The 109,969-nt window shown below is 47.0% G+C and carries 111 protein-coding genes and 1 pseudogene; 50 read left to right on the top strand and 62 right to left on the bottom strand.

Translation table 11 applies throughout. The annotated features are described in order from the left end of the window. The first annotated feature begins 86 nt into the window (after positions 1 to 86). The 4 genes and pseudogenes from J0L70_RS18005 to J0L70_RS17990 all read left to right on the top strand — a co-directional run bounded on the left by J0L70_RS18005 (position 87) and on the right by J0L70_RS17990 (position 7,111). On the top strand, positions 87 to 560 hold the full coding sequence (locus tag J0L70_RS18005) for a transposase family protein (protein WP_148664745.1): 474 nt from the start codon (positions 87 to 89) through the stop codon (positions 558 to 560). Between the two features lie 5 nt (positions 561 to 565). Further along, positions 566 to 955 (top strand): annotated as a pseudogene (locus tag J0L70_RS18000) (transposase family protein); the annotation flags it as partial. A 338-nt stretch (positions 956 to 1,293) separates the two neighbouring features. Beyond that, the gene (locus J0L70_RS17995; RefSeq protein ID WP_287455426.1) at positions 1,294 to 3,234 is read left to right on the top strand and encodes a response regulator; all 1,941 of its coding nucleotides are present in this window, start codon (positions 1,294 to 1,296) and stop codon (positions 3,232 to 3,234) included. A gap of 4 nt (positions 3,235 to 3,238) precedes the next feature. Further along, positions 3,239 to 7,111 (top strand): PAS domain S-box protein, encoded by a 3,873-nt coding sequence (locus tag J0L70_RS17990; RefSeq protein ID WP_287455425.1) that lies wholly within the window; start codon positions 3,239 to 3,241, stop codon positions 7,109 to 7,111. A gap of 36 nt (positions 7,112 to 7,147) precedes the next feature. Here the strand turns inward: J0L70_RS17990 and J0L70_RS17985 are convergent, their stop codons facing one another. The 3 genes from J0L70_RS17985 to J0L70_RS17975 are packed head-to-tail and all read right to left on the bottom strand — an operon-like array spanning position 7,148 to position 9,449. Beyond that, positions 7,148 to 7,909, bottom strand: a complete 762-nt coding sequence (locus J0L70_RS17985; protein ID WP_287455424.1) for a hypothetical protein — start codon at positions 7,907 to 7,909, stop codon at positions 7,148 to 7,150. A 21-nt stretch (positions 7,910 to 7,930) separates the two neighbouring features. After that, positions 7,931 to 8,935, bottom strand: a complete 1,005-nt coding sequence (locus tag J0L70_RS17980; RefSeq protein WP_287455423.1) for a methyltransferase — start codon at positions 8,933 to 8,935, stop codon at positions 7,931 to 7,933. A gap of 37 nt (positions 8,936 to 8,972) precedes the next feature. Next, positions 8,973 to 9,449, bottom strand: a complete 477-nt coding sequence (locus tag J0L70_RS17975) for a hypothetical protein (protein ID WP_287455422.1) — start codon at positions 9,447 to 9,449, stop codon at positions 8,973 to 8,975. A gap of 414 nt (positions 9,450 to 9,863) precedes the next feature. Here J0L70_RS17975 and J0L70_RS17970 point away from each other — a divergent pair, with 414 nt between their 5' ends. The 3 genes from J0L70_RS17970 to J0L70_RS17960 all read left to right on the top strand — a co-directional run bounded on the left by J0L70_RS17970 (position 9,864) and on the right by J0L70_RS17960 (position 13,303). Beyond that, on the top strand, positions 9,864 to 11,348 hold the full coding sequence (locus J0L70_RS17970; RefSeq protein ID WP_287455421.1) for an ATP-binding response regulator: 1,485 nt from the start codon (positions 9,864 to 9,866) through the stop codon (positions 11,346 to 11,348). Positions 11,349 to 11,415: 67 nt separating this feature from the next. Then, complete coding sequence (locus J0L70_RS17965) at positions 11,416 to 11,796, top strand: response regulator (protein WP_017286885.1); 381 nt, start codon at positions 11,416 to 11,418, stop codon at positions 11,794 to 11,796. A 142-nt stretch (positions 11,797 to 11,938) separates the two neighbouring features. Further along, positions 11,939 to 13,303, top strand: coding sequence for an FAD-binding oxidoreductase (locus J0L70_RS17960; protein WP_287455420.1), 1,365 nt, complete (start codon positions 11,939 to 11,941; stop codon positions 13,301 to 13,303). An 89-nt stretch (positions 13,304 to 13,392) separates the two neighbouring features. Here J0L70_RS17960 and J0L70_RS17955 read toward each other — a convergent pair whose 3' ends face one another. The 5 genes from J0L70_RS17955 to J0L70_RS17935 form a co-directional block, all read right to left on the bottom strand. Further along, positions 13,393 to 13,668, bottom strand: coding sequence for a GlsB/YeaQ/YmgE family stress response membrane protein (locus J0L70_RS17955; RefSeq protein ID WP_017286889.1), 276 nt, complete (start codon positions 13,666 to 13,668; stop codon positions 13,393 to 13,395). A 290-nt stretch (positions 13,669 to 13,958) separates the two neighbouring features. Then, positions 13,959 to 14,606 (bottom strand): TMEM165/GDT1 family protein, encoded by a 648-nt coding sequence (locus tag J0L70_RS17950; RefSeq protein ID WP_287455419.1) that lies wholly within the window; start codon positions 14,604 to 14,606, stop codon positions 13,959 to 13,961. Positions 14,607 to 14,832: 226 nt separating this feature from the next. After that, positions 14,833 to 15,594 carry an ABC transporter permease gene (locus J0L70_RS17945; RefSeq protein WP_017286892.1) on the bottom strand — a complete coding sequence of 254 codons (762 nt, stop codon included), beginning with the start codon at positions 15,592 to 15,594 and terminating at the stop codon, positions 14,833 to 14,835. Between the two features lie 5 nt (positions 15,595 to 15,599). Then, positions 15,600 to 16,427 carry an ABC transporter ATP-binding protein gene (locus tag J0L70_RS17940; protein ID WP_017286893.1) on the bottom strand — a complete coding sequence of 276 codons (828 nt, stop codon included), beginning with the start codon at positions 16,425 to 16,427 and terminating at the stop codon, positions 15,600 to 15,602. A 59-nt stretch (positions 16,428 to 16,486) separates the two neighbouring features. After that, positions 16,487 to 17,605, bottom strand: a complete 1,119-nt coding sequence (locus tag J0L70_RS17935; protein ID WP_287455418.1) for an ABC transporter substrate-binding protein — start codon at positions 17,603 to 17,605, stop codon at positions 16,487 to 16,489. Between the two features lie 443 nt (positions 17,606 to 18,048). Here J0L70_RS17935 and J0L70_RS17930 point away from each other — a divergent pair, with 443 nt between their 5' ends. Both J0L70_RS17930 and J0L70_RS17925 read left to right on the top strand, forming a co-directional pair. Then, a complete protein-coding gene (locus J0L70_RS17930; protein WP_017286895.1) occupies positions 18,049 to 18,753 on the top strand; it encodes a GntR family transcriptional regulator in 705 nt (234 codons plus the stop codon). A gap of 131 nt (positions 18,754 to 18,884) precedes the next feature. Then, positions 18,885 to 20,663, top strand: a complete 1,779-nt coding sequence (locus tag J0L70_RS17925; RefSeq protein WP_190653865.1) for an iron uptake porin — start codon at positions 18,885 to 18,887, stop codon at positions 20,661 to 20,663. A gap of 95 nt (positions 20,664 to 20,758) precedes the next feature. On the opposite strand, the gene J0L70_RS17920 is transcribed toward J0L70_RS17925, so the two are convergent. Further along, entirely contained in the window at positions 20,759 to 21,889 is a 1,131-nt protein-coding gene (locus tag J0L70_RS17920) for a methanobactin export MATE transporter MbnM (protein WP_287455417.1), read from the bottom strand. Then, entirely contained in the window at positions 21,886 to 22,791 is a 906-nt protein-coding gene (locus J0L70_RS17915) for an MbnP family copper-binding protein (RefSeq protein WP_287455416.1), read from the bottom strand. Before J0L70_RS17915 ends, J0L70_RS17920 begins: the two co-directional genes overlap by 4 nt. A 187-nt stretch (positions 22,792 to 22,978) precedes the next feature. Here J0L70_RS17915 and J0L70_RS17910 point away from each other — a divergent pair, with 187 nt between their 5' ends. The 3 genes from J0L70_RS17910 (at position 22,979) to J0L70_RS17900 (ending at position 27,704) form a co-directional block, all read left to right on the top strand. Continuing rightward, positions 22,979 to 25,768 (top strand): WD40 domain-containing protein, encoded by a 2,790-nt coding sequence (locus tag J0L70_RS17910; RefSeq protein ID WP_287455415.1) that lies wholly within the window; start codon positions 22,979 to 22,981, stop codon positions 25,766 to 25,768. A gap of 94 nt (positions 25,769 to 25,862) precedes the next feature. Further along, the gene (locus tag J0L70_RS17905; protein ID WP_287455414.1) at positions 25,863 to 26,789 is read left to right on the top strand and encodes an NAD-dependent epimerase/dehydratase family protein; all 927 of its coding nucleotides are present in this window, start codon (positions 25,863 to 25,865) and stop codon (positions 26,787 to 26,789) included. A gap of 81 nt (positions 26,790 to 26,870) precedes the next feature. Then, a complete protein-coding gene (locus J0L70_RS17900; RefSeq protein WP_287455413.1) occupies positions 26,871 to 27,704 on the top strand; it encodes a Ycf66 family protein in 834 nt (277 codons plus the stop codon). A gap of 75 nt (positions 27,705 to 27,779) precedes the next feature. On the opposite strand, the gene J0L70_RS17895 is transcribed toward J0L70_RS17900, so the two are convergent. From J0L70_RS17895 to J0L70_RS17855, 9 genes are all read right to left on the bottom strand, one after another. Next, the gene (locus J0L70_RS17895) at positions 27,780 to 28,550 is read right to left on the bottom strand and encodes a hypothetical protein (protein ID WP_287455412.1); all 771 of its coding nucleotides are present in this window, start codon (positions 28,548 to 28,550) and stop codon (positions 27,780 to 27,782) included. 100 nt (positions 28,551 to 28,650) lie between these two features. After that, positions 28,651 to 30,336 (bottom strand): ArnT family glycosyltransferase, encoded by a 1,686-nt coding sequence (locus J0L70_RS17890; protein WP_017286904.1) that lies wholly within the window; start codon positions 30,334 to 30,336, stop codon positions 28,651 to 28,653. 65 nt (positions 30,337 to 30,401) lie between these two features. Then, positions 30,402 to 30,863 (bottom strand): MgtC/SapB family protein, encoded by a 462-nt coding sequence (locus J0L70_RS17885; protein WP_017286905.1) that lies wholly within the window; start codon positions 30,861 to 30,863, stop codon positions 30,402 to 30,404. Next, complete coding sequence (locus tag J0L70_RS17880; protein ID WP_287455411.1) at positions 30,864 to 33,416, bottom strand: U32 family peptidase; 2,553 nt, start codon at positions 33,414 to 33,416, stop codon at positions 30,864 to 30,866. Between the two features lie 79 nt (positions 33,417 to 33,495). Beyond that, the gene (locus J0L70_RS17875; protein ID WP_287455410.1) at positions 33,496 to 35,394 is read right to left on the bottom strand and encodes a YehQ family protein; all 1,899 of its coding nucleotides are present in this window, start codon (positions 35,392 to 35,394) and stop codon (positions 33,496 to 33,498) included. A 1-nt stretch (position 35,395) separates the two neighbouring features. Continuing rightward, positions 35,396 to 36,595 (bottom strand): VWA domain-containing protein, encoded by a 1,200-nt coding sequence (locus J0L70_RS17870; protein ID WP_287455409.1) that lies wholly within the window; start codon positions 36,593 to 36,595, stop codon positions 35,396 to 35,398. After that, positions 36,592 to 38,916 (bottom strand): DUF5682 family protein, encoded by a 2,325-nt coding sequence (locus J0L70_RS17865; RefSeq protein WP_287455408.1) that lies wholly within the window; start codon positions 38,914 to 38,916, stop codon positions 36,592 to 36,594. Before J0L70_RS17865 ends, J0L70_RS17870 begins: the two co-directional genes overlap by 4 nt. Then, positions 38,916 to 40,013, bottom strand: coding sequence for an ATP-binding protein (locus tag J0L70_RS17860; RefSeq protein ID WP_287455407.1), 1,098 nt, complete (start codon positions 40,011 to 40,013; stop codon positions 38,916 to 38,918). The genes J0L70_RS17865 and J0L70_RS17860 overlap by 1 nt, the downstream gene beginning before the upstream one ends. Next, positions 40,006 to 42,552, bottom strand: coding sequence for a DUF4132 domain-containing protein (locus J0L70_RS17855; protein ID WP_287455406.1), 2,547 nt, complete (start codon positions 42,550 to 42,552; stop codon positions 40,006 to 40,008). The genes J0L70_RS17860 and J0L70_RS17855 overlap by 8 nt, the downstream gene beginning before the upstream one ends. A 148-nt stretch (positions 42,553 to 42,700) precedes the next feature. Here J0L70_RS17855 and J0L70_RS17850 point away from each other — a divergent pair, with 148 nt between their 5' ends. Then, positions 42,701 to 43,204 (top strand): DUF2243 domain-containing protein, encoded by a 504-nt coding sequence (locus tag J0L70_RS17850; protein ID WP_017286912.1) that lies wholly within the window; start codon positions 42,701 to 42,703, stop codon positions 43,202 to 43,204. Positions 43,205 to 43,293: 89 nt separating this feature from the next. Then, positions 43,294 to 44,226 (top strand): manganese catalase, encoded by a 933-nt coding sequence (locus J0L70_RS17845; protein ID WP_287455405.1) that lies wholly within the window; start codon positions 43,294 to 43,296, stop codon positions 44,224 to 44,226. 135 nt (positions 44,227 to 44,361) lie between these two features. Here J0L70_RS17845 and J0L70_RS17840 read toward each other — a convergent pair whose 3' ends face one another. From J0L70_RS17840 to cpcB, 4 genes are all read right to left on the bottom strand, one after another. Next, the gene (locus J0L70_RS17840; RefSeq protein WP_017286914.1) at positions 44,362 to 45,222 is read right to left on the bottom strand and encodes a phycobilisome linker polypeptide; all 861 of its coding nucleotides are present in this window, start codon (positions 45,220 to 45,222) and stop codon (positions 44,362 to 44,364) included. Between the two features lie 172 nt (positions 45,223 to 45,394). After that, complete coding sequence (locus J0L70_RS17835; protein ID WP_017286915.1) at positions 45,395 to 46,210, bottom strand: phycobilisome linker polypeptide; 816 nt, start codon at positions 46,208 to 46,210, stop codon at positions 45,395 to 45,397. Positions 46,211 to 46,344: 134 nt separating this feature from the next. Then, positions 46,345 to 46,833, bottom strand: a complete 489-nt coding sequence (locus J0L70_RS17830; RefSeq protein WP_017286916.1) for a bilin-binding protein — start codon at positions 46,831 to 46,833, stop codon at positions 46,345 to 46,347. 80 nt (positions 46,834 to 46,913) lie between these two features. Continuing rightward, entirely contained in the window at positions 46,914 to 47,432 is a 519-nt protein-coding gene (gene cpcB, locus J0L70_RS17825) for a C-phycocyanin subunit beta (protein WP_017286917.1), read from the bottom strand. Between the two features lie 544 nt (positions 47,433 to 47,976). Between cpcB and J0L70_RS17820 the strand changes: the two genes are divergently transcribed. Continuing rightward, positions 47,977 to 48,729: a phycobilisome rod-core linker polypeptide gene (locus J0L70_RS17820; RefSeq protein ID WP_017286918.1), complete on the top strand. Its 753-nt coding sequence runs from the start codon at positions 47,977 to 47,979 to the stop codon at positions 48,727 to 48,729. 71 nt (positions 48,730 to 48,800) lie between these two features. Here the strand turns inward: J0L70_RS17820 and J0L70_RS17815 are convergent, their stop codons facing one another. Continuing rightward, positions 48,801 to 49,364, bottom strand: coding sequence for a hypothetical protein (locus J0L70_RS17815; protein WP_287455404.1), 564 nt, complete (start codon positions 49,362 to 49,364; stop codon positions 48,801 to 48,803). Between the two features lie 240 nt (positions 49,365 to 49,604). Here J0L70_RS17815 and groES point away from each other — a divergent pair, with 240 nt between their 5' ends. From groES to J0L70_RS17790, 5 genes are all read left to right on the top strand, one after another. Continuing rightward, positions 49,605 to 49,916, top strand: a complete 312-nt coding sequence (gene groES, locus J0L70_RS17810; RefSeq protein WP_017286920.1) for a co-chaperone GroES — start codon at positions 49,605 to 49,607, stop codon at positions 49,914 to 49,916. A gap of 100 nt (positions 49,917 to 50,016) precedes the next feature. Next, positions 50,017 to 51,657 (top strand): chaperonin GroEL, encoded by a 1,641-nt coding sequence (groL, locus tag J0L70_RS17805; RefSeq protein ID WP_026148478.1) that lies wholly within the window; start codon positions 50,017 to 50,019, stop codon positions 51,655 to 51,657. A gap of 109 nt (positions 51,658 to 51,766) precedes the next feature. Beyond that, positions 51,767 to 52,183 (top strand): XisH family protein, encoded by a 417-nt coding sequence (locus J0L70_RS17800; protein ID WP_190647499.1) that lies wholly within the window; start codon positions 51,767 to 51,769, stop codon positions 52,181 to 52,183. Continuing rightward, a complete protein-coding gene (locus J0L70_RS17795) occupies positions 52,171 to 52,512 on the top strand; it encodes a XisI protein (protein ID WP_190647497.1) in 342 nt (113 codons plus the stop codon). Before J0L70_RS17800 ends, J0L70_RS17795 begins: the two co-directional genes overlap by 13 nt. Positions 52,513 to 52,579: 67 nt before the next feature. Then, positions 52,580 to 53,095: a hypothetical protein gene (locus tag J0L70_RS17790; RefSeq protein ID WP_242044218.1), complete on the top strand. Its 516-nt coding sequence runs from the start codon at positions 52,580 to 52,582 to the stop codon at positions 53,093 to 53,095. A 51-nt stretch (positions 53,096 to 53,146) separates the two neighbouring features. On the opposite strand, the gene J0L70_RS17785 is transcribed toward J0L70_RS17790, so the two are convergent. Then, on the bottom strand, positions 53,147 to 54,010 hold the full coding sequence (locus J0L70_RS17785) for a DMT family transporter (RefSeq protein WP_017286925.1): 864 nt from the start codon (positions 54,008 to 54,010) through the stop codon (positions 53,147 to 53,149). A 10-nt stretch (positions 54,011 to 54,020) separates the two neighbouring features. Here J0L70_RS17785 and J0L70_RS17780 point away from each other — a divergent pair, with 10 nt between their 5' ends. From J0L70_RS17780 to J0L70_RS17770, 3 genes are all read left to right on the top strand, one after another. After that, on the top strand, positions 54,021 to 54,617 hold the full coding sequence (locus tag J0L70_RS17780; protein ID WP_353736644.1) for a MiaE family protein: 597 nt from the start codon (positions 54,021 to 54,023) through the stop codon (positions 54,615 to 54,617). After that, positions 54,617 to 55,057, top strand: coding sequence for a GNAT family N-acetyltransferase (locus tag J0L70_RS17775; RefSeq protein ID WP_287455403.1), 441 nt, complete (start codon positions 54,617 to 54,619; stop codon positions 55,055 to 55,057). The genes J0L70_RS17780 and J0L70_RS17775 overlap by 1 nt, the downstream gene beginning before the upstream one ends. 218 nt (positions 55,058 to 55,275) lie before the next feature. Beyond that, the gene (locus tag J0L70_RS17770; protein WP_268241865.1) at positions 55,276 to 56,421 is read left to right on the top strand and encodes an AI-2E family transporter; all 1,146 of its coding nucleotides are present in this window, start codon (positions 55,276 to 55,278) and stop codon (positions 56,419 to 56,421) included. A 171-nt stretch (positions 56,422 to 56,592) separates the two neighbouring features. Here the strand turns inward: J0L70_RS17770 and J0L70_RS17765 are convergent, their stop codons facing one another. Next, positions 56,593 to 56,997: a hypothetical protein gene (locus J0L70_RS17765; protein WP_287455402.1), complete on the bottom strand. Its 405-nt coding sequence runs from the start codon at positions 56,995 to 56,997 to the stop codon at positions 56,593 to 56,595. 3 nt (positions 56,998 to 57,000) lie between these two features. Next, complete coding sequence (locus tag J0L70_RS17760) at positions 57,001 to 57,216, bottom strand: hypothetical protein (protein ID WP_287455401.1); 216 nt, start codon at positions 57,214 to 57,216, stop codon at positions 57,001 to 57,003. Positions 57,217 to 57,536: 320 nt separating this feature from the next. On the opposite strand from J0L70_RS17760, the gene J0L70_RS17755 reads away from it, so the two are divergent. Continuing rightward, positions 57,537 to 57,947 (top strand): hypothetical protein, encoded by a 411-nt coding sequence (locus J0L70_RS17755; protein ID WP_225885710.1) that lies wholly within the window; start codon positions 57,537 to 57,539, stop codon positions 57,945 to 57,947. A gap of 49 nt (positions 57,948 to 57,996) precedes the next feature. Further along, a complete protein-coding gene (locus tag J0L70_RS17750) occupies positions 57,997 to 58,941 on the top strand; it encodes a bestrophin family protein (protein ID WP_017286932.1) in 945 nt (314 codons plus the stop codon). Here J0L70_RS17750 and lnt read toward each other — a convergent pair. Then, positions 58,891 to 60,360, bottom strand: a complete 1,470-nt coding sequence (gene lnt / locus J0L70_RS17745) for an apolipoprotein N-acyltransferase (protein WP_287455400.1) — start codon at positions 60,358 to 60,360, stop codon at positions 58,891 to 58,893. The genes J0L70_RS17750 and lnt overlap by 51 nt on opposite strands. A 185-nt stretch (positions 60,361 to 60,545) precedes the next feature. Between lnt and J0L70_RS17740 the strand changes: the two genes are divergently transcribed. After that, on the top strand, positions 60,546 to 61,418 hold the full coding sequence (locus J0L70_RS17740) for a pentapeptide repeat-containing protein (protein WP_017286934.1): 873 nt from the start codon (positions 60,546 to 60,548) through the stop codon (positions 61,416 to 61,418). Here J0L70_RS17740 and J0L70_RS17735 read toward each other — a convergent pair. Next, a complete protein-coding gene (locus tag J0L70_RS17735; protein ID WP_287455399.1) occupies positions 61,384 to 62,466 on the bottom strand; it encodes an acyl-CoA dehydrogenase family protein in 1,083 nt (360 codons plus the stop codon). The genes J0L70_RS17740 and J0L70_RS17735 overlap by 35 nt on opposite strands. Positions 62,467 to 62,510: 44 nt before the next feature. On the opposite strand from J0L70_RS17735, the gene J0L70_RS17730 reads away from it, so the two are divergent. Next, positions 62,511 to 63,140, top strand: coding sequence for a rhomboid family intramembrane serine protease (locus J0L70_RS17730; RefSeq protein ID WP_287455398.1), 630 nt, complete (start codon positions 62,511 to 62,513; stop codon positions 63,138 to 63,140). A 2-nt stretch (positions 63,141 to 63,142) separates the two neighbouring features. Here J0L70_RS17730 and J0L70_RS17725 read toward each other — a convergent pair whose 3' ends face one another. Together J0L70_RS17725 and J0L70_RS17720 are read right to left on the bottom strand one after the other, a co-directional pair. Next, complete coding sequence (locus J0L70_RS17725; protein WP_017286937.1) at positions 63,143 to 63,541, bottom strand: type II toxin-antitoxin system VapC family toxin; 399 nt, start codon at positions 63,539 to 63,541, stop codon at positions 63,143 to 63,145. Between the two features lie 2 nt (positions 63,542 to 63,543). Continuing rightward, the gene (locus J0L70_RS17720) at positions 63,544 to 63,840 is read right to left on the bottom strand and encodes a hypothetical protein (protein ID WP_268241871.1); all 297 of its coding nucleotides are present in this window, start codon (positions 63,838 to 63,840) and stop codon (positions 63,544 to 63,546) included. Positions 63,841 to 63,931: 91 nt separating this feature from the next. Here J0L70_RS17720 and J0L70_RS17715 point away from each other — a divergent pair, with 91 nt between their 5' ends. Further along, complete coding sequence (locus J0L70_RS17715; RefSeq protein ID WP_287455397.1) at positions 63,932 to 64,528, top strand: DUF4340 domain-containing protein; 597 nt, start codon at positions 63,932 to 63,934, stop codon at positions 64,526 to 64,528. Continuing rightward, on the top strand, positions 64,525 to 65,379 hold the full coding sequence (gene purU, locus J0L70_RS17710; RefSeq protein ID WP_017286940.1) for a formyltetrahydrofolate deformylase: 855 nt from the start codon (positions 64,525 to 64,527) through the stop codon (positions 65,377 to 65,379). The genes J0L70_RS17715 and purU overlap by 4 nt, the downstream gene beginning before the upstream one ends. Here the strand turns inward: purU and J0L70_RS17705 are convergent. After that, positions 65,329 to 66,741, bottom strand: a complete 1,413-nt coding sequence (locus J0L70_RS17705; protein WP_287455396.1) for a sensor histidine kinase — start codon at positions 66,739 to 66,741, stop codon at positions 65,329 to 65,331. The two genes, purU and J0L70_RS17705, sit on opposite strands and share 51 nt — an antisense overlap. A 112-nt stretch (positions 66,742 to 66,853) precedes the next feature. Here J0L70_RS17705 and J0L70_RS17700 point away from each other — a divergent pair, with 112 nt between their 5' ends. The 4 genes from J0L70_RS17700 (at position 66,854) to J0L70_RS17685 (ending at position 69,452) form a co-directional block, all read left to right on the top strand. Then, entirely contained in the window at positions 66,854 to 67,537 is a 684-nt protein-coding gene (locus J0L70_RS17700) for a response regulator transcription factor (protein ID WP_287455395.1), read from the top strand. 302 nt (positions 67,538 to 67,839) lie between these two features. Beyond that, positions 67,840 to 68,631: a Swt1 family HEPN domain-containing protein gene (locus J0L70_RS17695; protein WP_287455394.1), complete on the top strand. Its 792-nt coding sequence runs from the start codon at positions 67,840 to 67,842 to the stop codon at positions 68,629 to 68,631. Between the two features lie 232 nt (positions 68,632 to 68,863). Then, complete coding sequence (locus J0L70_RS17690) at positions 68,864 to 69,241, top strand: GIY-YIG nuclease family protein (RefSeq protein WP_287455393.1); 378 nt, start codon at positions 68,864 to 68,866, stop codon at positions 69,239 to 69,241. Positions 69,242 to 69,245: 4 nt separating this feature from the next. Beyond that, complete coding sequence (locus J0L70_RS17685; RefSeq protein ID WP_287455392.1) at positions 69,246 to 69,452, top strand: hypothetical protein; 207 nt, start codon at positions 69,246 to 69,248, stop codon at positions 69,450 to 69,452. Between the two features lie 108 nt (positions 69,453 to 69,560). Here J0L70_RS17685 and J0L70_RS17680 read toward each other — a convergent pair whose 3' ends face one another. After that, positions 69,561 to 70,730, bottom strand: coding sequence for an LL-diaminopimelate aminotransferase (locus tag J0L70_RS17680; protein WP_287455391.1), 1,170 nt, complete (start codon positions 70,728 to 70,730; stop codon positions 69,561 to 69,563). A 14-nt stretch (positions 70,731 to 70,744) separates the two neighbouring features. After that, positions 70,745 to 71,077, bottom strand: coding sequence for a thioredoxin (trxA, locus tag J0L70_RS17675; RefSeq protein WP_017286948.1), 333 nt, complete (start codon positions 71,075 to 71,077; stop codon positions 70,745 to 70,747). A gap of 101 nt (positions 71,078 to 71,178) precedes the next feature. On the opposite strand from trxA, the gene J0L70_RS17670 reads away from it, so the two are divergent. Next, on the top strand, positions 71,179 to 71,565 hold the full coding sequence (locus J0L70_RS17670) for a hypothetical protein (protein WP_017286949.1): 387 nt from the start codon (positions 71,179 to 71,181) through the stop codon (positions 71,563 to 71,565). Between the two features lie 70 nt (positions 71,566 to 71,635). Here J0L70_RS17670 and J0L70_RS17665 read toward each other — a convergent pair whose 3' ends face one another. The 10 genes from J0L70_RS17665 to J0L70_RS17620 form a co-directional block, all read right to left on the bottom strand. Then, the gene (locus J0L70_RS17665; protein ID WP_017286950.1) at positions 71,636 to 71,983 is read right to left on the bottom strand and encodes a thioredoxin family protein; all 348 of its coding nucleotides are present in this window, start codon (positions 71,981 to 71,983) and stop codon (positions 71,636 to 71,638) included. 51 nt (positions 71,984 to 72,034) lie between these two features. Next, positions 72,035 to 72,742 carry an NnrU family protein gene (locus J0L70_RS17660; protein WP_287455390.1) on the bottom strand — a complete coding sequence of 236 codons (708 nt, stop codon included), beginning with the start codon at positions 72,740 to 72,742 and terminating at the stop codon, positions 72,035 to 72,037. A gap of 29 nt (positions 72,743 to 72,771) precedes the next feature. Next, positions 72,772 to 74,598, bottom strand: coding sequence for a serine/threonine-protein kinase (locus tag J0L70_RS17655; RefSeq protein WP_287455389.1), 1,827 nt, complete (start codon positions 74,596 to 74,598; stop codon positions 72,772 to 72,774). A 6-nt stretch (positions 74,599 to 74,604) separates the two neighbouring features. Then, positions 74,605 to 75,261: a V4R domain-containing protein gene (locus tag J0L70_RS17650; protein ID WP_190647461.1), complete on the bottom strand. Its 657-nt coding sequence runs from the start codon at positions 75,259 to 75,261 to the stop codon at positions 74,605 to 74,607. Continuing rightward, positions 75,261 to 75,758 (bottom strand): bilin-binding protein, encoded by a 498-nt coding sequence (locus J0L70_RS17645; protein WP_287455388.1) that lies wholly within the window; start codon positions 75,756 to 75,758, stop codon positions 75,261 to 75,263. Before J0L70_RS17645 ends, J0L70_RS17650 begins: the two co-directional genes overlap by 1 nt. A 13-nt stretch (positions 75,759 to 75,771) precedes the next feature. Then, a complete protein-coding gene (locus J0L70_RS17640) occupies positions 75,772 to 76,086 on the bottom strand; it encodes a hypothetical protein (RefSeq protein WP_190647457.1) in 315 nt (104 codons plus the stop codon). Continuing rightward, entirely contained in the window at positions 76,083 to 76,763 is a 681-nt protein-coding gene (locus tag J0L70_RS17635; RefSeq protein ID WP_017286956.1) for a V4R domain-containing protein, read from the bottom strand. Before J0L70_RS17635 ends, J0L70_RS17640 begins: the two co-directional genes overlap by 4 nt. Positions 76,764 to 76,848: 85 nt before the next feature. Beyond that, on the bottom strand, positions 76,849 to 77,322 hold the full coding sequence (locus J0L70_RS17630) for a bilin-binding protein (protein ID WP_190647455.1): 474 nt from the start codon (positions 77,320 to 77,322) through the stop codon (positions 76,849 to 76,851). Positions 77,323 to 77,382: 60 nt separating this feature from the next. Beyond that, positions 77,383 to 77,868 carry a 2Fe-2S iron-sulfur cluster-binding protein gene (locus tag J0L70_RS17625; RefSeq protein WP_017286958.1) on the bottom strand — a complete coding sequence of 162 codons (486 nt, stop codon included), beginning with the start codon at positions 77,866 to 77,868 and terminating at the stop codon, positions 77,383 to 77,385. A gap of 7 nt (positions 77,869 to 77,875) precedes the next feature. Beyond that, a complete protein-coding gene (locus tag J0L70_RS17620; RefSeq protein WP_287455387.1) occupies positions 77,876 to 78,628 on the bottom strand; it encodes a hypothetical protein in 753 nt (250 codons plus the stop codon). A 210-nt stretch (positions 78,629 to 78,838) separates the two neighbouring features. Between J0L70_RS17620 and J0L70_RS17615 the strand changes: the two genes are divergently transcribed. From J0L70_RS17615 to uraH, 4 genes are all read left to right on the top strand, one after another. Beyond that, positions 78,839 to 79,861 carry a LysR family transcriptional regulator gene (locus tag J0L70_RS17615; RefSeq protein ID WP_017286960.1) on the top strand — a complete coding sequence of 341 codons (1,023 nt, stop codon included), beginning with the start codon at positions 78,839 to 78,841 and terminating at the stop codon, positions 79,859 to 79,861. A 107-nt stretch (positions 79,862 to 79,968) separates the two neighbouring features. Further along, positions 79,969 to 80,418 carry a salt stress protein, Slr1339 family gene (locus J0L70_RS17610; protein WP_287455386.1) on the top strand — a complete coding sequence of 150 codons (450 nt, stop codon included), beginning with the start codon at positions 79,969 to 79,971 and terminating at the stop codon, positions 80,416 to 80,418. A gap of 25 nt (positions 80,419 to 80,443) precedes the next feature. After that, a complete protein-coding gene (locus J0L70_RS17605) occupies positions 80,444 to 81,658 on the top strand; it encodes a lipid-A-disaccharide synthase-related protein (RefSeq protein WP_287455385.1) in 1,215 nt (404 codons plus the stop codon). Between the two features lie 101 nt (positions 81,659 to 81,759). Beyond that, on the top strand, positions 81,760 to 82,119 hold the full coding sequence (uraH, locus tag J0L70_RS17600) for a hydroxyisourate hydrolase (protein ID WP_017286963.1): 360 nt from the start codon (positions 81,760 to 81,762) through the stop codon (positions 82,117 to 82,119). On the opposite strand, the gene J0L70_RS17595 is transcribed toward uraH, so the two are convergent. After that, a complete protein-coding gene (locus J0L70_RS17595) occupies positions 82,116 to 82,823 on the bottom strand; it encodes an SGNH/GDSL hydrolase family protein (protein WP_287455384.1) in 708 nt (235 codons plus the stop codon). The two genes, uraH and J0L70_RS17595, sit on opposite strands and share 4 nt — an antisense overlap. Positions 82,824 to 83,184: 361 nt before the next feature. On the opposite strand from J0L70_RS17595, the gene J0L70_RS17590 reads away from it, so the two are divergent. From J0L70_RS17590 to J0L70_RS17580, 3 genes are all read left to right on the top strand, one after another. Continuing rightward, positions 83,185 to 84,444 carry a glycoside hydrolase family 10-like protein gene (locus tag J0L70_RS17590; protein WP_287455383.1) on the top strand — a complete coding sequence of 420 codons (1,260 nt, stop codon included), beginning with the start codon at positions 83,185 to 83,187 and terminating at the stop codon, positions 84,442 to 84,444. A 78-nt stretch (positions 84,445 to 84,522) separates the two neighbouring features. Next, the gene (locus tag J0L70_RS17585; protein WP_287455382.1) at positions 84,523 to 85,440 is read left to right on the top strand and encodes a bifunctional riboflavin kinase/FAD synthetase; all 918 of its coding nucleotides are present in this window, start codon (positions 84,523 to 84,525) and stop codon (positions 85,438 to 85,440) included. A gap of 37 nt (positions 85,441 to 85,477) precedes the next feature. Continuing rightward, the gene (locus J0L70_RS17580) at positions 85,478 to 86,512 is read left to right on the top strand and encodes a molybdopterin-dependent oxidoreductase (protein ID WP_287455381.1); all 1,035 of its coding nucleotides are present in this window, start codon (positions 85,478 to 85,480) and stop codon (positions 86,510 to 86,512) included. Here the strand turns inward: J0L70_RS17580 and J0L70_RS17575 are convergent. Beyond that, positions 86,509 to 87,288, bottom strand: a complete 780-nt coding sequence (locus J0L70_RS17575) for a hypothetical protein (protein WP_017286970.1) — start codon at positions 87,286 to 87,288, stop codon at positions 86,509 to 86,511. The two genes, J0L70_RS17580 and J0L70_RS17575, sit on opposite strands and share 4 nt — an antisense overlap. A gap of 98 nt (positions 87,289 to 87,386) precedes the next feature. Between J0L70_RS17575 and J0L70_RS17570 the strand changes: the two genes are divergently transcribed. The 3 genes from J0L70_RS17570 to J0L70_RS17560 are packed head-to-tail and all read left to right on the top strand — an operon-like array spanning position 87,387 to position 89,758. Further along, complete coding sequence (locus J0L70_RS17570) at positions 87,387 to 88,142, top strand: HAD family hydrolase (protein WP_287455380.1); 756 nt, start codon at positions 87,387 to 87,389, stop codon at positions 88,140 to 88,142. A 29-nt stretch (positions 88,143 to 88,171) separates the two neighbouring features. Then, on the top strand, positions 88,172 to 88,726 hold the full coding sequence (locus J0L70_RS17565; RefSeq protein WP_017286972.1) for a thioredoxin family protein: 555 nt from the start codon (positions 88,172 to 88,174) through the stop codon (positions 88,724 to 88,726). Positions 88,727 to 88,732: 6 nt separating this feature from the next. Further along, positions 88,733 to 89,758, top strand: coding sequence for an ABC transporter permease (locus tag J0L70_RS17560; protein ID WP_268241885.1), 1,026 nt, complete (start codon positions 88,733 to 88,735; stop codon positions 89,756 to 89,758). Here J0L70_RS17560 and J0L70_RS17555 read toward each other — a convergent pair. Both J0L70_RS17555 and J0L70_RS17550 read right to left on the bottom strand, forming a co-directional pair. After that, the gene (locus tag J0L70_RS17555) at positions 89,755 to 90,357 is read right to left on the bottom strand and encodes a hypothetical protein (RefSeq protein ID WP_017286976.1); all 603 of its coding nucleotides are present in this window, start codon (positions 90,355 to 90,357) and stop codon (positions 89,755 to 89,757) included. The two genes, J0L70_RS17560 and J0L70_RS17555, sit on opposite strands and share 4 nt — an antisense overlap. Positions 90,358 to 90,569: 212 nt before the next feature. Then, positions 90,570 to 92,543, bottom strand: coding sequence for an amylo-alpha-1,6-glucosidase (locus tag J0L70_RS17550; protein WP_287455379.1), 1,974 nt, complete (start codon positions 92,541 to 92,543; stop codon positions 90,570 to 90,572). A 156-nt stretch (positions 92,544 to 92,699) separates the two neighbouring features. On the opposite strand from J0L70_RS17550, the gene J0L70_RS17545 reads away from it, so the two are divergent. The 4 genes from J0L70_RS17545 to J0L70_RS17530 all read left to right on the top strand — a co-directional run bounded on the left by J0L70_RS17545 (position 92,700) and on the right by J0L70_RS17530 (position 95,773). After that, on the top strand, positions 92,700 to 93,443 hold the full coding sequence (locus J0L70_RS17545) for a sucrose-phosphate phosphatase (protein WP_190647430.1): 744 nt from the start codon (positions 92,700 to 92,702) through the stop codon (positions 93,441 to 93,443). Positions 93,444 to 93,450: 7 nt separating this feature from the next. Continuing rightward, positions 93,451 to 94,077: a Holliday junction branch migration protein RuvA gene (gene ruvA, locus J0L70_RS17540; protein ID WP_017286980.1), complete on the top strand. Its 627-nt coding sequence runs from the start codon at positions 93,451 to 93,453 to the stop codon at positions 94,075 to 94,077. Positions 94,078 to 94,174: 97 nt separating this feature from the next. Beyond that, positions 94,175 to 94,552, top strand: a complete 378-nt coding sequence (locus tag J0L70_RS17535; protein WP_287455378.1) for a hypothetical protein — start codon at positions 94,175 to 94,177, stop codon at positions 94,550 to 94,552. 366 nt (positions 94,553 to 94,918) lie between these two features. Further along, positions 94,919 to 95,773 carry a universal stress protein gene (locus J0L70_RS17530; RefSeq protein WP_017286982.1) on the top strand — a complete coding sequence of 285 codons (855 nt, stop codon included), beginning with the start codon at positions 94,919 to 94,921 and terminating at the stop codon, positions 95,771 to 95,773. On the opposite strand, the gene J0L70_RS17525 is transcribed toward J0L70_RS17530, so the two are convergent. The 5 genes from J0L70_RS17525 to J0L70_RS17505 all read right to left on the bottom strand — a co-directional run bounded on the left by J0L70_RS17525 (position 95,770) and on the right by J0L70_RS17505 (position 101,423). Next, positions 95,770 to 97,323 carry a serine/threonine protein kinase gene (locus J0L70_RS17525; protein WP_017286983.1) on the bottom strand — a complete coding sequence of 518 codons (1,554 nt, stop codon included), beginning with the start codon at positions 97,321 to 97,323 and terminating at the stop codon, positions 95,770 to 95,772. The genes J0L70_RS17530 and J0L70_RS17525 overlap by 4 nt on opposite strands. Positions 97,324 to 97,409: 86 nt before the next feature. Further along, entirely contained in the window at positions 97,410 to 97,868 is a 459-nt protein-coding gene (locus tag J0L70_RS17520) for a hypothetical protein (RefSeq protein WP_071596146.1), read from the bottom strand. A gap of 44 nt (positions 97,869 to 97,912) precedes the next feature. Next, a complete protein-coding gene (locus J0L70_RS17515) occupies positions 97,913 to 99,028 on the bottom strand; it encodes an anhydro-N-acetylmuramic acid kinase (RefSeq protein WP_287455377.1) in 1,116 nt (371 codons plus the stop codon). Positions 99,029 to 99,033: 5 nt separating this feature from the next. Beyond that, complete coding sequence (gene map, locus J0L70_RS17510; protein WP_017286986.1) at positions 99,034 to 99,846, bottom strand: type I methionyl aminopeptidase; 813 nt, start codon at positions 99,844 to 99,846, stop codon at positions 99,034 to 99,036. 47 nt (positions 99,847 to 99,893) lie between these two features. Next, positions 99,894 to 101,423, bottom strand: coding sequence for a hypothetical protein (locus J0L70_RS17505; RefSeq protein ID WP_287455376.1), 1,530 nt, complete (start codon positions 101,421 to 101,423; stop codon positions 99,894 to 99,896). Between the two features lie 312 nt (positions 101,424 to 101,735). Here J0L70_RS17505 and eno point away from each other — a divergent pair, with 312 nt between their 5' ends. After that, positions 101,736 to 103,031: a phosphopyruvate hydratase gene (gene eno / locus J0L70_RS17500; RefSeq protein WP_017286988.1), complete on the top strand. Its 1,296-nt coding sequence runs from the start codon at positions 101,736 to 101,738 to the stop codon at positions 103,029 to 103,031. Between the two features lie 114 nt (positions 103,032 to 103,145). Here the strand turns inward: eno and mnmE are convergent, their stop codons facing one another. From mnmE to J0L70_RS17460, 8 genes are all read right to left on the bottom strand, one after another. Beyond that, positions 103,146 to 104,504 (bottom strand): tRNA uridine-5-carboxymethylaminomethyl(34) synthesis GTPase MnmE, encoded by a 1,359-nt coding sequence (mnmE, locus tag J0L70_RS17495; RefSeq protein ID WP_287455375.1) that lies wholly within the window; start codon positions 104,502 to 104,504, stop codon positions 103,146 to 103,148. Continuing rightward, positions 104,501 to 105,067, bottom strand: a complete 567-nt coding sequence (locus J0L70_RS17490; RefSeq protein ID WP_017286990.1) for a GNAT family N-acetyltransferase — start codon at positions 105,065 to 105,067, stop codon at positions 104,501 to 104,503. Before J0L70_RS17490 ends, mnmE begins: the two co-directional genes overlap by 4 nt. Positions 105,068 to 105,073: 6 nt before the next feature. Further along, on the bottom strand, positions 105,074 to 106,492 hold the full coding sequence (locus J0L70_RS17485) for a protein adenylyltransferase SelO (protein WP_287455374.1): 1,419 nt from the start codon (positions 106,490 to 106,492) through the stop codon (positions 105,074 to 105,076). A 24-nt stretch (positions 106,493 to 106,516) separates the two neighbouring features. Further along, a complete protein-coding gene (locus J0L70_RS17480) occupies positions 106,517 to 106,762 on the bottom strand; it encodes a nucleotidyltransferase family protein (protein ID WP_268241894.1) in 246 nt (81 codons plus the stop codon). Continuing rightward, a complete protein-coding gene (vapC, locus tag J0L70_RS17475) occupies positions 106,759 to 107,160 on the bottom strand; it encodes a type II toxin-antitoxin system tRNA(fMet)-specific endonuclease VapC (protein ID WP_287455373.1) in 402 nt (133 codons plus the stop codon). Before vapC ends, J0L70_RS17480 begins: the two co-directional genes overlap by 4 nt. Beyond that, on the bottom strand, positions 107,161 to 107,388 hold the full coding sequence (locus J0L70_RS17470; RefSeq protein WP_017286994.1) for an antitoxin: 228 nt from the start codon (positions 107,386 to 107,388) through the stop codon (positions 107,161 to 107,163). A 287-nt stretch (positions 107,389 to 107,675) separates the two neighbouring features. Next, on the bottom strand, positions 107,676 to 107,987 hold the full coding sequence (locus J0L70_RS17465) for a hypothetical protein (protein WP_287455372.1): 312 nt from the start codon (positions 107,985 to 107,987) through the stop codon (positions 107,676 to 107,678). A gap of 450 nt (positions 107,988 to 108,437) precedes the next feature. Beyond that, positions 108,438 to 108,815, bottom strand: coding sequence for a nuclear transport factor 2 family protein (locus tag J0L70_RS17460; RefSeq protein ID WP_287455371.1), 378 nt, complete (start codon positions 108,813 to 108,815; stop codon positions 108,438 to 108,440). A 61-nt stretch (positions 108,816 to 108,876) separates the two neighbouring features. Between J0L70_RS17460 and J0L70_RS17455 the strand changes: the two genes are divergently transcribed. After that, the gene (locus tag J0L70_RS17455; RefSeq protein WP_287455370.1) at positions 108,877 to 109,050 is read left to right on the top strand and encodes a hypothetical protein; all 174 of its coding nucleotides are present in this window, start codon (positions 108,877 to 108,879) and stop codon (positions 109,048 to 109,050) included. A gap of 77 nt (positions 109,051 to 109,127) precedes the next feature. Here the strand turns inward: J0L70_RS17455 and J0L70_RS17450 are convergent, their stop codons facing one another. Beyond that, a complete protein-coding gene (locus J0L70_RS17450) occupies positions 109,128 to 109,898 on the bottom strand; it encodes an Rpn family recombination-promoting nuclease/putative transposase (RefSeq protein ID WP_287455369.1) in 771 nt (256 codons plus the stop codon). Between the last annotated feature and the right edge of the window lie 71 nt (positions 109,899 to 109,969).

Genomic DNA, 109,969 nt, shown 5'->3' with positions numbered 1-109,969 from the left:
TCGCAATATCTACGAACTGGCTCCCCAAATTGACCCAAAGGTGTCCAAACTTCCCTTTGAATCGGCTCCCGTCTCAACCTCGTCTCATGGAAGCATCGTTCCTTAAATTATGCGATCGCATTCTCCCTGTCTGGCACAAGAACAATCCTCTATGGCTCCGAGTGCGATCGCTAAACCAAAGCTCATGCGCAAGGGGAAACGTGGCGGACAAGGCAAGTTTGGTGTCGAAGACCAACTGCTCATTGCGATGGCATATTGGCGAGAATATCGCACCATCTTACTCAATTCCCTACGGAGGGAAATCCTCCTACAGGATTGAGCGCCAGTTCCACATCGGGCAAAGTTGGGGAATTCATGAAACGACGGTTGGACGCATTGTCCGCAAGATTGAAAACATCTTGATTCAGTCGGGTGAGTTCTGCTTGCCAGGTAAAAAAGCGCTGCACTCAGCCCAGACCGAATGGAACATCCTCGTCGTCGATGTGAGTGAGAGTCCAATTGAACGCCCCAAAAAAAACAACGACCTTACTACAGTGGCAAGCAGAAATGGCACACGCTAAAAGCTCAAGTGGTTGTGGACTATCTCAGCGGGATGATGATCTGTACTGCTTTTGACAAAGGGCGAAAACATGACTTTCGCATCTTCAAGGGTTCGCAACTTCCGACTCAACTTGAGCAACTCTGGGTCGCAGACCGAGGCTATCAAGGCATCGCCAAGTTTCATGCTTACAGGTGTACTCCAGTCAAAAAGTCGCGCAAGCGCTCCCTCTCCAAAGCGGAACGGCAATTCAATCGCCAATTAGCGCAAGTTCGCATCACGGTAGAACACACCTTTCGCAAGCTAAAGATCTTTCGCATCTTATCGGAGCGCTATCGCAATCGACGCAAGCGCTTTGGGCTACGCTTCAACCTGATTGCAGGCTTACTCAACTACGAGCTTACTCACTCAAACTGATTCGTGCAGGAGGTCTAATAGTGCGATGACTTCTGCTTGATTGGCTGTGGTTTTGAGTTGCTGTTGCAACTGTGCGTTTTGTAGCAATTCTTTGAGAGTTTGAAGCGTGGATGTTCCCCTAATTTGTGACTTGGTTCTGAATGTTATCGGTGGCAGCGTTAAGTTGTGTCTCCGTCGCATTCCTGAACTGATTTGAATTGAATCAATTTATCGGGGAGAAGCCGTGGAGAAACTTGCTCAAAAAGAGAATTTTCAGCACTCCGAAAAGACTCGCTCGCATAAAGTCAAATCGGGGAGAACTAGGGGACTTGTTGCATTCCGTAAGGCTTCCTCGCATCGTGAACCCGTACAATGCAATCAGCGTTGGATGTTGGGATTGGATGCGGATTTTAATTGTTGAAGATGATGAGGCGATCGCGAATTTAGTCGCGCAATCGCTCAAAGCACATCACTATGCAGTTGATATTGCTGATGATGGTTCGCTCGGCTGGGAATGCGCAGAAAGCACCACTTATGACTTAATTCTGCTCGATGTGGATTTGCCCAAACTCGATGGCATTTCACTTTGTCAGCAACTTCGCGATCGCCGCTGTGAAACGCCAATTTTGTTGATGACCGCAAAAAATGCAACCGAACATCGCATTCGAGGATTGGATGCAGGAGCAGATGATTACTTAGTCAAGCCGATCGACTTGGGAGAACTACAAGCACGAGTTCGAGCACTCCTGAGACGCGGTGTTGTGGGAGCGTCGCTGTTAGAAGTTGGAGATTTGCGGCTTGATCCGCAATCGTGCCAAGTTACTTATGCCAAGGAACTATTATCGCTGACCCCGAAGGAATATAGCCTTTTAGAGCTATTTCTGCGTCATCCTGCCCGTGTATTTAGCTGTGGAGACATTATTGAGCATCTATGGACGTTTGATGATCCCCCGCAAGAAGACAGCGTTAAATCCCATATCAAAGGCTTGCGGCAGAAATTAAAAGCCGTCGGTGCGATCAATTGGATTGAGAACGTCTACGGATTAGGCTATCGATTGAATCAAACCATCGGAAAAGAAGAGAAGAAAACGACGATCGATGACGCGAAAACAATCGCTTCTCCGGTTTCTGAACCCGAAGTCCCCGATTCTGAACCATACAATCAAGCGGTAGAGCAACTTTGGAATCAGTATCGTGGGTTAATGGAAGAACGCCTAACAGTGCTACAGCAAGCCGTTCAAGCGTTGAGGACTGAGACGTTAACCGAGGATATGCAGCAAGCGGCAGAACGAGCGGCGCATAAATTGGCGGGCGTGTTGGGAATGTTCGATCGTCCCGAAGGAACTCAGATTGCTCGTCAGCTTGAGGAACTTTTTTCAGGACAGCTCAATTCTCAACAGCACCCCGCACTCCAGTTGCTCGTTCAACAGTTGAGTCAAGTATTGGAGATTGAGCAGTCGAGCATCGAGCAGATTGAAGTTCAAATTGAAGTTCAACCCATTACGACACCTGCTTCGATTCGATCGTGGAACATTCTCGCAGTCGATGATGATCCGATCATTCTCGTCACGTTAAAGCAACAACTTGAACCTTGGGGAATGCGCGTCACGGCGATCGAGAATCCCTTACAATTTTGGACGATTCTACCCAGTGTTAATCCGGATCTGATGATTTTGGATGTGGAGATGCCGCAACTCAATGGAGTCGCACTCTGTCAAGCGATTCGAGCGAATCCAACTTGGCAAAGTTTGCCGATCGTCTTCCTCACTGCTCATCAAGACCCTGCAACGGTTCAGCAAATTTTTGCGGCGGGAGCTGATGACTACGTGGTTAAACCTGTGGTTGGGCACGAATTAATTTCACGGATTACCCAACGATTAGAACGAATTCGATTGCTGCAAACGTTGTCTACCAAAGATTCGATCACTGGACTTTCCAATCAATATCATTCGAGTCAAGCGATCGCGACTCTCATAACACAAACCCAATCGGGCTATTTTGCGATCGCATATCTGCCAACACTCAGGCAAATCAATATTCAACAAGGTCACGCCGCTGGAAATCAAACCTTGAAACAATTAAGTCAACATTTAGAAATGACTTTTAACAACACGGCAATCTTAGGATATTGGGGGAATGGAGAATTTGCGATCGCACTTTCTCACACTTCAAAAGAAGCCTTGCAAAAACAACTCTCAGCCATCCCAATGAGGTATGAATTTGCAATTGTGCAATATCCAACCGATGGATTTACCGTGCAAGCGCTGTATCAAGCTGCAAGTCTCTGCTTAGAAGGTTAAACCTATGAGTAACGCCTCTAATTCAGTTCCGCAACTCCAACGCGACGATTTGATTACTGTTCTAGAGTCAGCCGTTGATTTGATTGGAATTGCCGATGCGGAAGGCAGAACGCTTTATGTCAACCCCGCAACCCGCCGAGTCATGGGGTTTGGAGAGACCGAAGACATTTTACAGAAACGCATTCTCGACTATCATTCCCCCGAAGCTGCTAAGTTTTTGATGGAAGAAGCTTTTCCAATTGCTTTACAGCACGGAATTTGGATGGGCGAAACGCGCCTGCTGAGGACGGATGGACAAGAGATTCCAACGTCTCAAGTGATCATGACGCACAAAAATCCAGATGGCTCGTTGAAGTTCGTTTCCTCAATGATGCGAGACATTACCGAGCAAAAAGCGATCGAAGAACAACTTCGACGTAGTAATGCGTTGCTCAAGGCTCAGCAAGAAGCCTCGATCGATGGCATCCTAGTTGCAGACGAACACCGCAACATTGTTGATTACAATCAAAAGTTCTGTGAAATCTGGCGATTGCCACAAATTCTAACGGCTAGAAGCTCGCGTCAGATTGCAGAAATGGTTGCAGACCAGGTGGAAGACCCAGAAGCCTTTTTAGCAGACATCGAAGCGCTTTATCAGAACTTAGATGAAGTTCTGCACGATGAGCTTTTGTTGAAAGATGGACGAACGATCGAACGCCATAGTAAAGCAGTAAAGTCTCCAACAGGCGAATATTACGGGCGGATTTCGTTCTTTCGAGATATCACCGAGCGTAAGAGTGCTGAGAAAGCACTTCGTCGTAGTGAAGGTCGATATCGTGCCTTTGTCACCGCAACGGCTCAAGCGGTTTGGATGACCAATGCTCAAGGAGAAGTAGTCGAAGATATTCCGCTTTGGTGTGCGCTCACGGGACGCAGCGCCGAAAGTGCAAAAGGCTGGGGATGGCTTGAAAGCGTTCATCCCGACGATCGCGCTCCTACCGCACAGGTTTGGTTAGACGCAGTTAGCTCTGGAACAATCTATGAAGTTGAACAACGGGTGCAGATAGCATCGGGTGAGTATCGATTGTTTGCGGTGCGAGGTGTCCCAATTTTTGATGATCAAGGCAACATTCAAGAATGGATTGGAACCCAAACTGATATCACTGAACAAAAACAAGCGGAAGAATCATTGCGTCGTCAAAATGCTTTACTCCAAGCACAACAACAAGCCTTACAGCGCAGTGAACTCAAATATCGCAATCTGTTTGAAACCGCTCAAGTTGGCATCTACCGAATTCGCTTAGAAGATGGGCTAATTCTAGAAGCAAATCCGTATGCGATCGCAGCTCTTGGTTACGATCGCGCTGATGAAGTCGTTGCTAAGAAATACACGATCGATTTCTATGCCGATCTCAGCGATCGAGACATCATTCTCGATGAAATTCAAAAGCATGGCAAAGTCACGAACTATGAAATGCAGTTTCGTTATCGGGATGGATCATTGCGATGGGGAATGTTTACTTTGTCGATCAATGCTGCCGAAAATGTTTTAGAGTCTGTCTTTACCGATATTACCTCCCGCAGACAAACCGAAGAAGCGCTGCGGCGGAGTGAACTGAAATACCGTCATTTGTTCGAGAATTCTCAAGTTGGGATTGGACGCACCCGCATCGAAGATGGTTTATTTCTCGATGCGAATCAACGCTGTGCGGATATTCTGCGGCTTGAATCGGCAAACGACTTGATTGATAAACGCTACACCAGCGAGTTTCAGGTTGATCCGCAGGCACGGCAGTTGATGTTGAATGCCCTTCAGCAAAACGAAGAAGTACGCGATTTAGAAACGCAATTGCGTCGAGCAGACGATTCAACAGGTTGGGGCTTGTTTTCGCTGCGTCCGAGCTTAGAAGAAGGCTGCTTTGAGTTCGTGATTGTGGATATTAGCGATCGTAAAGCTGCCGAAGAATCACTGCAACGTCGCGCTGGACTCGATAACTTACTCAGTCAAATCTCTCGACAGTTCATTGACCAAGATGCAGAAACCGCAATTGGGGAAGCTTTGGAGCTGATTACTCGCCATATTGGTGCAGAGCGCGGCTGCATTTTCGAGTACCGGAACAATCACAGTGAATGCCAATTGTTGTACGAATGGTGTGGTGAGAATGTTGTGCCTTTGACTCCTGAAGCAAGAGGGTCGAGTGTTCCTGAATTTCCGGTGTTACATCAGCAGATTCTTTCTGGAGAAGCCTTATATACGGCCAATATCGCAATGATTCCGGACTCTCCAGAGCGACGGTTATTTATGCAACAGTCGATTCAATCGTTAATGGCAGTACCCGTGATTTACCAGGGAAATGTGACGGGCTTTATGGGCGTGGACACGACTCACTTTCAGAAAGCTTGGAGTCAAGAGGATATTAACAGCCTCAGACTGGTGGGTGAACTCATTGCGATCGGACGAGCTAGATACAAAGCCGAAGCCGATTTACGCATTGCGAAAGACGCGGCGGAAACAGCAAATCTCGCAAAGAGTACGTTTCTTGCCAACATGAGCCATGAACTGAGAACGCCGTTGAATGCAATTCTTGGATTTGCTCAATTGATGGAGCGTGAGGTTGCACTGTCCGATCGACAACGCAATTCGCTTGCCATTATCAATCGCAGTGGTGAACATTTGCTGGATCTGATTAATGACGTGTTGGAGATGTCCAAGATTGAAGCCGGACGAACGACGTTAAACCTGGTTTCCTTTGATTTGCATCATCTTTTGTACACGCTACAAGAAATGTTTCTCATGCGGGCAAAAGCAAAACATCTTGCGTTGAATTTTACGATCGCACCTAATCTTCCGCAGCACATCCAAACCGACGAAAACAAGCTCCGACAAGTCTTGATCAATTTGCTCAGTAATGCGATGAAGTTTACAGACCACGGCAGCATTACGCTCGAAGCAACAGTGCAATCAGAAACAATGCTCCAATTCAAAGTCCAAGACACGGGACAGGGCATTGCTCCCGAAGAATTCGATCAGCTATTTCGCCCCTTTATTCAAACTCATAGCGGTTCCCAATTGCGGGAAGGTACTGGGCTTGGACTGACAATTAGTCGTCGCTTTGTGCGATTGATGGGCGGTGATATTCAGGTTGAATCGACAGTCGGACAAGGATCAACGTTTTCATTTGGGATTCAAATCGCGATCGCGAATCCCAAAGATGTTATACCCATGCTGAATTCAAAACGGGTGTTGCAGCTTACACCACAACAATCGAGCTATCGAATTTTAGTCGTAGACGATCGCGCTGAAAACCGAGAGTTCGTAGAGCAATTGCTCACAATGGTGGGATTTGAAACGCGATCGGCAATCAACGGAGAAGATGCGATCGCTCAATGGCAACACTGGCAGCCACACTTAATTTTGATGGATATGCGAATGCCCGTCATGGATGGCTATGAAGCAACTCGACAAATTCGCGCGCTGGAATCGGCTCAGACTCGATCGAAGATCTTAGCGTTGACTGCCAGTGCCTTTGAAGAACAACGCGCTTCGATCTTGGCGGCTGGCTGTGATGACTTATTAGCAAAACCGTTTCGAGAAGCTCACTTATTTGAGAAATTAGCTCAGCATCTTGGCGTGAACTATGTCTACGAGGAAGAGACAACCCCCTCAACTGAACCAACGTTAGAACTCACTCGTGACATGCTAGATGCGATGCCTTCTGCTTGGATTGCCCAACTACATCAAGCATCGCTCGCGGTAGATGCTGATCAAATTTTGCAATTAATTCAGCAAATTCCAAAATCTGAGCAGCAAATCGCGATCGCATTAACCGAGCTAGTTCAACAGTTTTGCTTTGACGAAATTGCCGAGCTTTCTCAATCCGAGGATTACACAGTCTGATGCGCGATCGAGATCAGCAACGATCTCGACAACACGCTAATTGAGCCAAGTGAGCGATTGCATAATCTCAATCGCTTGATTTGGAGTAATCGTATTCTGGCACAGAGGTGATCCACCTTTGTAGTAAGCGTTCCGAGCAATATCGCCTCCACTGATGCGATAGAACGGACCCACACCTGCCCAATCCGTTAATAAATTGGGCTGTGGTGAATCAAGCTGTTCTGCTGAAGGCGTTTTGAACTCGCCATTTTCTTGACCAAATAGCAGCGAAGTCTCTCCCAACAACTCAGTCTTGACTTTTGCTGCATACTCTCTCGGCACACCACCCACTCCGCCGCCTGTCGCTTCGATAGCAAAGCAGCTATTCTGTTCGGCATTGCGATAAACAATGCCATATTGTGGCCCAAACCGACACGTGCCTTTCTCTGAACGAGACGCATTTTCAGGGCAAGGTTCGGTATCAACTTTGATGACCGTATAGCCTGCTGGAATCGCGCTTGGAACCGCGATCGCAATCCCTAAAGATTTGAGTGAAGCTTGCTGAGACGGACTCAAGCCCCCGATTTGCTCTGATTGAGAGTTGTCAGAACTAACATTACTCGCATCGTGAGAAACTTGTACCGATTGATTCGAGTTCTGTGCAACTTCAACCGAACGATTGCTCTTAGAGGGTGGAGCAGATGCTACTTCAACCGGACTGCTTTTAGAAGATGGAGCAGATGCATAAATGTTCAGACAGGCACTGGACGCTAAAGTGAGAGCAACAGTCAACGGCAGGAGAGCAAAATGGCGCTTCATAACGGTTGGGAAGGAGATACGTTAAAGTTTGACAGCTTCAATAATGCTGAGCATTGAAGGTGTGGGAATGACTCGTGTCAGTTCAAAGCCATTCGATCGCAGCAACGATCGATATTCTGCTTCAGTGCGTTCCCGTCCACCCGTCATCAATAACATAATCATGTCAATCAACTTGGCTGGAGACGGTTCATTACCGGGTGGAAGAATGCTTTCAACTAGCAGCAATTTGCCATGATCTGGCATAGCTCGATGACAATTGTTCAGAATGATCGAGGACTTTTCATCATTCCAATCATGAATAATCCATCGCATCACATAAGCATCACCCCCCGTCGGAACAGACTCAAAGAAATTTCCAGCAATCCGTTGAAGATTTCTATCGCCCTCAATATTCCCAATAACTTCGGGTAAATCGAACAGAATGCCTTTAAGATGAGGATTCGCTTGCAGAATCGTAGAAATTAAGCTTCCTTGCGCTCCACCCACATCCACGATCGTATTGAACTGAGAAAAGTCATAGCTTGCAGTCACCGCTTGCGCGATCGCAATTCCCATACTCGACATCGATTGTGAGAAGATGTGTCCATCTTCAGGATGTTGAGCGAAGTGCTGCCAAATGTTCATTCCCGCAGCCTGATCAAACGCAATCTCGCCTGTTTTCAAGCTGTGTAATCCATTGTTCCAGCCTAAAGAATGGTCGTATCCCATTTGCGCCATGACTGCATACCGCATTGAAGCTGGATGATCACTTTTGAGGGTTGCAGCCAGCGGAGTCAGCGCAAACTGTTGATCAGATACTTCAGTAAAGACACCAATACTGGCTAAAGCACGCAGAAGTCGATACAGCGATCGCGGTTCAGTATTTGTTCCAGCGGCAAGTTGAGCGATCGTTTTCGGTTGGTCGTCAAACAAATCGGCAACCCCTATTTTTGCAGCAAGATAGAGCGATCGCGCAATCCAGAATCCACTAATGAGATTGAGCATTGCTTCTTGAGGAGCAACTTCGATTCTTTCCATTGTCAACATGATGTCTTTCACTCCAAGTAATGTTCAACAGTAATGTTTAAGCTTCAACGAGTTGGGCGGCAGCTTGATTGAAAAATGCCTCAAAAACACCTGGCTGTGCGAACTGTAAATAGTCCTTCGCCAGTTCAGGCGTGAGAAATTCAAGCATTAATTTGTTTTCCACCCAAAATTCGATCACTTTGAAGGGGCCACGATCGCACAGTCTAACCAACCATCCTTCCCGGTTTGCAATTTCTCCAATCTGCTCTAAAGAAGTAGGAACGGAAATCGCTGCATGAATCGAAGTAAACGATTGAGCAATATTCCCAGAAGAGAATTCCACTTCTTCTAGTCCTGGAGTCAGTTGAGTATCCGCCGGATAAAGTTCGATGCCAGTTCCATACTCGTCTCCAACGACTACCATATAGCTTCCCGGATGGGGTGGAAACGGAAAACAACGACCTTGTAAAACTTCTGCTAGTACATTTCCAACGTGGAATGGATGGTTAACTGCAACGGAAATATGGTGCAACATAATAACCTCTGAGAAAGTTCTAAATTGGATACATCAGCTTTAACTTGCTGATGACCCTTAAAGTACGGAACGATCGAGGAAAAGTCGGGGAGATGCTGAAAAAAATCTACCTGTAAATTTCGGTTGAACGTTGATCGCGCTCTCCCGCCCGTGATTGAAAATCACGGTCTAACCGTGCGAAGTTTCTAAAGAGACTGCCAGAATACAGCGATGCAGTCCCTTCAGGGACTTCGCACAGTTAGCACGGGGTTTTAAACCCTGTGCGGGAGAGAGAGATCAACAAATCAATCCGAAATTTGCAGGTGGAAAAAATTTGGAACAACATCGAGAAAAGAAATTTTGTTTTGATGAAGGTTCTTTGGAGACTTACGGTCACGTCATAAAATCTGATGAGCGTTCCACTTAAGGTTTGTAATGACCGAGTCCGATTTGCCGAAAGCTGACATTTTAGTCATTGACGACACCCCGGAAAATCTCAATCTGCTCTCAACAATGCTGATCGATCGCGGCTACAAAGTTCGGAGCGTGACAAAGGGTTCCACGGGCATTCGAGGCGCACAGGTGATGCCGCCGGATCTCATTTTGCTCGATGTCAATATGCCGCAGATGAATGGATACGAAGTCTGTGAACAGCTTAAAGCCGACGATCGCACTCGTGACATCCCCATTATTTTTATCAGTGCTTTAGAAGCGGTCAACGACAAAGTAAAAGCATTTCAAGCGGGCGGCGTTGACTACATTACAAAACCATTTCAAATCGAAGAAGTGCTGGCTCGAATTGAAACACATCTAACACTGCGGCGATTACAAAATCAACTGCAATCGAAAAATGAACAACTCCAGCAAGAGATCCGAGATCGTCAACACGCAGAAGAAAAGTTTGCAACCATTTTTCGGCAAAGTCCAAACCCGATCGCGATCGTGACCATTCCTGAAGGTCAATTCATCGAAGTCAACTCTAGTTTCTTGAGCATTAGCGGCTACTCGCTGGATGAAGTGATTGGTTGTACGATCGCGCAATTACATCTAGGTCGTGATATTGATGCGTTCATGCGTCGGCTTCAAACCCGGACTGCTTTTCACAATCTAGAGTTTGAATTGCTCACTCGTTCTCAAACTAGAAAAAATATTTTACTTTCGGTTGATCACATTGACCTCAATGGCACATCCTATGCGCTGCTGATTGCGAATGACATTACCGAACGCAAACGCCTTGAAAACGAATTCATTTCCTTGGTCAGCCACGAACTTCGGACTCCGCTAACTTCAATGATGGGTTCGCTGGATCTACTCGGCAGCGGACAGTTAGGCAACCTCACCGAACAAGGGCAACAGGTTCTCAATATTGGCATCAAGAATGCTGAACGATTGATTCGATTAATCAATGACATTCTCGATCTCGAACGAATTCGCTCAGGCAAAATCACGATGAATCTACGATCGTGCAATTTAGCCGACTTAATGACACAAGCCACCGAAGAAATGCAATCCATGGCGAATGGCTCACACATTCAACTGATCACAGAGCCGCTATCATTGTTTCTCACAGTTGATCCCGATCGCATTGTGCAGACCTTAACCAATCTGCTCAGCAATGCGATCAAATTTTCACAACCTAACAATCAAGTTTGGATGCAGGCACGATCGACGATTTCAAGCATCTGTATTAGTGTTTGTGACCAAGGACGAGGCATCCCTGCTCATCAGATCCAGACCATCTTCGAGCGATTTCAGCAGGTCGATGCCTCGGATGCCCGACAAAAGGGAGGAACTGGACTAGGACTTGCGATCTGTCGCAACATCGTCGAGCAACATGGTGGCAGAATTTGGGTCGAAAGTATCGTCAATCAAGGCAGCACATTTCATGTTGAATTGCCGCTTAGCGATGAAACGATTTAAGAATAGCTCCCCGACTTCTCCTCGATTCATTGCTACTTTGTGAATATCAGACCTCCAAAGATTAGAAATGAACAAGCAAATTTTGATTGTGGATGATGAGGAAGATGTGAGAGCGATCGCCACACTCGGTCTGCAAATGGGAGCAGGTTGGAATGTCTTAACGGCAAGTTCGGGTGCAGAAGGAATTGCGATCGCGACTCAACATCAACCGGATGCAATTCTGCTGGATCTGATGATGCCGGATATGGATGGTTGTGCTACCTTACACCACCTCAAGCAAAATCCTGAGACCCAGCTTATCCCTGTCATTTTGATGACTGCTAAAGTGCAAGCTTCAGAGCAACATAATCTCCACGATTTAAAAATCGCCGCTGTGTTTACTAAGCCATTTCGTCCCCTCACGCTTGCCCAACAGATTGCTGATGCGTTAGCTTGGCATGATGATTGAAGCAACGCAACTTGAAATGTAGTATTTGCCCGATGTAATTAGGGAATTTTGACAGCTGAACTGTCATTATCCTCTGCGAATTTTCTGAAATGCTCCTCAGTGTGTTTGTGTCTATGAAAGGCAAGCGATTTGGAACAATGCAATGGCTGAACTTACTGGAAAAGTCATTTACGCAGGCGAAGCAGGGTATGAAGATGCGCGGCTGAACTTCAATGCGCGATTTGCTGCCTCGCCGCTGTTGATTGTCTTCTGTCAGTCTGTGCAAGATGTCGTCAACGCTGTAAATTGGGCGCAAATGAGTGGAGTTCCGGTACGAGTTCGGAGTGGACGACACAGTTATGAGGCGTTTTCGGTTGCAGATGATGCGCTGATTATTGATCTCAACGATATGGAGCAGATTCGATTTGATCGAACCACAGGACAAGCCACCATCCAAGCTGGCGCAGAACTCGTTGCGATCTATGAAACTCTTGCGGCAGAGGGGGTCACAATTCCAGGTGGATCTTGTGCGACGGTGGGCATTACCGGATTAACGCTCGGAGGCGGCTATGGATTACTCGCTCGCTGGAAAGGATTGACTTGTGATAGCTTGCAAGCCGTAGAAATGGTGACGGCTAAGGGAAAACTCATTGTTGCGGATGCGACTCAGAATGCTGATCTGTTTTGGGCGTTGCGGGGTGGTGGGGGTGGAAATTTCGGCATTGTGACTGCGCTGAAATTTCAAACTCATGCGATCGATAAAGTCACCATCTATCAACTCAAATGGGATGCGACTGAGATAGAACGGGTGATTCAACAATGGCAAGCTTTTGCACCAGACAGTGACGATCGTCATACGAGCATTTTGAAACTCACACCGGGAAACTCGGTCTATATCGTGGGTCAATTTGTGGGAACCGAAGCAGAATTACGCACTGTGCTCGCGCCTTTATTCGCGATCGCACCGAAAGAAACCGAGATCGAGACCTTGCCTTACCTTGAAGCGGTCTATGCCTTTGCTGGATTAAAGCCAGATTATCCAAAGCGCTTAGCGCATTGGCATGGTTCACAGACGAAATTTAAGAATGCTTCTGATTATGTTGTTCGCCCATTAAATGCAGAGGGCATTGCCACGGTTGTTAAATTCCTCAAGCAAGCACCCAGTCGAAATGTCGTGCTGCAATTTGATAGTTATGGCGGCGCGATCGCCAAAATTCCCCCTGATGCCACAGCGTTCTGCCATCGCCAAGTGAAGTGGAACATTCAATATCAAGCATATTGGACAAAACCGCAGGAGCAAGCTGCCCATATCAATTGGGTGCAAAATTTCCGCTCAGCCATGCAGCCGTATGTTACTGGGGGATGCTATGTGAATTACTGCGATCGCTCGATTAAAAACTGGCAAACCGCCTACTACGGAAGTAATTGGCAACGATTAAAGCAGGTGAAACAGCAATACGATCCGGGTAGTTTTTTCAGTTTTGAACAAAGTATTCCTGCGAATACCAGCGGTCGTGGATTGGCCTGAGTAATACTCGTTTTCGCAGCAGTCTTAGGACTAGGTGTAGAAAGACTGCTGCAGCGAAAACGACAAATCCTTACCTTCGCTCAATGACGTTAGTAGATTCTTCGGCGGCTGACGAAAGCATAGTAGAGCCACAAGGCAACGATAGCACCCATTACTGCAATCAATAGTCCAGGCAGGGTGAAGCCTACTGCACTGAGGGATAACGTTCCTGTAGTCAGCAAGGTGTACAAGGTGCCACCGATAAAAGCACCAACAATTCCCAAAAGCATTGTTCCTAAAATGTTGCTGTCTTGATAGCCAGGATAAATTGCTTTGGCGATCGCTCCAGCTAATAGTCCTAAAATAACCCAAGCCAGAATACCCATAGTGATAATCTCCTGTTTGAATAAAGATAGAATTCTTCAGTAATTTGTTTTAACGGTTTCGTTCTGTCGTGTAGATGCTTGCCATCTATGTGCAATATATAGGATGTCTCTAGCTCAAGCGACCTTCCTTGAGAGAGAAGGTCACTCAGCTTTGAGAAGGAAAATCATTGAGAACTTGAAAACTTGGGGTAGAGTAACGGAATTCGAGAAAATGATCATTCTAGTGCGGGCGCAATCGCGAGGAATCTGCACTGCGAAACTGAGCAGTGCAGGTTTTAGTAAAAAAGAAGTTAAGCAGGCTGTACCCAAGTTACGATCGCAAACACAAAGAACAATAAGCCCCCCACGATCGTCACTGTTCGCTCTGAAATTCGAGACGAGATCAATCGACCGCCAAATACGGCGATCGCACAACAGATCGCATGTCCCAAAATTGCACCGAGCGTCACTCCGATTAAATTCTTCGAGGCTCCTAGTGCCATCGTGGTAATTTGAGTGCGATCGCCCCACTCGGCAATAAAGGTCAGCGTAAAGGCTTCCAACATAATTGCAAGACGGGTTTTCTTCTTGAGATTTGCCTCTGCTTGGAAAACCGCTTCTATGGCTTCTTTCTCCGCCTCAGAAGCACATTCCGAGTTATCCAGCAGCGATTTATCTTGGCACTCGGGCTTCATTTTGCTGGCATCGTAGAGCATTTTGAATCCAAACACTGTGAATAACACGATCGTGCCGTAATGCACCCAACTTTGAGGCAAAACATTTGCAGCTTGTCCAAGTAGAACCGAAAGGATCGTCATCGCAGCTAATGCCAACATCGATCCCAAAAATACAAACCGCCGCGAATGTCGCATTGCTAAACACATCGAGATAAAGAACGTCTTATCGCCCAATTCCCCGATCGTGATAAACAATAATCCAGCTGTAAATGCCTCTAACATCAGGCTTCCTCTCAGTCAGTTGATAATGAACTGAGCAAGCTTGATGAAAGACAAAAGACCTCACCAAGCTCACTGCAATTCGTGAACTTAGTGAAGGTCTCGCTTCCAAGTAAAAAAGCTTCTTGTCGCTTGAACCAGGCTCATCGCCAGTATGTTGACTCAAGCGGGCTGAACAAATGTCAGCAGCTACTCCCCTTCAAACTGAATTGATTATACAGGAGATGGGCTACCGCGCCCAATAAATTACTTTTTTCTCAACTAGAACGAAAAAGCCATACAGCAAAATTCCCATCAGTGCCAGAATCAGCAACGCTGCAAAGGCTAAGGGAACATTGAAATCCGAGGTGGCCTGCACAATCAAAAATCCGAGCCCTGCATTAGAAGCCACGGATTCAGAAATGACCGTCCCAATAAATGCAAATGAAGCGGCAATTTTCAGCGATGCAAAAATGTAGGGTAGGGTGTGAGGCCAACCAATTTTCTGGAACGCTTCGACCTGATTGGCTCCCAGCGCCCGCAGCACATCTTTCATTTCTGGCTCAACAGTGTCTAATCCGAGCGCCACATTCACCGCGATCGGGAAGAAAGCTAGCAAAAATGCAGTTAACGTCGCTGGAATTGCATTCGCGCCAAACCAAATGGCGAGCAGCGGCACTAATGCAGCTTTGGGAATCGTGTTAAATGCCACAAGCAGGGGGTACAGCGTCAGATAAGCTGTCCGTGAATACCCAATAATGAATCCAAGTACCACTCCGACTGCAACGGCGATAATGAACCCTAGCATCGTTGTCCAAAGCGTGCGGATCGCATTGACAGTGAGCTGCGGTGCAAAATTGATCAAAGCATTGAGGATATTGGTGGGTGCAGGCAAGTTGAAGGGCGGGATCTTAAAAATGATCACGACCAATTCCCAGACGATGAAGAGGACAACAGTTGCAATGAATGGCAACACAAAGCCTGCTGACTTTGATTTCAGAAATTTTTCCATCGGTGCTAGTTGTGCTGAATGTGTTTGCGAATGCTGGCAAAGTAGTGATTAAACTCGTCGCTTAGCTCCATTTCCAAGGTTCTTGGACGGGGGAGATCAATCTTGACTTCATAGATAATTGAGCTAGGACGCGCGCCCATCACATAGACGGTATCGGATAAAAAGACCGCTTCTCGTAAGTCATGCGTAATCAAAATACCGACGCATTTGACCTTCATCCACAGGTTTTGCAGCATCCCCCACATTTCCTCGCGGGTAAAAGCATCTAATGCTCCGAACGGCTCGTCGAGGAGCAGAATTTCTGGGCTATGAATCAGCGATCGACACAAAGAAGCCCGTTGTCTCATTCCACCGGACAACTGCCAAGGATATTGCTTCTGAAAATCTTGTAAGCGCACCGTTGCCAGCAGATCTTGCGCCATCCGCACATATTCTTCTTTGCGCTGACGATAGTTTTTCTTGTACGAATCGACGATTTCCAGCGGCAGCATCACATTGTCGATCGTATTGCGCCACGGCAGCATGACTGGATTCTGAAAGGCAATTCCAGTATTTCGCAGGGGCTTTTTAATCGGTGTGCCGCGATAGCGAATTTCCCCGATCGGAGCCGGACTCAAGCCTGAGACCATCCGCAAAATTGAAGTCTTCCCACATCCACTGGGACCGACAAACGACACAAACTCACCCGGTTGGATCGAGAGATTCACTTCTTGAATAATCCGCCGCATTTTTCCTTCAAACGGATACTCCAATCCAACCCGATCAAACTCCAATAATGGCTCTCCAGATGACGAACCAGAATTGACCGATAGAGAATCAACCTGTGGCTGCATAATTCCTCAAGATGTAAATGAAAAAAGGGCTGAACAGATCAGCCCTGGTGTGAACGAGGTTAGGACAACGGTTTACGATCGCTGGGCAAAGTCCGCTGCTCTTTCGGGGGCAAGAACTTGTCGGTATAAATATCTGCGACAGATGGCGTCGTTTTTAAGCCAAACCCTTCGGCGGTTTGCTTCAAGGTTTTCTCTAGCCGCGCCGGATCAACACTGCCTAGCCCGATTTGCTCCACTTCAGGACTGATAAACATCCGCTCCAAGGCAACTTGTAGTCGCACCTTCTCAGCTTCGCGATCCATCAGCTTTGAATCATCTGATGCCATGACCGCATCCAGTCCTGCCGTTGGGTCTTTCAGCACATCCTGCAAGCCACGCATGTAAGCTTTGACGAATGCTCTCACGGTGTCAGGATTTTGCTCGACAAAGCTGGCTTTGGCTAAAATGGCGTTGCCATAAAAGTCCATGCCATTGTCGTTGTAGTAGAAAATATTGATGTCCTCTAGCTTCTTGCCGCCTTTGAGCAGACTGGGCAATGCAGAGGTTGAGAATCCACTGATCGCATCGACTTGACCTTGAAGTAAGAAGCTTTCCCGAAGTCGGGGTTCCATGGTCGTCCACTCTACAGATTTGGGATCAAAGCCGACTTCCTTGGCGAGCACGGGAAAGAGTTTGCGAGGCCCATCGCCGGTGGGTGCGCCTAGCTTCTTGCCAACGAGGTCTTTGGGAGAATTAATCCCTTTCTCCTTGAGGGTCAAAATTGCAAAAGGTGCTCTACTCTGCGTCACCGCCACCGCAATCACTTTATCATTCGGGTTTTTCTCATTGAATTCCAGCGCGTTGTACATGTCGCTGAAAGACAGATCAAATTTTCCAGTCCCGAGTTTGCTAATGGTGTCTGCGTTGCCGAATCCTCGTTCATAGGAGACATTCAAGCCTTCTTGAGCGAAGTAGCCTTTGTTCATGGCAACAATCAAGGGAGCATCTAAGCTCTGTTTCAAAAACGAAAGTTGCACGCGAACGGCTTTGAGTCCTTGCTGATTGGCGGCAGGGCTAGCCGAGTTAGCAGCGCTGCCTGTTGGAGCCGTAGCCGTGGGCTGAGAGGCGCATCCTCCGAAAACCACGATCGATGCTGCAATTAAGGATAGGCTTGATAAACGTCTTGATATCTTACTCACAATCATTCTCCAGCGTTAAATGTCAGCGAAACCGCAAAATCCGCAAAGATGTATAAGATGGGTTGTAGGGTTAGGAAGATAGCGCGCTGAGTGAAGGCGTTGCGGATTGAGTACAGCATCGCTGCCCTTACGAAGCCCGTAAATAACAAGGCTTGTAGTGCATACAGGATACAAAACTCCCCTTAGAGCATTATTGAGATCATCTATCCTGCTTTCTGTATCTTTCGTTACTGGGTTTAGAGTTTCTTAAGCGCTTGGATGATTTCCAAACTAATATAAAAATTTTTATATACTTCCCTTTCCTGCCAGTTTGAAAGATGAATGATGAAGAAACTCGACCATTCACGCTTTCAACGTTTACGAAGTAAATTTTTGTGGTTTAGCGTCGAAAATATTGCCCGATCGCTTATCAAGTTTTTTAGAGCGAGGACTCTATTGTGCTGATGTCTGGTCAATCTCTCCAACGTGCTCAATTGCTTCATGAACAGACCTATCAAATGTTGCGCAGTGCGATTCTGTCTGGGGAACTGGCTGCTGGCTGTCGTTTGATTGAAACCCAACTTGCCGACCAGTTGCAAGTGAGCCGAACGCCGATTCGAGAAGCCCTGCGGTTATTGCAACGCGATCATTTGGTGACGACTGATGCTCAGGGAGCGATGCGAGTCGCAGTGTTATCGATCAAGGATGCAATCCAACTCTATGATTGCCGGATTGCGCTAGAGCAATTATCGGTTTCTGCGGCGTGTGGAACTGCGAGTGATGAGCAAATTCAATGCATTGAAAGCGCCTTGCAACAAGCAGAAAAAGCAAGTTTGACTCCCGCAAATTCGCTCACTCCGTATCAGCTTTTGCATTTGGATTATCAATTTCATCGCTCAGTTGCGGAGAGTTCTAGTAATACGTGGCTGGTGCAGATTTTAGATCAGGTGTTCGATAAGATGGCGCTGCTGAGATTGAGAACGATCGAGCATAACCCGAATGTTTTAGAAATTCGCGGGGAACATCGCCGCGTCTTAGAAGCGATTCGCCAGCGGGATGCTCTCGCCGCGATGCAAGCCATTCAGTATCACTTAATCGCGAGTAAGGAGCGAGTCGTACAAGAAATTCAAGAGTTAGAAGCCTTACTTACGACAGAGGCGGAAAGTTAGGAAATGCTGTTCTCCAGCAAAAGTATGTATACAGCACTACAGAAGATTAAATTGTGCTCGCTGTATTTATTAGGTCAGTAATAAGTCTGTATACCGGATACGATCCGGGTGGTGGTGGAGTGAATAAATCTATGAATAAGCGGCTTCTGTTAGCCCCGGCTGCTGCATGGATAGCGAGCCTTGGGTTCGCTTCGAGTGTGAGTGCAGAATCAGCGATCGAGCAAAAACCAGCAGCGGATGGAATGCAGCGCTTTGCTCCTCTTTCCCAGCTTGAGACTTCTGAATCGAAGTCTGTGCCTGCAAGCGTGAGTCAGGTTACTTCTGTTTCGCAACTTTCAGACGTGAGACCGACCGATTGGGCGTTTCAAGCTCTGCAATCCTTGGTTGAGCGATATGGATGCATTGCAGGCTATCCTGACCGAACCTATCGCGGCAATCGGGCGTTGACGCGATACGAGTTTGCCGCCGGGTTAAATGCGTGTCTCGATCGAGTGAATGAACTGATTGCGGCTGCAACTGCCGATTTGGTCAAGAAAGAAGATTTAGCAACACTACAGAAACTGCAAGAAGAATTTGCTGCAGAACTTGCAACGTTACGAGGTCGAGTCGATGCTTTAGAAGCAAAAGTAACGACGCTCGAAAAACAACAATTCTCAACCACGACAAAGCTCACCGGGAATGTCTGGTTTAATCTCACGGGCGCTTTTCCCAGTGGAGATATCACCGCAGAACGAAATCCCGCAGGTGGGGGAAATAGTGCTTTTGCGCCGCCTGTGCGAGGAGCGGGTGGAGTGCCTTCGCGGGTTCAGCGCCGCAATGTAAATCCGACATTTAGTTACTATACGTTCTTAAACTTAACCACTTCGTTTACAGGGCGAGATCAGTTAGTCACTCAGCTTGTTTCTGGAAACGGCAACTCCCCAGCCAATCAGTTAGTATCTTCGGGCTTTTTTAACTCTTGGGGAACTCCTTTCTTGGATCAAACCGGATTGCCTCCGAATTCAGGACTAGCAATTCGTGAGTTGTTTTACTCGTTTCCGCTCAATGATGCAGTTCGAGTTGTTGTTGGTCCGAGAGTCAACTTCTATCGCCACTTTGATCAAAATCGGTTTACCTTTTACTTGACAGGGACAAGTAGCTTTAACTCGAATGGAAGTACGTTGTCCAATGCAGTCGATCGTGGTTCGGGAGCGGTTGTTGCTTGGAACATTAATAAACAACTACGCCTCACAGCAGCTTATTTAGCTGAGAATACAGAGTTTCTCAACTCTGCTGCGGGGTTCAATACTTCGAGCAATCCGGCTAGAGGACTATTCAAGGGCACAAATACGCTCAGTGCTGAATTAGCTTATGCTCCGAGTCCTAGCTTTAATTTCCGGTTTTTGTATACACGATCGAATCTTGACCCGACGAATGGCTTTGCAGGAGGTTCAGCAGGTGAACCGTTGCCTTACGGTTTTGCAGATGATGGATTTGGGGGGCGAGTCCGAGAGTCAACTTCGGATGCGTTTATTGCAAACTTTGATTGGTTGATTACGCCGAGATTTGGAATTTTTGGGCGGTATTCTTATGGACGTACCAACATCAATCCGGTGAATCCTGTGCGCGCGGGTGGTGATGTGAAGGTGCAATCTTTCCAAGCGGGATTGGGTTTCCCGGATTTGGGTAAGAAAGGGGCGTTGGGCGTGATTTCGTTTGTGATGCCACATGACTACATTGATGGTCGGGAATTTTTACTGTCAGGTGGAGGTGATGGGGGAACGCAGTACGATTTAGAAGTGTCTTACTACTATCCGTTGACGCGAAATATTGCGATCGTGCCTTCGTTCTATGCGATTTTTAACGCGAACAATTTCGAGAGTAATCCGACCGTGTTTGTAGGAAATGTTCGCACCCAGTTTAGTTTCTAGAAGTAACGATTGACTCGAAGCGTTAAAGATATTCTGCTGCTCTCTTAACAGGATCGTTGAGAGAGCAGCAGAATAAAGTCTTTCATTTGCAATCCTCAGGAATTTGGATCGCTAAACGCTGGATTTTGGATGAACGATTCATCAGTCAAGCTTTGCAGAAAAGCGAGGAGATCTTGCTTTTCTCGATCGCTCAATTGAAACCCTTTGACAAATGAACTTTTGAAAGGATTCTCGCTGCCGATCCCGGCAAATGCGCCTGCATGAATCGTTCGTCCGCCTGCTTCGTAATGTTCAATCACTTTTTCGAGAGATGCGATCGAGCCATCGTGCATATAAGGCGCAGTCAAAGCAATATTGCGGAGGCTCGGAGCCTTGAATCGACCCATATCAGAGGGTTTGAGTGTGATTTCCTGAATTCCAGTGTTATTGCTTGGATAAGCGCCTTTTCCATCTAGGTTGTAAAGCCCAGTATTGTGAAACGCAATCTCATGAAAAGCTAAACGCGAATGTTTTACAGAATCCGAGAAATTGATTCCCCCGTGACAGTGAAAACATTCGAGCCGTTCACTTTCAAATAAGGCTGCACCCCGTTTTGCTGCATCTGAAATGGCGCGATCGTTGCCTCCATATCGATACTGATCGTAAGGCGAATTGAATGATACTAACGTGCGCTCGAAAGCTGCGATCGCTTTTGCCAAATTTTTAATGCTGACCTCTCCATCAAAAGCAGCTTTGAACAATTTGGAATACTTCGGATCGTTCTGCAACATTGCTAGGATTTCTTGCTCTTTGCCGACCATGCCCATCTCGATCGGATGCTCTCCAAACAAGGGCACGAGCAATTGATCTTCTAAATTGATCAAGTTGGGATTTGCCCAAGTGAGTACCGAATTGTAGGCAACATTGGTTAAGCTCATCGCATTGCGAGGATGAGAATCCCCTGTTGCTCCGATCGAGACAGATTTCTTCTCGGTGAATGCTCTCGATTGTTCATGACAAGTTGCACAAGAAAACTCACCTGTAATCGACAAGCGTTTTTCATAAAACAAGTGCCGTCCTAGCTCAACCTTGGCATTGCTCATGGGATTATCTGCCGGGACAATAGGCGTGGGTGTCCAATCCGGCAGATTCCATTGATAGCGCTCGGTTGCAAGAGCCGAACTCAATCCCACAGACAAGCAGAATGAGAGAACTGCCAGAACGATTAACGTGAGAAAGCGCTTCATTGTTTCGGAGCAACACGAAAGAAGGTTTGACGGGCAGGTTGTCCGTTCCAAGGTAAACCGAAGTTTCTCATCACTCCAGCACAATCGCCGTCTTTTGGATCAGACATGCAGCCGAGTGGTGTTTCAGGCTGATTTTTTGCAAGATTTGTATTGGCAACGAGCGCCGTGATGTCGGCAGCAATTGCATCTTGTTCTGGATTGAAATTATTCAAAGTAATCGTTGAAGTATTGGGATTTTTGCAGCTTTCTGGTTTTTGTGCTCCACCCATACAGCCAGTACTTCCCAAGTGAATGATAAATCCAGCCCGATCGCGATGATGGGCAGGCGTTTTACCCGGAGCATCATGCTTAGAATGTGCTGACATCGCAGGCGTGAAGTCAATTCGAGCGAATTTGTAGCCCGCTCGCCAATTCCACCAGAGCGAAGTCAGATTTAGCGGAGAAGGTGCGATCGCAGCATCATTGTGATTGAGATTAAACGGCACCCCTAAAGTAAATTTCACGCCTTTGTAAGTTCCTTTTGGAACTGTGCCAACAATGCGATCGTTGGTGTCGATCGTGCCATTAGAACACATGCCGGATTTGTTTTCAAAATCGATCAATGCCACATTCTGATACTGCCATTTCTGATCTTGTGTGAGGGTGACAGGCACTGTGCGACCCTGAGCATCAATCAATGCGACTTCCGAGACATAGAACCGAAAATCAGTTGGGTTAACAGAAATCGCAGGCGTACCGAGCGAGTAAGCCGCATCGCATCGAAAAACTTGCTGCCCCGCCATGCCGCGAAACTGAATCGTAATCGGCTGCGTTTCCTGCGCCGCTACACGTTGAGCCATCAAACAAGACGCGATCGAAAGTCCAAACAGAGAAACACCAATCTTCATAAACTGCACGTTCACAGGTCGTTCCAACTCTAAAACAGGCGTAGCTTGGATTCAAAAGACGGCTTGTAGTACTCTGTCGTTTTCCCACTCCCTACTCCCTACTACACTCGATCGCTGACATAAAAAAGCTTCGAGCATCTCCGTAAAACGCGGGTAGAATTTAGTATCTTTTTTACCCACGCAGAGACCCGCTTTTGCTGCCATGACTGACGTTTTTATCTCCTATTCTCGGAAAGATAAGCTTTTTGTGGAGCGACTGCACAATGCGCTGAAAGACCAAGGACGCGAAACTTGGGTGGATTGGCAGGATATTCCCCTTACCGCAGATTGGTGGCAGGAGATTGAGCGTGGAATTGAAGGGACTGCGACCTTTGTGTTTATCTTGAGTCCAGATTCGATCGCGTCAGAAGTCTGCACTCGTGAAATCAATCATGCGGTCAAACATAACAAGCGACTTGTGCCGATTGTGTATCGCGAAGGCTTTGGGCACACTCATCCGGCACTCGCAAGACATAACTGGCTGTTTTTTCGAGAATCGGATGACTTCGATCGTGGGTTTCAGCAGTTAACAACTGCGATCGAGATGGATTTAGAGTACGTGAAATCGCATACTCGCTTGGAAGTTAGAGCGATCGAGTGGGAGCAATATCAGCGCAACGAGAGCTATTTGTTACGAGGAGCAGATTTAGAAGCCGCAGAAACTGCATTGCTGCGCGGGACAGGAAAGCACCCGCAACCGACCGAACGACAGGGACAGTATGTGAATGCAAGCCGTGAGGCAGAGCGCAAGCAACGGCGCAAAGAAGCGAGACGGCAACAAGCATTTTTGACTGGGGTCGGAACATTCGCGTTACTAGCATTAGGATCTGCGGGGGTTGCCTTTCAACAGCGACAAGAAGCGATCGAGCGAAAAGTCAATGCAGAGTTAAATGCTCAAAGCCTCAGCGCGTTAAATCTGTTCTCATCTCATCTGGAGATTGAGGCTTTACTCGCAGGGCTGAAGGCAGGACAACAGATCAAACAAGCAAACCTTCAGATCGACAATACAGCAATGCAGGTTGCGACAACGCTGCACCAGTTAATTTACGGGGTGAAGGAACGCACGCGACTGGAAGGACATAGCCTTGCTGTCAATAGTGTGAGTTTTAGCCCCGATGGCAACACGATCGCGACTGGCAGTGGAGACAATACAGTCAAACTCTGGAGCAAAGATGGTCAATTACTCAAGACCCTTGAAGGACATACTGGCTTTGTCCATAGTGTGAGTTTTAGTCCCGATGGTAAAACGCTCGCGACTGCAAGTTGGGATAACACAGCTAAACTCTGGAATTTGAATGGACAATTACTCAAAACGTTTGAAGGGCACGAATCTTATGTCAACAGTGTGAGTTTCAGCCCGGATGGTACGACGATCGCGACAGGAAGCCATGACAACACAGTTAAACTCTGGAATTTGGATGGACAATTACTCAAAACCCTCAAGGGGCATAGCAATCCTGTCTTCAGTGTGAGCTTTAGTCCCGATGGTAAAACGATCGCGACAGGGAGTGCAGACAGCACAGTGAAGCTCTGGAGTAAAGATGGACAACTCCTTAAAACACTCAAAGGTCATAGTGGTACTGTACATAGTATAAGTTTTAGCCCTGACGGTAAAATTCTTGCCACAGGCAGTAGTGACAATACGGTTAAGCTGTGGAGCCTTGAAGGTCGAGTCCTGAGAACGCTCAATGGGCTGGGTCGGGGAATCTCTAGTGTGAGCTTTAGCCCCGATGGCAAGATGATTGCTGGCGCGAGTGAGAATGCTGCTCAATTGTGGAGCATTGAGGGGCAAGAACTGGGTGTATTCAATGGACATAAAGAGTATGTGCTGAGTCTCAGCTTTAGTCCTGATAGCAAAACGATCGCGACAAGCAGTAATGATGGTACAGCAAGAGTATGGAGCATTGAAGGTCAAGGGCTGAAAACTCTCAAAGGGCATGATGACCGCTTACATAGTGTGAGTTTTAGTCCCGATGGTCAGACGATCGCAACGAGTAGTCAGGACAACACAGTCAAGCTATGGAATAGAAATGGGCAAGTTCTCAGAACCCTCAAAGGACATATTTCCGGTGTCGTGTTTATCAGGTTTAGTCCGGACGGTAAAACGATCGCGACAGCTAGCTATGACGATACAGTAAAGCTCTGGAATCGCGACGGGCAAGAGCTTAGAACCTTGAAGGGGCATGATTATTATGTGACCAGTGTGAGTTTCAGTCCAGATGGTCAAACGATCGCGACAGGCAGTGACGATAAGACCGTAAAGTTGTGGAATTTAGATGGGCAAGTTCTCAAAACCTTTAAGGGACACGATGAGTCTGTAAAAAGTGTGAGCTTCAGTTCCAACGGTAAAATGCTTGCCACAGGTAGCTATGACAAGACTGTAAAGTTGTGGAATTTGGATGGGCAAGTTCTCAAAACCTTCAAAGGTCATGACTGGTCTGTAGAAAGTGTGAGCTTTAGTCCTGATAGCAAACTGCTTGTGACAAGTAGTGGTGACAAGACAGCAAGATTATGGAATTTGGACGGGCAACTTCTTAGAACTTTCAAAGGGCATAGTGGTTCTGTGAACAGTGTGAGCTTTAGTCCTGATGGCAAGACGATCGCGACGGGTAGTGAAGACAAGACGATCCGATTGTGGAATCTAGACGGACAAATGCTGAGTACCTTGAAAGGGCAGAACAGCCCGATCAAGAGTATCAGTTTCAGTCCAAATCCGAGTCATCTTCTGCTTGCTTCTGCGGGTGAAGATGGAGCAGCTATTCTCTGGAATTTCGACTTAGATGACTTGCAACAGCAAGGGTGTCAGTGGCTCGATGGTTATCTTAAATACAATCCAAATGGCAAGCAATACCAAGACCTGTGCAAGGATGTTTTCCCGAAGTCTATCAGTGATGATCCGAATCCTTGGGGAGAATCCCTCGCTTTTCTGACAAAGCTATTCCAGCGATCGTAATCGAACAGCACAGCAGCGAATGCAGAAATTCCCCATTCCCCCACTCCCCCAATCGCCCTAAGATAAAACTTGTTGTAAATTAGGCGCGATCGCGATGCGAATTCTAATTATGGGTGGGACTCGGTTTATCGGAGTCTATCTCACCCAGCTTTTGGTGCAGCAAGGGCATGATGTGACTCTGTTCAATCGAGGCAATAAGCCCGCTCCAGTCGAAGGCGTAAAGCAAGTGACGGGCGATCGCACGAATGCAGACGATTTGAAACAGTTGGCAAATCTCGATTTTGATGCCGTGTTTGACAATAATGGGCGGGAACTCAGTGATACTCAGCCTTTAGCCGAACTGTTTAAAGGGCGGATTCAACATTTTGTCTATATGAGTTCGGCGGGAGTCTATCTCAAATCCGATCAAATGCCCCATGTCGAAGGCGATGCCGTCGATCCGAAGAGTCGGCATAAAGGCAAACATGACACCGAATCTTATTTGGCGGATGCTGGAATTCCGTTCACGTCGATTCGTCCGACTTACATCTATGGGCCGCAAAACTATAACGACTTAGAAGCGTGGTTTTTCGATCGCATTGTGCGCGATCGTCCCGTTCCGATTTCTGGACATGGACAACATTTCACCCAATTTGGACATGTGAAAGATTTGGCAGCGGCAATGGCGAAGGTGCTGGGGAATCAAACCGCGATCGGACAAATCTATAACGTGTCAGGCACACGAGAAGTCACTTTTGATGGATTGGCGCGAGCTTGTGCAACAGCGGTTGGCAAGGATCCAGGCAGTCTTAAAATCGTGCATTACGATCCAAAATCGTTTGACTTTGGCAAGAAAAAAGCCTTTCCGATGCGGACGCAACATTTCTTTGCAGATGTGCACAAGGCGATCACCGAACTCAATTGGACACCGGAGTTTGATCTGATTTCAGGGCTGAAAGACTCTTTCCAGAACGACTATTTGAAGACTGGACGCGATCGCAAAGAGATTGATTTCTCACTCGATGATCAAATTCTCGCTTAGTGCAGTTCTGTTAACCCTACCTGTGTACTCTGGCGCTTCAGAGTACATTTAATGTAGTTTTTCCGAGTTGAGGGCAGCAAAATGCTGACATTTCTTTTAGCGTTATTCGTTGCATTGGGTAGCTTCGGGCTTTACATGTCCGCGTTTTTTTACCCAGAAATTTATCGTAAAGGCGATCTAACTCTGGCAGGAGTGGGATTGTTTTACGCATTGGTGCTTTGGATTTGTGCCGATCGTATTACCGGGGGGGTGTTGTTAGGACAGATGGCAAGTGTGACGCTGATTGGGTGGTTTGGCTATCAATCGCTGACTTCTCGATTAGGCTACACGCCTTCGACAGCTGAATTGCAAACAAAATTTACAGAAGCACTCAACTCGGAAAAGACGGCGAAAGCAGTCGAGCAAGGAAAACAACTGTTCTCAACGGTGAAAGATCGCGCGCAATCCTTGTTGAATCGAGGAGAGCAAACGACGACTACGGCAGAACCCTATCAGCCTTTGACCCGCGAGGATTTTGGGAATCCCAATCCTGACGTGGGTAAGCCGGATGTGATGGGAACGATCGGGGCAGTAGGCGGCGCGGTCGCTGGTTTATTTAAGAAGCCTGAGAAAAATAAAGAAGTCTACGTTCGCAAAGAGTTTCGCGAAGAATCGACAACTCCTGCAACTCCGGTTGAATCAACTCCTCCTACAACTCCGGTTGAATCAGCAATTCCTGCAACTCCGACTGAAGTTGTGACGGATGAAGATGATGATTTCGGATTTGAGGAAGACACGATCGCTGAAACACCAACAGTGATTTCTCCTGTAGAAGTGGCTGGTGTTTCTGATTCGGCAGTTACAGCCGATGAGGTGATCGAAGAAGAAGTGGCGTATGAAGCCACGGAGCATGAGAAACAAGAGCCAGAGTCGTAGATCAGTTTTGAGAAGCTGAGAAAATGAGGTTCTCTCCGGTACCAGGAGAAGAACCTCATTTTTTAAGCGAAAGAATTACAGTCCAGCGAACACACTGAAGCGATCGGCGATCGCTCGAATATTGGCTGCCAACTGTTCTTTCGTAATGCTTTGAGTCGCGCGAGCAGTAATATTGCGGCTAAAGCCACCCCCAGTGAAGAAGTCTCCGATCGATTTGGTGACCGTGCCGACGAGATTGGAACCGCGCACATCGAGATTGGTCGATCGAGCATTGAACGTATCGACTCGAATTGGATTACTAGAGTTATCCAAACTCAGCGTTAGGTCTAGCTCTAAATCGAAAAACACACGATACGACGGATCAGGTAATGCAAACACATTCGCAGAAGCGTTGACATTATTCCGAGGAGCAACGAGACGTACACTAATTTGATTCGCTCCTGGACCAGCTTTCACCTCTTTGACCGCGAGATCTCGCAGATTGACTGAGACATTTTTCAGGTGAATGGTTTTGATAATTTTGCCAACGCGTTTTCCATCCAGCTCATCTTTGATTTGCTGCGCCAGCACGCCTTTGCCAAATTCGCTCCAAGCGGTATCGATCGTTTGTTGGATTTGACCGGATCGAGCTAAAACTTGTTGCACGATTGGAGAAGGCGGAACTGGGGCAGGAACGGGTCTGGGCTTGGGTTTGGGTCTCGGTTCACCAGTACATAAAGGTGCATCTGGGGTTTTATCGCAATCAATCACAGCCAGTGCAGGACTAGCAATTCCTGCGAGTGTAATCAATCCGAGGCTGGCGATCGTGCTAATTGAACGAGAGGGAACACAGAATCGAGTCATCATGAATCTCCTTGAGATCAACTTGCCAAATCAATTGCGGGTTGCGATTCATTTGGTCTTGGTTCTTCTCACGATTCAGCGGATCGAATTATGCAAAGATGCACTACCTGCGTGCGGATCGAGGGAGCATTTTTTTCGGTTTTTTCCTTGCCGTTACGGTGGTTTTGACCGCAGGATTTCGGCTCACCAGCACCCAATTCTCGGTCGTTCCCAACCACTGCATCTGTTTCTGCGGCAACTTCTTCAGGGCTTCCATGTCCAGTAACAAATGCGGATGAGCATCTTCTTTCCAGCGTTTGAGTAACCCTTCAGGAGTTTCAGGGACGATCGTTCTCTGACTATAAAAATTCAAAGACGGACGGAAATAAGAATATGACGTATAGATGGTTTGCCCCTTCGGAGTTGCTCTCTGAATCATCACGCCTACGGGTTTTGCTGGAAACGTTTCTTGTAATTCCCATACCCAATGATTTGACATCATCAGCGCGAGCAGCGTCAGATACGTTCCCCAAATCAACACCACAATAAATTGAATATCCTGCCGTGCAACTAAAATCGAGGCTACGGTCAGCGTCAACGCTAAAGTCGAGAATACAAGCTGCACATCGGGCTGCGCTCTCATGCCGTAATAAATTGTGCCTGCCCAAGCCACGATCGATAAAACCAAAAACACTGCCATCCAAATCCGGGCTTTGGGAATCGGACGCGGATCGGAAAACATTGCGGGTTGCCAGAATTCCTGAATCTGCGCGCCAATCATCAGCGCAAATGCAGGATAGAGCGGCATCGCATACCAAGGCAGCTTTGTCTGCATCACCGAAATCACAACGAAATACACGCCGCTCCAAACCAGTGCCAGTTTTGCCCAACTGAGATTGCGATTTTCCCAAGCGTGCCGCAATCCAACGGGTAGAAATAACACCCACGGAACGCCATGCTTCAGAACTTCCAAAGCGTAATAGAAGACTGTGCCGCGATTATCTTCTACGGGGTCTGACACTCGTTTCAAAGACTGGTTCCAGAAATGGATGCCTAGAAATTCATTGCCATAGCGAACGATCTGCGCACCATTCCACAGCACAACCGGGATACACCCTAATCCAAATCCACTCCACAAATATGCCGATGTCAGCAATCGAGGCGTATCCCACGCGAGAAACGCTAGCGCGATCGCCACTAATAAAATTCCTAAAATTCCTTTCGTTAAACAAATGCAGCTAAAGGCAAGCCCAATGCCCAATCCCCAACGCAAATCTCTGCGCGATCGTAAAACACACAAAATCATTGCCAAGAAAAAGCAGAGAATGGCTCCATCGAGCATTGCCAAGCGTCCCTGCCGCACGACTGGCAGTGAGGTGAGATACACCAAAGCCGCAAAAATTGCGGGACTGCGTTGGAAAAAGATTTCGCGCCCGATTCCGTAGAGTAAGGGTACAGAAGTTGCGGTTAACAAGGCTCCTGGAAGGCGAGATGTCCATTCATTCACGCCCCAAATTCGATAAAACAGCGCCACCATCCAATGCACTAGCGGTGGTTTATTCCAATAGGGTGCGCCATTGGGGTCAAGCGGAAAGAGCCAAGCCAGCGTATCAAATGGGGCTTTAGAAATTTCGCGGGCGATCTGCGCGACAATTCCTTCATCCCAATCGCGTAAGGGCAGTCCGCCTAAATTGATTGTGAATAACAAGAGCGCCGCTGCCCAAAGCCCGATCGACCAAGCCGGATCAATCCAAGCTTGGTATTTTGTCGCAATCCCTGATTTTTGACCGGAGGAGATCTCATGATCCATGTTGGAAATATTGAATTGTTAGGCTAAATGTCACTGAGTCGATGCAATGTATCATTTATTCTGCATCATTCTTCTTCATCTAGGTCATTTCGGCGGGAAACGATCGCGCGTTGTTCAACTTGTTTGACCCCAATTAAGATTAGCAGAGTCAATACCGTACCTAAGAGCGTCAATAGCCAAAGTCCTGCTCCTGAAGTGATTCCCAACGCGGCTGTGACCCAAATCGAGGCAGCAGACGTTAACCCTTTGACTTTAGGATTGCGTTGATCAGGGCGCGATTGATGCAAAATTTCCCCTGCGCCCAAAAATCCGACTCCAGTTGCAATCCCTTGAATTGCCCTGCTTAACTCCTCTCCCGAACCATTGATTTCGATCGGGACAAGCACAAACAACGCCGCTCCCAAACTGACGAGCATATGCGTTCTCAGTCCACCTGCCTTATGTCGTTGTTCTCGATCCCACCCGATCATGCCTCCTGCAAGTATGGCAAGGGCTAATCGGATCACTAAATTGTCCCAGTTGTGCATCTAAGTCAAAGTTCCGCGCGTGACACCGAGTTGATTTTGGAGTTTGAGATCGCGCCAGAGTTGAGCACCTGTGATTTCGTGATTGAGCAGTTGGCGATAGAGTGCGATCGTTTGCGTAATCTGCTGGCACGATTCGTTCAGAAATTCTACTCTAAATCGTTGTGCGCCACTGTGAACGAGGTGATGCAGAAATTCTGCTCCGGTTTGTGCGGTTCCGTTGAATACAGTATTTCGACAGCCTGCATCTGCTTGAAGAATGTGTTCAATGCCGGGATGTTTTCCTCCACTCATGCCAGAAGCAAGGCGAAGTTTCACTTCATGCTGCTCACAAGGTCGTCCGCAATTGGTGAAATCAGTTCCAGTCGAGAGAAATGCACAGAAAACGCAGTGCTCCATATGAAACATCGGCATGTGCTGGTGAATGGTAATCTCTAACCAATTTGAGGGGCAGCTTTTCAGCAGTGCGATCAGTTGTTGGACGTTGAGATCGTAGGACGCGGTGAGATGTTCTAAGCCAAATTGTTTGAAGTAATTTGCGGTGATGGCGTTGGCGATGTTGAGAGAAAAATCGCCAATTTTGCGATCGTGTTCAAAGAATTTCAAATGATCATAGTTTCGGATCAAATATCCATCGGCGTTGGATTTGCGAACTTGTTCTAAGATCCATTGTTCACTGGGTTTGGTAATGCGAGGGGGAGCGACCCAAATTTCTGCATCTGAGAGTTGTCGGGTGAGTTCAACGGCTTGGCGATACGCGCGCGGGTCTTCAAATTCGCAGTAGATGGTTTGAATTCCGAGTTTGAGAACGGTTTCGAGTTGCTGGAGATTGCGAACTAGGATGGTGAGTTCTGGCTGCGGTTGAAGGGGGTTCTGCCCCCTAAATCCCCCACTCGTGGGGGACTTTGAATCGGAAGTCTTCGGCTCGAAGTCTGCCGGAATCGAGAATTCAGGGGATTTCTCAGATTCGTTATCGATGCGAGGCAATAATTCTGAATGCGATCGCGCTTCGTCTAACTGCCATTGTTTTGGCTGCATTCTGAGATTTTCTAAGCGATCGACGATTTCCCGCCGCATTCGATTTAATTCGCTCACGGGGATCATGGCTGCATCTGTGAGATGGTTCTCGAATTTGCCTAAACAGAAAGGGGTGTTGCCTAATCTGCCGAATTGTTCTTTCAGTCGTTCTGTGGTTAATGGCTTGGAATGCGCTTCGATTAGGGGCATTTCGGATTCAATGCGCGTAATGTGCCCGCTCGTATCTCTGGCGATCGCAATTAATTCTTTGCCAATTTCGCCATGAATTTCGATGTCGATCGGGCGCTGAAATTTTGGCTGCTCTCCTGCATAGGTTTGGCGAATTTGACGATCGAGTTCTGGGTCGCTGGTTTTCCAAACGCGATCGCCAATATCAATTCGTCTCAAATTCAACTGATCTCTGCCAAAGGTCAAAACCGTTTGATTCCGATGTTGCTCGACGGCATAAATTCTGCCGCCTTCTTCTTTGGCTTCGGGATGTCCGCTGTCGAATACAACGCCATCACCGGGTTTGACGGGGGCTTTGGTCGCGATCGTAATTTGCTCGTGCTGAATCTGGGTGACTTCGCCGAGATAAACGCCTCGTTTTTTCCCAAATCTGGCATGGACTAATTCTTGATTGTTAATGCCCTCAAACCATCCGGTATGCAATCCGCGCGAAAATGCCATTTCCAAGTTGTATCGTTCAGCATTCACATCAGTGATCGCTTGATCGAGCGCATTACGATAGACTCGCGTGACATTTGCCACGTATTCAGGAGATTTCAGTCGTCCTTCGATTTTGAGGCAAGTGACTCCTGATTTTACTAAGTCTGGTAGAACAGCTAAGCCTGACAAATCTTGTGGACTGAGCAAGTATCGTCGATCGCCTAAATTCACAGCTTCGCCATCAGAGATTAATTCGTAAGGCATTCGGCAGGCTTGAGCACATTCGCCTCGGTTTGCGGATCGACCGCCCAATGCTTCACTTGTCAAACATTGCCCCGAATAGGCAACACACAAAGCTCCATGCACAAATACTTCCAGCGGCAAAGTAATGTTACTTTCCGTGAGTTGCTTTTGAATTTTATTGATTTCTTTGATCGAACATTCGCGCGCAAGTACGACTAACTGGCAGCCTAATTCTTTTGCAAACTCGACTCCTGCGGCACTGGTCACGGTCATTTGTGTCGAGCCATGAATCGGAAAATCCGGGGACAAATGGCGAATCAGGCGACAAATTCCGATGTCTTGAACAATGACAGCATCGACTCCGGCAGCAATAATTGATCGTAGATATTGTTCTGCCTCGACTAATTCATTTTGAAAGATTAACGTGTTCAAGGTGACGTATCCTTTCACGCCGCGCCAATGCAGAAACTCCATTAGCTCTGGCAAATCGGATTCTGTAAAATTTTCTGCCCGCATCCGAGCATTAAACCGCTCCAGTCCAAAGTAGATTGCATCTGCGCCATTCTCGATCGCTGCTTTGGCACAGTCCCAATTTCCCGCAGGTGAAAGAAGTTCTGGAGTGTTCATGGTTAGTCGATCGTCATTCGATAGAGAGGCTTTTCAATCCTAAGACGTTCTTACAAAGATTGGCTGAGAATTTCGCTCTTTATTCTCGATCGACAAGATGGTGCAGAACGGACAGGGTGAGAATGGATTGGCTGAGAGATTGAAGGTTCTGATGGGGTGCAGTTAATTGAGAGGTAATCGGGTCGATCGTTGCGGTCAGTGTTTGAAATCCAAGCTTGTGACTGACTTCATTGATCTCTCGCCAAGTTTGTAAGGTCTGAGAATTGGATTGTTCGATGCCAATTAGGAGAAGATCCGCGATCGCATTTAACACGCTCTCTAAATAAGTCTCAATCGGATCAAGCTCGGTCGGGGTTGAATTTGCAATCAATCCACTTTCTGAGACATGTTCAGCGATCCAGGGTTGCAAAAAGGAATCCTCGAACACAAGTCCGATGGGCGAAATTGTCAGTTGATGACCAGAACGAATGTGACCGGAGACAAAGCGGAGAGGCTGTTGGGTGAGTTGGGTCAGCAGTGCTTCTGTGCCCGCTTGAGCACGATCGTGATACGGAAAATTCAATCGAATTGTGTTTTGTTGGGCATCCCAGAGCGTTGCAGTCACCGCTTGTTCGACTGGGGAAAATTCAACAGAGGTTACTTTGTCGATCGCTAACACATACAGATTCTCAGTGAGGTGACGGGGGCGGAGATCAGCAGGAGGGAGAAGTTGTAAATGCGCGGAAAGTTCGGAAAAGTCTTCGACGAGCAGCGGGGAGCGGAGTTGGCTCCATTGGAAGGATTGAGGGTTGAGAGAGAGCGGAGAACGTCCGGGCAGAAGACGGAAATCGGGAGAGCGTTTGGCAGATTGGATGAGCAGTTGTCCTGAACCCAGTTCAGTGAACGTGTGCTGCTTGAGAACAGGTTTTTGAGCGAGATCGGAGAAGGGATCGGGAGCATCGAACTCGGTTGAAAATGCCGTCAGCATTCCAGTATTGGCATCTTGAAAGTAGCTGGTGAGTGTGGTGCTGTTCTGTTTAAGCTGGACACCGCAGCCTAAACCGATGAGGCGAGCAGTTCCAATTGCGGTTGTGCGATCGCGCTGTGTACCTGCGATGAAAAGACGAGGAACTTTGCCTGTGTTAGAACGCAGAGCATCACTACGGATACAGAGTTCAGCAATTAAAGCAATGACTTCTTGAGGAGAAAAGCGAGCATCTCGGTTTTGATAGCGATCGCATTGTTCCAAGAGTTCGACGAGAATCTCAGCAAACCAGATCAAATTAGATTGACGACAGTGTTGTTCACAGCGCTGGAGTTTACTGAGTAAGCTTGCAGTGAGATTGTTCAGTCCTCGCTGGAGTAAGGTTTCGAGAGCTGATTCGATGTCGTCGAGTAGCTGAGTTGGGGATGTCAAATTCGTTTCGGTAGAAATAATCGCACTCGTTTGATCCTGCAATTGGCGAAATGCCCAAATTGCTAAAGGGACATGCTGACAAGGAGAAGGCTCGGAACAGTCGCAGTGGGTATATCGGAGATCATGAGGAACGAGAAAGCGGAGGGTGTGACCAAGAGAGTGCAGATATGTGATCGGCTTTGTACTCGATCGCACTTCGATGACTTGATCAGTTTCAAATTGTTGTTTGAGCCGATCGAGTTGCGAAGGTGTGAAATGGTTGGCAAGTTCTGCGTCTGAGATGTCACCTGGATTCCAGGGTTCAGGAGTAAAAGAGTTGGATTGTTGGTAGGCGAGAATTGAGCGGATGAGGTGGCGGCAGATTGTGTTTGCGGAACAGTTACAGTGTCGATCGCTGACAGGTTCGCCATTCGGAAAGGTACATTCAACTGAATCTGACCATTTCAGACGCACGAAGTCATTGTCCTCAATGATCTCAACCGTGAATTGTTCGAGTTCTCGTTTAGCGCGATTGACAATTCCGCGATTCGTTAAAAGGATCAGATCATCTGTGGTTAATGCAAGTAAATCTGTCCGAGCCATGCTACTTCCTCACTGTTCGAGCAATCCATTCTGCGAGTTCTCCGGGAGTCATTGCACCAACGTGCATTCCCAGATTGACGAGCGCTTGGGCAGTTGTGCGATCGTAGTTCGGATTGGCATCAGAGTCGAGTGCAGCAAGTCCTAGCATCGTCACACCGCTTTCAATTAAACGGCGAGTGGTACTAAACAGCGTTTCGCGAGGTGCGCCTTCATAGAAATCAGTGATGAGAACAACGATCGTGTTGCGAGGATGATCAATCAGTGTTTCAGCATAGTTCAACGCTTGCCCAATGTTCGTGCCGCCTCCGAGTTGAACTTGCATTAAGGTTTCGACCGGATCACGGCATTGTTCGGTGAGATCGACGATCGAGGTATCGAAAATACAAAGATGAGTGCGGATCTGCTGCAATTGACAAAAGATAGAAGCTGTTACTGCGGCGTGAATAATGCTATCGATCATGCTGCCAGATTCATCGACCAGAATGATTAACTGCCAGCGATCGAGATTTCGACGAATTCGAGAATAGAAGTGTGGGCTTTTGATATAAAGTCTTTTGGTTTCAGGGTCATAGGTGCTGAGATTATGATGAATCGTAGCTTTCGGGTCGAAGTTTTTCGCAATTTTTAGGCAGGAGCGATGTTGTCGATCGAGCGTGCCTAAGAACGGAGATTGAACCTCACGCGCGAGTTTTTCTAGTAATTGATCAATCACTTTTTGAACAAGTTGCCGCGCCATAGCTAGTACGGCTTGATTCATTAAATGCTTTGTTCGTAGAACCGCTTTGAGTAGGGTTAGGCTTGGTTCTGCACGACTCAGGAGATCTGGATCGGTGATCATTTCTTCGAGCCGATAGCGCTCTAAGGCATCTTTTTCTAAACGCTCAATCGTCTTTTTCGGGAAGAGTTCATGAATTTCATTGATCCACTCTGGAATCGTCAATGCTGAGCTTGCAAGTCCGCCTTCGCGAGAATGCTTTGGATCAGATGGGTTTTGAGAGTTGCTCGGTCGATCTTTTTGATTGATCCGAGAATTGCTTGAGTTGTGGCGAACATTGCGGGATTGGTATTCTCGATCGTACAAAAACGATAATGCTTCGGCTCGTCGCTGCCAAGTTTCTGAGGCATCTTGTCCGATGTTGGAATCTGGATGCGCCGATAAAATGACTTTCCAACGCATGGCTTGAGTGAGTGGATCATTCATTCGCGGATACCTCGCAGTCCATATTGTGCGATCGTGCTGAGTAATCTGGCTTCTCGTGCTTTAACCTGAGCCATCTGTTCAGGCGAGATTTCCAAGATTGGCGCAGGGGATTTTGTCCAAAATTGAGTCAGAGTTTGCGAGAGCATGTGCTGTTCTCTAGGGGTGAAATAAGTAAACGCTAGTCGGAGCGAGGGCAGTGCTTCGAGAAATGCTTCGTCATCAAACTGTGCAATGATGCGATCGATTTGATTTAACAGTTCTGGAGAACGCTGAATCATCTCACGCGCAATGCTGAAAAGACCTGTTAAGAAATCGCCTAAGTGATTAGAAATCGCATATAAATCGGTTAAAACTTGCTCAGTGGGAGCTTCATCAAGTACCCATAGTGCGCCGATGGTTGCACCTCGTAGAACTGGATTTTGAGTTTGCTCCTGGCTCGTGCGGGCAAGAACAGCGATAAAGGCTTCACGATCGAGGTTCAGTGTGCGATCGCATCTTTGCACTGTTTCGAGGAGCGTTTTGACTGCATTGAGAAGCTGTTGATCTTGATCTCGAACTTGTCCAAGACTTTCTAAAAGCCAAAGGCTGCGAGTAAAAGTAACCTGTAAGAGATAGCCAATTTCTGCATGTTCTGCAATTCCCAGAAGTTCATCATAGCTATAGAGATAAAGTAAATGCGTTAAGGTGCTAGTAATAGCAAAGAAATCACTATCAGATTGAATCAGTGTGAGAAGCTGTTGATAGAGAGGAGGAATTAGTGTTTGAACTCCCATTAAGCAAGCATCGAGTAAGAGTAAAGCAGCACTTTCAGATTGTTGCTCACATTTTTTCGCAAGCTCTAGCAATCTCATCTCAGCCGCTTCAAGTAAAGTAGACCCGTAAATTGCAGCTTCGATACAACTGCCTTCATAGGCGGGACTCCACGCGATCGACCATTCCTCCCACTGAATCGAGAGATCCTGACGTGCAGCCAGATCAATTCCGCCTGTGCGATTAAAGCCCGCGATTTTTAAGATTCGGAGTTGGTGCAAAAATTGAGAGCAGGCGGGTTCTTCGAGTAAATTGAGTTGAACAATTCGCCCGATCGGTTGGGGTTCTAAATCATGCTGTTTTAATTGCTGCTTGATCTCTTGAACTAAAGGCGGAACAGAAATTCCCGCAGCAAGTTTCCCCCGTTCTGACCCGCGAAAAACTTCATGGACTGCCCGCAGTAAGGGGTGAGTAGCTGTAACTTCTTCTTTGATTAGAGAAGTCACGATCGCGTCAATGATATCCTGTCGCCAAATCTCTGCATGACTTCGCAAAGCAGCGAGAGCATGGGCAGCAGATTCAACGGCGATCAAATCTGCCGCGCTGATCAGTTGTTGATGCGATCGTAATGCTGTCACGATTTGGGCAAACACTTCGCGATAGATCGCATTGTGAGTGTAAGTGTCTTCTTGAGCGGAGCTTTGATAACGATGCTGCCAAACCTGATGATAAAAGCCTGGATTCGGCATTCCCGCATCATATCCAGTCAGGCTATCTAAGCGATCGTAAGAAAAAGGAGTCAGCGCAATGCCTTGCTGAAGGATCGCAGGTTTAAGGCACTGTTCAAGATAGGAAAAGACTAGACTTGCTTGTGGCTCAGTCGGTGGATTCAAAAGCTGGGTGTGAAGTGCATAACTATGAAAGCCACCCGTTACCACTAAGATTTGACCCCCGTATCGCGCGATCGCTTGCCGAATTTTCTCGGTCATAAAGGCTTCACGCTGTTGATCTTCGAGTGTGGCTTCGTCTAAAGCTCGACAGTGAAAACAGAACTGATGCGCCCGATCGAGATAAGTTTCCAAAGTTATTGCTGGATCAATTTCAAATAAATGATCCCAGAGATGATCCAGCCCTTCAATTCCAAGCGTTTCGCATAATTGGCTGACGTACTGACTTTGGCGAAGTTCGCGATCGCTATAGCGATGATTGGCAGTTTTTGTCGTCGCCATTTTCGACCAGGGCAGATCAATGAATTCAGCCGGAATGTCTAACTCTTTCGCAATTTGTAGCGCTTGCCATTCGGGAGAATAGACACAGTAAGGATAGAACGCAGCTAAGCGAGTATTATCCGAAAAATGAGCATAACTGTAAACCGCGATCGGTAATTGATGCGGTAAGTCAAGCTCGGAAATTTGAGCATTAAAATCCGCAGGCCCTTCAATCAAAATTGCAGCAGGGCGAATCTTCGTTGCAAGTTCTCGAACAAATCGCGCACAAGCAGGGCTATGATGGCGAACTGGAAAAAAGATCACCTTCGCATCTAAATTCAGAATTGAAGTATCAAAATCCATTACAACACCTGATGATGAGCCGTGTAATAGTCTTGCCAAAGCTGATCTTGGCGGTTTTTCACCACATGATGAAAGTAATGTCGGAGCTTTTTCAAATCATCAGTTGCATCTTTTAAAGCAGAACCGACTAAGCTGTGTAAAAGATTTTCAGGAGTGGGAGCGCGATCGCCATAATAATAAGCATGAATTACCGAAGCATATCCAACTGAAACTGCCTCAGCTGTACTCATCACAGTTGTAAGTGGCTCAAATGTTCGACCGTCTTCAGTTTGTCCAGTGCGAAGCTCGCGAAATGTGGTAACTAAAACTTCGGTTAAATCTTCATTCAAACTCGCTGGAATCGCGGCTTGTTCTAACATTCGATTTGTTTCTCGTTGTACTAGCTCGATTTCTTGCTGTAAATCTGAGATAGGTTGCAAAGTCTCGAAGTTGAAGCGCCGTTTCAGGGCTGCGCTCATTTCATTAACCCCGCGATCGCGAGTATTAGCAGTTGCAATCACATTAAATCCGACTTTTGCATATAAGCTCCGATTGCTATCGGGTAATTCTGGAATGCTCATCATACGATCGCTGAGCACAGACAGTAAAGTGTCTTGAATCTCTAAGGGACAGCGCGTAATTTCCTCAAATCGGACAATCTTACCTTCGCTCATGCCGCGATGAAGAGGCGCAGAAACGAGCGATCGAGAACTTGGGCCTTCTGCTAGTAATAAAGCATAGTTCCAAGAGTATTTGATATTGTCCTCAGTTGTCCCCGCACTGCCTTGAATCGTGAGAGTTGAATCTCCACTAATTCCCGCTGCTAAGAGTTCGCTCAGATAGCTTTTTGCAGTTCCCGGCTCACCAATCAGCATCAAACCGCGATTGGTTGCGAGTGCAACGATGCAGCGTTCCAATTGGGCACGACTGCCGACGAATTTTTGAGTAATGCCCAGTGAGCGATCGCCCAAAATAAATTTCAAAACCGATTGCGGCGTGAGCTTCCATCCCCCCGGACGAGGTGCATCTTTATCGAGTTCGGCAAGTTTCTTGAGTTCGGTTGCGTAGAGCGATTCGGCAGCGGGGCGTTGAAGTTCGATTTGGGCACGTTTAGGCATGACGTTTTTTGGAACGGTGGGTCAGGTGGTCGATTTCGCGGAGCACTTCACTAAAAACAAGCGGAGCAACTGTCGTTAGCGGAATGCGATCGCGCTCAGTGGGGACACGCCTACCATCCCAATCATTTGAAACAAAGAAAATGCGATCGATGCGTTGATACCCGTGCTCGCGGGGCATCTCCGAGACACTGAGAATAGCGGCGGTATGGTCAGCACGAAATCGCTTGCAATACCCGCGCCAATGTCCGCGCCCGATATAGGTTTCAGTCCAGCCTAGCTTCATCAGAGATTGAGTTAAATTGACAGTGAAAACGCCTCGATCGGCGAACCGGGTGACAATCGTAGCATCTTGTTCCTGGGTTGACACAGAATATATTGGGCGATTGACTTGGGCAAAGGGCGGAATCAATTCATAGTCAGACAACAACTCTGCCCAGGTCGATTGATCTGGCATCTCTAACGGATGCGGCAAGTAAATATCGGCTTCTGAAGAGAGTTCTACAGGCATATCAGAGCTATCCGCGAGAGTTCCATCCTCGGCAATACGAAAACACGTCGATTCGGCTTGCCAGATCAAACTCTGAGCCATTGGACGTACGATCGGATGAAAGACGAAGGACTGAAATTCTGCAACAGTATAAGCAACTCTGTGAATCATTTGCTGCTCAAATCGTAGCGATTGCAGGGTGAGAAATTGCTTGAGTTGGGTTTTGCTGAGTTGGGTTTGATGGGTCTTGGGTCTACGTTTGCGGGGGCTTCCCGGATTCGTAATAGTCGTGCAATGCCTCTCAAGAACTTCTCGCATTGCGAAATCTTCTAACTGTCGTCGAGATAGATTGCGTGCTTTTGCAATTTCATCGAGTGCTTGTTCAGGTCGAATCAGTCTAGAAATCGGTGGGTATGCGAATTGCATCAATTGGTAAATTGCTGTCTCTGATGCACGCAATGTTAGTGCAGCGATTCCCGATGTTGCAAGTTGGTGTTTTGATGCTTTGCACCAGGCTCGAATCAAATCAGCTAACTTGAGAAGAATCTCATCATCTCCCAATCGCCCTAATGCTAAAATTACCCAGTCTGCTCGACCTTTAGGCTTTTTCAAGCTCCATTGTTCATAGAGTTGCCACACAAATTGACTGAGTGAATCAGCATTTGTATGTTGTCTCAGAATTGATGAGCAATTGTCAGGATCAGCTTGGAGTAGATTCAAGATTGCTTGATGGTGAGTTGTTGAGAGTCGAGTGTCACCAACGACGATCGCGGGTAAATCACTCACTTTCACCCAATCTAGTGGCTCAAGCTTCGGAGCCGCATCTACGATCGCTTTGAACCACTTGGGCGTTTTTCCCAGTTCTTCTCGCTGCGGAGCATCAAAAATTTGCAGTTCGATCTGCTGATATTCATCACTCATTTTTTCTCGAATCAAATCGCCAAATCCTTGTCGCTGCATCATTCTGAGCCAAGCGATCGCGGTTTCTCTTAAAGGATGTTTTTGAATCGTGAGGGGAAGTAATCCCGCGATCGACAATTCTAGATTTTCTTCTAGCCATTGCTGTGCTCGATCGCGAATTCGCGATCGCTGAACAAGAGCAAGAATTTGGGGAGCGACAATGGGCGATCGGATCAAAGTCAGCACATCAAACATCTCAGCAGCATTTGATACTTCTTTGTTGCTATTGAGCGCAGCAATGCTCTCTGTGACAAGTTCTAGTGCAGTTAATTCCGTATGTGCCAACCATGCTCGAACCTGTTCGGCTGTCCCCAACCGTAATCTTAAACGACGAACATGATGCACAACTAAATCCGCACTTTCTAGCCCAAAAATAACTTCAAGTCTAAAATTGCGATCGAAAGCAGCATAGGATCTTTCAGGCTTCCATTTTGCAACTAAGGCTTCAAGCCAGTCATGTATACCTAATAAGGCGGAAAGATGAGGTCTAAAGTAGAACCTTTGAGGCTCCCAATTTGCCCTAATATAAGTTTTGATTGCTTCAAATTTCGTCTCATTCAAGTAAGGCAAAATATGCTGCCTGAATCCTACAAATAGTTGATATTGCCGATGCTCAGTTAATTTATCTAATAGCTGTTCAATCGATAGAAAATAGCTTAGGATAAACGTCATTTGAGCAGGCGCATAGTTACTTTCAACGAGAGTAAACCATTCCTGTATTTCAGCAATCTCCACTGGAGCGGCTAGATGCTCAGTTTCAAAACGTTCAGTTTCAAAGCGTTCTACTAAGTCTCGAACGCGATCGAAGTGATGTGCTTTCGTAATTGCCTCATACCAAAAAAATGCTTCCTCGATCGACATTGAAACCGGAATCTCACACGCCTCCCATTGCCAATGTCTACTTTTCAATCGTTTTACTTTTTTTAATTTCGCGATCGCGGCTTCTAATTCAAAAGGTTGTGGCTCTGGACGAACCAACTGGGGACGTTTGCGCCAAGTTGCCCAACACCAGTCTGCTGGATCAAGATCGATGAGAGGATGACGGTCACATTGATGTGTGCCACAGGCATCGAAAGATTCATTCAGCATCATCTGATTGATGGTTCAATTATACTATCACAGGGATTTGACTCGTCATCATAGCACGCAACTTCGCGATGCATCCTGTTCGTCAGGTTCATTTGGCTCTATAGATAGACGATGCTCAGTTTCTCCTGACTAGGATTTAGGTTTTAGCCTTATGACTCAAGTTCTAGAACCTCAACAATCGCGGCTCCTCTCTAAGCAATTCATGCTCGCTGGAATCTTGCTCGGTATGGGATTTGCGGGATTTTTCGATGGAATTGTGCTGCATCAGATTTTGCAGTGGCATCACATGTTAAGCAGTGTGCGACCGATGACGAACATGAGTGATGTCAAAGTCCATTCAGTCGCAGACGGATTGTTTCATTTAGCCGATTATGGATTGACGATCGCAGGTGTAACTTTACTTTGGCGATCGCATCTCCAAGATCAACTACCAAAATCTTCCCAACCATTCATCGGATTAATTCTATTTGGAGCAGGATTATTTAATACGATCGAAGGCTTCATTGATCACGAAATTTTAGGAATTCATCATGTCCATTCAGGCACACATTACCTGCTTTGGGACATTGGTTTTTTAATGTTTGGAATTGGGCTGATTATAGCGGGTTTGAAATTACTCGATCGCTGGAAAAACGCTCCTGAATCTATGCCCTGAGTGTTCAACTATAGGCTGATTCAACTGTTAGATTGCATCGCTAAAACGGAGAGGTTCGCATGAAATTAACTCTTTTTTAGAGGAATCTTATGTTTCTACACACGAAGCGTTTACAGTACTTTACTCCTCCCTCTAAGCCCGACCCAATCTACGCCAAAAAGCTACAAGAATTAATTGGCGGTTCGATGGGTGAAATGACCGTAATGATGCAGTACTTATTCCAAGGCTGGAACTGTCGCGGTCCTGCAAAATATCGCGACCTATTGCTAGATACGGGAACCGAAGAAATTGGTCACGTTGAAATGCTCGCAACAATGGTGGCTCATCTTCTCGATAAAGCACCTGTAGAAATGCAGGAAGAAGGCGCAAAAGATCCAGTTGTCGGTGCAGTCATGGGCGGAACCAATCCCCGCGATGTAATTGCAGCAGCGATGAATCCTCAGCACGAAATTGTGTCTGGACAAGGTGCAATGCCCGCCGATAGTGTCGGCTTCCCTTGGAACGGTCGCTTTATTGTTGCTAGCGGAAACTTGCTTGCAGACTTTCGCTCGAACCTGCACGCAGAATCGCAAGGCCTAATGCAGGCGGTTCGATTGTACGAAATGAGCGATGATCCGGGTGTGAGAGACCACTTGAGCTTTATGATTGCACGGGATACGATGCATCAGAATCAATGGTTAGCCGCGATCGAAGAATTGCAGAGCGACGGATTTGAAGAGACGGTCACTCCCAAGATTGCCCACGAATATGGCAAGAAAGAGTACGCTTATCAATTCTGGAATAACTCCGAAGGTCAAGAAAGTGCTGAAGGTCGATGGGCAAAAGGACAATCGATCGATGGTAAAGGTCAGTTTGAGTATGTAGCTAACCCCCAAGCCGTTGGTCCAATCCCAGAACCACCGCAACCCGATCCAAAACTACATGCCACTCCTGCGACTCCTGCCATGCAGAAGACCAGCGATAACGGTGCAAAAAACTTTGTCGATAGCGCAGTCGATACAGTCAAACAGATTACGAAGTAAGAGAGTGTAGGGAGTTCTTGTGTAACAGCCCTAAATTAGGTATGAAGTGGGGAGTAGGGAGTGGGGAATTGTTCCCGTAGTTGCTCCCTACTCCCCACTCTGCAAAATCAATGCAGTTGACGACTAATTCACATCCTACAGCGGAGTAATGCTCGCGATTTTACCGCCCTGACGCTGAACTCGCTGCATATGTGCCGACAGTTCCTCATAAGGAATCACCACAACCTTATTCACCCGACGAACTTTTGGATAACCGCCACCGCGAATACCAGCCACTTCCACCCGGTAGAATTGCCCCGATCCGTGCGCCTTAGAGCCACCAAATGCACTCGCTGTCGCATCTCCTTTCTGAGCAGACAAGAACGCAAAGCCCGGTGCCGAAGACGGAATAATCGTCGGAGCAGATTTCTGAGCAATATTCTTCGCTAAGCGAGGTGCACTGCCGGTCAGAGTTGCATTATCACTATTGGCATAGCCGCGATACAGTTGCAGCAAGCGAGGGAATCCAACCGTGCGTTGACCAACGCCAGTCGTCGTGAAATCCCGATAGTAAGGCACAATGTTTTCGCCAAAGCTGGATTGATACTCATCCGAATCAATGTAAGAATCAATGTCTGCTTCAAATCCCTTGGACTGATACAGATCTAGATGCTCAGTGATCTCAGACTGATCGTAAGGCGCACGACCCAACAGGTGCTTAAAGTTCAACTCGATCGTCCGGCTTTGGAAGCAGTTGTAAAAGAATTTCTCCTTGTACAAGTCTGATTTAGCAACTTGACGCACAAACTCTTGCACGGTGATCTGACGGTTGCGGAGCAAAGACTCTGAAATGGTCAGGCGCTCAGACTTTAAGAGATGAGGATTTCCCAAAACTTGCTGATAAACCGCAAGAATCACGCCTTCGATCTCGTCCTGAGTCGCATAAGGACGCAATTCGACTTTGGCATCATCCAAACTGGAGATACCCAAGCGAGCTGCTGCTGTTGTAATAGCCACCTAAAACTCTCCTTTATATCGTAGGAAATGAACTGAATAAGGGACTTGCCATTCATTAGAATCCCACTGCTACATTGCAGAAACCGCCCGAAGTTGAGCTTAGGGCGGGATAGAATCGAGATTAAAGAAATCGTTCCTGGGACTTCATCGATTAGCAATTCCCTCAATCGATTTAGACAGGAGTCACACTGACCACTCTGCTGCCCGAACGATTCAACTGTTGAAGTTTCGAGGACAGTTGATCATAAGAAACAAGCACTTCCGTGGTTGCCTGCCGCACAACGGCTGAGTTTGGAGATGCAGAGCGCAACACCCGCAGACGATAGACATCACCACGGTTGCCACCTAACGCACCTGAAAGTGCAGTTGCCGAAGGAGCAGAGATCGGGGTTGCTAGGTTCTTCGCAACTTCCCAGGTTAAACGAGGCTGTTTTTGTCCCTGAGAGCGATCGCTATTTGCATATCCGCGATAGAGGTGCAATAAACGACTAAAGCCGATCGCCCGTGATCCAGGGTGATCGACTTGGAAATCGCGATGGTAAGGAACAATGTTTTCGCCGAAGCTGCTTTGATACTCAACTGAATCCAGATAAGAGTTGATTTCAGCTTCGTAGCCTTCATTCAGGAACAAGTCCAAATGGTAGGAAATCTCAGCCTGCTCGTAAGGTGCACGTCCTAGGAAATGCTTATAGTTCAGCTCGATAAAGCGCACATGGAAGTTCGGATACAAAAACTTCTCGCGATAGAGATCAGACGTTGCGATCGCCCGCACAAAGTCCCGCACCGAAATCACACCCTGAACGAGCTGCGATTCTGCTGCAACCAACCGTTCGCTTTGCATCAGATGCTCGTTGCCAAGCACTTGCCGATACGCTGCTCGAATCACGGCCTGCACTTCATCTTGAGTCCAATTCGCACGGAGTTCAACGGGCTTTGCTTCTTCAAAAGGCGTAATCCCTAACCGTGCAGCTTCTTGTAAACCAGGCATAGTTTGGTTCTCCCAATCTTACAAAGGACTAATCAATTGTTTCTTAAGCGTTCATGCCGACAAAAGTTGCCCAGAACGATAAACATAGCTCTCTCACAGACAGGAATGCTGATCGTCCTGGGCAAACCGCACAATTATGCAAGTGCGTTAATGATGTAGTCGATGTAGGAGTTTGCTTCCAGTGCAGGGTCACCGCTCAAGCCATGGTTTGCTTTGATGTAGCGAAGCGCTTCAGCATACCAAGCAGGAACCAATTCAAAACGGCTGTGCATTTCAGCCAAACCTGCCAACAGATACTCATCTGCAGGTCCAGTTCCACCTGCGATTAAGCAGTATTGGATCATCCGGATATAGTAACCGATGTCACGCAAGCATTTTGCTTTACCACGTGCGTCGGAAGCATAGTTCGCACCCTGCATTTGGGTGGTGTAGGGGAATTTTTGGTATACAGCGTTTGCTGCACCTTGAGCGAGTGAATCTGCTTTGTCACCCAAAGCTTTTGCAGCTTCGAGATCAGCGGTTGCCAAGCGGAGGCGACCGAAAGCGATTTGCAGCTCGGTGTTACCGAGGAAACGACCTTGTGAATCAGCAGCAGCAACTGCTTCTGTCAATTGTGTTTTCATTGGATTCTTTCTCCGTAGTGTTGTAGAAGTTTTCAAACTAAAGCGAGTGCGATGAATCGCATCGCCGAGAATTGAGGGAGTTAGCTGATCGCAGCAGCAGCACGATCGAAGTAGCTGCTCAATTCAGCAATCAAAGAGCTACAATCACCCGGTTGGATATTGTTGCGATCGTTAGCAATTGCGATCGCAGCTTCTTTCATTTTGACGATGCTGTTCGCCATTGAAGAGGTCGGAACGCCCAAAGCAATGTAGGTTTCACGCAGACCATTCAAGCAGCGATCGTCGAGCACGCTTGCATCACCCAAGAAGACTGCATAGGTAACGTAGCGCAGAACGATTTCCATATCGCGCATACAAGCTGCAACACGACGGTTGGTGTAAGCATTTCCACCAGGAGCAATCAATTGAGGCTGTTCTTCAAACAATGCCCGTGCTGCATTCGTAACGATCGTCGAAGCGCTACCTGTGATTCTGTTCACAACATCGGTGCGCTTTGCACCGTCTTTTACGACTGCCAAGAGAGCGTCGATTTGTGCGCCACTGACGAGCTGACCTTGTGTATCAGCCTGTGAAACGACCTTAGTAAAGGCATCTAGCATTGATTCAATCTCCTAATGTGTTGGATTGAGTAAACTTCCTGTTTAAATCTGTGAGAATCAGTCGCACCTGGAGAGCAACCGTCTCATTAAGACTAGCCATAAGAATTAAAGTCTTAAGCTTTTCTGTTAAAGATTTACTTCTTTTGACTATTCTTGCTGAATTAATTAGAGCAGTCTGCTTGTGCAAAACTTGTGCAATTTTCAGCAGATAAGATACAAACTTAGTTAAGAAATATAAACTGAAACAAAAGCCAGTTTTTGTAAGCTTTCTCAGGATTTCTGAAGCTTTCTATTTCAAAGTTTAGTCGTTAAGAAAAACGAAATTAAACGACGAAATGCTTTCAGGGCATCACTTTCAGCGTCATTTCGTAATGGTTTTTTACGAATTTATAGCGAGGTTTCTGTTGGCTTTATCTGGTATTCTGTGTTGATGAAGTTAAGGTCTGTAACGTTTTATCGAACGGATGTCTGTTGAAATCCCCTTATCTTTTATGATCGAAGGTGCCATTTTTTCAAGTTTTATAAAGTTGGAGGTTTGTATAACGTGGCAATTCCTCTCTTAGCCTATTCTCCTACTTGTCCTAACCAGCGGGTTGATGCATTAGGCGCACCCGATGATGAAGCAATCATTTATTCAACTGATAATCAGTATTCACCCACGGAGATGGGAGATCTGATTAATGCGGCGTATCGTCAGATCTTCTTCCATGCTTTTCGATGGGATCGAGAAACCATTCTTGAGTCTCAACTTCGCAATAGACAGATCACGGTGCGTGATTTCATTCGCGGACTGTTGCTCTCGAATACCTTTATCGATAGCTTCTATAACAAAAATAGTAACTATCGCTTCGTGGAACACTGTGTCCAGAAAGTTCTGGGACGGAAAGTTTACAACGAAGCTGAGAAGATTGCTTGGTCAGCCGTTGTGATGACCAAAGGGGTCAAGGGGTTTGTCGATGACTTACTAAACAGTGAAGAGTACATCGAAAACTTTGGTGAGAACACTGTTCCGTATCATCGCCGTCGGACTCTACCAAGCCGGACATTGGGTGAAACGCCCTTTAACATTACTTCTCCCCGCTACGATGGTTACTATCGGGCGAAGTTGGGCTTCCCTCAAACGATCTGGCAAGAAGTGGTTCGCAACTTCACGTCTTACGAGAATCGACCCAAAAATGGCGATCCTTCGCTGTTCCTCAATATGGCGAGAAGTGTCAACACTCAAGGCGGCAATCCAGGTCGTACTTCTGTGTATGACATTGACATTGAAAAGTCTGTTCCTTATCGCAAACGCTAACTAGTCTGCGATCGTCATCCGATTTGGATGCTGAGGAACTTTACTTCATCGTCTAAATCGGATTCATCCATCTATTCGCGAATCCAGAGCGCCAGCCCGCCGCCACGACCGCGCGCTGCAATTAAATCGTCAGTAATCAAAAAGAATGCAAAGAAAGGCAGTTTAGCGATCGACATCTCTTCAAATTCTTGTTCTTTTGCTTCTCCACCTCGGACCGCACCTTTCTTCAGCACGCTCGATCCAAACGTCACCTGGATCTGTGTGAATTCAAACGCCAACAAATTTTTCTTCGTCTGAAATCGGGCAGGTCCCGTAAATTTCAATTGCAATGCGCCAAGCTGTGCCAGATTTCCGATGCGCTCCGCTTCATCTCGCGCAAAAGAAATCTGAGCCTTTGCCAATTTCGGCACGTAATAGCCTTTTTTTAACTGAATACCGCCTTGCCGAAGTTTTCGGGTTCCAGTCGCGAAGCAGAGTCGCCATTGACCAACAAGCTGATCAAAAGAAAATTGCGGTGGATGTTGTTTCGCAAATTTTTCTGCCTGTAAGAGCGCATCCACAACTTGCTCTGCATCCGGTCGGGATGTGCCGAAGCGAAACGCCTTTGCCGCCTGATTTAGAATCTCAACACTCATAAAACTGCTCACCCGTTCGGGAACCCGTACTCATCCAAAAGTTGCATCTAACACCGCACTTCGTTAAATTAGCACTCAGGAGATGAGAGTGCTAACTCAAAGATCCAAATGCCTGTAGACTGGTAAGCGTTGAAAAATTACCCGTACTGCGGCAACTGGCTGAACCTGTTGTGAAATGGGACATCCAGCTTAACAGTATTTGATCGTTTCTTGTCCATTTAGATTGTTTGGAGAATTTGTATGGCAGCTGTGTCTCTGAGCGTTTCCACCGTCAAACCGTTGGGCGATCGCGTATTTGTGAAAGTGAGCGAAGCAGAAGAAAAAACTGCTGGCGGAATTATTTTGCCGGATAACGCTAAAGAAAAGCCCCAAGTCGGCGAAATCGTTTCAGTTGGAAACGGCAAGCTCAATGAAAAAGGCGAACGCCAACCGATGGAAGTTCAAGTCGGCAACAAAGTTCTGTACTCGAAGTATGCAGGAACCGACATCAAACTCGGTGGCGACGACTATGTTCTGTTGTCTGAAAAAGACATCTTGGCTGTTGTTTCATAACGATTCTCGATTTTGGATTGCAGCAATCTAAAGTCGCAGATCCAAATTTCTCTTCTCTCTTCTTTCTCTCTGTAAACCTTACAAAGCTTTTAACTCCACTATGGCTAAGCGCATCATTTACAACGAAAACGCTCGTCGTGCTCTAGAGCGCGGTATGGACATTCTCGCTGAAGCAGTTGCCGTCACCTTGGGTCCCAAAGGACGCAACGTTGTGCTTGAGAAAAAGTTCGGCGCACCTCAGATCGTCAATGACGGTGTAACGATCGCGAAAGAAATCGAACTCGAAGATCATGTTGAAAACACTGGCGTTGCTTTGATTCGTCAAGCGGCTTCCAAAACCAATGATGCGGCTGGAGATGGAACCACGACTGCAACCGTTTTGGCTCATGCGATCGTCAAAGAAGGAATGCGCAACGTTGCCGCTGGTGCAAACGCAATCCTCTTGAAGCGTGGTATGGACAAAGCAACTGCATTCTTGGTTGAAAAAATTGCAGCACATGCTCGTCCGGTTGAAGATTCCAAAGCGATCGCGCAAGTTGGAACCATCTCAGCAGGGAATGATGAAGAAGTCGGTCAAATGATCGCTTCGGCAATGGATAAAGTCGGTAAAGAAGGCGTTATCTCGCTCGAAGAAGGCAAATCGATGACGACCGAATTGGAAGTCACCGAAGGGATGCGCTTCGACAAAGGCTACATCTCGCCTTACTTCGCAACCGACACCGAGCGCATGGAAGCAGTTCTCGAAGAGCCTTTCATCTTGATCACCGACAAGAAGATCAACTTGGTACAAGACCTCGTTCCTGTACTTGAGCAAGTCGCTCGTGCAGGTCGTCCCCTGATCATCATTGCAGAAGATATCGAGAAAGAAGCTCTGGCAACCTTGGTTGTGAACCGTCTGCGTGGCGTATTGAACGTTGCAGCAGTTAAGGCTCCTGGCTTTGGCGATCGTCGGAAAGCAATGCTCGAAGATATCGCTGTTCTGACTGGTGGACAATTGATCACCGAAGATGCAGGTCTGAAACTCGATACGACTAAGCTTGACCAATTAGGTAAAGCTCGCCGCATCACGATCACCAAAGACAACACCACGATCGTCGCTGAAGGCAACGAAGCGCAAGTGAAGTCTCGCGTCGAGCAACTTCGCCGTCAAATGGAAGAAACCGAGTCTTCTTACGACAAAGAAAAGCTGCAAGAGCGCTTGGCTAAGTTGGCAGGTGGTGTTGCAGTGATTAAAGTCGGTGCTGCAACCGAAACCGAAATGAAGGATCGCAAACTTCGCTTGGAAGATGCTATCAACGCAACCAAAGCTGCTGTTGAAGAAGGTATCGTTCCTGGTGGTGGTACAACCTTGGCTCACTTGGCTCCTGAACTCGAAAGCTGGGCTTCTAGCAACCTCAGCGGCGAAGAGTTGATCGGTGCTCAAATCGTGGCTCGTGCGTTGACTGCTCCTCTGAAGAGAATTGCTGAAAACGCAGGTCAAAACGGTGCGGTGATTGCTGAGCGTGTGAAAGAGAAAGAATTCAATGTTGGCTACAATGCTGCATCGGGTGAATTCGTTGACATGCTGGCTGCTGGTATCGTTGACCCTGCGAAAGTAACTCGCTCTGCATTGCAAAATGCTGCATCGATCGCGGCAATGGTCTTGACGACCGAGTGTATCGTTGTAGACAAGCCTGAGCCGAAAGATGGTGCTGCGGCTGGTGCTGGCGCTGGTGGCGGCATGGGCGACTTCGATTACTAATCTCAGTCTCTAAACCAAAAAGCGCGATCGTTTCTGCAAAGGAGCGATCGCGCTTTTATTGAGCCTGTTGCCGGATCTGATTCAGTTCTATCTAAATTTCAAGATTGCTATGCCTGCGAAAGACTTGTATCACGATGCCATGAAAAATGCACTGAGCAAAGATGGTTGGATGATTACAAGAGATCCTCTTACGATCGAATACGAAGAGATCCAAGTCTATGCAGATATGGCAGCAACGAAGCTCTTTGCGGCTGAACGAAATGCTAGAAAAATTGCAGTTGAAGTTAAAAGTTTTATTAGTCCTTCGCCAGTTCGAGATCTGGAGGTTGCACTGGGGCAGTACATTATCTATCGTAGTTTTCTAAGTCTTACTGACCCAGAACGGCAAGTTTATCTTGCAATTCGTGAAGAAATTTTCAATAGTTTCTTTCAGTTCAAAGCCGTTCAAACCATAATTGAGCAGAACCAAATTCTCTTGATCGTGATCGATACTGCAAATGAGGTTATTGTGCGATGGACAAGCTGATTGAGTATCGCAAGATTATTCAGCAAATTTTGACAAGCTATCAAAATCTAACTCCACATTCTCCTGATGATGAAGTTGAAAGCTTGTTGGCATTTGACGAGGTGCGGGATCAATATCTTTGGTTGAGATCGGGCTGGCAGAACAAAAACAGAGTGCGTCACATCACAATGTATCTCCGGATCAAGAATGACAAGGTTTGGGTGGAAGAAGATTGGACAGATTTGTGTGTTGTAGATGATTTACTGGCAGCAGGTATTCCAGCTACAGATATTGTTCTAGGGTTTCAGCCACCAGACGTTCGGCAATATACAGATTTTGCGATCGCATAAGGACGAACTGTGCGTTTTGAATTCAGGAAATTGCTCTAGCGGTGGTGTATTTAACGGAACCACTACAATGCAAAAACTGAGCTATTTTATGCGATCGAATATTGCTCGATTGGGTTTAGGAATTGTTGCTTTATCTATTTTCTCAGCCGTTCCAGCCAGCGCCGCCAATGTTGAAATGCGAGTCCTTACAGCAAACGATACTGGCGCGATCTGTCCTGATAAGGTGACGTTGACAGAAACTCCGCGACCCTATCGTGAGGGAGGTTATACGATCGATGGGTCAGCAAACTTTAAGGCGATCGCAGAGAACATGACGATCGCTGCGACTGACGATTATAGTGTCACTTGGGTCGGCAAACTCAAACCTAAGTACAGCAAATGCACCGCAACGGCTGGCATCACTCGTATTGGCAATGAAGCTTATCAAGGACATTCTTATCTGCGCCTCCGCTTCATGAATGGAAAGGTTTACCTGATCCTTGATATGACTGGACAGGCAGATGCCAACGACTTCACAACGGTGATCTTGCAGAAATCAGTGCGAAATGGCAATCCAACCTGGAGTTGGGGAGGAACCGATTAAATCAGAAATTCCGTGTGATCGAACTTTAACGTAAGAGAACCAGACAACTTTTTAGAACAACGTCAACACAATTACGCCGAATACCATAATTGCGGCTCCACCGAGCCGCTCTTTTAAACCTGTTTCTCGAAATAGGAAATGCCCAAATAGCACACTGATGAGCGCACTCATCCGTTTGATCGCAATGACTTGCGTGACCAAAGTATAAGTTACCGCGATCATCTGAAATGTAATTGCGATCGCATGAAAGAACCCAATCAACATCAGCGGCTGCAAATTTGGCAAAATCTGCTTGAACTTGTGGCGGGAATTGAACAGCGCGATCGGAAACATGCCGACTGCTAAATAAGCATAAAGTGCTGTTGACCAAAAGAGCGGGGAGGAATTGACGACTCCAACCTTATCGAAATTAGACGTAATACTCCAGATAAAGGCAACCATCAACATGAATCGGCTGCCTTTGTTTTTCAGCAGTGCTTTTAGGGGCGCAAAGTAGCCTTTCTTGCGCTCGCGTAAGTTCAAAACATAAGAGCCAATCACGATCAGAGCAATTCCGATCGCATCGGCGAAGGTTGGATTTTCCTGCACAATTAACGGCGACGTGACTAGCAAAAATAATGGAGTCAGCGTCACTAATGGAACCGTTAGCGATAAATCTGCGATTTGAATTGCGCGAATGTAAAGCGTAAAAGAAATGACATTCAACGTTCCACCGATCAGCAATGCAACCCAAAATCCAGGCTCAACTTTTGGGATACCAGCCGCAAATAGTAAGGGAATCAGAAAAAGAACAGCAAAGATATTGGCAGTCCAAGCCACGATGTAAACATCTAAGTTTCTCAGACTGTATTTACTCGAAACATCCTTCAAAGACTCAAAAAAAGCCGTTAGAATTGCAAATGCCAACCAAATCATGAGAGTTTCCGTGGTTTCTTCTTTGCCGACGATTCGCTTTTTGCAACAGCCGACAAGTTCTGCTTGGGTCGAGCAAGCCTTGGCTAATCTAAACACAATTTTGCTAGATCATTCTCACTGCGAGCGGAAAGCGGCTGGAGTTGCGTTGAATTTAATGTTTCGCTATCCTTCCAGTGCAAAATTAGTGCGGATGCTAACCGCTATCGCTCAAGAAGAACTCGAACACTTTGAGCAAGTCAACCAAATTTTAGAGCGTCGCAACATTCCGCTTGCCCCGCTTGCACCGCCGCCTTACGGTGCAAGTTTGAACAAACAAATTCGCCGCGAAGAACCCGATCGCATGTTAGATTCTCTCTTGGTTTCTGGCTTGATCGAAGCTCGGAGTCATGAGCGGTTGGGACTTCTCGCCACGCATTGCGAGGATCAAGAATTAGCGAAATTTTACCGAGCCTTAATGGCTTCTGAAGCTCGACATTATGGGGTGTATTGGACATTAGCGGATACATACTTTGAGCGATCGCTGATCACTCAACGCCTCGAAGAACTCGGAGCCATCGAAAGTCAAATTCTCTCGACGTTATACCCCCAGCCCAGAATTCATAGCTAATGCAGTATCAAGACTTTCTGATTCGAGCATGGCAGTCGCACGATCGCATGGCTGCTTTCAACCTGATTGGCTCAGTGTTGGCAGAGTATGGACTGATTCAGGAACCCGAAGGAGCCGATCTCGATGTCTTAGAAGTCGAAACTTTTTATCAGAGTGGCGAATTCTGGGTCGTTGAGCGCAATCTTCAACTGGTGGGAACGGCAGCTTATTATCCAATTTCTAGAGGCAAAAATGCGGTTGAAATTCGCAAAATGTACTTGCGACCCGAGGCGCGAGGAGTGGGATTAGGAAAGTTTTTATTGAGCGAATTGGAAAACGCGATCGCTCAAAAAGGCTTTGAACAAATTTGGATCGAAACCGCGAGTGTTTTAAAAGAAGCCGTTCAACTCTACGAAAAAAATGGTTATCAACCCGCAACAGGCGTTGAAACTGCCCGATGAGATCGAGTGTATGTCAAATACCTGACTGAGAATCAACCTGCCTTCCTTAAGTTGTAAATGTCAAAACCACTTCCCACTCCCCACTCCCCACCAAATTCAGGATCGCCCTACGTCAAAAAATCCATCCCCCCTCCCGTAATGAAGTTTAAAAAATCAGACTCACATACGACCAGAGCAGCTAAACTCGATTAGTTTGCTCGTGTTAGGGGTGAGAAATTGTGGGACTTGGCAAGTGGGTCGGATTTCTAGCATTAGCGATTTCCCTCTATGTGCTGTGGGAGATGCGACAGGTTTTACTGCTCGTCTATGCAGCAGTTGTGTTTGCGACCGCATTAAATAGTTTTGTCAATACATTGCAGCGCTTCAAAATCAAGCGAGGCGGAGCTGTTCTCATTGCAATTGTGACCTTATTGACTGCGGCGATCTTTTTCGTCGCGCTGATTGTGCCGCCGTTTATTGCACAGTTCCAGCAGTTAGTAGAAATTGTGCCCCGGGGACTCGATCGCGTTCAGATCTGGGCGCAACAAATGCAGAACACGCTTCCTGGAGGAATGGCGCAATATATCCCGGATGTAGAAGATTTGATCCGTCAGGGTCAACCGCTTGTAGCGCGGTTACTCAGTAACTTCTTTTCATTCTTCTCGAACACATTCAACGTTCTGTTGAATATTCTATTGATCTTGATTCTGACCGTTATGTTGCTGATTGATCCTCAATCTTATCGACGAGGATTCATCGCACTATTTCCGTCGTTTTATCGGAGACGGGCAGATCAAATTCTGTCAATGTGCGAAGTTTCATTGGTCAATTGGGTAATTGGGATCATGATCAATATGATTGTGATCGGTCTAGTCAGCGGAATCGCGCTGCTGATTTTAGGTGTACCGCTGGTATTAGCCAATGCGCTTTTAGCCGGATTGTTGGAAGCAATTCCGAATGTGGGTCCTGTTTTAAGTGTGATTCCACCAATGGCAGTGGCATTACTCGATGCGCCCTGGAAAGCCGTTGCCGTGCTAGTACTGTACATTGTGATTCAGCAATTAGAGCAGTATTTACTCGTTCCGTTTGTGATGTCGCGTCAGGTGGCAATTTTACCTGCGGTAACGTTGATGTCACAAGTTGTATTCACGGTTTTCTTTGGCTTTCTTGGCTTGTTTTTAGCCATTCCGCTTGTGATTGTGGGTCAGATTTGGGTGCGTGAGGCATTAGTGCGGGACATCCTCGATCGCTGGCGCAAAGACGAAATCGAAGCAGAACTGCTCGAACCCACCCCTCCAGAGTTACAAAAGCTGCCAGCAGCGACACAAATCCATAGCTCGACTGCACCAAAAGATGAACCGCCGAGCGAATCTCAAGAGGAGTAGTTGACTGCAATCTTGCGAAGTGGAGGAATAGGGCAAACCCAGGCACAGAAAGCTCCCTATTCCCCCACTCCTCCATCTCCCTATCGGTTCTGTTGAGTGGCGGCAAGTATGACTGAAACGAAGCGAGGAGAATTTTTTGCCGCTCTAACAGAATGGTTAGCTGGCTAGCCACTAGGATTTTGGATTGACTTCAAACTCCATCTTGGAGCGGTAGAAGCAAACATCAAATTCAAGAAAGAAGTTTGTCTGTCCCAAGATTAACGGAGTGTTTGGGCGCTTCACCCATGCGAAGAGTAATTCAACGGGTTGAAATTCACCGATTTGGGCAATCGCAGAAAAAGGCATCGCTGGCTGATTACTGAGATTCCCTGCTAACTGAATAATGGCTCTGCGATCGTCCCAAACTCCCCCCAATTGAAGACCGAGTTCATAGGATAAGACATTAACTGTTGCTCCGCTATCTACGAGACCGACTGCTTCAACGCTCCGAGCTTCTCGATGGAGCAATAATGGAAGTCTCGGCAAACTATCAAACTCATTTTGAACTGGACTGTTGGTTGAATATTTGAATCGCATACACTATTGCTGACTTGCATCTGGCTGCTTGAAAGCCTCCATCAAAACTGCACCCGCGCCATAGCAATCATATGGAGTTGGCAAGTCATAGGTTTTGAAGGGTTCTAATGGCGCAATCTGCTCAGTCATCTCCAAATCCTCAGCTAGAATCCGAATCAGCTTAAGTTTTTCTGCGGCAGAGAGTCGTCTTGCATCAGGAAGCAAATCAGCTAATGTCATGTCGTGTACCTCTTTTCAAGCAATCACACTTACAGCTTACTCGATATCAAACTGACCAGAAGACACGCCTTGGCTTGCTAGTACGCGAATGCTATATCCTGATCGTCCATAAATCCGCCCACTCAACGACTCAAATGATACATTCTTATGCCAACTATGTACGCAAGCAACTTGAGCTTCATATCTAACTCTGCATTTCCAAATAACGCCCCTACCAGCTAGAACGAAGCCAGCTAACAAATTGATTATGGTGAACGACTAGTGCGCTAAACTTGAGCCTGTATCACATCTGGAATAGTTGAGTTATGAGAATGCGATCGATGGTTGCAATCCTCCTGGCAGCATGTATTTGGCTGTTGGGGACATTCGATGCGTGGGCATTGGTGCAGATTAAACTCTCAGATGTATCGTATCGAGAATGTCCCGAGGATTTAGCCAAAGGAGCGATTACAGCGGGCGGTGTACCTCAATCGGCGCGCTGTTTTATGGTGTTTGGCAAGGCAACCAATCCGACCAATAAATTGATCGTCAACGCAGATATTTTTGGACGGATTTACGATGCGAATGAAGATCCGATTATTGAAAATCGGACTCGCTTAGGTTCAATTCCAGAAGTGCCACCTGGAGTCAGTGAATTTGAATTTCCGATTAATGTGCCAGAGAGTCAGCCTTTGCCGTTAAAGCTTTTACAGTTCAAAGCGGCTGGATTTACGGGAACAGTCCGTCGTTAAGATCGCAAATGGTCAAGTATTATGAAGCGGTTGCAATGCGATCGAATGTATGAGTTTTGAAAAACAGCGTTGGCTGCGAACGGCACTTCAACTGAAAGGCTCAGTTGTTTTAGATGTTTTACCGCGATCGCTCTTTTGCGGTTTTTTTGGGCTAATTGTCTCGATTGCATTTGGTCAAGGGATTCCGGTTTCAGTTCCTGCCTTAGCGAGTTTAATTCCTAATATTGTCTTAGGCTTGCTCTTAGTGTTTCGTACTAATACAGCCTACGATCGCTTTTGGGAAGGCAGAAAAGCTTGGGGAAAATTGGTCAACGATACCCGAAATCTCGCTCGACAAATCTGGGTGACCGTGTGCGAGAAAACAGAGCGCGATCGTATCGAAAAAATTGAAGCTCTGCATTTGTTAGTTGCTTTTGCAGTAACCACAAAAGCACATCTTCGCCAAGAACTTGCAGACTCAGAGTTAGAAAGTTTATTAACTCCTGAGCATGTTTCAAAACTGAAAACGGTGACGAATCCACCTTTGAGAGTTGCGTTTTGGATTGGCGATTATTTGCAATTACAGCATCAGCACGATCGTGTCAAAATTCATCAACTCGTTGAGATGCAATTGCTCTTGAACGGATTAGTCGATTGTTTAGGCGCATGTGAGCGAATTCTCAAAACCCCGATGCCGATCGCCTATGCGATTCACCTCAAACAGTTAATTTTGCTCTATTGCCTATCTTTGCCCTTTCAAATGGTGGGAAATTTAGGCTGGTGGACGGCTCCAGTGGTTGTGCTAATTAGCTTTACGTTGTTTGGAATTGAAGCGATCGGCATTGAAATTGAAAATCCATTTGGACGCGATCCAAATGATTTACCCCTCGATGCAATCTGTGAAACGATGCTGAAAAATATTATCGATTTAATCAGCTTAGAGCCGAGTATTAACCCTCAAGATCTATCGCTGATTACGACCTACGAAGAACAGCAACGTAACGCTCGCTCCTAGTAGAGTCGGAGTCAGCCAATCGCCCCATTTCACATACAAAGTCTGGGTTTGCTGGCGATAAATGGTGTCTGCGTGAACTGCATATTGATTCGGGTGCGATCGCCATTGCACCCGACCATGTGGATCAACAATGCCGGAGTATCCTGTGTTCGTTACCCGCACTGCCCACCGATCAGTTTCGATCGCTCGAATCACATCATGTGCTTCATGTTGTGCCATGAGTACGGTGCTGTAAGGATCTAAATTCGAGGCAGTGATCAAAAACTGCGCGCCTTTTGCCACCTGACGGCGAAACACTTCTGAAAACGCAGAATCGAAGCAAATCCCGATCGCGATTCGTCCTAATGGCGTTTGAAAGTCTTGATTAAAGTCTCCCGGCGACATCGAGGATTCAATCGGCGATAACCGCCCGAGAACTTCCTCAAACGGCATATATTCGCCCAAAGGAACTAATTTGATTTTGTTGTATCGAGCGATCGTGTTGCCTTGGTCGATCGCGATCAAGCTTTGGGTATATTGCGTGCCCTCTGGAAAAAATGTGCCAATCAATGCAAGCGTTTTCTTGTCCGCGATCGCTTGATTGACGCTATTTTTCAAATTCTGCCCTTGCCACAAAAACGGCAATGCTCCTTCTGGCGTGACGACAAAATCAGCATTTTGATCTGAAAGAGTTCGATAGCCTGAAGAATAGCCGTCTAATGCTTTTTTCAACCCTTCTGCAAAAAGTTTGACTCGCGTTGGCACATTGCCTTGCACAATGCCTGCGGTAAGTTTGGCTTCCGGGTTCTGTACGATCTCGCTTTGATAAAGTCCAAATCCGATCAGATGCAGCCCAAGAAAACTCGCAATGGCAATTCCATACAGACGTTTCTCTTTAGCTAACCAAGCCTCTGCAAGCAATCCATTCACCAGCACGATCGCGGCGGTGACAGTCAAAGTCCCTGAAATTCTTCCCAAATGTAAAATAATTAGATTCGCTGGACTCTGCGTATAAGCGAGCGATGTCCAATCGAGAGCGCTCCACTGTCGCACCGTTTCTAGCCCACACCAGAGCGCGACCCCGATGAGAATTCGCAACATTGGAGCTTTAAGCGTTCTCACGCCCCACGCCCACAGCCCTACACACAGCGCTCCCCATCCTGTAATAAATGTCCAAGCGAATGCGACGACCGCCACACTGGCAATCCACGGAATTCCGAGCCACATCAACGGATGCAAGCCCGTAATCCAATGCAGCGCAAAGCCGTGATAGACAATTCCCCAAAGAAGGGCAGGCTTTCTCGATCGAGTCTTGACCGTCACGACCCACAAGGGAGCCAACGCGATCCAAGCCAGACTCCAAAGCCCAATCGGCGCAGGCGCACATCCCATCAATCCAGCGCTGAAAATTGCGATCGGTAAAGCTATTTTCAGCTTCATAAAACACAACACTAACTCTTGTGCGATCGATACTACCAGTTAACTTATAAATCCTGCTGCTGGGGATTTTTTGAATTCAATCTCGATATGAACTTTAGTAAGCAACCGTTTCATTCTGTTTCTATCTCCGCGCAATTTTAGATAAACCGCATAAGCTGAAGAGAATCTTAAGATTGGAAGCAGACATGGAAGTCAGCGAGCTACTCCGACGATATGAATACGGCGATCGAGATTTCTCTGGAGTCAATCTCAGGAATGCAGACCTCAGCAATCTCACCCTTGTCGATATCAATTTGGAAAACGCCAACCTTACTGGTGCAAACTTCAGTCGATCGTTCTTAATGAAAGCCAACCTTAAAGGCGCTTTTCTCAACTGGGCAAATTTCCAGTTTGTCAAACTCACTGAAGGCAATTTTACCGATACCGATTTGACGAAAGCTCGCTTGAATGGCGCATTTCTGGTCAAATCTGACTTTACGCGATCGCGGCTAAGTGGAGCCGATCTCAGCCATGCGAACCTTCGTAGCGCTATCTTGGAACGAGCGAATCTCTGCGGCACGAAGCTGATCGGAGCCAATCTGCGCGGAGCTAAGCTTGATGGCGCAAACCTCAACTGGGCAAATCTGCAAGCTGCAAAACTCAGCGGTGCATCGCTCAAAAACGCGTTTCTCAGCGATACCAACCTTGCCGAAGCCTTCTTAAATGGAGCCGATCTCAGCGGTATCGATCTCACGGGAATCAACCTCAGCGAAGCAAAACTTAGTGGTGCAAATTTGGAGGGTGCGTCGTTATCGCTCTCAAATTTTAGAAATGCCCGTCTGCATGGAGCGAATCTCTCAGGTGCAAATCTGACGGGAGCAAACTTAGAAGCTGCCTTTCTCTATGGCGCAAACTTGCAATGGACAAATCTGAGCCGCGCAAATTTAACGCGATCGGATCTCAGTAACGCCCGAATTCTCGGAGTCAAACTCGAAGAAACCATTCTTACGGATACCGTCTTCTCAGATCTGGCTCGCCGATATATTACGCTCGCTGATCAATCTCATGCAATCGTGTGATGCGATCCAACGTTGCCTCTAAGACGGCTGCCGTCTGCCCCGAAACAGAGAACACTAATGCTTCTCGATAAACTCTCTGGGCTGGATGTCCTTTAGAATTTGCCGCTCCACTCGAAGCTACAACGGCGGCATGAGCGCACTTTGTTGCGAGTTCGATCGCCCAAGCTCGCAATTTTAGCCGTTCCTCGAAGCTTTGATCTTGAGCCGTAGTAATCAAGTGCTGACAGCGTTGCCATTCCTCGAAAAGCGCGGCATAGGCAGGTGAGATCGCTAGCTCTGATTTAGTTTCGATCGCCGCTTTGAGAATATCTAATCCAGCCTGAGCACACCCGAGTGAAAAGAAACTGTGATTAAGCACATTCACGCGATCTTGCTTCAAAATCGCCCCTGCTTCCGCTACAAATGCCACATCTGAAGCTGCAAGATGCCACTTTCTCAATTCTGCCGTTACCGTATTCGTCGAACTCATTGCCGCTAGCTGCATCGGTTCACTCAATCGAATTGAACCCTGAGTATCGGTATTCGTAAACGGAATCATGCCGTAAACCGCTTGACCATTGGGCAAAACGGCTGCAATCAGCGCCGATTCAAACAAGCCGAATCCGGTGATCCAGGGAATATGACCGTGAATCTCATACCCATGAGCCGTCTCGATCGCTTGAAGCGGCGGATGATTCGATCGCCGTAAATGTGAAAACCCAATTCCCACAAGCTTCTCACCTGTTCCCATCTTCGGTAAGTAAGCTTGCTTCAACGCTTCATTCTCGCTTTTCGATAAAATTGCTCCAGCACTTTGATGTTGCGTTTGGAGAAAGGCGAGCGCACCAGAAAATCGAGCCGTTTGAGTTTGAAAGGAGTGAAACGCAGAAACGTCTAATTCTGCGCCGTTATAAAGTTTAGGAACTCTCAGCGCCAGCAGTTGACGATCGCCTAATCCTTGTAATGCCGATCGCAATGCTTCGACCTCTTCATCAAGCTGATTGGCGATCGGTTGAATCGTTTCTCGCAGATAAGTCTTCGCGATTTCCAGAAGAGATGCAGTTTGCATGTATAAAAGGGTGAATGTGAGAATTTGCGAATTCTGATTTGCGTATGACTGATTTTAGCCAAACTGCGGTACTCAACTGGGTAGAACGCGCCAAAATTCTTGGATATTTAGTCGCGATCGCTTGGATTGTGGCGGTGATCAATTTTGGATTTTTCGCAAAGTCTTTGAATAACTTAGGGATTCGTCCCCGGCAATTGCCTGGATTATGGGGTGTGCTGTTTGCTCCGTTTTTGCATGGCAGTTGGGGACATTTAGAAAGCAATACGATCGCGTTTATCACTTACGGTGGACTGATTTTATTGCAAAACCCTGAGAATTTTGGAGCCGTCACGTTCACTGTTGCGTTAACAAGCGGATTCGGAACCTGGTTGCTTGGGCGCGATCGCACCAATCATATTGGTGCAAGTGGCGTAACGTTTGGGTATTTAGGTTTTTTAATGTCTTTGGCATTCTTCGAGCGCAATATCCCAACCGTTCTCCTCTTAGTGTTCACCGCCTTTTTTCACAGCAAATATCTTTGGGGTTTGCTTCCCATCTATCAGCGCATTTCCTGGGAAGAGCATCTGTTTGGCTTTCTCGGCGGCATTTTTGCTGCACGATATCTGCCGCAACTTCGAGAAGGATTTGGTCAATTTCTAGATGTTTTTAGGCAAGCCGAGGCTTGGATTCGATAAATTTAAAGCCAGTTTTCTAGATTTAACGACTGCACATTCTGCAAATCGGCATCATTAGAAACAACGGTTAAAGAATTCACGATCGCAGTTGCCGCGATCAAAATATCTGCATCTTGAATCGGTCTACCCCGTCTGCGCAAATCAGCATGGATTCTCGAAGCAGTTTCAATGATTTCGAGATCATCAATCAGCAAGATTTCGACTGATAAACAAAAAGTTTTAAAATTTGATAGCTGGCGAGTTGCATTGGAATAGATAAGACCGCGCTTGATTTCGTAGTAGCTCATACAGCTAATACAAAGCCTTGAGCGAGATTGCCTTGCGCGTCTGAATTGACGCATCGCTTGCTGGTTTTCTTTCAAAATCACGGTGATAATATTTGTATCCAGCAAGTAACCCATCTCTAATTTCCACGCTTCACCGCTTCATCAAACATTTGCATCTGCGCTGGTGTCAAATCGTTGAGCATTCCTGCAACACTATTCATGACCATAATATCTTGAACAATGCTAACCAACTCTTCTTGTGGAATCTCTAGAATCTGTTGCGGTTGCCAAAGTTCTAACAGTTCATCCGTATGTTCGCGAATCTGTTGAGTGCGATCGAGATCTTGAAGAAAAGGATGGGCTTTCTGAAGCTGATCAATAATTTGGGTAATCCGATGTTCAACGACTTGCTTTAAATCAGTTGCTTGAGTCATTTTCTTACCCTCCAAATGCCTGACTCAATTCTAACCGAGTCGTCCTCGTCGCGAAATCCTCTAAAATAGCTGCGGTGATTTGTTGCTTTCTATGAAATTTCAGCGCACTTCGATCGCTCTCGTCTTTGCTGCTTTGGCACTAGGTGGATATGTTTATTACACCGAGTCGAAAAAGCCGCCTCAAGTCGATCAAGCCCAGTCCGACGAGAAGCCGCTTTTTAACTTCAAAGAACAAGACGTTCAAGCGTTCACGGTGCAGACTCCAAAACAAACCCTTGTCTTTGAGAAAGCAGGCAATTGGACATTGAAAAAGCCAGAAGTCGCCCCCGCAGATGAAGGTGCAGTGGCTTTTCTTCTCAATCTGCTTGCAACAGGGAAAAGCGATCGCACCTTTACCGTTCCCCCTGCTAAAAAGCCAGAATTCGGTTTAGATCAACCTTCTGCAACGGTTGAAGTAAAACTAAACAATCAGCAAAATCATCGCTTAGTCATCGGTAAACCAAACTTTAATCGAAATTTCTTGTATGCCTTAGTTGATCCGCCTGACAATCAAGATCTCTCCGTTCTACTCATTCCGATCAACTTCCAAAATGCAGTTGATCGACCTTTAATAGAATGGAAACGCGATAAACCCAAACCGAAAGCTATTCCCTCTATCAGCCCTAGTGCTTCTCCCTCTCCCAAATGAACACTCCAACCGCAACCCTGTTAATTTCCTGCCCTGATCAAAAAGGCTTAGTTGCAAAGCTCGCAAACTTTATCTACTCAAATGGCGGAAATATTATTCACGCTGATCAACATACTGACTTTTCAGCCGGATTATTTCTCAATCGAATCGAATGGCAACTTGAAGGATTTCATTTACCGCGTGAGGTGATTGAGCCTGCGTTTCAAGCCGTCGCAACTCCTTTGAATGCGAGTTGGAAATTACATTTCTCAGATGCCGTGCCGCGCATTGCGATTTGGGTGAGCAAGCAAGATCATTGTTTGTATGACTTACTCTGGCGACAGAGATCGGGAGAATTCAAAGCGGAAATTCCAGTCATTATCAGCAATCATGAAGAACTAGGAGCGATCGCGAAACAATTTGAGATTGATTTCCATCACATTCCCATCACCAAAGAAACAAAACTCGAGCAAGAAGCAAAACAATTAGAACTCTTAGAACAATACAAGATTGATTTAGTTATCTTGGCAAAATATATGCAAGTTTTGAGTGCAGATTTTGTCTCAAAATTCTCGAATGTGATTAATATTCATCACTCATTTCTACCTGCATTTGCAGGCGCGAACCCTTATCAAAGAGCTTTTGAACGAGGGGTAAAAATCATTGGAGCGACGGCACATTATGTAACTAAAGATCTCGATGAAGGTCCAATCATTGAACAAGATGTGGTCAGAGTCAGCCATCGAGATGATGTCAAAGATCTCATTCGCAAAGGAAAAGATTTAGAGCGAATTGTGCTTGCAAGAGCTGTTCGACTACATCTACAAAATCGCGTTTTGGTGTATGGAAATCGAACGGTTGTCTTTGGTTAGAAGATGGCGAGCCAGTTCGATCGTGACAGTCGTGCCTTGACCTTTTTCGCTTTCAATCGTCATCACGCCCTGCTGTAACTCCACACACTTTTTAACGACTGCTAAACCTAAACCTGTTCCGGCTGCATAGTTTAGATTTTGACCCCGATAAAAAGGCTCGCAAATTCTTGGCTGATCTTCTAAAGGAATTCCAATTCCTTGATCTTTGACTTGAAATCGAATGCGATCGCTGGTTCCATCAAGCAGTAATAAAACACTACTGCCTGGCTCAGAATACTTGATCGCATTCGCCAGCAAATTACTCAAAATCGAATACAACAATCGCTCATCCAAATTGGCATGAGTATATTTTCCTTGCGTTTGAAAGTGGATCACGTGATTCGTCGAAATCTCAAAATCTTCCACGAGATTCAAGCAAAATGCTTCTAGATCGATCGTTTCTGGATTGCACTCTAGTTTTCCTGCATCTGCTCTAGTTAAGGTCAGCACATCGATAAATAGTTGCTGCATTGATTTTGCAGCAGATTGAATTCGATCGAGATTTTTCAATCGCCGGGCTTCACTCCAATCTGAATTCCCTTTAATCAGCAATTGAACTGATCCTAAAACGACACTCAGCGGGGTGCGAAATTCATGAGAAACCATCGAGAAAAAATGAGTTTTCAGATCGCTGATTTCCTTCTGCTGCATCAATTTCTGCTTTAGATATTCTGCTTGATGCCGTTGAGTGACCTGACTATACAAAGCCGCAAAGCAGATAAAAATTGCCATAAATCCAGCAATCATCATCCAAACTTCGATCACTTTTCGCGTCTGAATACTTTGTTTTGATTGCTCAATTGATTGTTTTAACTCTGTCTGCTTTTGCTGAGAAAGTTGGGAAATTACAGTGTGGATTCGTTCTCTCAAAGCAATACTTCGACTCGTTAAAATGCTTTGCTGCATCAATGCAGTTTGATTGATGTCGTACAGCGCGATCGATTCGTTTAAAAGCTCAACTCGCTGTAAGACTATTTTTTGTAGCTCTTGATAACTTGAAAATTCTTTTGGCTCTAGCAAAAACTGCTGATGCAACTGGTTCAGCTTCACTGGAATCCGATCAATAGCAGATTTATATCGATTGAATTCGCTGCGATTTCCTAGATAAATATATCCGCGCCGAGCAGATTCTGCGCTCGTAATTTCTGCAAACACTTCATCTAAATTTTTAATCACTTCATAAGTTTGCTGAGACTTGTGACTGCTTTCCACTAGTTGATTTACATTTTGATATGAGATTAAACTGCTGATACAAAGAATCACAAGCAGCAATCCAAAGCCTGCAACGAGCCAGTTTCGTTCTGATGAATTTAAGAAAGTCATATTTTCTAATTTTTCAGATCGAGCCGTTTATCCGCAAAAATAGCAGGAAAAATTAACTATTGTGTGCAGCTAGATTGATTACAGTAACGATCATGCAAGCTTTCCTGTCGATATGCGTATTTTAGTCGTTGAAGATGACCAGCATTTAGCAGAGATTCTCACCGAAACTCTGAGCGATCGCGCTTACTCAGTAGATGTTGTGAAAGATGGTGAGTCTGCCTGGGATTGGCTAAATTCTTTGGTATATGACCTGATCGTCTTAGATGTCACCTTGCCAAAATTAGATGGCATTAGCTTATGCAAACGTCTACGCGGGGCACTCAATGAGAATGGAACGACCCCGGTCTTAATGTTGACCGCACGAGATACGATCGCCGACAAGATCTTAGGGCTTGATGCAGGCGCAGATGACTATATGGTTAAGCCGTTTGATATTGAGGAACTGATGGCGCGAGTTCGTGCCTTACTTCGGCGCGGAACCAGTAGCCCAAATCCGAAACTGATCTGGGGCGACTTACAAATCGATTCAAGCACGTATGAAGTAAATTATGCCAATGCACCGCTGACGCTCACCCCGAAAGAGTATGCATTGTTAGAGTTGCTTGTCTCTAGTGGACGAAAGGTGCTGAGCCGCTCAGGAATTATCGATCGAATTTGGTCACTTCAAGATCCACCCACTGAAGAAACCGTCAAATCCCATATCAAGAGTTTGCGTCAAAAGCTCAGAAATGCAGGTGCACCTGAGGATTTGATTGAAACTGTTCACGGAGTAGGATACCGATTGAAACAGATCTAGGAACACTAGTGAACATATCTTAGGCTGGCTTCGCAAACATCTAATGTTCCAAAAGTCAGAATTAGGCAGAAACAGTTGATCTAACTCCCCAATTTAGATTAATGTGATACCGACTCTCAGTAGCCTAAATCGCTCCAGAGGAATGTTAGACCGACGATTTTCGGTCTAACGTCCTACTCTAAGTAATTAGACAGAAAGAGTCAGTCTAAACAACTGTTAGACCTCTACCATTCCTGCAGATCAGTGATTTCAAACTCTTTGTTAGGGTTTAAAGTAAAATCAGTCGCTTCGTCCTACTAAATATGGATCTAACTCAAGCACTAAAAGATACAGAAAACTCATTACGTGATTTTATTGCAACAGTATTAAGTAAGCGCTTTGGAGATGATTGGGCTGAAAAATGCGGAGTATCAGAACAGAGAATTACGGCTTGGAGAGAAAGAAAGCGGACTGAAGAGAAACGACAAGTATCAGGAGTAGTAGAAGAGCGATTGATTTACTATGCTGACTTCTATGATCTTAAAACGATACTTAAAAAGCACTGGCCGTTAGATTTTTCTCCTGTTTTCGGAGATTGGAAGACGATGGAAGTTTGGTTGACTGAAATGGAAAAACTGCGCGACCCAGATGCACATAGAAGAGAACTTTTACCGCACCAAAAAAACCTTGCGTTGGGTATCGCTGGGGAAATTAGAACACGTCTTATTCGGTATAGAAGCAAAATGGAAACTAGTGAAGATTACTTTCCAAGAATTGAAAGTGCTCGTGATAACCTCGGAAATATATGGACGTATGGACAGACAAATCAGAGTAATCATTTTTGTAGATTACGACCAGGAGATTTTATCGAGTTTATTATTACAGCCAGTGATCCCATAGGTGATAATCTTCAGTATGCTTTAACTGTAACAGGGTATCATCACAACCCTAATTGGCAAGACAGTAATGCTTTGTCTCTAACCATAGAAAACAGCCATGTTAGGAGAAATTTTGGTGTGATGTTATGGGTACGTAGTTTAAGAGAGTTTCATGCTAATGGTGATTATGATGACTCTGTCACGTTTCAGTATGAAGTCTTGCCACCAAGAAGCTGAACAATTGCTCATTGATTATTTTTAATTGAAAAAAGCCTAACAATGCTGTGGGCGCGGGCTACTTGAGAATCTTGATATGCTGCCAAAGCTATAAGTAGCCCCTCAACAGAACCGTTAGACTGCTAAATTTCGGTTGGGGCTTGTCTGCGTCCTAAACAGCTATTTTCAATTACTCTCGCAGTTTTAATTACATCGGGAGATATAATCTTGTGCGGTCAAATTTCTGATTTCTATGCCATCGAATGACTTTGAGTTGCAAGCTCAAGCCCGAAGAATTTTAGATGCGATCGCCTTTATTCCTTTTGAGCAGTGCCAACTACTAAGCCGTGAGTTTAATAGTCTTCCTGCACGCCCCGGTATTTATGCGATTCGGCACAAAAACGATGGGTTGCTTTATGTCGGTAAAACGAAGAGTTTACGGGGTCGCTTTAGCGGTGGGCACAAAGCTTTTTTATGGGCTTGGCTTGACAAATACAATGACGAGGAAGTTCGGATTGCGGCACAGGTTATTTCTCATTGGGAAAACCCAGCGTTACTATTGGAGCTAGAAGCCATAATTCTAAGAGCCACCGAACCCCCTTACAACGCCCAGATCCCGACTGAAAGGTGATGCCATGCAAGCCAAACTTCAAGAGAGACTTTCTCCCGCCGATGCAGAGGTGATTTTAGGACGCTTGCCGGAGCGAATTCGTGTCGCTCTCATAACGCGTGCTGCTGAAATTGAATATCCAATCGAAGCAGTAGTTGAAATGGCGATCGCAAGCTTTCTTGATTCAGAAGCGTTGGGTTTTGCAGATTGTAAGCCAGGACGCGGTCAGTAGCGTATTTTGGTTGACGCTTGCGTGGTCTAACAATTCAAATGCAGCAGACAGCCCGAAATGCTTTCTGCTCTATTCTCAGTCCTCCGCCTATTGGCACTAAATCTGCTGCTAGTGTCGCAAAAAACCCGCAATTCGATCGACTGCTTTCACCAAGATTTCCGGCTCATGCACTAACGCAAACCGCACATACCCTTCTCCCGATTTGCCAAATCCCGCCCCTGGAGAAACCGCAACTCCCGTCGCCTCAACTAACTTCACCGCAAAGTCGATCGAATCTTTTACCCAAGGCTCCGGCAACCTCGCCCAAACATACATTGCAGCTTCAGGCATCGGCACAGGCCACCCAATCTCATGTAAGCGATCGACAAACACATCCCGGCGATGCCGATAAATCTCAACCGCTTGATGCACCCCCGCTTGATCACCTTGCAACGCTGCAATTGCACCATTCAAAATGCCAAGATACTGATTAAAATCAACCGCCGCTTTCACTTGTCGCAGCGCCAGAATTAACTCTGAATTGCCGATCGCATATCCCACCCGAAATCCGCCCATCTTGTAAGACTTCGAGAAAGTAAAGAACTCGATCGAAACTGTCTTATCTGGATCAGCTTGCAGCACCGAAGGCATAGTTTCCTTACCCAGATAAAAATCTGCATAAGGAAAATCATGCACCAAAACCAGATCATGCTCTTGGCAGAATCGCACCGCTTTTTGGAAGAAAGACAACGGCGCGATCGCAGTCGTTGGATTATGCGGATAGCTCAACACCATCATCCGAGACTGCGCCAAAACCTCTGCTGGAATCTCCTCGAACACAGGCAGAAACTGATTCTCAGCCAAAAGCGGCATCGGATAAATCTGACCACTTGCCAAATAAACCCCACCTGCATGAGAGGGATAGCCTGGATCGAGCAGCAGCGCAAAATCACCCGGATTCAAAATTGCCAAAGGTAAATGGGCTGTTCCTTCCTGGGAGCCGATGAGGGGTAAAACCTCAGTTTCTGGATCAACCGCGACTCCAAACTTCTTCGTGTACCACTCTGCCGCCGCTTGCCGAAATGCCTTTGTCCCATGAAAGAGCAAATATCCATGGGTAGACGGATCATAGAGAGACTGAGCGATCGCTTCAATCACATGCGGCTCCGTCGGCAAATCCGAAGATCCTAATGACAGATCCAGAATCTCTCGTCCCGCCGCTCTTGCTCTCGATTTTGCCCGATCCATATCTGCAAAAACATTCATTTGCAGGGGGGCTAAGCGTTTGGCAAACTGCATTTTTCTAACCTTAATTAAGCGGTCACTAATCCTTTGTTCAGCAATTCCTCAATCTTCTGCTTGTTCATTGCTCCTTCCGCCGATTGCTTCATTTCGCCATCCTGAATCAAGCGAAACGCCGGAACGCCTTCAACTTTGAATTTTTTCACGCTTTCGGGGTTCGGATCGACTTCCATTTTCACCACTTTTAAGCGATCGCCGTATTCTTTCGCGATCGTCTCAATTACTGGAGCCATCAGCCGACAAGGCCCGCACCACTCTGCCCAAAAATAAACCAAAACGGGTTGAGTGGCGTTCAATACCTCAGCTTCAAATTCCGAATCACCAATTACAAGAACGCTACTCATGATGAGATTTCCCAACAAATTGCCTTTTCAATTTTAAAGCCCTTCGCTACGTTCTGGGAAAGCGTTACAGTGAGAAAGCACGCATTCAGTCTCGATCGTCTATGTTTGGTACTTTTCAGCAGAGCAGTCTCCGCATCGAAGTCGAAGCTTCTGAAGCCACGCTGACTAAAGCGTTGACCGATGTGAACGAATTACAAAAATGGCTCTGGTTTGAGCGCTTCTCGATTGGCTATCCAGAAACCCTGACTCCTGGCGTAAAACTCAAAGGGCAAGTCGGATTGGTCACGATCCAGCACGAAGTCGAATTGAGTGAACCTCATCGCGTTCGCTTTCTGCTTAGCCAGGGCATTGACGGCTTTCACGAATGGGCGTGGGGCGATGGCTGGGTACAATCGCGCATCGAAGGCATCTCTCTCCTTCCGCTCAATCTTGGACAAACCGCAACGTTATTGAGCCTGAAACAATATCTGCAATCAAAAGCTGCTTGAACTCGCCGCAGATTCACAAAAAAAACGATCGCCTAACCAGACGATCGTTTGCAAATATTATCTAATAAAATTATATTTTCCGAGCCGTGCTCGCTGCCGGAACCAGAATTTCTTGGAGAATCGACTTCAACTCCTCACGGCGTTGATAGCAATCGAGCCGATATAGCACCTGACCGCCCTGAAACAGAAGCACCGTCGGCAATGTCGTAATCCGATACATACTGGCGAGCTTCAAATTCTCGTCTGCGTTAACACCCACTAATTTCAACTGAGTGCCCCATTCTTTCAGGAGCAAATTCAGCGAAGGTTCAATCAACCGACAGATTCCACACCAGGGTGCCCAGAAATGCACAAGAACAGGTGTCGTAGACTCAAGAACTTCTTGTTTAAACGCCCCTTCGCTAATGCCTGCTTGCATAGTTCTCCAGAATGATTAATTATTTGCTTTTTACTAACGCTTGGGATCATGCTACCAGGGTACGTTCCCAGATGCACGAATGACGATCGGATGAAGCCACCAAAACAATAGCGTAAATGCAGTCACACCGAGGTATGCAGGACGTAAAAATTCTTTTAGATCCAGTTTCTGCTTCCCCGAAAAAATCGCTCTAAACGGAACGATCGAGGTTCTCGCTTTCACGGCTTCAAACGCTTCGCCATACCGAAGTGCTAACCGTCGATCGCCATTCCACACCCCAAATAAATGATGCAAAATTAACCCGATCGAGGTCACAACCATGAAACTGGTTCCTATCCATACTGTATGAGTAATGCACCACAAGATTTGTCCGACCATTTGCGGATGTCGCGAAATCCGAATTATTCCGCTTTCGTATAAATGCACTTGCGGTTTTTGAATCGCTGCGATCTCTAACAAATTAAAAGTCGCGGGATAAAGAAACAGAAAAGAAATCGCAGATCCGATCCAAACGGCTTCACTCACGCCCGGAATGCCTTGCACATTCCAGAGTTGCAGCCCATCATACCGATGATTAAAAAAGTAAATCATCATCGGAACGGCAATCCCTAAACTCACCAGCGCAAAAATCACACGGTAAAATCTTGCTCCAATCCGCTGCTCTGCCATCATTCGCAACGAAGCTAACCCACTATGCGCGATCGCAAATCCAACCAACCAACCGAACATTATCAAATGGCTCGACGTAAACCAAGACATACCCAACTGAAATGAAGACCAGATCTAGCTTACAAGCTTGCGGAGCGGATCACTTCAAGATTCAAAGTATACAGTGTACTTTGTCCAGCATTCCAGGTAGCAATGGCTAAGCCCGTTTCTCCGTGGGCCGCGATCGCGCAAATCCCCGCAGGAAGTTCTGCCTGCCCAATTTGCTGTCCATTGTAGTCGAGCGCAATTAAATGATGATCATCACACACGACAATTCCCCAAGGATAAGCAGTGACGAATTTTGGGGTGATTAGAATTCCAACTCGGATCACGCGATACGGTTTGAGATGGAGCAACACAAGCGATCGTTCAAACCCTATTTCAATCGCAATTAGAAAATGAGCCTTCCTCGTTGGAAAGACTCGCTCAATTTGTAGAGGAATGCTGAACGTCCCAAACGCTTTTCCATGTCGATTGAAGAAATCGAATCGGGTGGAGCCGAGTTCTCTAGATACCAGTTTTCTAGATACGAGTGCAATGTGTCGAGTATGAAGGGCTGCGATCGCAATGAATTCGCCAGATCTCGGTTCGCAAAGTGCAGGACGACAGGCAAGCTGCGCCTGTGGTAATGTCCAAATGCTGAAAAATTTAGCTTGGCTTTGGTTGAGTGTTGCAACAGCCATCCATTTGCCAGATGGGTCGATCGCAATACGAGAAGGGTGATTAAATTGAGCCACTCGCTGCGCAGTCGTGTCTGACAGTCGATAAATTGAACGCTCCGTGACCGCAAAACATCCGCTCGATCGCACGATTAAGTCCTGAATGGGTTCTGCAATGGCATCGTTGCGCCGAATCTTTCCGGCACGGCGATCAAAGAATCCCTTGGCATACGATCGAGCGGAAATCGCTTGATCTTGGCTGTAAAAGATCAAGCTCGACTCGCACAAATCGCGATCGCATTCAGGCAAGACTTCAATTACGGAAAGTTGATCAACCCGATCAAGTAAAGCTTCTTGTCTTAAAGTTTGCAAGGTAAATTTTGGAGCCGCGATCGCCGTTGCAAAGTTGTGCGGGGCGAATTGCGGTTGAGATCGATCTTGTATCGCCCCTTGCAGCGCCTCAAGCATTTGGGTTGCAGACTGATACCGTCTTGCTTTTAACTTCTGAAGTGCCGTTAAAATTACCGTCTGTAGCCGTGTCGGAATATGCGCGGGAATATTCACAGCTTGATTGAGATGCGCCACCATTAAGTCAGGCGGTGCGCCTGAAAACGGGCGATGCCCAACTAACAATTCATACAGCAAAACACCAACTGCATAGAGATCCGTTGAGTGAGAGTACTGCCCATAGAACCGCTCCGGAGCCATATAAGCAGGTGATCCTGTTAAATTTGCAGGTTCACGAGTCAGGTCGTGACTCAAGCGTGAAATTCCAAAATCAGAGATTTTTGCACTCCAACCTGAAGCATCCACACTCAGCAAAATATTCTCAGGCTTAATGTCACAATGCACAATGCCTTGAAGACTCGCATGTTCTAACCCGGCAAGCACATCACACACCAGTTTGACACTGAGGACTGGATCTAACCGATGATGATTTTCCATCAATTGCCGCAGCGTTCCACCCTCGCAATACTCCATCACGAGGCAGCGCTTTCCCTGCCAATGCTCGATCGCTTCACAGGCAACAATATTTGGATGTTCAAGCGTCACTAAGAACTTCAATTCTCTTAAAAACTGGCTCGTTGGAGAGCCAGTCAAATCGAGGGCTTTGAGCGCGACTAACTTTCCAGTTTGACGGTGCATTGCACAATACACTCGTCCAAACTGTCCCCGCCCAATCAAGCCTAAAATTCGATAGTTCGATCGCTTGACTTCCTGTAACCTCAACACATCCGCGCGACTCATCCCAAGCTAGACAAATAAACGAGGCAAAATTGATTCGTGGTCGAGTTGCTTATCGACTAATGCTTCAGCCACTTCTAGGCGTTTTTGCAGACCGATAATAAAGAGATTGCTTGCTGCTCCGAGCGATTCACATTGAGTCTGCACACAATGTAAATCCCGCCCTGCCAGCTGACTAAAAACCGATGCCAAAACGCCAGCTTCTAGAAAACACGACGGCACTTCAGCCTCGGTTGCAAGTCTTGCAAAAGGCGAATGTTGAGTTTCAACAATCAGAAACCCACGATCGTGATAGGTCTGATCTAAACTCAACTGACCCAGTCCGTAAGTAATCCAGCATTGCTTCAATGCCTGAAGAAAATCCGCCATCTGCATATCGACGAGCGGAGTTTCGTAGTACTCGCTCACCTCATCTCGAAAGCGATTGAAGAAATTTTTTCCCCACCAGCGTCCGCAATTAAACAACACTAGGCGAGAAGCTTGTCCTGTTTCCTTTGCCAAACCCGAGTAGATGGCTTGGATCAAAGTCTCGGGAAGTGCGAGTAAGCGATCGCCCCGACGACTTTCGAGCAATCCCATTTCTAGATCGCCGCGCACATAGACATCGCTCGCGTAATAGTTTGCGGGAAGACGATCGTGAATTAATAAATCGCGAACAGAAATCATTAGAAAATACCTGCAACAGTGAGCATTTCTTCTTCTTGGGCTGGAATAACAGGGTCAACAAGACTCAGAAAAGGTTCTAACAGCGCAACTTGCTGAGCATTGAGAGAGAACCGAAGCTGTTGCTGTATCAATCGGAAGAAGACAGCATTGATTTTTTGGTCTTGATGCAATGAGATCGCATCCTTGAGCCAACTCAGCAAGCGATTTTGTACATATTCGGCATCATTGAGCAACATTCCCATGGCACATTGACGCAGGATTAACATGCCATATTTGATCGTGCGCTCCAAAGCGGTTGTCTCAATGCTCGGCAGTTCGAGTTGCAGTTCATCAGCGGCACGCTGAACTAGATCAATTTCGTGATCGCGGAGGGCACGGTATGCACTCATGCGCTCTGAAATCGAAGCAACATATTGCCCGATCACTTGTAATTCTTCGGGTTTGAGATAGCGGTTCTCGGCTTCGTCAAATACGCCTTCAAGAGGAGATTGCATCATCGTTTTAGAGAAGTTAGAAGAGGTTAGAGAAATCAGTCAGAGTAAACTTACTCTCAGTTAGTTCATCAGATAAGCTTTCCGGTTCAGGAGCCACTGCCATCGTGACCGCTGGCGTCCCATCCCAACGCATTGCGGCAAAAAATTGCTTCACTTTTAGCTCAAACGAGAGTTCGGTCAGCACTTCAGGCGCGACGGCTTGCTCCAACATCGCGACTTCTTCAGCCGTCGAATACTGCGCTTGATTTTCCCAATTACAAGTCGTGAAAAAAGAATGAACGGAGGACTGTAGCCAATTCTGAGTATCTTGGGGAGCGAGTGACGAAATCATTTCAACTCTCCCGAACGTAACCGTTTTTCGATGTCTCTTGCGGTTGCACCTTCATTCAGCCAGAACGATGCCGCATCGATTCGCTCTTGCCCACCGAGCAAGAATTTACAGTAAGTCTCACCCATCGAATAGCATTGAATCTCAATACAGCTGAGTTGCTTTTTGACGAGTTCCGTGAAGAAACCTGAGAATAACCCTGCATACAAAAAGCAGACGGGTTTCCCAACATCGCCCAAGGTTCTCGCAACTGCCGAATCAAAGACATTGATGAACATAAACCCTTGTTTGCGATCGCCCAAATCGACTTCCCAACGTCCCCAACCTTGCGCCGTGAAAGGCCACCACCAAGTTTCGAGCAAAAACATCAAATTCGTCTGACGAATCGAGCGATCGTATTCTTTCTCAAACCACTTCTCGAAAAAGAAAGCGTCTTTTTGCCCCCACTCACACCCGATTGTGTACATGGTTGCGGCTGAGGCATCTCCGACTTCTTCTTCTAGCCCTTCGACTAAGCCAATGATAAAGTCTTCAGTCGTCAGAACGTTCTGACTATTATTCCAATCCACGATCGTGCCCTGATCGGGGTCGAACTGGAAAAAATCCTTGAAACCATAATGGTTGTGCTTTTTGGGATTTTTGAGTTTTGAGGGAGTTTGGTGAGCAAGGGAGAACGCCATAGTCGCGACAAGGGTGGAAGGACAAAAAGGAAGCAACAACAGGTTGCGCTGATAGTGGTCAGTGTGCCCAGAACAAGCTCTGAAATTAGACGGTTCCAAGCATTCGACGATTCACTTCCAGAATCGGCAGGATCAAATTGGCTTCACTCGGGGTGAGCACTTGTTTGACCACTTCTTGCATCACGGTATAAGTCACGCCACAGGATTTTTGAGCGTTGAAGGCACGCATAATGGTCTGAAACCAAAATAGAAATCGTTCTCTCAACGTTTCTGAATCATCCAACAGCATTGCGACGGCAGAATAGCGCAAAACTCTTAAAGTGTCGCGCTTCCATTTCGCTGTGACGTCCTCGCTCCCATTGCGGAGTAAGGTTGGATCGATCGCTCTCATTTTGGCGAGGACTTGTTGAACAATCGCAGCTTCGCTCGCTTGTAATTTTTGATAGGTTTGGACGCGCAATTCAAACGATCGAGCATACTCCGCCAAAAAACGAAGCTCCTCATCGGTCGCGTAACGTCCTTCGGTTGTTTGACTTAACCGTTGGATTTGGCTCAGCATAGGGGGTCGCAATTACAGCAATTACATTTGTATGCAGCGTTCCCGATTGGGTTAAGAGACTCACACTTCAGAGGAGTTTGAGAAATAATTCGACATATTGAAGGTGGTCGTATCTTCGATCTTTTTCATCATCGATCGCGTGATTAATTTGCCAGCTTCAACCAAAACTTGCCCGGTCAGAGGATGCAGCAAATCTTGTTCTGCTCTGCGCCCAATCAGCGCTTCGATGTCTTTGATCGAATTGATATACATCCCTGGGGGCAGTTCGACGACGACTCCACTGCCGATGACTCTTGCCTGACATGCTAATCGCGAGTTTGTCTTGCACGATGTAATCACTTCTAATGTGCGTTGCTCTCGCCGATTTGTGGGCGTCAAAGCGTCCATGCCTGATTTGACATAGACATGACAGGTCGCACACATGCCGCGACCGCCGCATTCTTTGAGAACATCTAGATCTTTGTTGATTAGAACCGAGAGGAGATTCCCCATTGTTTCGACCGCGCTCTCTTGTGCGATCGGTTCGAGGCGGACAGTTTTTACCATGATTTTTTTAGGGCAAGAGGAGGGCTTTTTGCAAGTCGGTAAGCGCTTGTTGCTCGACCAAAGCGGCATAACCTCGCACAGCTTGCGAACAGCGTTGAATAAAGCGGGCTATCCAACGTCGCAACAATTCGAGGTCTTGAGCAGTTACAGACTGTTCTAGGCTTGAGGGTTCCCCTAAAAAGATGATTTGCCCCGATCGCTCAATCTGAAATTGCTGGAACCATACATCGTCTAGACGGCTTGATTTCCAGTAGTTCGCAATGACGGCGATGCCTAAAAATCGTTGGGTAAACTCACTCAACTCGTTCATGACCTGCATGACATCCTTGAGTTTCAGCTGGGCAGGAGACGGAAGCGGCGGAAGATTGTCAGTTTCGACTGTCGGATTCGTCGCGATCTCTAATGTCGAATTGGTTACGATCTCCAATGTCGGGTTCGTCGCGATCGCGGAGCGCAGCACCGTAAAAGCAGAAATAAATTGTTCAGAATTTAAAGTATCGTTTTTAATCACTAAGGCAAGCAGATCAGAGTGCAATCGATGGAGTGCAATCTGGTACTCAGCGAAGTGAAACGCGAACCCATCATACTCCGGCGGAATCGTTGCCACGAGTTGCAAGATACTCTGGAGCAAATCAGATTTATTTCCTTCGGCAAAAGCAGGGTGGTGCGTATAAAAAACTGGCTCAGAGTGTCCACTTAGTAGGGCGATCCCCACGATTCCTGGTACATTCAGAAAGTCCCGTATAACTTCCTGGTTCATAAGCTGATCTACTCATCGTTCTGTACAATACTTGCCACATCTATTTTTTAGGGAGATGTAATTTGTGCGATAACGCAACGGACTTCAGGATAAGTTTACAATTTTTTGCATTTCCGGTCTTGCTTCCCAGTTTAGAGTGAACGCACTCACAGTTTGCTAAATTTGATTTCTTACTCGCTTTAAGCTCCCCACAACTTTAGGCTTAGCCGTATGTCTGACCTTCCTTTCACCCTTGATCAATTACGTATCCTAAGAGCGATCGCGTCTGAGGGTAGCTTTAAACGGGCCGCTGATAGTCTGTATGTGTCTCAGCCTGCCGTTAGTTTGCAAGTCCAGAATCTAGAACGGCAGTTGGATGTGCCCTTATTTGATCGGGGTGGGCGACGGGCGCAGTTAACGGAGGCAGGACATCTACTGTTAAATTATGGCGAGAAAATCCTAACGCTGTGTCAGGAAACGTGCCGGGCGATCGAGGATTTGCAAAATCTCCAGGGTGGCACTCTGATTATCGGAGCAAGTCAGACAACGGGAACCTATCTGCTGCCCAGAATGATTGGTCTGTTTCGTCAGCAATATCCAGATGTTGCGGTTCAGTTGCATGTGCATTCTACCCGCAGAACTTCCTGGAGTGTTGCCAATGGTCAAATTGATTTGGCGATTATTGGCGGTGAAATTTCTCCAGAACTTCAAGATTCATTGGAGATTATTCCCTATGCTGAGGATGAACTCGCGCTAATTTTACCTCCCAATCATGCATTGGCAAGGTTAGAGACGATTCAAAAAGATGATTTATATCGATTGCAGTTTATTGCCCTGGATTCGCAATCGACGATTCGGAAAGTCATTGATCAGGTGTTGGGGCGTTGTGGGATTGAGACACGCCGATTAAAGATCGAGATGGAACTCAATTCGATCGAGGCGATTAAGAATGCTGTTCAGTCTGGGCTAGGAGCTTCTTTTGTGTCGATTAGCGCGATCGAGAAAGAATTGCAGATGGGGATGTTGCATCGCGCTAAGATCGATGATGTCGTGGTGAAGCGGACTCTTTCAGTGATTATTAATCCGACTCGCTATCGATCAAAAGCAGCGGATGCGTTCTGTCGAGAGATACTGCCGAAGTTTACAAATCAGCCGATCGAGTTTGAGCGTCCGACTCCAGCTTTTCCAGAAACCCAGAGTTTAAAGGCAATGCTTCAAGCAGCGAGTAATCGAGCGATTTCGGAGTTGGAATAAAGTCTGGCGGCATTGCGATGGGGTTTGTCTCAACAGCTTGTCGATCGCAGGTTTGGGCTGGACTAGAATTTAGTTGAGCTTTGATGAAATTCTGCACCCTCACGACTATGGACGAAATCGATCAGTTGTTGGCAAGTCTCCATCCCTCTCCACCTCCCCCTGCTTCAAGACCCTCTCCACCTGCTGCCAATTTCTCAACTCGATCGATCGAGGATCTTTTGTCTCAGATTGACGTGTTTGAGACTCGAACCGCGCGGTCTACTGCACCTCCTCAGCCGTTAGTCGAGGAGATCAAAACAGAAAACTTACAACAGCAGGCAGAAGTGGCACGACAGGTCGAGTTAGATCGACAACAAAAACAGCAGCGTCGTGAGCAACTCAAACAGCAACGCCGCGCTGAATTAGCTGCACAAGCTGAACAATGGCTAAAATCTCTTCAGCCAAAATCATCAGAAGGGCGCTGGTTTGAGGAATTTGCTTGTCACTATTCGTCTCGCCTAGAAGCCGCGATCGATTATTTAGAAGCTCTGCAAGACATTACCCCGTCTTCGGATTGAGGATTTTTACTGTTTTGGAGCGACTATGCGTTTATTGTGCTTAAGTAATGGTCACGGAGAAGATACGATCGCCATTCGGATTCTTCAAGCTTTACAGCAGAAATCAGATGTGACGATCGAAGCTTTACCGATCGTAGGCGAAGGCCATGCATATCAAAAAGCAGATATTCCAGTGATTGGCACCGTGAAAGTTATGCCATCCGGTGGATTTATTTATATGGATAACAAACAGCTCGTGAGAGACATACAAGGGGGATTAGTAAAATTAACACTTGAACAAATTAAAGCGATTCATACCTGGGCAAAATCAGGCGGGATGGTTTTAGCCGTTGGCGATATTGTGCCGATGCTATTTGCCTGGACAAGTGGCTTGCCGTTTGCCTTTGTTGCGACCGCAAAATCTGAGTATTACTTGCGCGATGAGAATGGCTTTATTCCTCGAAAATCCTGGTGGGACGATCGATTAGAACGTTCCACGGGATGTATTTTTCAACCTTGGGATCGTTGGTTAATGAAACGCCCGCAGTGTAAGGCTGTTTTTCCGCGCGATCGCTTAACAGCTCAAGTTCTCAAGCGCTTTCATGTGCCAGCGTTTGATTTAGGCAATCCAATGATGGATGGCTTAGAGTGGTCGGGTGTAAAAGAGTCTGACTGTTTGACGATCGCGTTGATTCCCGGTTCGCGCCCGCCTGAATGTTTTGCCAATTGGGAATTAATGCTGCGCGCGCTCAATGCGATGATGGGCGATTTTCAACGTCCCATGCGATTTTTAAGCGCGATCGCGCCCGGAATCGATCTCGATCAGATGCATCATTTATTGCTGAGCTATCGCTGGACTCCGACAGAATCCAATATCTACGTCAATGGATACGGCGAGAAACAAGCCACACTCCAGTTAATGCCAGGGCGATTTGCAGAATGTATTCAGCGCAGTGAACTTGCGATCGCGATGGCGGGAACGGCGACTGAACAATTTATTGGACTTGGAAAGCCTGCATTCATCATGCCGGGAGAAGGTCCACAATTTACGCCCGCTTTTGCTGAAGCGCAAACTCGATTGCTAGGTGCCTCCGTTACCTTGGTTGAGCAACCCTCGCAAATGGGGAATGCAGTGCGATCGCTGTTAGAAAATCCCGATCGCATTCAAATGATCGCCGACAATGGGCATCGACGTATGGGAGAACCGGGTGCAGCGGATCGAATTAGCGATCGTCTCCTCGAAATCTTGAAAACCTGCTAGATTTTGTACACTTCGGCAGTCATCGTTTTAAAGTCCCCAAATTTAGGAATTTGAGGGACTAAAACCGTGAACCCCGACGCGAATCCATCCACATCAAACTCATGGGAAAACTGACTACTCACGTTCTAGATACCGCTCACGGCTGTCCTGCCGCAGATCTCAAGATTGAACTCTGGCAAATTGATTCGCAAACGGATCAGAAAACCTTGATTAAAACAGTTTTGACAAATTCAGATGGACGGACTGATAGCCCAATGTTGAATGAATCAGAGATCAACGTTGGCATCTATGAGCTAGTTTTCGCGATCGGCGAATACTTCGCCTCGAAATTCGCTCATCCTGTAGAGCCTGCATTTCTCGATCGCGTTCCCATCCGTTTCGGAATCGCAGATGCGACTGCCCACTATCATGTTCCACTGCTAGCTTCCCCGTGGTCGTACAGCACCTATCGAGGTAGTTAGCGCGAACTCACAGCCGAATTCAAAAGGTCGAGCAAAGCTTGACGATAGATGCGCTTGCCAGAATCATTTAAATGTACGCCATCTAAGGTGAGATCTTCCCGCAGCGCTCGATCGCGAAATAAGGGTCGAATCACGTCTATTCGCACCGTGACATCTTGCTCTGTTCCGACTTGACGAATCAAAGTGTTAATTTCATCGACACGATCGAGTGTACCCGCCACATTTGGATTTTTACTCGCTTCAACCGTCGAGTAAAATGCAGGCAACAAGGTGATTTCCGACGCTCCTAATCCACGAGTTAACGTCACAATCTGGCGCAAATTATTTTTGAAATCGACATTGTTAATTGAATACATCGCATCATTTGTGCCGATCGCAACGATCACGTTTTGGCACTGAATATTGCCTGCTTTAAGCTGCTTCAACTGTTCGAGAAGCGACACAGTACTCATGCCGCCCATTGCAAAGTTATAGTTTGATTGACCCAACGAATTGCCCAATCCAGAAGAAATTGAATCCCCGAAAACGCAACCTGTATAACGCTTTCCCGTACTTGCAGTAATTTGAGAACTGACCTTAGAACGCCACCAGTCTACCGAAGGCAGCTTATCTACTTTCGGAGACGAAACCGCAGGCAAAACACAGGGCGAACTAGCAAGAAGTGTAAACCCAAAGAGTAAGCCAATTTTGAGCACACGCTTCATGCAAAAACACTCCAATCATCAATAATTTCTTTGACTTAGTATGGTAAATAAAAGTTCAGTACTTCGTATCCGTATTGGCACATTTCTCAGTCGCCCCAAGTTAGATTTCCCCAGAACCCTGAATCCCATCAGGACGAATTCTGATATCCAGTCACCATAGAATTGTTCATTCCTCTTGGCAAGCGATCGGGCACTTCCAGAGAGAAAATGCGTCACGTCAGGTTGGGATCTGAAATTTTACAAAGTTTTGAGTTTACAAAGTTTTGATATTGCACGAAATCAGATCCCGATGCCCTTCCTCCATGCTTGTAAACTGTAGAGCTAGTGCATTTTGCCTGTTTTGATGTTGATTGAGTTGCTCATGATTAAGCTTCGATCCTGGTTCCGTCACTGGAGAAAAACGATTCTGATGCCGCTCTTTTTGGCATCTTTTATCACTGTTGTTTGGGCGAGTACTCCTGCAATCGCTCAGATGCAACGTCCTCTCCTGTTTCCTTCACAACCGACTCCGACCCCGACTGTTCAACCTTCACCCGTCGTTCCACAAATTCCTCGCACCGAGATTCGAGGTGTATGGCTGACGTTCAACGATCTCGATGTCATGAAAGATCGCACGAAAGTGCAGAACGCAGTGGATCAATTAGGACGCTTGAATTTCAATACGATTTATCCGGTGGTGTGGAATTCTGGCTATGTGACGTATCCCAGTGCAGTTGCCCAACGTCAGGGCATCCAGCCTTTTGTGTATCGTGGTTCAGATGGACATGACATTCTCGCGGATGTTGTCGATCGCGCCCGTCGCCGAGGCTTGCTCGTCGTTCCCTGGTTTGAGTTCGGATTCATGATTCCGTTTACGTCAGAACTCGCACTGAATCATCCAGACTGGCTGACTCAGCAGCGCAATGGCGACCAGACTTCCATCAGTGGAGCAGGCGAAGTGGCTTGGCTCAATCCCTTTCATCCTCAGGTTCAGCAGTTCATCACCGATTTAGTCTTAGAAGTGGTGACTCAGTACAACGTGGATGGGATTCAGTTTGATGACAATATGAGTCTGCCGCGTGAATTTGGCTATGATGCTTACACCCGAGCACTCTATAAGAGAGAGACGAAAAAAGACGTTCCCAATAATCCAGCGGATCAAGCTTGGATGCGGTGGAGAGCCAACAAAATTACGGCATTCATGACGCAATTGAAGAAAGCCGTGAGAGATCGCAAACCCAATGCAATTTTCTCAATTTCACCTAACTATTATGACTTTGCCTACAAATTCCATTTGCAGGACTGGCTCGCTTGGGTTCGGCAAGGGATTGCAGATGAATTGATTGTGCAAGTGTACCGTCCGAATTTGCAAAGCTTCATTGAGAAGATTTCACGTCCTGAAATTCAAGAAGCCCAAAAACGAATCTCAACCGGGGTTGGGGTCTTCACAGGGCAAAGAACAAATCCCGTTTCGATTCGCCAAATTCAAGAGCAAACGCGAGCGGCTCAGGAACGAGGGTTAGGCGTTGCCTACTTCTATTACGAGAGCCTTTGGGATATTGCTCCAGAGCCTGCCAGCGATCGCCAAGCGGGATTCCAGGCGCTTTTCCCTGAACCTGCGACTCGACTCGCACAGTGGTAGATCGTGCAGGGGTAGATTTGTCTATTTTTAAGACTGTCTTCCAACTTTTGCGGATCGAAGTGTGTAAAAATGTGAAGCGTGTGGATAACTTCATCGCCGACTACTGCTTTAACTCCGACTGCCGTTGCCCTGGGAAACTTTGACGGTATCCATTTGGGGCATCGACAAGTCATTGCACCTGTGCTGGAAAATGACGGGATCGCCCGGACTACGGTTGTAACTTTTAGTCCACATCCGAAAGAATTTTTTACTGGAGAACCTCGATCGCTGCTCACGCCTCAAGAAGAGAAAGTGTTGCACCTAGAAGCGATCGGGGTTCAACAATTGGTGTTGCTGCCGTTTAACCGTGAACTGGCAAAGCTAACGCCGCAGCAATTTGTCGAAGAAATTTTGGTCAATCAGCTTCAGGCTCGACAGGTGAGTGTGGGGGCTGATTTTTGTTTTGGACATCGACGCACGGGAACGGCGGACGATCTGAAAGCGATCGCGGCAACGTTTGGGATTGGGGTGACGATCGTGCCGTTGTTACTCTTTCAAGGCAAGCGGATTAGCAGTTCAGCAATTCGAGAAGCGCTGTTGTCTGGAGATTTGCAGACTGCGAATCGAATGCTCGGCAGATCTTATCGGCTGATTGGACAGGTCGTAACGGGTCAACAACTGGGTCGCACGATCGGATTTCCAACTGCGAATTTGCAGCTTTTAGGAGATAAGCTTGTGCCTTGCCGGGGCGTGTATGCGGTGAGAGTTTCAGGGGCTGGAGAAACTTCGATTCTGGGTGTGATGAACATTGGCAATCGTCCGACGGTGAATGGTCTCAGTCAAACGATCGAAGTGCATTTGCTCGATTGGTCGGGCGATTTGTATGGAAAGACGCTGATTGTGGAGCTTGAGGAGTTTATTCGCCCTGAGCAAAAGTTTGCGTCATTAGAAGAGTTGAAGGCGCAGATTCAAGCAGATTGTGAAACAGCACGATCGACACTTGCTGCAATGAGTTAGCGATAATAAGTTTGAGATTTTACCTTGTGAGCTTGCTGTGAATCGTCGAGAACTTCTGAAATTATTAGGTCAAACTTCGGGCGGGCTGATTGCTGCAAGTGTTTTGGGTGGCTGTCAAGCTAAATCGATGAATTTACTCTTTTCGCTTGATCCGGCTGAAGCTCTGCCAGATCATTTGATCACGCCGATTGATGAATTCTATGTGCAATCTTATGCCTTACCGTCTCAGGTAAATGTTGAGAAATGGCAGTTGAAGATTGGGGGTGAAGTCAATACTCCTGTGACTTTGAACTTTCAAGATATTCTCAATGCGCCGCAAGAAGAGTTTTACCTGACGATGGAATGTATCGGCAATCCGGCAGGTGGGAATTTGATCGGAAATGCAAAATGGACAGGTACGCCATTGCTGCCCTTTTTGAAGCAGGCAGGTGTGAAAAAAAGCGCGATCGAGTTTGCGATGAAAGGCGCAGATTGGTATGAAACGACTTTACCTGTTGCAGAATTAATGCGTCCTGAAGTGCGATTAGTTCATCAAATGAATGGCACACCTTTAACGGCAGCACATGGCTATCCGGTTCGGATTATCATTCCGGGGCATTTTGGGCAAAAGCAACCGAAATGGATCGTTGGAATTGATGCGATCGCCAAAACGAAGACCGGATTTTGGGAGAATCAAGGCTGGTCGAATACTGCCGAAATCCCAACTCATTCGTTGATGCGGCAAGTTCACGATTCTAGAGTCTGGAACAAGCAGCATCAAGTCAAACTCACCCGCGATAACTGGGAAAAAGGCGTTTTACTAGCAGGCGTTGCTTTGGATCGATCGACTGCGATCACGTCAATTCAAATCAGTACAGATGACGGTGTAACCTGGCAAGCTGCCGAGCAGAATCGTCCAGAATCGCCGCATGAATGGACATTGTGGCGCTATCTGTGGAAACCAACTCAGGCTGGAAAATATTCGCTATTAGCGCGCGCTAGCTCAGAACGACAGCAGCAAGCGATCGAGGATAAGAATAGTAAAGACGGAAGCTCTGGAATCCTGAAAATTCAAACTACTTTAGACGCCTAGTTTTTACTCGCAATGCGATTTGTTCTAAAGGTGACGTTCGAGCCTTCTTGAGTCTGTTCTAAAACTAGGAGCGGCGTGGGTTTTGCATTTTGATCCCAGCGCATGTTCGCGATTCTGCCTTGAATCGCAGGTTGCCACGTATCATTTTCATGCGTGGGGCTGAGGAAGGTTTCAAAGCAATCAATGATTTGATTGATTGTCACAGAAGTCGGCTGAGTTGGAAGTTTGAGAATTTTGATTTGAATCCGAAACAGGACGCGAGTCGATTGAGCCGATTCGCCAGATTTGTACAAGACATCAAAGATTTCATCGACTTGGCGACCTGTGCTCGCAATTCCAATTTCTCCCTGATTTGCTTGAGTCGGGCGGAGTGCCAATGTAATTTTGTCTTTGACTCTGATTTTGATTTGATTGACGATCGCGAAATGGAAGACCTCTTCTGCCATTCTCATCCGCAGATAGTCGAGGTTAAATTCACGCGAGTGAATCAGATCGGGGTTGCGCTCCATTTTCCCCATCATTTCCACCGCATATTTCAGCTTTTTCTGAATTTCGCGATTTTTAACGATCTCAAACTTCACCTGTTTCTTCAGCTTATTCGCCTGCAGTGTCGAGAAAACCCCTAAAACGATCAGCAGTAAAAACAGCCCGCCGGAGGTCATCATCCAAACATTACCGCCAGCAGGAGAATTCGGACGAGCAGGCTGACTCGATGCAGATTGAGTTTTGACAGGCTTTGCAGCAGTCTGAGCCAAAAGGGGGGACACCATCGACATAAGACGTTTTTACAGGAAGAGGTGGTCGATTCCAGAATGCCCCGATGTCACTGGGAACTTGATAATTTGTACACAAATCAAGTCAGGATTTTTTTGAAATGACACCACTCGATTGTGCTGAAAATTTACACCGAATTCGATTAATTGCAACAGATATGGATGGAACGCTGACCATTCAGGAAAAATTCAGCACGAAACTGTTAGCAGCCTTTGATCGATGCCATCACGCTGGAATTCAAATCCTTGTGGTGACGGGGCGAGCGGCAGGTTGGGTGAGCGGCTTAGCGAATTATTTGCCGATCTGGGGTGCGATCGCAGAGAATGGCGGCTTGTTTTATCGCGGTGAAACTCAAGAATTCCTTGTCCCAATTCTCAATGTGAATTTGCATCGTCAGAAATTAGCAGAGATGTTTGCCGAGTTGCAGACTCATTTTCCTAATCTGCAAGAATCGAGTGATAATGCCTTTCGGCGAACAGATTGGACATTTGATGTGGCAGATTTGACGTTAGAAGAACTCGAACGCATCAATCTCCTGTGCCAAACCAAAGGTTGGGGCTTCACATACAGCACGATTCAATGTCACCTGAAACTGGTAGCACAAAGCAAAGCATTGGGATTGAGCCGAATTTTAGAGCATGACTTTACCCACTACGATCGCGAACAGATTGCCACGATCGGCGACAGTCCCAACGACGAAAGTTTATTTGATGCAAGCCAGTTTCCCATCTCGATTGGAGTTGCGAATCTGAAGCGTTATCAGAATCACCTTCAGCATTTGCCGACTTATGTAACGATCGCAGAAGAAGGCAATGGATTTTGCGAATTCGTCGATGCTGTCTTAAAGGGTCGGTAAACTATAGAAAATTGCTGATATCAGAAATCATGGAATCCTCAACCCCAAATCGTATCCGAAACTTTCTTATTGCCATCGTTGCAATCACTCTTTCGGTTGCCGTCGCACTTGGGCTGAAAACTCAAACTACAGGCGTTTCGCTGAATGCGATGTCTGCTGAGGCAGTTCCGCTGGAAGTGGCACTCACCAATGGCAACCCAACGCTGATGGAGTTTTACGCCAATTGGTGTACAAGCTGTCAGGCAATGGCTCCCGAACTCAAATCGTTAAAAGATAGCTACGGCGATCGCATTAATTTCGTCATGCTGAATGTGGATAACGAGAAATGGTTGCCAGAAATTCTGTCTTATCGCGTTGATGGCATTCCGCATTTCGTTTATCTGAATGACAAAGGAACCGCGATCGCGCAAGCAATTGGGGAACAACCACGCACCATTATTGAAGAAAATCTGGTAGCGTTATCTTCTGGTTCAGATTTACCTCACGCTCAGAGTATTGGACAAACTTCGGCGTTCTCATCGCCCGTTGGAACCAAGCCAAGCGATCCGCGAGGTCATGGCAGCCAGGTTGTTGAAAAATCATAGAAAGCTATGTCTCGATCGAGTGCGTTACGCTACTACGTTTTATCTCGTCTATTGATGGCTCCGCTGATGCTCTGGCTGATTACGACGATCGTATTTCTGCTGCTGAGAGCCACGCCTGGGGATACAGTTGATGCCATGCTAGGCACTCGGGCATCGCAAGCCGCAAAAGACGAGTTGCGGGCGCAGCTTGGATTGAACAAATCTTTGCTATTTCAATACTTTGATTATATTGGAGCGCTCTTGCGCTTCGATTTGGGTAAGTCTTTGACGACTCAAGGACAATCGGTTTGGGAAATTATTGGCAAGTTCTTTCCGGCAACGGTTGAACTAACAATCGTCGGTTTAGCGATCGCGCTCGTTGTCGGCATAACCGTCGGCGCGATCTCTGCCTCACGTCCGAATAGTTCACTCGATGCGACGGGTCGGCTGTTTGGCATTATTACATACTCCATTCCGATGTTTTGGTTTGGAATGGTCTTGCAGCTAATTTTTTCAGTCGGTTTGGGATGGTTTCCATTGGGGACTCGATTCCCAGTGACGATCAGCCCGCCGACGAATGTCACGGGTTTATATACGATTGATAGTTTGCTGAGTGGAAATTTCGAGCAATTTGCGATCGCGATTTACTATCTCGCTTTGCCTTCGATCACCTTAGGGGTGCTGATTAGTGGGATTTTTGAGCGAATTGTGCGCGTCAATCTTAGGCAGACTTTGCAAGCCGAATATGTCGAAGCGGCACGCGCAAGAGGAATCCCAGAATCGAAGATCCTGATCAATCACGCGTTGAAAAACGCGATGATTCCAGTGATTACAATTCTGGGGTTGACGCTGGCTGCGTTGTTAGGAGGAGCAATTCTCACCGAAGTGACATTCTCTTGGCCGGGACTTGCAAATCGCTTGTACCGAGCCATTAATCAAAGAGACTATCCCACGGTGCAAGGCATTGTCGTTTTCTTTGCGGCAATTGTGTCGATCGCGAGTATTGCGATCGACATTATCAATGCTTATATTGATCCACGAATCCGCTACTAGCGAGGCAGACAAGCAACCGGAATCGGGTTAGACGAGGTGCGAATCGCAGTTTCATTCAAATTCCGCGACGCGATCAAGTTCTGACCTTCTCGGTAAGCTTCGAGATTCATCATAGCTTCGTGCCCTGAAGTTCCAGCAGGACCATTGTTGCGGAATGCGATCGCAGCACTGCGGTTGTTTGCATCAAACTGACGGTGCTGAGGCGAGCCTGCGGCTTGCAGAACTGTATTATATTGAGTCGAACTAATCGTTTCTGCATTCATCGACTGCTCCATGTTCGTCGAACTTGGAGATTGATTCACACTCGAAGGCGAAGGGGGAACTGCACCATTTCCGAGTGGAACTGAGGTATTTCCTTGAATGCCGCTTGATGCCGTATCGTAGCTCGAAGGAGAGGTTTGATTAGAAGCGCCAGAAGACGAGGTTTGATTGGAATAATTGGAGGAAGATTGAGTATCCACTGGACCTCCAACTCCACCATTAATATAAGCTGAACACTCCGCAGCAGTAGGAGCAGATTGTGCGAGAACAGGGAGTGCCATTAATGCGGCTGTACCTGTTGCACTGAGGGTTGCCAAGGTGCGTTGTAAAAGATTCATTTTTCTCCTCGAAGGTCGTTAGATGTGAATTTTTTGTAATGATAGATACGCTATTACTGTAGAAATTCAATCTACGATCGCCCTCTGTCTTCTGGCATTGATGCTAATCTGCCAAGAGTTAGAAACGGTACCAACAAATCTAATCCAACTTTAATTGTGAGAATTGAGAGCCTGAATTACAGCCTCGCTCATGCATTCTGTCGATCGATGATTTAGCTCTTGGCTAAAGTAATCCAAGCTCGTAAGACTTCTGCAACCGTCCAGGCTTGAGCGAAACACCCCTGTGGCATCATCGGTGCGTCTCCATCGAAAATTTCGCTGAGGCTGCCTAAGCCTTGATTCCGCAGATGGTTTGCCATCGGTTCGAGAAATTCTCGGGCTTTGACCGGATCACCATACACTCGATGATGCGCGATCGCAAACGATCCAATCAACCAGCCCCAGACTGTGCCCTGATGGTAAGCTCCATCTCGTTGAACTGAGTCGCCGCTGTACCGTCCTCGATAGTTCGCATCGCGTGGATCAAGCGATCGTAATCCGTAAGAGGTGAGCAGCGATCGCGAACAAGCATCGACCACGCCTTTCTGCTGATTCACATTCAATGGACTTTCCGGCAGAGAAACCGTAAAAATCTGATTCGGGCGCAGTGAGGCATCGTTGCCGTCAGGTGAATCGAGAACATCGTAGCAGTAGCCTGCCTCTGCATTCCAAAAGCGTTCAAAGCGGGCAAGCACTCGTTCTGCCATCGCGTCATATTCTCGGTAAGGTTTTCCAAGTTGCCGAGCGAATTTTGCCATAATTCGCAGCGCATTGTACCAAAGAGCATTGACCTCGATCGGTTTACCAATCCGAGGCGTAACCACCCAATCTCCAACTTTGGCATCCATCCAGGTCAATTGAGTTCCAGCTTCTCCGGCATACAGTAAGCCATCGGCTGAATCTAAGTGAATGTTGTACCGAGTCCCACGACAATGCCAATCGATAATTTCAGACAGCATGGGAAATAAATTATCGATTACATCATGATCTTCGGTTGCATTGTAGTAATCAAAAATCGCGATGAAGTACCATAACGTTGCATCGACAGTATTGTATTCAGGAATTTCTCCAGCATCAGGGAAACGATTCGGAAGCATTCCTCGATCGAGATATTGCGCAAACGTGTAGAGAATCGATCGGGCAATTTCTACTCGTCCGGTTGCTAGCGTTAAGCCCGAAAGACTAATCATCGTATCGCGTCCCCAGTCTCCAAACCAGGGATATCCCGCAATGATGGTTTTCCCATTCGGAGCACGATTCACAATGAACTGGTCTGCCGCCAGTACCAGTTGGCGTACCCAAATAGGAGAGGTTTCGACTTGTTTGACGCGATCGAGTCGCCAGCAGTCAAACAGTCTTTGTTCATGATTATGCTGGGCGCGTAGGGCAGTTTCGCCATCAAGATTCGGATTCGCTTCTGTACTCGTAATGAAGGTAAGCGACTGACCAGGATAGAGCGTGGTTTGAAATGTTGCAGCATGGAGATGATCTTCTCGATCGCTGAGTCCTCGCGATCGCTCAACGGCTAAATCAAATCCGTAGTACCAATCATGAAAGGCTGTGACGCTCGCACCTCGGCAGATTAAAAAGAAAGGCGTTGCATCAGGATAGGCAGAGAGCTTCAAACCATGCTCAATTTCATCTATTTCCATTTGCCAACCATTTCCATTGGTATTACCGTGATAATCCCGATAATTTACAAATGTCTTGAACGTCAGTGTTAACGGCTGTGTTGCACGATGTAATTGATAGTGAACATAGGTTGTGTTTTCACCTTGCTGCATCCAGATGCGTTTTTCGAGGATGGCATCGCCACAAGCGTATCGCCAAACCGGAACCGTTCCTTCGAGAAAAAAGCGCTCAAGATGTCGGTATCCGTGCGGGCCAACAATTCCATCTGACCAACGATTTGTGCTGAGCGGGTAAACATCTTCACCGTATCGAACGGACTCATCCAGCTTTGTCACCAGCAGTGTGCGATCGAGGGGAGGCTTGAGTGCTGCAATCAGGAGTCCGTGATAGCGGCGGGTGAGAACCCCTGCGATCGTGCCGGATGCAAATCCACCAATTCCGTTTGTGACCAACCATTCTCGTGTTTCCGCAGACGGCAGAACCCCGCAAATTTCCCGCCCAAAATCAATGACCATAAAAATAATCTAGCCAGCCTAATGATTCTAGGAGACGGTCGCAAAGAAGGAGCAGTTTCGCTACAAGAAATTCGGATTTCAAAGCTCAATCTTGGGAATCAAGATATTTTTGCAGTTGAGATCTAAACTCGTACAGTGGCAGTTATGAGGTGAAATGTGTCGCCGTTTTTATTTGTGACTGATTTGGATCATACGTTGGTGGGCGATGACTTCGCTCACGAAGCCTTGAATGAGTGGTTGCTAGAAGCGCGATCGCACGGCAGCAAAATTGTGTATTCGACCGGGCGATCGCTAGCGCTGTACCGAGAGTTAGCAGCCGAAGCTCCTCTGTTTGAACCCGATTTGCTGATTGCCGCCGTTGGTACTGCGATCTATACAGATTTAGCAGGAGAGCCGGATGCAACTTGGTCAGAAAAGCTCAAAATCGGGTGGAATGTTGAACAGGTCAGAGCAACCACAGCACATTTCGCCGATCTTGTCCTGCAACCGGATACCGAGCAGAGCGAATTTAAGGTTAGCTTTTTCTTGACGGAAGAAGCATCGATCGAGGTTTTACCGCAACTTGAGCTACTGCTGACTCAACAGGGTTTAGACGTGCAATTGATTTACAGTAGCGGCAGAGACTTAGACCTATTGCCCCGTCATGCGAATAAGGGATCGGCTTTGACCTTTGTGCGGCAGACCTTGAATTTTGCACCTGAAGCAACGATCGTGTGTGGCGATTCGGGAAATGATATTGCTTTATTTGCGGTCGGAGAAGAACGCGGCATTATTGTCGGCAATGCTCAAGCAGAACTGCTCGCTTGGCATCGAGATCATCCGATTCCGCATCATTATCTGGCTCAATCTCATTGTGCTGCTGGCATCTTAGAAGGGCTAAAATACTTCGGCTTTCAGTAAAAATTCTATGATTGGCTATCTTAAAGGTACGATCGCTGCAATTCAAAAAACCAACACTAATCGCGTCACCTTGACGTTAGAGGTGAATCAAATCGGGTATGACATTCAAGTTGTACCGCGATTGATTCAATCTCTACCAGGTCAAGGTGAAGAGGCGCAGATTTTTACGCATTTGAATGTGCGAGAAGATCAGGTGACGTTGTTTGGGTTTGGCTCAGCAGCAGAGCGGGATCTATTTCGGCAATTGGTGAGCGTCAGCGGGATTGGACCCCAGTTAGCTGTTGCGTTGCTCGATACTCTGGGATTGCAGGACTTGGTGCAAGCGATCGTGTCGGGCAATACGCGCTTGCTTTCTCGAACCCCAGGAGTGGGAGCGAAAACAGCCGAGCGGATTGCGTTGGAGCTAAAAACGAAGCTGTCCGAATGGCGACAACAATCGGGAATTGTCGTGACTCCGGGTGCAGGACCTGCGGCGAATATTCTCGAAGATGTAGAAATGACGCTACTCGCGCTCGGCTATACCGATCAAGAAATTTCACAGGCGTTGCAAGCGGTTGGGCAGAATACAGCCTTGTCGAAATCAGCAGATACCGAAGCTTGGATTCGACAAGCGATCGCTTGGTTGAGTCAATGATTACATCCTGAGATATTCCAAGCTCTATCGGTCGAGCGATTTGAGCCACAGCGCAAACCAGGTACAACAAGATGAAATTACATATGGAGTGTATCCTATGAAACTAAACTATGTTGTGAAAGCGTTGATGAGTTTTGCTTTGGCTGCGGTGATGATTTTTGTGAGTCCTGCGTTCTCGATCGCGGCTCCGATGAATGCAGAGAATACCGTTCACTCGAAAGTAAGTGAAGATACGGCAAATACCAAAAACTTTGTGCGTGGAGCACGTGAGACCGTCAAAGATGCAGCGAGAAGCAATGCATCGAAGGTTTCTGATGCCACCGATGGCGGCTTCTTTGCGAAGAAAGCTCGAAAAGATGCAGCTCGGATCGAGAAGCGTGCAAACGAGGATGCATCTCGGACTCAGAAAGCGATCGATAACACCAAACAGGCTGTTGATAAGGCAGTGAGTGGCGTTAAAAACGCGCTTGACTAAGCCGGACAGGACGACGATCGGATAGCAATATCCGCTCATCGCAGTCGTTCGGTTCAGTTCGCTAAATCCCCTAATTTAGCGAGCTTTGAAGATACAGAATCCCCTCAATCTTGTGAACACAGATCTGAGGGGATTTTGCATATTATCGTTTGCAACATGCGATCTTGACTTCTCAAAGTGCTCCACCCTCAAGAATTGCAAGACCATTCCAAACCATCCTAATTCAAACGAATTCACATCATTCTGTGAAGTGGAAAGATGTCGCACTCAGTAGGAACAGGCAAGACACAACAGAAATCATCGAAACCTTGTCGGATTGCGTCCAATGTTGCACAGTAAAAGCAACACCGCGATCGTTCACTCCCTATGTTTCACCGAATTCTCATTTGCACAGATTTGACAGACGGTCTTCAGCGCCTCGTGCGGTTCGTACCGCAGCTTGCACAGGGCGGAATACAACAAATTACCTTTCTGCACAGTGTGCCTATTGCGGCAGATCCGGGTATGCCAAAACCGGATGCAGCAAAAATTGAACGCGCACAGGCTCAACTTGCTCCTGCACTGGAGCACAATCTAACCGGGATTGACGTTCAAGTCGAAGTCGAAAGCGGGAAACCGATTGAGGTGATGCTGCGCGCAGTCAAAAAGCATCAATCAGATGTCATTTTGATGGGGACTCAAAGCCGCAATCTGCTCACAGAAAAGCTATTTGGCAGTACCACGGTAGAATTAGCTCAGCGATCTCCCATTCCCATCCTGGCAATTCGTCCGCAGTTGATCTCAGCCATGACTTCCGAAGAATTGAGCTTACGCTGTCAGCATCTGTTTCGAGAATTGCTCGTTCCATACGATGACAGCGATGCGTCCAAACATACGATCGCTGAAATTGCCAAACGCGCCAATGCTTCTCCTGCTTGTATGATTTGTCGTGTCCTTGAAAGTGGACACTATGAACTTTCAGCCGCAGAAGAACAGCAGATCTTGACTGAAACCTTAGAGCCTGCGAAAGCACAACTACAAGCAGCAGGACTACAAGCTGAAATTGAACTTCGTAAAGGGAATGCGCTGACTCAAATTCTACAAGCAGCCCAAGAAAACGATATTAGCGCGATCGCCTTGTCTTCTAATTTGAGCGATCATGCATTTGGCGCAATCCCAAGCTTTGCAGCTGAACTCCTGCGTCAAAGTATGCATCCAATCTTATTGTTTCCTGCTCCTTAAGGCAGCAGCGTTTTAATCTGCGAATCGCGGTTGGCTAACTCTGCAATGATTTTTGGCTTTGCTTTCTCAAATTCGGTTTTGAGCAACTCTTTACTCGTAGCAGCATTGCCAACCGATGCCCAAGTTTGACTCGCGAGCATCCATTCGAGCAACTGCGATCGCTGCATTGGTGTTGTCTGTAACGGCATCACGTAAGCACAGTGATGAGGATCTTCGATCGCAAAAAATAAGATGTAGTAGCTTTCTTTCTCGATCAGTAATCGCGTCAGTTTTTGCCCTTGCTCGGTCTTCAAATCCAGAAAACACTTGAGCCAGCGAGGATTGCCATCTTTATGCTGGAGTTGATTGTATAGCGCAGTGACCCACATGATGACTGGATGCGGGGATTGAATACACAAGAAGGTTTTGAAAAACTGATTGTAGAGCTTCCCAATTTGAATGTTCTCAATTTCTTGCTGCGATAACATCACCCAAAGCGTTGCAGAAGTCTCACGCTTGGTTTCGAGAATATGGGGAAAGACAATTTGCGCGATCGGTTTATTTTTAGGCCAAGTCGTTAACTGACAGGCTTCATCTGGCGAAAGACCGTTCGGATCTCTCGGCGGTGTCACAACAGGTCGCCGGAGCAGCGCTTCCCCGATGCGATGACTAATTTGACGAGTCGCATTGTAGCGTTGTTCTAACGGCTCCAACGCTTTGAGAATATCTTCGATCGTGTCAGGACGGTCTTGTGGTAATTTTGCCAGACAACTCATCACCAAAGACTCCAATATCTTTGGCACTTTCGCTGAAGGACTGATCGCTTCAAAAGGCTCTGGAGCTTGAAAATGATGCGTTTTATACCAACCGCCAAAAGAATGCGTATCTGCTTTGAGCGGCATTTTCCCAGTCAGCATCTCGTAGAGCAGCACACCCAAACTATAAATGTCCGATCGTGCATCCAGTTCGCGCCCTTCCATTTGCTCCGGGGAGGAATATGCCAACGTGCCCATATAAGAACTCGTTTGGCTAGCATCACTTTGCAACAGCTTCGAGATGCCAAAGTCTAAGATCTTAACGAGTTCCCCAAATCCTGGATCTTGAATGACGAGAATATTACTGGGCTTAATGTCGCGGTGAATAATCGGATACGTCGTGCCCTCGATCGTGATGCCTTGATGGGCGCATTGCAGCCCTGCGCAGATTTGGCGCGCTAGGCTTAAAAATCGCGGCAATGGTAAATTCTGCACCCCAATCACATCGCTCAGACTATTGCCTTCTAGATATTCCATCACATAGTAAGGCACTTCTTGATCGTCCACGCCATAGTCCATGACTCGAACAATGTGCATACTTTTTGTACTTAACAAGGCACAGGTTCGAGCTTCGCTGCGGAAGCGATCGCGCATTTTGCGAGTCAGTAACGTCTGTGAAAGAAACTTCACAGCAACAATGACCCCGCCGAGCAGGACATCTTCTGCTTTGTATACTTGCCCCATCGCACCACGACCGATCAGTTGGATCAGTTGGTAGCGATTTGAGAGCAGTTGTCCAATTCTAGGGTCAGCCATGCAGGGAAGGGGAATCGATGAACAAGATGCTTTCAGTATGGACAGCTTCGATTTTGTAATAACTTTATGAAGCTACAATCGTGTACTTAAGTATTTTGTTCTGCCTGCCGCTCTAGAGTCGCTTCCATGGTGCTGTTCAGGTGATGTCCGGTGAGTGTCGTGCTTGAGAAATAATAGCGATCGTCGTTCAATCGATACAGAGTTTCAAAACTACTGCGGCGCTGTTGGCGATCGCTTAACACCCAATGCCTTTGCACAAGCGACTCTGGAGCAACCAAGCCTTCGCCTTCAACCCGTCCGAGTTGGCTATGCTGAAGCACGAATGTATAACGGCGATCGCCTGCACTCAAGCGACCTCGATATTGCAACGTCACTTCATCACGATCGTGATAGGGGAAGGTGAGCTTCGTAATCATTGTGAACCAATCATCGCGGCTCCAGGCGATGAGAATTCTGCCTTTGACCGCGATCGGAAGTTCTTCGCGCTCCAGCCAGTTGCCTTGAAGCGTCCAACGTCCGGGTTGCATTAAAAACGTGTGGTTCACGGTAAGTTTTAGATCGGTGGCTCCACATGCTATCACGCCGCTTTCTATACTACGTGGTGAATTTCCCCTAGAAGAACAGATTTTGGTGCGCCTGTGACCTCCGGGAGATTACCAGGGATCTCGTGATATCGCCAATAGGCAAGCACAGCGAAGGCGATCGCTTCTTTAAAGTCGGCATTTAATCCCAGGTCGTCGGTCGTGCAAATGATGCTGTCAGGCAGTAAAAATTGCAGCCGCTGCTTTAAGTAAGTGTTGCGACTGCCTCCACCGCAGACGAGTACTCGATCGGGCAATTGCGGCAAAAATCTCTGATAGCTCTGGGCAATCGAGGCAGCGGTAAATTCGGTGAGGGTTGCTAGGATGTCGGCTTGAGTTAAGCCAGACGCGTCTGCAAGACACGCATCGAGATAAGCTGCACCAAAGTGTTCGCGCCCCGTAGATTTGGGCGGCGGTTGTTGGAAAAAGTCTTGTTGTAACCAGCGATCGACAAGTTCTAGATTTGGAGTGCCACGGGCAGCCCAAGCTCCATCGCGATCATACGTTTGCTCGGAAAATCGTTGAACTGCTAAATCGATCAACATGTTGCCAGCCCCCGTATCCCATCCTCGAATCGGCAGGTCAGCTTTGAGCGGCGGCAGATAAGTGACATTGCCAATGCCGCCAATGTTTTGCACACAGCGATGCTCGATTGGGTGTCTTAACAATGCAGCATCAATCGGCGGAACTAGCGGCGCGCCCTGACCCCCGATCGCGATATCTGCCGCCCGAAAGTTACTCACCGTCGCAATTTTGGTCTGATGGGCGATCACCTCCCCTCTGCCGATCTGCAAACTGTATCCGAGTTGAGCATTTGGCGGACGATGAAAGACCGTTTGACCATGTGAGCCAATCAGCACAGCCGGAGCTTGATTAGCTTGAATCTTCAGTGCGGCTTGGGCAAATTGGGTCGCGATCGCGTCATCGAGTTCGGCAAGTTCAGCCAGCGACAACGGCGCACCTCCGCAGACTGCGAGAATGAGATCGCGCAGGTCTGCTGGATAGGGATAGGTTGTGCCTGCGATTAACGTCGCTTGCAGATCCTCGGTCGAGCCAGAAATATCAACAAGTGCCGCATCAATTCCATCGACGGACGTACCACTCATTAGCCCAATAACGCGCATGAGATTTAGACCAAATTGCGATCGGTTAAGATTTCGTATCCGGTTTCTGTGACTAAAACCGTATGCTCGAATTGTGCAGACAGAGAACGATCTACCGTCACCGCTGTCCAGCGATCGGGCAGAATTCTCGTATTTTTGGAGCCTGCGTTGACAATTGGCTCGATCGCTAATGTCATGCCTGCTCTCAGCTTCACATTCGGCATTTGATAGGTTCTGAAATTGAACACCGACGGTTCTTCGTGCAGATTCCGCCCAACGCCGTGTCCCGTGAAGTCTTCCACGATTTTGAAGCCATTTTCTTCCACATAATCCTGGATTGCGCCCGCGAGTTCGAGCAAAAATGCCCCGGCGCGCACTTTTTCAATGCCTTTGTATAACGCCTGCTCAGCGACATGGATTAATTTAGCGGCATCTGGGGGAACGTCGCCAACGGCGATCGTAATGCAAGAATCGCCGTGAAATCCTTCAAAGAATGCGCCTGTATCGACTTTCAGCACATCTCCTTTGTGAATCACTTTCTTTTTATTGGGAATGCCGTGAACGACTTCGTGATTGATGCTAGAACAAATCGAAGCCGGGAACCCGTGATATCCCTTAAAGCTTGGAGTCGCCCCCATTTCGCGGATGCGTTTTTCTGCATGAGCATCTAAATCCCAAGTGGTCATTCCTGGCTGAACCATTTCTGAGATCTCTTTCAGCACGGTGGCAACGATGCGCCCAGATTGGCGCATGATTGCGATTTCTTCAGGAGATTTGAGTTCGATGCCCCGACGCTGTTTTTTCGAGGGTTGCGGAAGAAGATTGCTCAGAATGTTCATGTAAGGGCGCTTATTGAGAAATATCTGCTTTACTAACTTAGCTCAAACTACGGCAACCATCGCGGGTGCAGTCCAGCAAATGGTAATTCTTCTGGCTGCGTTTTAGCCGTTAGATCGTCTTTGAGCGGCAGGAGCCAGAGTCTACTATTGGCAACTGCTTGTCCGCCTTCAGCTTTGGCACGATCGTCTGCTTGCGTTTGATCAAAAATTAAGGCTTTGCCATCTGGCGATAAATCAACTGTAGTTTCGCGCTGATTCGGCAGTAAGACCAGCGGGCGTAAGGTCTGTTCCATCGGTTTGCCTTCTCGCGCTGCTTTCAAGTCGATCGCGGCTAAGAACGGTTGTTCTTGAAAGGTTGTGCCTGGAAGAAGATTGGTCAGCAAACAGTACAAAAATTGATTGTTCGCATCAAATTCGGCGCTGATAATCGATCCCGGAATTTTGAGAATTTCTTTTTGCACCCCTTGGGAAACGAGGAACATCGATCGCGTGTAGTCGGTGTTGAATTTCACCATAGCAGCAGCGCTTCCGTCCTGCGAAAAGCTGAGCACGGTTCCAAATTTGGGCAGAAAATCGAGCGGATTAGCTTGAGATTGTTCAGATTGGGGTTTGAGGGGCAAAATTGCCAATCCTTGTCCTTGAGCAACCGCGAGCGATCCTCCATCGGGTGTGATCAGAAAGTCGCCTCCAGTTTGGCGATTATCGATCGGTTGTGCAGGTTGCCCTTCTCGCAAAATCCACGCGCCTGCATCATTGGGATCACGACGGCTCAAGCGCTGAATGACAATCACACTGCCATCTCGCGAGAGATCGAATTTCAGGTTTTGATAGTCTCGATTGTCTAGAACCTCGGTGACTTGTCCGACTTGAGTGGGAGAAGCGGATGCAGTGGAGGTTGAGGCACTGCCTAACTGCACCGGATCATTGATGTGAATCCCCGTTGTCACGGTGTAGAGTTTCTGTTCGGCAAGAGATTGCGGTGGATTCGTGCGTTCGATCGCGCTAAATAGAATTTTGTCATTGCCGGGATAGGCTTTGAAATCCATCACGGTCAGGTTTTCCGGCGTGAGGACTTTTTTATCTTGCTGAGTCATGTTGTAGAGAATCAGCCGCCCAGTTTCATTGCCTTCTGCGCCGATAAACGCAAAACTGCGATCGCGGCTCTTAAAGGTCTCGCGAAAGGGTTGGAGAATGCCGTTGCTTGAGCCTTCTTTACTAAAGCGATCGCGGGCACTTTCGAGTGAGATTGTGAATTCGGCTCCGTAAGGCGCGGGTTGATCGAAGGTGTACGCCATGCGTCGTCCTGCCCAACTGACTTTGCCTTTTAATTCGGGCTGGATGCGGAGATTTTTCTCAACGCTGGCATGATCCATCGGGCGACTAAAGGTGAGCAGGAAGGCGCGATCGTCTGCCCCAATTTGTTTTCCCTGCCAATTAAAATCACGTACTCTGGGTGCACTGCGATCGCCGCTCAGCAGCAGAATTCCGATCAAAAAGGCAGTGGCGAGCATCAGTGCGATCGCGACTCGATCGAGCGGTTGGGGAAACTTGCGGAGCGATTCACGAGACGTTTGCATAGGAAAATAAGATTGAAGATCTCCGAGCGTTATCTGATTCTACGCTACGCAATCCGGCTCTTTAGATCTGCAAACACGATAGAGGATCAGGATTGAAAATCCTCGGGCGCAGTCAGGAAAATTTGACGATTGGATGACGCGATCGCAACAGGTGAGACGGGACTTTGGACTGTGCCTGTTCTCCCGACTTTTACGTAAGCCATAGACTTAAACATTCAAGACTATCAAGCCTATCGCCATAGCCTGTATTCTAAGCAAAGGCAAAAATCGATTTGCCTATTTTCTGCTCCCTCTTTATAAAGGTTGATCCCAATGATTGATGCACGAGACACTGCAATTGAATCCATCCGCGCTCGTGAGATTCTTGATTCTCGCGGTCGCCCGACGATCGAAGCTGAAGTTACCCTTGCCAATGGTGCCTATGGAATTGCACAAGTTCCAAGCGGTGCATCGACGGGAAGTTTTGAAGCGCATGAACTCCGTGACGATGATAAGAGTCGCTACGGTGGAAAAGGTGTGCTGAAAGCCGTTGAAAATGTTGAAAAAACGCTGGCTCCAAAATTGATTGGACTGGATGCGATTAATCAGGAATTGATCGATCGTACGATGATCGCGATCGATGGTTCTGCGAATAAGGCAAGTTTGGGCGCGAATGCGATCTTAGGCGTATCGTTGGCAACGGCGAAGGCTGGCGCAGATTCCTTGGGATTGCCGCTTTATCGGTATTTGGGCGGTCCGCTGTCGAATGTTTTGCCTGTGCCATTGATGAATGTGATTAATGGCGGCGCACATGCAGACAACAATGTGGATTTTCAGGAGTTCATGATTGTGCCAGTGGGAGCGGGAACGTTCCGAGAAGCGCTGAGATGGGGTGCAGAGGTTTTTGCTTCACTCAGCAAGGTGTTGCATGATAAAGGTTTGCTGACAGGCGTAGGCGATGAAGGCGGATTTGCGCCGAATTTAGAGTCGAATCAGGCGGCGCTTGATTTATTAATTCTGGCGATCGAGAAAGCGGGATACAAGCCGGGTGAACAAGTGGCGCTGGCACTGGATGTGGCGGCGAGTGAGTTCTATAAAAATGGGCAATACACCTACGATGGAACGGCTCATGCACCAACGGAAATGGTGGATTATTTAGCGCAATTGGTCAGCAGCTATCCGATCGTGTCGATCGAAGATGGTTTACACGAAGATGATTGGCAGCATTGGCAATTGCTGACGGAGAAGATCGGCAGCAAATGTCAGCTTGTAGGTGATGATTTGTTCGTGACGAATATCACGCGCTTGCAGAAAGGCATTGAGCAAAAAGCTGGCAACTCGATTCTGATTAAGCTGAATCAGATCGGATCGTTGACGGAAACGTTGCAAGCGATCGATTTAGGCGCAAGAAATGGATTCCGCTCGATTATCAGCCATCGCTCCGGTGAGACGGAAGATACGACGATCGCAGATTTGGCAGTCGCAACCCGTGCGGGACAAATTAAAACCGGATCGCTCTGTCGCAGTGAGCGGGTGGCGAAATACAATCGCTTGCTGAGAATTGAGGATGAATTGGGTGATCGTGCGGTGTATGCCGGAACGATTGGTATGGCTCCGAGTTATCAGTAGTAACCCGGCATCAGTCAATCTGATAGGGGAATAGAGGGATAGGGAGCAATCTGAGTCTAGGTTCTCCCCACTCCCCACTCCCCACTTCGCAAGCCAAACCGCAGCCAATTCGGCTCATTTGCCAATGCAGAATCGGCTAAAAATTCGATCGAGCACTGACTCTGTGACATCTTCGCCTAAAATTTCGCCCAAGGCTTGAATGGCGCTGCGTAAATCGATCGTCCAAAAATCTAAGGGCAATTGATTCGCGATCGTCACTTGTACTTGTTGCAATGCTAGTTTGGCGCGAGTCAGTGCTGCGGCTTGACGTTGATTAATTGCCAAATCCATATTTGCGGCTTGAATTTGTCCCGATTGAACGGTTTCTAAAATCGCAGTTTCGAGCGCATCAATGCCTTGGTTTTGAGCTGCAGCCGTTTTCACAATTTGTAGAGCTGAAGGTAAATCTGAAGTTGGTTCAGCCAGATCGATTTTGTTAATGACAAGAATCAAAGGTCGATCGCGGACTCGATCGTAAATTTCGCGATCGAGTTCGGTAAATCCGGCTTGAGCATCGATCGTGAACAGAACCAAATCGGCAGATTCAGCGGCTAAACGCGATCGCTCAACGCCAATTTTTTCGACTTGATCCTCAGTCTCACGAATCCCTGCCGTATCTAAAACTTGAATCGGAATTCCACCCACAACCAATTGAGATTCGACAACATCGCGCGTTGTGCCAGGAAGATCCGTGACAATTGCGCGATCGCAGCGACTCCAAGCATTGAGTAAGCTCGATTTTCCAACATTCGGACGACCGACGATCGCAACTTTCAGCCCCGTTCTCAGCAGTTCTCCACGATCGGCCGTCTCTAAGATGCGAGTGACATCGGCTAAGACTTGATCAAACTGCGATCGAATCAGATCTTCATCCAAGGGTGGCAAATCATCCTCAAAATCGATCCGCGCTTCCACTTCTGCCAAAATATCGAGACAAGTAGCGCGCAGGTGGCGAATGGGATGGGCGAGTTTGCCTTGTAATCCAGCGAGTGCCGTTTGTGCGGCTTGTGGCGATCGTGCTCCGACTAGGTCTGAAATACTTTCCGCTTGAGTCAGATCAATGCGTCCATTCAAAAACGCTCTGAGTGTAAATTCTCCAGGTTGCGCCAGTCTCGCGCCTTGCTCGATGCAGAGTTGCAGAACTTGCTGGACTGCCATAATTCCACCGTGACAGTGCAATTCGACCACATCTTCGCGCGTGTACGATCGCGGAGCAAGCATCAGTAAAAGTAAAGCTTCATCAATCAAGCGATCGGTTTCAGGATGACGAATCAAGCCATATAAAATTCGATGACTTTCCCAAGCTTGCTGACCCGGTGCATGGAAGAGTTTTTTTGCGATCGCAACTGATTCTGATCCAGATAATCTGACAATGCCGACGCTGCCTTGTTCTGGAACAATTGCAGTCGCGATCGCCGCAATGGTGTCACTCATCCCACTCTCCAATTTGGATTAATTAAGCTTGTGCGAATATGATCTTCCCATTTGCCATTGATTAACAGGTAATCTCTGGAATATCCTTCGATCGTAAAACCTAATCGTCTTAAAACGCCTGCACTGCGGCGATTGTGGGGCATATAGTTGGCAGTAATTCGGTGCATATTCAAGTCATTAAAAACATAGCGAATCGCTGTTTCTAATGCCTCACTCATATAGCCATTGCGTTGTTCATTCTCAGCGAGGCTATAGCCCAAACTACACGAATAGCTAATGCCTTGAGTGATGTTCGTGAAATTGACAGCACCAATAACCTTTTTAGGATCATCTTTCTTAAACAGAAAGAGCCTGAGCGATCGATCATAGCCAAATTCGATCAGGCTTTTTTCGATCTGCTGTGCCCAAAAATCACGCGTGTAGAAATTTTTAGGACGAAAGGGTTCAAATGGCTCTAGAAAATCTCGATTCTCCGTATAGTAATTGACGATCGCAGTTGTGTCATTCTGCTGAAGCATCCGAACAATTAAGCGGGACGTTAAAAGAACTGGTGTTTGCAGCATAGACTTTCAATGGCGAATTCGAGTGAGTAAATCATAAAACGGTTGCCAGTTGTCGTCATCTGCAATCGGATTCCAAACCGCTTCAATTTCCGATCGAACTAAACCAAAGTCAGGATTGTAAGCTTTCAACCGCGCCGGAACTGCTTCAAGCTCAGGATGGCTCAAGGTATTTAAAGCCTGGCAATAACTCTGTCGCCAGTTTTCAAATAGGGTTGCTAACTCGGTGTTAGAAGTCTCACGTTGAGAGAAAATATTGCCTGCATCCTCGCTCCAACTGCGATCGAACTGTTGCGTAATCTGAGCAAAAAAATCGTGATAGTCGATTTGAGACGCTTGCAGAAATTGCACGGTTCGATAGACTAAATTCGCTGCGATCGATTGCTCTAGCTGATCAAATCCCAATCGATACAGCATTCTCTGCCGATAAGATGACTCATAGCGATCGACAAATTTAGACAAGCCAGATTTGAGATCTTCAGCCGAAATGACTCGCTTTAATGGAGCTTGCAGCATTTCCAAATTCCAGTAGCAAATTTCAGGCTGATTGGCATAGGCATAGCGCCCATAGTAATCAAAATAAGCCGCAGTAAATCCAGGCTGATACGCTGGAATGAAAGCATAAGGCCCGTAATCAAAGCTTTCTCCAGTAATCGACATATTATCCGTATTCAAAACGGCGTGACAGAAGCCTGCTGCCATCCATTGCGCGACTAGGTCAGCAACTTTTTCAACTAATTCTGCATAAAACAAAGCATAGCGATCGCGCTCATTGATCAAATGCGGATAGTAAATTTCAATCACATGATCAAGCAGAATCGCGATCAAATCTTTGCGGTTCAGTGCATCCAGGCGTTCAAATGTTCCGAAGCGAATATGCGATCGACTAAAGCGAATCATCACCGACGATCGAGTGGGCGAAGGTTCATCGCCTCGCCAAAGCCCTTCTCCCGTTTCAATCAAGCTCAAACAGCGCGAAGTTCTCACCTTCAATCGATGCAGCATTTCTGCTGCTAAAACTTCTCGCACGCCACCCTTGAGCGTCAATCGACCATCACCCCCACGCGAATAAGGCGTTGTCCCAGAGCCTTTTGTGCCAAAGTCATACAATTCACCATCATTTGCACGAACTTGCCCATAGAGAAAGCCGCGCCCATCGCCCAAGGCTGGATTATAAGTTCCAAACTGATACCCGTGATAGCGCATCGCCAGGAGGGGATCGCGCCCCTGAAATTTGCCAAACGCTTCGATGAAATGCTCATCCGTTACGGCATCTAAGCCCAACTGTGCCAAGATATCGTCGTTGCGAAATCTCAGAATATGTTGCGGAAAAGACGCGGCGGAAACGCGATCGGAAAAATCATCTCCTAAGCGCTCAAACGCAGGCTCGTAGTCGAGTGCTAAGAGTGGGTTCACAAATTCGGTCATCAACTTGGATCGGTGAGGTTTCTATCATCCTAGCGGGAAACTGAGATCCCTAGAACGACTTCCCGCCTTGCATAGATTTTTTGAATTAGTAAGGTGAAATTGCACCATTACATCAATGTCGCTGTCGGGGCGAAAGTCATCGCGCAGGATAGAGCCAAATAGAGCGAATTCTGTCACTTGCCATTTGTGACAAAACTCAGCAATGTTCTCCATTGGTAATTCGATCGCTGCAATGCTCATGTCAGATTTACTCCCTTTGTCGCGATTCATTCTGCCCAGTTTTGCAGAGATAGATTGGCAATGCGTGAAAACTCTCGCACATTGTTGCTGACTAACGTAACGCTAAGGCTCAATGCGTGGGCAGCAATCAGCATGTCCATTGCTCCGATAACCAGTCCTCTACTTTCTAGATCGCTTCTGATTGCGCCATAGAGGGTCGCAGCCGCTTGATCAAACGCAACGATTTCTAGCAGGATTAAAAATTGCATCAAAGCATTACGGTTTTTCTCTTGTTGCTGGCTTTTGCAAACGCCATATTCTAGTTCCGCCACAGTGATAGAGGATATGCCGATATCTGACAAAGCAAGATTTGAAAATCGCTCCAATACCTTTGGAGGTCTTTGCTTAATCAAATAGATGCAGATGTTCGTGTCCAACAGATATTGCATTTAGAAAGCCTCACGAACGTCGAGAGGGGGCTGCTCTCTCGTGGTCATGAAGTCTTCAGAGAATTGCTCTAAGCTATCGAAGAGCGATTGCCAAGGATGATCTTTGGCAATTAGAACGATCGCACTTCCAACTTTTTTAATGTAGACCTCCGTACCCGTCATTTTGCAGTCTTCGGGGAGTATGACAATTTGATGGGTGCCATCGGTGCTAAGTTTGGCAATATTCATGGTGCAGATCCTCTAGGTGTATTTGATGTTCAAGGCTTCTAACTGCTCATTCATCCAAATTATTGCTGTCGCTTCATCGGTTGCGATCGCTTGTTTTACTCCTGTTTTAGCAATTTCTAGTAGTTGTTTCGATCTCGATCGCCATTGCCCTCACCAACAACATTCTAGGCGCTATTTTTGGCAGGGAAAGTAGGAAGCTCCATATTCAGCATCATAGGCTAATAGACAAAGCGCAACGAAGCATAAGCGTGCAATCCGGTCGGTGCACATGATGGCAGGTGTTGGGTTCATAAGCGCGGTGGAATAGGAGGACGACGGCTCCGAATCCGCCGGGTCAGTCGGATGAGTCCGAAACCCATAATTCCACCCCACAATGGAGCGCCGATGTAAGGGGGGAACCACACGCCCGGTATTGTCAGCACATGGGCTACTGCATACCACCACGGCTTTGGTGCACCGCGCCAGCCCCAAGTAGCCATAATAAACGCAAAGCAAAACAAAGTGTATGCAAGCGCGCAGAGTGGGACAAACACCCAGTAAGACCACCACGACGATCGTGGTAAGGGAGTCTGGATTTCTGAAGGTTCACGTTTGGGCATGGTTTTGGTTGATGTTCTAAGTAGAGGGTGCAGTTGGCAAGTGGGAAATGATTGCACGGATGACAGCAAGCGATAAAGCTAGTTTTGTCGATCGAGAAAAATTTCTGGCAAGATTCATCGATACCTTGTGGCAATGAAAGAAGCTCAGTTGTGAATAGAAGCAAGTTTGATTTAGGTCGCTTTGTATAGGTTTAAGTTTCGAGTCTAGAGAGGTTATGCAATCTCATTCTTGAAGCGTGCTTTTGCGATCGCTGTTGATGTCTTATGACCTGATGCAATTTGTTTGGCAAGCTCGATGATTTTGAGATGTTGCCAATGAACATCTCCAGTAGCCCCCAAGTATTATTCCGCATCAACTCTAAATCATTGCTGCAAGTCAATTCTCAGCAACGAACCGATTACTTCAAAGTATTGCCATTTGCCACGATGCAAGCTTGAGCAAATTTAGAACTAAACCATCGCAATAACGCTACCACCAACGATTTGCCAGCCACTTTTACCTCGATGCCAAGCTCTCATATAGCGGTAATCACCTGCAAAGGCATTTCCTAAATACGTGCCGCTCAAGAAAATTTTAGCTGACGCAAGAACGAAATGTTCGCTGCAAACTCGTATTGCTAGCTCTTTAGGGACAAGTTCGTGAAACTGAGTACCACCAGTACGGTGCAAGTCTAAATCCATAGCTTTAGTGACCAGTTCACCAGTTGGTCCAGCGAAAAGTAGATCATCAGCGATGAGCAGATCTAACTCAGATACGTTGGAAGCTAACATTGCGGTGTAAAGCCGCGCTTCACACTCACGAATTTGGGTTTCAATTTCTGAATCCATCTTTCCCACTACAGTTTTACCTACACTGAACTATTCCTTATTATCGATCGCCCTAATCTTCATGTCAGTTCTACCCCAAGGCTTCTGCTTGCTCCAGGTTGTTGCTGTCGCTTCATCGGTTTCGATCGCTCGTTCTACTCCTGTTTTAGCAATTTCTAGCAGTTATTTCGATCGCTCTGAGCGGCGACGTAAAGAACTAAAACATAGACGAAAAGACTCTGCACGTCTGCTCTAACTAGAACAGTATGCCGTTTTTACGATCGACTTTTCGTACATCGTTTAGTGCAAAGCGCAACTGCGGAGCAACCGACTTCAGCTTTGTGCGGAGCCATTAAGTTGTTGCTGAAGTTGTTGGACTTCTTCGATCGAAAGTCCGGTTCCGCGAGCAACGGCTTCGACTGATAACCCATCTCGAAGAAAGTTGAGTGCGATCGAACGTTTTGCCTTCGCTTCTGTTTCTTCTTGAATTGAGCGGTAAATGACAGATTCTTGCATAATGTCTCTCCGTACTAAGCTGTAAATTACATCCTGTTCTAATCTTAACCCAGCTAAAATTGCCGAGGCTGCCATCAGGTTCGCCTGTGTTGCAGTATCTTCAATTTGATCCACAATTTCAGTCGCTTGGCGTAATGTCTCTGCGGGAGTTTCGGTTTGTCCTAATACTGCAAACGGTAGCAGACCAGGATATTGCAGAAAGATTGAAGTGGGTTGCTCCCATAGCCGAATTACGTCAAATTCGTGGCGAGTGCATTCCATCACATAAGCTGTTTCGTAAACGAGCGGAGAAGTCGTTGGCTTCAGGTAAATCACCACTTGGCGCATCGTTTTATTTTTGTAGCGCCGTTTCCCTCGAACTCGGTAATCTAGCATCCGAAATGGAATTCCTTCTTTTGGTAACGTTTGGAACTCGATGTGAAGAATTGAGTCTTCGGATTGGAGCAGAATCATAGCATCAGCTCGAATCGGGTCGAGGGAGAGTTCTGAAGGTTTAAGCTCTGCCATTTCGACAGATTCTCCCAGAAGCCAACTGGCGAAGTCGGTGGAGAAGTGTTCGGCGAGGAATCGGCAGGTATCGTCGTACATGAGAAATAGTAAAATTGTACGCCCTGCGTGAGCAATTTGATTCTGTGAAGATCTGATTTTTTCGATAGCCA

This window comes from Leptolyngbya sp. UWPOB_LEPTO1 (assembly GCF_017302695.1).
GTDB lineage: Bacteria > Cyanobacteriota > Cyanobacteriia > Leptolyngbyales > Leptolyngbyaceae > Leptolyngbya > Leptolyngbya boryana.
The sequence above is the reverse complement of the archived record's forward strand: the minus strand, read 5'-3'. Positions and strand labels throughout refer to the sequence as shown.

Bases quoted from the DNA above. Each gene is read 5' to 3' on its own strand.
- trxA (WP_017286948.1), bottom strand. From the start codon at position 71,077: ATGAGTAGCGTTCTTGTAATTGGTGATTCGGAATTTGAAGCTGAGGTA.
- uraH (WP_017286963.1), top strand. From the start codon at position 81,760: ATGGGAAAACTGACTACTCACGTTCTAGATACCGCTCACGGCTGTCCT.
- groES (WP_017286920.1), top strand. From the start codon at position 49,605: ATGGCAGCTGTGTCTCTGAGCGTTTCCACCGTCAAACCGTTGGGCGAT.
- J0L70_RS17800 (WP_190647499.1), top strand. From the start codon at position 51,767: ATGCCTGCGAAAGACTTGTATCACGATGCCATGAAAAATGCACTGAGC.
- vapC (WP_287455373.1), bottom strand. From the start codon at position 107,160: ATGCAATATCTGTTGGACACGAACATCTGCATCTATTTGATTAAGCAA.
- J0L70_RS17795 (WP_190647497.1), top strand. From the start codon at position 52,171: ATGGACAAGCTGATTGAGTATCGCAAGATTATTCAGCAAATTTTGACA.
- J0L70_RS17775 (WP_287455403.1), top strand. From the start codon at position 54,617: ATGCAGTATCAAGACTTTCTGATTCGAGCATGGCAGTCGCACGATCGC.
- J0L70_RS17855 (WP_287455406.1), bottom strand. From the start codon at position 42,552: ATGATGCTGAATGAATCTTTCGATGCCTGTGGCACACATCAATGTGAC.
- J0L70_RS17890 (WP_017286904.1), bottom strand. From the start codon at position 30,336: ATGGATCATGAGATCTCCTCCGGTCAAAAATCAGGGATTGCGACAAAA.
- map (WP_017286986.1), bottom strand. From the start codon at position 99,846: ATGAACATTCTGAGCAATCTTCTTCCGCAACCCTCGAAAAAACAGCGT.
- J0L70_RS17920 (WP_287455417.1), bottom strand. From the start codon at position 21,889: ATGAAGCGCTTTCTCACGTTAATCGTTCTGGCAGTTCTCTCATTCTGC.
- J0L70_RS17625 (WP_017286958.1), bottom strand. From the start codon at position 77,868: ATGGTAAAAACTGTCCGCCTCGAACCGATCGCACAAGAGAGCGCGGTC.
- eno (WP_017286988.1), top strand. From the start codon at position 101,736: ATGATTGATGCACGAGACACTGCAATTGAATCCATCCGCGCTCGTGAG.
- J0L70_RS17850 (WP_017286912.1), top strand. From the start codon at position 42,701: ATGACTCAAGTTCTAGAACCTCAACAATCGCGGCTCCTCTCTAAGCAA.
- J0L70_RS17470 (WP_017286994.1), bottom strand. From the start codon at position 107,388: ATGAATATTGCCAAACTTAGCACCGATGGCACCCATCAAATTGTCATA.
- J0L70_RS17615 (WP_017286960.1), top strand. From the start codon at position 78,839: ATGTCTGACCTTCCTTTCACCCTTGATCAATTACGTATCCTAAGAGCG.
- J0L70_RS17975 (WP_287455422.1), bottom strand. From the start codon at position 9,449: ATGTTGCACCATATTTCCGTTGCAGTTAACCATCCATTCCACGTTGGA.
- lnt (WP_287455400.1), bottom strand. From the start codon at position 60,360: ATGAAGCTGAAAATAGCTTTACCGATCGCAATTTTCAGCGCTGGATTG.
- J0L70_RS17620 (WP_287455387.1), bottom strand. From the start codon at position 78,628: ATGAACCAGGAAGTTATACGGGACTTTCTGAATGTACCAGGAATCGTG.
- J0L70_RS17550 (WP_287455379.1), bottom strand. From the start codon at position 92,543: ATGGTCATTGATTTTGGGCGGGAAATTTGCGGGGTTCTGCCGTCTGCG.
- J0L70_RS17555 (WP_017286976.1), bottom strand. From the start codon at position 90,357: ATGAATCTTTTACAACGCACCTTGGCAACCCTCAGTGCAACAGGTACA.
- J0L70_RS17610 (WP_287455386.1), top strand. From the start codon at position 79,969: ATGGACGAAATCGATCAGTTGTTGGCAAGTCTCCATCCCTCTCCACCT.
- cpcB (WP_017286917.1), bottom strand. From the start codon at position 47,432: ATGCTAGATGCCTTTACTAAGGTCGTTTCACAGGCTGATACACAAGGT.
- J0L70_RS17960 (WP_287455420.1), top strand. From the start codon at position 11,939: ATGGCTGAACTTACTGGAAAAGTCATTTACGCAGGCGAAGCAGGGTAT.
- J0L70_RS17830 (WP_017286916.1), bottom strand. From the start codon at position 46,833: ATGAAAACACAATTGACAGAAGCAGTTGCTGCTGCTGATTCACAAGGT.
- J0L70_RS17725 (WP_017286937.1), bottom strand. From the start codon at position 63,541: ATGGGTTACTTGCTGGATACAAATATTATCACCGTGATTTTGAAAGAA.
- J0L70_RS17865 (WP_287455408.1), bottom strand. From the start codon at position 38,916: ATGGATTTTGATACTTCAATTCTGAATTTAGATGCGAAGGTGATCTTT.
- J0L70_RS17455 (WP_287455370.1), top strand. From the start codon at position 108,877: ATGTCAGTTCTACCCCAAGGCTTCTGCTTGCTCCAGGTTGTTGCTGTC.
- J0L70_RS17665 (WP_017286950.1), bottom strand. From the start codon at position 71,983: ATGCAAGCAGGCATTAGCGAAGGGGCGTTTAAACAAGAAGTTCTTGAG.
- J0L70_RS17460 (WP_287455371.1), bottom strand. From the start codon at position 108,815: ATGGATTCAGAAATTGAAACCCAAATTCGTGAGTGTGAAGCGCGGCTT.
- J0L70_RS17485 (WP_287455374.1), bottom strand. From the start codon at position 106,492: ATGACCGAATTTGTGAACCCACTCTTAGCACTCGACTACGAGCCTGCG.
- J0L70_RS17700 (WP_287455395.1), top strand. From the start codon at position 66,854: ATGCGTATTTTAGTCGTTGAAGATGACCAGCATTTAGCAGAGATTCTC.
- J0L70_RS17465 (WP_287455372.1), bottom strand. From the start codon at position 107,987: ATGCCCAAACGTGAACCTTCAGAAATCCAGACTCCCTTACCACGATCG.
- J0L70_RS17990 (WP_287455425.1), top strand. From the start codon at position 3,239: ATGAGTAACGCCTCTAATTCAGTTCCGCAACTCCAACGCGACGATTTG.
- J0L70_RS17690 (WP_287455393.1), top strand. From the start codon at position 68,864: ATGCCATCGAATGACTTTGAGTTGCAAGCTCAAGCCCGAAGAATTTTA.
- J0L70_RS17950 (WP_287455419.1), bottom strand. From the start codon at position 14,606: ATGTTAGAGGCATTTACAGCTGGATTATTGTTTATCACGATCGGGGAA.
- J0L70_RS17760 (WP_287455401.1), bottom strand. From the start codon at position 57,216: ATGACATTAGCTGATTTGCTTCCTGATGCAAGACGACTCTCTGCCGCA.
- J0L70_RS17765 (WP_287455402.1), bottom strand. From the start codon at position 56,997: ATGCGATTCAAATATTCAACCAACAGTCCAGTTCAAAATGAGTTTGAT.
- J0L70_RS17750 (WP_017286932.1), top strand. From the start codon at position 57,997: ATGAGTTTTGAAAAACAGCGTTGGCTGCGAACGGCACTTCAACTGAAA.
- J0L70_RS17515 (WP_287455377.1), bottom strand. From the start codon at position 99,028: ATGCGCGTTATTGGGCTAATGAGTGGTACGTCCGTCGATGGAATTGAT.
- J0L70_RS17630 (WP_190647455.1), bottom strand. From the start codon at position 77,322: ATGCTGAGCCAAATCCAACGGTTAAGTCAAACAACCGAAGGACGTTAC.
- J0L70_RS17740 (WP_017286934.1), top strand. From the start codon at position 60,546: ATGGAAGTCAGCGAGCTACTCCGACGATATGAATACGGCGATCGAGAT.
- J0L70_RS17480 (WP_268241894.1), bottom strand. From the start codon at position 106,762: ATGAATCGCGACAAAGGGAGTAAATCTGACATGAGCATTGCAGCGATC.
- J0L70_RS17720 (WP_268241871.1), bottom strand. From the start codon at position 63,840: ATGACTCAAGCAACTGATTTAAAGCAAGTCGTTGAACATCGGATTACC.
- J0L70_RS17835 (WP_017286915.1), bottom strand. From the start codon at position 46,210: ATGCCTGGTTTACAAGAAGCTGCACGGTTAGGGATTACGCCTTTTGAA.
- J0L70_RS17885 (WP_017286905.1), bottom strand. From the start codon at position 30,863: ATGCACAACTGGGACAATTTAGTGATCCGATTAGCCCTTGCCATACTT.
- J0L70_RS17735 (WP_287455399.1), bottom strand. From the start codon at position 62,466: ATGCAAACTGCATCTCTTCTGGAAATCGCGAAGACTTATCTGCGAGAA.
- J0L70_RS17875 (WP_287455410.1), bottom strand. From the start codon at position 35,394: ATGGCTCGGACAGATTTACTTGCATTAACCACAGATGATCTGATCCTT.
- J0L70_RS17565 (WP_017286972.1), top strand. From the start codon at position 88,172: ATGGAATCCTCAACCCCAAATCGTATCCGAAACTTTCTTATTGCCATC.
- J0L70_RS17930 (WP_017286895.1), top strand. From the start codon at position 18,049: ATGTCTGGTCAATCTCTCCAACGTGCTCAATTGCTTCATGAACAGACC.
- ruvA (WP_017286980.1), top strand. From the start codon at position 93,451: ATGATTGGCTATCTTAAAGGTACGATCGCTGCAATTCAAAAAACCAAC.
- J0L70_RS17530 (WP_017286982.1), top strand. From the start codon at position 94,919: ATGTTTCACCGAATTCTCATTTGCACAGATTTGACAGACGGTCTTCAG.
- J0L70_RS17955 (WP_017286889.1), bottom strand. From the start codon at position 13,668: ATGGGTATTCTGGCTTGGGTTATTTTAGGACTATTAGCTGGAGCGATC.
- J0L70_RS17535 (WP_287455378.1), top strand. From the start codon at position 94,175: ATGAAACTAAACTATGTTGTGAAAGCGTTGATGAGTTTTGCTTTGGCT.
- J0L70_RS17680 (WP_287455391.1), bottom strand. From the start codon at position 70,730: ATGCAGTTTGCCAAACGCTTAGCCCCCCTGCAAATGAATGTTTTTGCA.
- J0L70_RS17670 (WP_017286949.1), top strand. From the start codon at position 71,179: ATGTTTGGTACTTTTCAGCAGAGCAGTCTCCGCATCGAAGTCGAAGCT.
- J0L70_RS17905 (WP_287455414.1), top strand. From the start codon at position 25,863: ATGCGAATTCTAATTATGGGTGGGACTCGGTTTATCGGAGTCTATCTC.
- J0L70_RS17910 (WP_287455415.1), top strand. From the start codon at position 22,979: ATGACTGACGTTTTTATCTCCTATTCTCGGAAAGATAAGCTTTTTGTG.
- J0L70_RS17785 (WP_017286925.1), bottom strand. From the start codon at position 54,010: ATGATTTGGTTGGCATTTGCAATTCTAACGGCTTTTTTTGAGTCTTTG.
- J0L70_RS17980 (WP_287455423.1), bottom strand. From the start codon at position 8,935: ATGTTGACAATGGAAAGAATCGAAGTTGCTCCTCAAGAAGCAATGCTC.
- J0L70_RS17570 (WP_287455380.1), top strand. From the start codon at position 87,387: ATGACACCACTCGATTGTGCTGAAAATTTACACCGAATTCGATTAATT.
- J0L70_RS17880 (WP_287455411.1), bottom strand. From the start codon at position 33,416: ATGAACACTCCAGAACTTCTTTCACCTGCGGGAAATTGGGACTGTGCC.
- J0L70_RS17640 (WP_190647457.1), bottom strand. From the start codon at position 76,086: ATGATTTCGTCACTCGCTCCCCAAGATACTCAGAATTGGCTACAGTCC.
- J0L70_RS17660 (WP_287455390.1), bottom strand. From the start codon at position 72,742: ATGTCTTGGTTTACGTCGAGCCATTTGATAATGTTCGGTTGGTTGGTT.
- J0L70_RS17685 (WP_287455392.1), top strand. From the start codon at position 69,246: ATGCAAGCCAAACTTCAAGAGAGACTTTCTCCCGCCGATGCAGAGGTG.
- J0L70_RS17870 (WP_287455409.1), bottom strand. From the start codon at position 36,595: ATGAATGATCCACTCACTCAAGCCATGCGTTGGAAAGTCATTTTATCG.
- J0L70_RS17635 (WP_017286956.1), bottom strand. From the start codon at position 76,763: ATGGCGTTCTCCCTTGCTCACCAAACTCCCTCAAAACTCAAAAATCCC.
- J0L70_RS17655 (WP_287455389.1), bottom strand. From the start codon at position 74,598: ATGAGTCGCGCGGATGTGTTGAGGTTACAGGAAGTCAAGCGATCGAAC.
- mnmE (WP_287455375.1), bottom strand. From the start codon at position 104,504: ATGAGTGACACCATTGCGGCGATCGCGACTGCAATTGTTCCAGAACAA.
- J0L70_RS17650 (WP_190647461.1), bottom strand. From the start codon at position 75,261: ATGATTTCTGTTCGCGATTTATTAATTCACGATCGTCTTCCCGCAAAC.
- J0L70_RS17970 (WP_287455421.1), top strand. From the start codon at position 9,864: ATGACCGAGTCCGATTTGCCGAAAGCTGACATTTTAGTCATTGACGAC.
- J0L70_RS17945 (WP_017286892.1), bottom strand. From the start codon at position 15,594: ATGGAAAAATTTCTGAAATCAAAGTCAGCAGGCTTTGTGTTGCCATTC.
- J0L70_RS17505 (WP_287455376.1), bottom strand. From the start codon at position 101,423: ATGCAAACGTCTCGTGAATCGCTCCGCAAGTTTCCCCAACCGCTCGAT.
- J0L70_RS17695 (WP_287455394.1), top strand. From the start codon at position 67,840: ATGGATCTAACTCAAGCACTAAAAGATACAGAAAACTCATTACGTGAT.
- J0L70_RS17790 (WP_242044218.1), top strand. From the start codon at position 52,580: ATGCAAAAACTGAGCTATTTTATGCGATCGAATATTGCTCGATTGGGT.
- J0L70_RS18005 (WP_148664745.1), top strand. From the start codon at position 87: ATGGAAGCATCGTTCCTTAAATTATGCGATCGCATTCTCCCTGTCTGG.
- J0L70_RS17605 (WP_287455385.1), top strand. From the start codon at position 80,444: ATGCGTTTATTGTGCTTAAGTAATGGTCACGGAGAAGATACGATCGCC.
- J0L70_RS17560 (WP_268241885.1), top strand. From the start codon at position 88,733: ATGTCTCGATCGAGTGCGTTACGCTACTACGTTTTATCTCGTCTATTG.
- J0L70_RS17715 (WP_287455397.1), top strand. From the start codon at position 63,932: ATGAAATTTCAGCGCACTTCGATCGCTCTCGTCTTTGCTGCTTTGGCA.
- J0L70_RS17755 (WP_225885710.1), top strand. From the start codon at position 57,537: ATGGTTGCAATCCTCCTGGCAGCATGTATTTGGCTGTTGGGGACATTC.
- J0L70_RS17450 (WP_287455369.1), bottom strand. From the start codon at position 109,898: ATGTACGACGATACCTGCCGATTCCTCGCCGAACACTTCTCCACCGAC.
- J0L70_RS17730 (WP_287455398.1), top strand. From the start codon at position 62,511: ATGACTGATTTTAGCCAAACTGCGGTACTCAACTGGGTAGAACGCGCC.
- J0L70_RS17900 (WP_287455413.1), top strand. From the start codon at position 26,871: ATGCTGACATTTCTTTTAGCGTTATTCGTTGCATTGGGTAGCTTCGGG.
- J0L70_RS17575 (WP_017286970.1), bottom strand. From the start codon at position 87,288: ATGTCGATGGTGTCCCCCCTTTTGGCTCAGACTGCTGCAAAGCCTGTC.
- J0L70_RS17860 (WP_287455407.1), bottom strand. From the start codon at position 40,013: ATGCCTAAACGTGCCCAAATCGAACTTCAACGCCCCGCTGCCGAATCG.
- J0L70_RS17815 (WP_287455404.1), bottom strand. From the start codon at position 49,364: ATGAGTGTTGAGATTCTAAATCAGGCGGCAAAGGCGTTTCGCTTCGGC.
- J0L70_RS17595 (WP_287455384.1), bottom strand. From the start codon at position 82,823: ATGAAGCGTGTGCTCAAAATTGGCTTACTCTTTGGGTTTACACTTCTT.
- J0L70_RS17985 (WP_287455424.1), bottom strand. From the start codon at position 7,909: ATGAAGCGCCATTTTGCTCTCCTGCCGTTGACTGTTGCTCTCACTTTA.
- J0L70_RS17490 (WP_017286990.1), bottom strand. From the start codon at position 105,067: ATGCTGCAAACACCAGTTCTTTTAACGTCCCGCTTAATTGTTCGGATG.
- J0L70_RS17590 (WP_287455383.1), top strand. From the start codon at position 83,185: ATGATTAAGCTTCGATCCTGGTTCCGTCACTGGAGAAAAACGATTCTG.
- purU (WP_017286940.1), top strand. From the start codon at position 64,525: ATGAACACTCCAACCGCAACCCTGTTAATTTCCTGCCCTGATCAAAAA.
- J0L70_RS17645 (WP_287455388.1), bottom strand. From the start codon at position 75,758: ATGATGCAATCTCCTCTTGAAGGCGTATTTGACGAAGCCGAGAACCGC.
- J0L70_RS17845 (WP_287455405.1), top strand. From the start codon at position 43,294: ATGTTTCTACACACGAAGCGTTTACAGTACTTTACTCCTCCCTCTAAG.
- J0L70_RS17925 (WP_190653865.1), top strand. From the start codon at position 18,885: ATGAATAAGCGGCTTCTGTTAGCCCCGGCTGCTGCATGGATAGCGAGC.
- J0L70_RS17705 (WP_287455396.1), bottom strand. From the start codon at position 66,741: ATGACTTTCTTAAATTCATCAGAACGAAACTGGCTCGTTGCAGGCTTT.
- J0L70_RS17965 (WP_017286885.1), top strand. From the start codon at position 11,416: ATGAACAAGCAAATTTTGATTGTGGATGATGAGGAAGATGTGAGAGCG.
- J0L70_RS17895 (WP_287455412.1), bottom strand. From the start codon at position 28,550: ATGATGACTCGATTCTGTGTTCCCTCTCGTTCAATTAGCACGATCGCC.
- J0L70_RS17525 (WP_017286983.1), bottom strand. From the start codon at position 97,323: ATGGCTGACCCTAGAATTGGACAACTGCTCTCAAATCGCTACCAACTG.
- groL (WP_026148478.1), top strand. From the start codon at position 50,017: ATGGCTAAGCGCATCATTTACAACGAAAACGCTCGTCGTGCTCTAGAG.
- J0L70_RS17940 (WP_017286893.1), bottom strand. From the start codon at position 16,427: ATGCAGCCACAGGTTGATTCTCTATCGGTCAATTCTGGTTCGTCATCT.